116 protein-coding genes and 1 tRNA gene (2 of these 117 running past the window's edge) are annotated in these 114,260 nt (G+C 49.5%); 46 read left to right on the forward strand and 71 right to left on the reverse strand.

What is annotated here, in order from left to right:
- From ACBZ72_09640 to ACBZ72_09655, 4 genes are all read right to left on the reverse strand, one after another.
- Positions 1-459, reverse strand: partial view of a DNA-directed RNA polymerase subunit D gene (locus ACBZ72_09640; protein ID XES76432.1) — the 5' portion only. 345 nt of this gene lie to the left of the window's left edge; only the first 459 of its 804 coding nucleotides appear in the window; the start codon lies at positions 457-459; its stop codon lies off the left edge, out of view.
- Between the two features lie 118 nt (positions 460-577).
- On the reverse strand, positions 578-982 hold the full coding sequence (locus ACBZ72_09645; GenBank protein XES76433.1) for a 30S ribosomal protein S11: 405 nt from the start codon (positions 980-982) through the stop codon (positions 578-580).
- A complete protein-coding gene (locus ACBZ72_09650) occupies positions 979-1,557 on the reverse strand; it encodes a 30S ribosomal protein S4 (GenBank protein XES76434.1) in 579 nt (192 codons plus the stop codon). The genes ACBZ72_09645 and ACBZ72_09650 overlap by 4 nt, the downstream gene beginning before the upstream one ends.
- Positions 1,558-1,559: 2 nt before the next feature.
- Positions 1,560-2,033 carry a 30S ribosomal protein S13 gene (locus tag ACBZ72_09655; GenBank protein XES76435.1) on the reverse strand — a complete coding sequence of 158 codons (474 nt, stop codon included), beginning with the start codon at positions 2,031-2,033 and terminating at the stop codon, positions 1,560-1,562.
- A gap of 267 nt (positions 2,034-2,300) precedes the next feature.
- On the opposite strand from ACBZ72_09655, the gene ACBZ72_09660 reads away from it, so the two are divergent.
- Positions 2,301-2,576 (forward strand): SemiSWEET transporter, encoded by a 276-nt coding sequence (locus ACBZ72_09660; GenBank protein ID XES76436.1) that lies wholly within the window; start codon positions 2,301-2,303, stop codon positions 2,574-2,576.
- An 85-nt stretch (positions 2,577-2,661) separates the two neighbouring features.
- On the opposite strand, the gene ACBZ72_09665 is transcribed toward ACBZ72_09660, so the two are convergent.
- Positions 2,662-3,252: a hypothetical protein gene (locus ACBZ72_09665; protein XES76437.1), complete on the reverse strand. Its 591-nt coding sequence runs from the start codon at positions 3,250-3,252 to the stop codon at positions 2,662-2,664.
- 159 nt (positions 3,253-3,411) lie between these two features.
- On the opposite strand from ACBZ72_09665, the gene ACBZ72_09670 reads away from it, so the two are divergent.
- Positions 3,412-4,434 (forward strand): prenyltransferase/squalene oxidase repeat-containing protein, encoded by a 1,023-nt coding sequence (locus ACBZ72_09670; protein ID XES76438.1) that lies wholly within the window; start codon positions 3,412-3,414, stop codon positions 4,432-4,434.
- Positions 4,435-4,551: 117 nt separating this feature from the next.
- On the opposite strand, the gene ACBZ72_09675 is transcribed toward ACBZ72_09670, so the two are convergent.
- The 5 genes from ACBZ72_09675 to ACBZ72_09695 are packed head-to-tail and all read right to left on the reverse strand — an operon-like array spanning position 4,552 to position 9,727.
- Positions 4,552-5,355 (reverse strand): hypothetical protein, encoded by an 804-nt coding sequence (locus tag ACBZ72_09675; GenBank protein XES76439.1) that lies wholly within the window; start codon positions 5,353-5,355, stop codon positions 4,552-4,554.
- Between the two features lies 1 nt (position 5,356).
- Positions 5,357-6,868 carry a glutamate synthase-related protein gene (locus tag ACBZ72_09680; protein XES76440.1) on the reverse strand — a complete coding sequence of 504 codons (1,512 nt, stop codon included), beginning with the start codon at positions 6,866-6,868 and terminating at the stop codon, positions 5,357-5,359.
- A complete protein-coding gene (locus tag ACBZ72_09685) occupies positions 6,868-8,007 on the reverse strand; it encodes a glutamine amidotransferase family protein (GenBank protein XES76441.1) in 1,140 nt (379 codons plus the stop codon). Before ACBZ72_09685 ends, ACBZ72_09680 begins: the two co-directional genes overlap by 1 nt.
- 5 nt (positions 8,008-8,012) lie before the next feature.
- Positions 8,013-9,284, reverse strand: coding sequence for an NAD(P)/FAD-dependent oxidoreductase (locus ACBZ72_09690; GenBank protein ID XES76442.1), 1,272 nt, complete (start codon positions 9,282-9,284; stop codon positions 8,013-8,015).
- Positions 9,284-9,727, reverse strand: coding sequence for a 4Fe-4S dicluster domain-containing protein (locus tag ACBZ72_09695; GenBank protein ID XES76443.1), 444 nt, complete (start codon positions 9,725-9,727; stop codon positions 9,284-9,286). Before ACBZ72_09695 ends, ACBZ72_09690 begins: the two co-directional genes overlap by 1 nt.
- Before the next feature lie 288 nt (positions 9,728-10,015).
- On the opposite strand from ACBZ72_09695, the gene ACBZ72_09700 reads away from it, so the two are divergent.
- The 3 genes from ACBZ72_09700 (at position 10,016) to ACBZ72_09710 (ending at position 12,551) form a co-directional block, all read left to right on the forward strand.
- Positions 10,016-11,119, forward strand: a complete 1,104-nt coding sequence (locus ACBZ72_09700; GenBank protein ID XES76444.1) for an AbrB/MazE/SpoVT family DNA-binding domain-containing protein — start codon at positions 10,016-10,018, stop codon at positions 11,117-11,119.
- Between the two features lie 88 nt (positions 11,120-11,207).
- A complete protein-coding gene (locus ACBZ72_09705; protein XES76445.1) occupies positions 11,208-11,669 on the forward strand; it encodes a flavodoxin family protein in 462 nt (153 codons plus the stop codon).
- Between the two features lie 114 nt (positions 11,670-11,783).
- A complete protein-coding gene (locus ACBZ72_09710) occupies positions 11,784-12,551 on the forward strand; it encodes a sugar phosphate isomerase/epimerase family protein (GenBank protein XES76446.1) in 768 nt (255 codons plus the stop codon).
- Between the two features lie 93 nt (positions 12,552-12,644).
- Here ACBZ72_09710 and ACBZ72_09715 read toward each other — a convergent pair whose 3' ends face one another.
- The 5 genes from ACBZ72_09715 to ACBZ72_09735 form a co-directional block, all read right to left on the reverse strand.
- On the reverse strand, positions 12,645-13,061 hold the full coding sequence (locus tag ACBZ72_09715) for an ABC transporter substrate-binding protein (protein XES76447.1): 417 nt from the start codon (positions 13,059-13,061) through the stop codon (positions 12,645-12,647).
- Positions 13,062-13,310: 249 nt separating this feature from the next.
- The gene (amrB, locus tag ACBZ72_09720; protein XES76448.1) at positions 13,311-14,165 is read right to left on the reverse strand and encodes an AmmeMemoRadiSam system protein B; all 855 of its coding nucleotides are present in this window, start codon (positions 14,163-14,165) and stop codon (positions 13,311-13,313) included.
- A 3-nt stretch (positions 14,166-14,168) separates the two neighbouring features.
- Positions 14,169-14,972, reverse strand: coding sequence for a 30S ribosomal protein S2 (gene rpsB, locus ACBZ72_09725; protein ID XES76449.1), 804 nt, complete (start codon positions 14,970-14,972; stop codon positions 14,169-14,171).
- A 19-nt stretch (positions 14,973-14,991) separates the two neighbouring features.
- The gene (locus ACBZ72_09730) at positions 14,992-16,245 is read right to left on the reverse strand and encodes an enolase C-terminal domain-like protein (GenBank protein ID XES76450.1); all 1,254 of its coding nucleotides are present in this window, start codon (positions 16,243-16,245) and stop codon (positions 14,992-14,994) included.
- A gap of 782 nt (positions 16,246-17,027) precedes the next feature.
- Complete coding sequence (locus ACBZ72_09735) at positions 17,028-17,264, reverse strand: Lrp/AsnC ligand binding domain-containing protein (protein ID XES76451.1); 237 nt, start codon at positions 17,262-17,264, stop codon at positions 17,028-17,030.
- A 142-nt stretch (positions 17,265-17,406) separates the two neighbouring features.
- On the opposite strand from ACBZ72_09735, the gene mvk reads away from it, so the two are divergent.
- Both mvk and ACBZ72_09745 read left to right on the forward strand, forming a co-directional pair.
- A complete protein-coding gene (mvk, locus tag ACBZ72_09740) occupies positions 17,407-18,348 on the forward strand; it encodes a mevalonate kinase (GenBank protein XES76452.1) in 942 nt (313 codons plus the stop codon).
- Between the two features lie 85 nt (positions 18,349-18,433).
- On the forward strand, positions 18,434-18,826 hold the full coding sequence (locus ACBZ72_09745) for a flavodoxin family protein (protein ID XES76453.1): 393 nt from the start codon (positions 18,434-18,436) through the stop codon (positions 18,824-18,826).
- Positions 18,827-18,872: 46 nt separating this feature from the next.
- Here the strand turns inward: ACBZ72_09745 and ACBZ72_09750 are convergent, their stop codons facing one another.
- Positions 18,873-20,138, reverse strand: a complete 1,266-nt coding sequence (locus ACBZ72_09750) for an MBL fold metallo-hydrolase (protein ID XES76454.1) — start codon at positions 20,136-20,138, stop codon at positions 18,873-18,875.
- 375 nt (positions 20,139-20,513) lie between these two features.
- On the opposite strand from ACBZ72_09750, the gene ACBZ72_09755 reads away from it, so the two are divergent.
- From ACBZ72_09755 to ACBZ72_09765, 3 genes are read left to right on the forward strand one after another with little or no spacing between them, the layout of a single operon-like run.
- The gene (locus ACBZ72_09755) at positions 20,514-21,827 is read left to right on the forward strand and encodes a UbiD family decarboxylase (GenBank protein XES76455.1); all 1,314 of its coding nucleotides are present in this window, start codon (positions 20,514-20,516) and stop codon (positions 21,825-21,827) included.
- Between the two features lie 5 nt (positions 21,828-21,832).
- Entirely contained in the window at positions 21,833-23,032 is a 1,200-nt protein-coding gene (locus tag ACBZ72_09760; protein ID XES76456.1) for an aconitase X, read from the forward strand.
- Positions 23,020-23,406: a DUF126 domain-containing protein gene (locus ACBZ72_09765; protein ID XES76457.1), complete on the forward strand. Its 387-nt coding sequence runs from the start codon at positions 23,020-23,022 to the stop codon at positions 23,404-23,406. Before ACBZ72_09760 ends, ACBZ72_09765 begins: the two co-directional genes overlap by 13 nt.
- 66 nt (positions 23,407-23,472) lie before the next feature.
- Here ACBZ72_09765 and ACBZ72_09770 read toward each other — a convergent pair whose 3' ends face one another.
- Together ACBZ72_09770 and ACBZ72_09775 are read right to left on the reverse strand one after the other, a co-directional pair.
- Positions 23,473-23,874 carry a type II toxin-antitoxin system VapC family toxin gene (locus tag ACBZ72_09770; protein XES76458.1) on the reverse strand — a complete coding sequence of 134 codons (402 nt, stop codon included), beginning with the start codon at positions 23,872-23,874 and terminating at the stop codon, positions 23,473-23,475.
- Positions 23,874-24,107, reverse strand: a complete 234-nt coding sequence (locus ACBZ72_09775) for an AbrB/MazE/SpoVT family DNA-binding domain-containing protein (GenBank protein ID XES76459.1) — start codon at positions 24,105-24,107, stop codon at positions 23,874-23,876. The genes ACBZ72_09770 and ACBZ72_09775 overlap by 1 nt, the downstream gene beginning before the upstream one ends.
- Positions 24,108-24,336: 229 nt before the next feature.
- Between ACBZ72_09775 and ACBZ72_09780 the strand changes: the two genes are divergently transcribed.
- From ACBZ72_09780 to ACBZ72_09800, 5 genes are read left to right on the forward strand one after another with little or no spacing between them, the layout of a single operon-like run.
- Positions 24,337-25,137 (forward strand): isopentenyl phosphate kinase, encoded by an 801-nt coding sequence (locus ACBZ72_09780; protein ID XES76460.1) that lies wholly within the window; start codon positions 24,337-24,339, stop codon positions 25,135-25,137.
- A 10-nt stretch (positions 25,138-25,147) separates the two neighbouring features.
- Complete coding sequence (gene fni / locus ACBZ72_09785; GenBank protein XES76461.1) at positions 25,148-26,248, forward strand: type 2 isopentenyl-diphosphate Delta-isomerase; 1,101 nt, start codon at positions 25,148-25,150, stop codon at positions 26,246-26,248.
- A 4-nt stretch (positions 26,249-26,252) separates the two neighbouring features.
- Entirely contained in the window at positions 26,253-27,323 is a 1,071-nt protein-coding gene (locus tag ACBZ72_09790) for a polyprenyl synthetase family protein (protein XES76462.1), read from the forward strand.
- A gap of 20 nt (positions 27,324-27,343) precedes the next feature.
- A complete protein-coding gene (locus tag ACBZ72_09795) occupies positions 27,344-29,095 on the forward strand; it encodes a glutamate--tRNA ligase (GenBank protein XES76463.1) in 1,752 nt (583 codons plus the stop codon).
- A 13-nt stretch (positions 29,096-29,108) separates the two neighbouring features.
- Positions 29,109-29,414 carry a signal recognition particle subunit SRP19/SEC65 family protein gene (locus ACBZ72_09800; protein ID XES76464.1) on the forward strand — a complete coding sequence of 102 codons (306 nt, stop codon included), beginning with the start codon at positions 29,109-29,111 and terminating at the stop codon, positions 29,412-29,414.
- A gap of 164 nt (positions 29,415-29,578) precedes the next feature.
- Here ACBZ72_09800 and ACBZ72_09805 read toward each other — a convergent pair whose 3' ends face one another.
- The 5 genes from ACBZ72_09805 to ACBZ72_09825 form a co-directional block, all read right to left on the reverse strand.
- Complete coding sequence (locus ACBZ72_09805) at positions 29,579-29,980, reverse strand: 30S ribosomal protein S8e (GenBank protein ID XES76465.1); 402 nt, start codon at positions 29,978-29,980, stop codon at positions 29,579-29,581.
- Positions 29,981-30,056: 76 nt separating this feature from the next.
- Positions 30,057-30,713: an SMC-Scp complex subunit ScpB gene (gene scpB / locus ACBZ72_09810; protein XES76466.1), complete on the reverse strand. Its 657-nt coding sequence runs from the start codon at positions 30,711-30,713 to the stop codon at positions 30,057-30,059.
- On the reverse strand, positions 30,679-31,386 hold the full coding sequence (locus tag ACBZ72_09815; protein XES76467.1) for a hypothetical protein: 708 nt from the start codon (positions 31,384-31,386) through the stop codon (positions 30,679-30,681). The genes scpB and ACBZ72_09815 overlap by 35 nt, the downstream gene beginning before the upstream one ends.
- The gene (locus tag ACBZ72_09820) at positions 31,383-34,931 is read right to left on the reverse strand and encodes an AAA family ATPase (GenBank protein XES76468.1); all 3,549 of its coding nucleotides are present in this window, start codon (positions 34,929-34,931) and stop codon (positions 31,383-31,385) included. Before ACBZ72_09820 ends, ACBZ72_09815 begins: the two co-directional genes overlap by 4 nt.
- Before the next feature lie 209 nt (positions 34,932-35,140).
- Positions 35,141-37,750, reverse strand: a complete 2,610-nt coding sequence (locus ACBZ72_09825) for a hypothetical protein (GenBank protein ID XES76469.1) — start codon at positions 37,748-37,750, stop codon at positions 35,141-35,143.
- A gap of 210 nt (positions 37,751-37,960) precedes the next feature.
- Between ACBZ72_09825 and ACBZ72_09830 the strand changes: the two genes are divergently transcribed.
- Positions 37,961-38,176, forward strand: coding sequence for a hypothetical protein (locus tag ACBZ72_09830; GenBank protein XES76470.1), 216 nt, complete (start codon positions 37,961-37,963; stop codon positions 38,174-38,176).
- A gap of 70 nt (positions 38,177-38,246) precedes the next feature.
- Here ACBZ72_09830 and ACBZ72_09835 read toward each other — a convergent pair whose 3' ends face one another.
- The 4 genes from ACBZ72_09835 to ACBZ72_09850 form a co-directional block, all read right to left on the reverse strand.
- On the reverse strand, positions 38,247-38,588 hold the full coding sequence (locus tag ACBZ72_09835) for a hypothetical protein (protein XES76471.1): 342 nt from the start codon (positions 38,586-38,588) through the stop codon (positions 38,247-38,249).
- A 360-nt stretch (positions 38,589-38,948) separates the two neighbouring features.
- Positions 38,949-39,167, reverse strand: coding sequence for a hypothetical protein (locus ACBZ72_09840; GenBank protein XES76472.1), 219 nt, complete (start codon positions 39,165-39,167; stop codon positions 38,949-38,951).
- A 159-nt stretch (positions 39,168-39,326) separates the two neighbouring features.
- Positions 39,327-40,556, reverse strand: a complete 1,230-nt coding sequence (locus ACBZ72_09845) for a 4Fe-4S binding protein (protein ID XES76473.1) — start codon at positions 40,554-40,556, stop codon at positions 39,327-39,329.
- Positions 40,557-40,604: 48 nt separating this feature from the next.
- The gene (locus ACBZ72_09850) at positions 40,605-41,309 is read right to left on the reverse strand and encodes a hypothetical protein (GenBank protein XES76474.1); all 705 of its coding nucleotides are present in this window, start codon (positions 41,307-41,309) and stop codon (positions 40,605-40,607) included.
- A gap of 81 nt (positions 41,310-41,390) precedes the next feature.
- Between ACBZ72_09850 and ACBZ72_09855 the strand changes: the two genes are divergently transcribed.
- Positions 41,391-42,038 (forward strand): hypothetical protein, encoded by a 648-nt coding sequence (locus ACBZ72_09855; protein ID XES76475.1) that lies wholly within the window; start codon positions 41,391-41,393, stop codon positions 42,036-42,038.
- 313 nt (positions 42,039-42,351) lie between these two features.
- On the opposite strand, the gene ACBZ72_09860 is transcribed toward ACBZ72_09855, so the two are convergent.
- Both ACBZ72_09860 and ACBZ72_09865 read right to left on the reverse strand, forming a co-directional pair.
- Positions 42,352-42,633 carry a hypothetical protein gene (locus ACBZ72_09860; protein XES76476.1) on the reverse strand — a complete coding sequence of 94 codons (282 nt, stop codon included), beginning with the start codon at positions 42,631-42,633 and terminating at the stop codon, positions 42,352-42,354.
- Between the two features lie 67 nt (positions 42,634-42,700).
- Positions 42,701-44,047 (reverse strand): RsmB/NOP family class I SAM-dependent RNA methyltransferase, encoded by a 1,347-nt coding sequence (locus ACBZ72_09865; protein XES76477.1) that lies wholly within the window; start codon positions 44,045-44,047, stop codon positions 42,701-42,703.
- 160 nt (positions 44,048-44,207) lie between these two features.
- On the opposite strand from ACBZ72_09865, the gene ACBZ72_09870 reads away from it, so the two are divergent.
- Entirely contained in the window at positions 44,208-45,020 is an 813-nt protein-coding gene (locus ACBZ72_09870; GenBank protein ID XES76478.1) for an SDR family NAD(P)-dependent oxidoreductase, read from the forward strand.
- Positions 45,021-45,080: 60 nt separating this feature from the next.
- Here the strand turns inward: ACBZ72_09870 and ACBZ72_09875 are convergent, their stop codons facing one another.
- Positions 45,081-46,781 carry an alkaline phosphatase gene (locus tag ACBZ72_09875; GenBank protein XES76479.1) on the reverse strand — a complete coding sequence of 567 codons (1,701 nt, stop codon included), beginning with the start codon at positions 46,779-46,781 and terminating at the stop codon, positions 45,081-45,083.
- A 259-nt stretch (positions 46,782-47,040) separates the two neighbouring features.
- Here ACBZ72_09875 and ACBZ72_09880 point away from each other — a divergent pair, with 259 nt between their 5' ends.
- A complete protein-coding gene (locus ACBZ72_09880; GenBank protein ID XES76480.1) occupies positions 47,041-47,328 on the forward strand; it encodes a PRC-barrel domain-containing protein in 288 nt (95 codons plus the stop codon).
- A 125-nt stretch (positions 47,329-47,453) separates the two neighbouring features.
- Entirely contained in the window at positions 47,454-50,129 is a 2,676-nt protein-coding gene (locus tag ACBZ72_09885) for a DNA-directed DNA polymerase I (protein XES76481.1), read from the forward strand.
- A gap of 13 nt (positions 50,130-50,142) precedes the next feature.
- Here the strand turns inward: ACBZ72_09885 and ACBZ72_09890 are convergent, their stop codons facing one another.
- From ACBZ72_09890 to ACBZ72_09920, 7 genes are all read right to left on the reverse strand, one after another.
- On the reverse strand, positions 50,143-52,494 hold the full coding sequence (locus tag ACBZ72_09890) for a hypothetical protein (protein ID XES76482.1): 2,352 nt from the start codon (positions 52,492-52,494) through the stop codon (positions 50,143-50,145).
- A 308-nt stretch (positions 52,495-52,802) separates the two neighbouring features.
- Entirely contained in the window at positions 52,803-53,297 is a 495-nt protein-coding gene (locus ACBZ72_09895; protein ID XES76483.1) for a QueT transporter family protein, read from the reverse strand.
- Between the two features lie 5 nt (positions 53,298-53,302).
- Positions 53,303-54,064 (reverse strand): 7-cyano-7-deazaguanine synthase, encoded by a 762-nt coding sequence (locus ACBZ72_09900; protein XES76484.1) that lies wholly within the window; start codon positions 54,062-54,064, stop codon positions 53,303-53,305.
- 276 nt (positions 54,065-54,340) lie between these two features.
- Positions 54,341-55,234 carry a hypothetical protein gene (locus ACBZ72_09905; protein ID XES76485.1) on the reverse strand — a complete coding sequence of 298 codons (894 nt, stop codon included), beginning with the start codon at positions 55,232-55,234 and terminating at the stop codon, positions 54,341-54,343.
- Between the two features lie 15 nt (positions 55,235-55,249).
- Positions 55,250-57,580, reverse strand: coding sequence for an STT3 domain-containing protein (locus ACBZ72_09910; protein ID XES76486.1), 2,331 nt, complete (start codon positions 57,578-57,580; stop codon positions 55,250-55,252).
- A gap of 118 nt (positions 57,581-57,698) precedes the next feature.
- The gene (locus ACBZ72_09915) at positions 57,699-58,316 is read right to left on the reverse strand and encodes a class I SAM-dependent methyltransferase (protein XES76487.1); all 618 of its coding nucleotides are present in this window, start codon (positions 58,314-58,316) and stop codon (positions 57,699-57,701) included.
- 258 nt (positions 58,317-58,574) lie between these two features.
- A complete protein-coding gene (locus ACBZ72_09920) occupies positions 58,575-58,739 on the reverse strand; it encodes a hypothetical protein (protein XES76488.1) in 165 nt (54 codons plus the stop codon).
- 232 nt (positions 58,740-58,971) lie between these two features.
- Between ACBZ72_09920 and topA the strand changes: the two genes are divergently transcribed.
- The 4 genes from topA to ACBZ72_09940 all read left to right on the forward strand — a co-directional run bounded on the left by topA (position 58,972) and on the right by ACBZ72_09940 (position 62,376).
- On the forward strand, positions 58,972-61,068 hold the full coding sequence (gene topA, locus ACBZ72_09925; protein XES76489.1) for a DNA topoisomerase I: 2,097 nt from the start codon (positions 58,972-58,974) through the stop codon (positions 61,066-61,068).
- Between the two features lie 75 nt (positions 61,069-61,143).
- The gene (locus tag ACBZ72_09930; GenBank protein XES76490.1) at positions 61,144-61,326 is read left to right on the forward strand and encodes an antitoxin; all 183 of its coding nucleotides are present in this window, start codon (positions 61,144-61,146) and stop codon (positions 61,324-61,326) included.
- 39 nt (positions 61,327-61,365) lie between these two features.
- On the forward strand, positions 61,366-61,518 hold the full coding sequence (locus ACBZ72_09935) for a hypothetical protein (GenBank protein ID XES76491.1): 153 nt from the start codon (positions 61,366-61,368) through the stop codon (positions 61,516-61,518).
- Between the two features lie 435 nt (positions 61,519-61,953).
- Positions 61,954-62,376: a hypothetical protein gene (locus tag ACBZ72_09940; GenBank protein XES76492.1), complete on the forward strand. Its 423-nt coding sequence runs from the start codon at positions 61,954-61,956 to the stop codon at positions 62,374-62,376.
- Between the two features lie 37 nt (positions 62,377-62,413).
- On the opposite strand, the gene ACBZ72_09945 is transcribed toward ACBZ72_09940, so the two are convergent.
- Together ACBZ72_09945 and ACBZ72_09950 are read right to left on the reverse strand one after the other, a co-directional pair.
- Entirely contained in the window at positions 62,414-62,908 is a 495-nt protein-coding gene (locus ACBZ72_09945; protein XES76493.1) for a CDP-2,3-bis-(O-geranylgeranyl)-sn-glycerol synthase, read from the reverse strand.
- 10 nt (positions 62,909-62,918) lie between these two features.
- Positions 62,919-63,620, reverse strand: coding sequence for an AAA family ATPase (locus tag ACBZ72_09950; GenBank protein ID XES78675.1), 702 nt, complete (start codon positions 63,618-63,620; stop codon positions 62,919-62,921).
- A 170-nt stretch (positions 63,621-63,790) separates the two neighbouring features.
- Between ACBZ72_09950 and ACBZ72_09955 the strand changes: the two genes are divergently transcribed.
- On the forward strand, positions 63,791-64,441 hold the full coding sequence (locus ACBZ72_09955; GenBank protein XES76494.1) for a hypothetical protein: 651 nt from the start codon (positions 63,791-63,793) through the stop codon (positions 64,439-64,441).
- A complete protein-coding gene (locus tag ACBZ72_09960; protein XES76495.1) occupies positions 64,425-65,555 on the forward strand; it encodes a Clp1/GlmU family protein in 1,131 nt (376 codons plus the stop codon). The genes ACBZ72_09955 and ACBZ72_09960 overlap by 17 nt, the downstream gene beginning before the upstream one ends.
- On the opposite strand, the gene ACBZ72_09965 is transcribed toward ACBZ72_09960, so the two are convergent.
- From ACBZ72_09965 to ACBZ72_09985, 5 genes are all read right to left on the reverse strand, one after another.
- Entirely contained in the window at positions 65,545-67,476 is a 1,932-nt protein-coding gene (locus ACBZ72_09965) for a helicase C-terminal domain-containing protein (GenBank protein ID XES76496.1), read from the reverse strand. The two genes, ACBZ72_09960 and ACBZ72_09965, sit on opposite strands and share 11 nt — an antisense overlap.
- A complete protein-coding gene (gene nth, locus ACBZ72_09970; GenBank protein ID XES76497.1) occupies positions 67,473-68,141 on the reverse strand; it encodes an endonuclease III in 669 nt (222 codons plus the stop codon). Before nth ends, ACBZ72_09965 begins: the two co-directional genes overlap by 4 nt.
- Before the next feature lie 119 nt (positions 68,142-68,260).
- Positions 68,261-68,461, reverse strand: coding sequence for a hypothetical protein (locus tag ACBZ72_09975; protein XES76498.1), 201 nt, complete (start codon positions 68,459-68,461; stop codon positions 68,261-68,263).
- A gap of 299 nt (positions 68,462-68,760) precedes the next feature.
- Positions 68,761-70,011, reverse strand: coding sequence for a Glu/Leu/Phe/Val dehydrogenase (locus tag ACBZ72_09980; protein XES76499.1), 1,251 nt, complete (start codon positions 70,009-70,011; stop codon positions 68,761-68,763).
- 148 nt (positions 70,012-70,159) lie between these two features.
- Positions 70,160-70,936, reverse strand: coding sequence for an ECF transporter S component (locus ACBZ72_09985; protein XES76500.1), 777 nt, complete (start codon positions 70,934-70,936; stop codon positions 70,160-70,162).
- 157 nt (positions 70,937-71,093) lie between these two features.
- Here ACBZ72_09985 and ACBZ72_09990 point away from each other — a divergent pair, with 157 nt between their 5' ends.
- Genes ACBZ72_09990 through ACBZ72_10000 form a run of 3 tightly spaced genes read left to right on the forward strand, consistent with a single transcriptional unit; the run spans position 71,094 to position 74,283 of the window.
- The gene (locus tag ACBZ72_09990) at positions 71,094-71,744 is read left to right on the forward strand and encodes a DUF447 domain-containing protein (GenBank protein ID XES76501.1); all 651 of its coding nucleotides are present in this window, start codon (positions 71,094-71,096) and stop codon (positions 71,742-71,744) included.
- A complete protein-coding gene (locus ACBZ72_09995) occupies positions 71,741-72,706 on the forward strand; it encodes a beta-ribofuranosylaminobenzene 5'-phosphate synthase family protein (GenBank protein XES76502.1) in 966 nt (321 codons plus the stop codon). Before ACBZ72_09990 ends, ACBZ72_09995 begins: the two co-directional genes overlap by 4 nt.
- 11 nt (positions 72,707-72,717) lie before the next feature.
- On the forward strand, positions 72,718-74,283 hold the full coding sequence (locus ACBZ72_10000; GenBank protein ID XES76503.1) for a dihydropteroate synthase-like protein: 1,566 nt from the start codon (positions 72,718-72,720) through the stop codon (positions 74,281-74,283).
- 44 nt (positions 74,284-74,327) lie between these two features.
- Here ACBZ72_10000 and ACBZ72_10005 read toward each other — a convergent pair whose 3' ends face one another.
- Complete coding sequence (locus tag ACBZ72_10005) at positions 74,328-75,089, reverse strand: ECF transporter S component (protein ID XES76504.1); 762 nt, start codon at positions 75,087-75,089, stop codon at positions 74,328-74,330.
- A 507-nt stretch (positions 75,090-75,596) separates the two neighbouring features.
- On the opposite strand from ACBZ72_10005, the gene ACBZ72_10010 reads away from it, so the two are divergent.
- The gene (locus ACBZ72_10010) at positions 75,597-76,577 is read left to right on the forward strand and encodes a bacterioferritin (GenBank protein ID XES76505.1); all 981 of its coding nucleotides are present in this window, start codon (positions 75,597-75,599) and stop codon (positions 76,575-76,577) included.
- Positions 76,578-76,680: 103 nt separating this feature from the next.
- On the opposite strand, the gene ACBZ72_10015 is transcribed toward ACBZ72_10010, so the two are convergent.
- The 3 genes from ACBZ72_10015 to ACBZ72_10025 form a co-directional block, all read right to left on the reverse strand.
- On the reverse strand, positions 76,681-77,397 hold the full coding sequence (locus ACBZ72_10015) for a winged helix-turn-helix transcriptional regulator (protein ID XES76506.1): 717 nt from the start codon (positions 77,395-77,397) through the stop codon (positions 76,681-76,683).
- A 432-nt stretch (positions 77,398-77,829) separates the two neighbouring features.
- Complete coding sequence (locus tag ACBZ72_10020; protein ID XES76507.1) at positions 77,830-78,303, reverse strand: hypothetical protein; 474 nt, start codon at positions 78,301-78,303, stop codon at positions 77,830-77,832.
- Between the two features lie 12 nt (positions 78,304-78,315).
- A complete protein-coding gene (locus ACBZ72_10025; GenBank protein ID XES76508.1) occupies positions 78,316-78,837 on the reverse strand; it encodes a phage tail protein in 522 nt (173 codons plus the stop codon).
- A gap of 124 nt (positions 78,838-78,961) precedes the next feature.
- On the opposite strand from ACBZ72_10025, the gene ACBZ72_10030 reads away from it, so the two are divergent.
- From ACBZ72_10030 to ACBZ72_10040, 3 genes are read left to right on the forward strand one after another with little or no spacing between them, the layout of a single operon-like run.
- Positions 78,962-79,105 (forward strand): hypothetical protein, encoded by a 144-nt coding sequence (locus tag ACBZ72_10030; protein ID XES76509.1) that lies wholly within the window; start codon positions 78,962-78,964, stop codon positions 79,103-79,105.
- A 46-nt stretch (positions 79,106-79,151) separates the two neighbouring features.
- On the forward strand, positions 79,152-81,077 hold the full coding sequence (locus ACBZ72_10035) for a 2-oxoacid:ferredoxin oxidoreductase subunit alpha (protein XES76510.1): 1,926 nt from the start codon (positions 79,152-79,154) through the stop codon (positions 81,075-81,077).
- Positions 81,067-82,032 carry a 2-oxoacid:ferredoxin oxidoreductase subunit beta gene (locus tag ACBZ72_10040; protein XES76511.1) on the forward strand — a complete coding sequence of 322 codons (966 nt, stop codon included), beginning with the start codon at positions 81,067-81,069 and terminating at the stop codon, positions 82,030-82,032. Before ACBZ72_10035 ends, ACBZ72_10040 begins: the two co-directional genes overlap by 11 nt.
- Positions 82,033-82,102: 70 nt before the next feature.
- Here the strand turns inward: ACBZ72_10040 and ACBZ72_10045 are convergent, their stop codons facing one another.
- From ACBZ72_10045 to ACBZ72_10070, 6 genes are all read right to left on the reverse strand, one after another.
- A complete protein-coding gene (locus ACBZ72_10045) occupies positions 82,103-82,351 on the reverse strand; it encodes a TRAM domain-containing protein (protein XES76512.1) in 249 nt (82 codons plus the stop codon).
- A gap of 58 nt (positions 82,352-82,409) precedes the next feature.
- Positions 82,410-82,700, reverse strand: coding sequence for an OB-fold nucleic acid binding domain-containing protein (locus ACBZ72_10050; GenBank protein XES76513.1), 291 nt, complete (start codon positions 82,698-82,700; stop codon positions 82,410-82,412).
- A gap of 191 nt (positions 82,701-82,891) precedes the next feature.
- Positions 82,892-84,067, reverse strand: coding sequence for a hypothetical protein (locus ACBZ72_10055; protein XES76514.1), 1,176 nt, complete (start codon positions 84,065-84,067; stop codon positions 82,892-82,894).
- A 50-nt stretch (positions 84,068-84,117) separates the two neighbouring features.
- Positions 84,118-85,626, reverse strand: coding sequence for a hydroxymethylglutaryl-CoA synthase (locus ACBZ72_10060; GenBank protein ID XES76515.1), 1,509 nt, complete (start codon positions 85,624-85,626; stop codon positions 84,118-84,120).
- Between the two features lies 1 nt (position 85,627).
- The gene (locus ACBZ72_10065) at positions 85,628-86,821 is read right to left on the reverse strand and encodes a hypothetical protein (GenBank protein XES76516.1); all 1,194 of its coding nucleotides are present in this window, start codon (positions 86,819-86,821) and stop codon (positions 85,628-85,630) included.
- Between the two features lie 133 nt (positions 86,822-86,954).
- Positions 86,955-88,367 (reverse strand): nicotinate phosphoribosyltransferase, encoded by a 1,413-nt coding sequence (locus ACBZ72_10070; protein ID XES76517.1) that lies wholly within the window; start codon positions 88,365-88,367, stop codon positions 86,955-86,957.
- Positions 88,368-88,567: 200 nt separating this feature from the next.
- Between ACBZ72_10070 and ACBZ72_10075 the strand changes: the two genes are divergently transcribed.
- Both ACBZ72_10075 and ACBZ72_10080 read left to right on the forward strand, forming a co-directional pair.
- The gene (locus tag ACBZ72_10075) at positions 88,568-88,876 is read left to right on the forward strand and encodes a translation initiation factor (GenBank protein XES76518.1); all 309 of its coding nucleotides are present in this window, start codon (positions 88,568-88,570) and stop codon (positions 88,874-88,876) included.
- 32 nt (positions 88,877-88,908) lie between these two features.
- The gene (locus tag ACBZ72_10080) at positions 88,909-89,127 is read left to right on the forward strand and encodes a hypothetical protein (GenBank protein XES76519.1); all 219 of its coding nucleotides are present in this window, start codon (positions 88,909-88,911) and stop codon (positions 89,125-89,127) included.
- Here the strand turns inward: ACBZ72_10080 and ACBZ72_10085 are convergent.
- The gene (locus ACBZ72_10085) at positions 89,124-90,065 is read right to left on the reverse strand and encodes a transcription initiation factor IIB family protein (GenBank protein ID XES76520.1); all 942 of its coding nucleotides are present in this window, start codon (positions 90,063-90,065) and stop codon (positions 89,124-89,126) included. The two genes, ACBZ72_10080 and ACBZ72_10085, sit on opposite strands and share 4 nt — an antisense overlap.
- Positions 90,066-90,368: 303 nt before the next feature.
- On the opposite strand from ACBZ72_10085, the gene ACBZ72_10090 reads away from it, so the two are divergent.
- Positions 90,369-90,441 (forward strand) — tRNA-Gln (locus ACBZ72_10090).
- A gap of 4 nt (positions 90,442-90,445) precedes the next feature.
- Here the strand turns inward: ACBZ72_10090 and ACBZ72_10095 are convergent.
- Positions 90,446-91,666 (reverse strand): aldo/keto reductase, encoded by a 1,221-nt coding sequence (locus ACBZ72_10095; protein ID XES76521.1) that lies wholly within the window; start codon positions 91,664-91,666, stop codon positions 90,446-90,448.
- A gap of 127 nt (positions 91,667-91,793) precedes the next feature.
- The gene (locus ACBZ72_10100; protein ID XES76522.1) at positions 91,794-92,207 is read right to left on the reverse strand and encodes a hypothetical protein; all 414 of its coding nucleotides are present in this window, start codon (positions 92,205-92,207) and stop codon (positions 91,794-91,796) included.
- Positions 92,208-92,314: 107 nt separating this feature from the next.
- Between ACBZ72_10100 and ACBZ72_10105 the strand changes: the two genes are divergently transcribed.
- On the forward strand, positions 92,315-93,079 hold the full coding sequence (locus ACBZ72_10105) for a hypothetical protein (protein ID XES76523.1): 765 nt from the start codon (positions 92,315-92,317) through the stop codon (positions 93,077-93,079).
- A gap of 9 nt (positions 93,080-93,088) precedes the next feature.
- Here the strand turns inward: ACBZ72_10105 and ACBZ72_10110 are convergent, their stop codons facing one another.
- Complete coding sequence (locus ACBZ72_10110; GenBank protein ID XES76524.1) at positions 93,089-93,454, reverse strand: DUF1801 domain-containing protein; 366 nt, start codon at positions 93,452-93,454, stop codon at positions 93,089-93,091.
- A 314-nt stretch (positions 93,455-93,768) separates the two neighbouring features.
- On the opposite strand from ACBZ72_10110, the gene ACBZ72_10115 reads away from it, so the two are divergent.
- Entirely contained in the window at positions 93,769-94,680 is a 912-nt protein-coding gene (locus ACBZ72_10115; protein ID XES76525.1) for a hypothetical protein, read from the forward strand.
- Here the strand turns inward: ACBZ72_10115 and ACBZ72_10120 are convergent.
- Positions 94,670-94,849, reverse strand: coding sequence for a hypothetical protein (locus ACBZ72_10120; GenBank protein ID XES76526.1), 180 nt, complete (start codon positions 94,847-94,849; stop codon positions 94,670-94,672). The genes ACBZ72_10115 and ACBZ72_10120 overlap by 11 nt on opposite strands.
- 37 nt (positions 94,850-94,886) lie before the next feature.
- On the opposite strand from ACBZ72_10120, the gene ACBZ72_10125 reads away from it, so the two are divergent.
- Positions 94,887-95,843 carry an EF-Tu/IF-2/RF-3 family GTPase gene (locus tag ACBZ72_10125; GenBank protein XES76527.1) on the forward strand — a complete coding sequence of 319 codons (957 nt, stop codon included), beginning with the start codon at positions 94,887-94,889 and terminating at the stop codon, positions 95,841-95,843.
- A 95-nt stretch (positions 95,844-95,938) separates the two neighbouring features.
- On the forward strand, positions 95,939-96,727 hold the full coding sequence (locus ACBZ72_10130; protein XES76528.1) for a hypothetical protein: 789 nt from the start codon (positions 95,939-95,941) through the stop codon (positions 96,725-96,727).
- Here the strand turns inward: ACBZ72_10130 and ACBZ72_10135 are convergent.
- Complete coding sequence (locus tag ACBZ72_10135) at positions 96,722-97,666, reverse strand: hypothetical protein (GenBank protein ID XES76529.1); 945 nt, start codon at positions 97,664-97,666, stop codon at positions 96,722-96,724. The genes ACBZ72_10130 and ACBZ72_10135 overlap by 6 nt on opposite strands.
- 150 nt (positions 97,667-97,816) lie before the next feature.
- On the opposite strand from ACBZ72_10135, the gene ACBZ72_10140 reads away from it, so the two are divergent.
- Complete coding sequence (locus ACBZ72_10140) at positions 97,817-98,038, forward strand: hypothetical protein (GenBank protein ID XES76530.1); 222 nt, start codon at positions 97,817-97,819, stop codon at positions 98,036-98,038.
- A 107-nt stretch (positions 98,039-98,145) separates the two neighbouring features.
- Positions 98,146-99,828, forward strand: a complete 1,683-nt coding sequence (locus tag ACBZ72_10145; GenBank protein ID XES76531.1) for an ArnT family glycosyltransferase — start codon at positions 98,146-98,148, stop codon at positions 99,826-99,828.
- Here ACBZ72_10145 and ACBZ72_10150 read toward each other — a convergent pair.
- The 5 genes from ACBZ72_10150 to ACBZ72_10170 all read right to left on the reverse strand — a co-directional run bounded on the left by ACBZ72_10150 (position 99,811) and on the right by ACBZ72_10170 (position 103,352).
- Entirely contained in the window at positions 99,811-100,275 is a 465-nt protein-coding gene (locus ACBZ72_10150; GenBank protein ID XES76532.1) for a PPC domain-containing DNA-binding protein, read from the reverse strand. The genes ACBZ72_10145 and ACBZ72_10150 overlap by 18 nt on opposite strands.
- A gap of 122 nt (positions 100,276-100,397) precedes the next feature.
- The gene (locus ACBZ72_10155; protein XES76533.1) at positions 100,398-100,556 is read right to left on the reverse strand and encodes a hypothetical protein; all 159 of its coding nucleotides are present in this window, start codon (positions 100,554-100,556) and stop codon (positions 100,398-100,400) included.
- Positions 100,557-100,671: 115 nt separating this feature from the next.
- Entirely contained in the window at positions 100,672-101,265 is a 594-nt protein-coding gene (locus ACBZ72_10160; GenBank protein ID XES76534.1) for a molybdopterin-dependent oxidoreductase, read from the reverse strand.
- Positions 101,266-101,377: 112 nt separating this feature from the next.
- Positions 101,378-102,484: a DNA polymerase IV gene (gene dinB, locus ACBZ72_10165; protein ID XES76535.1), complete on the reverse strand. Its 1,107-nt coding sequence runs from the start codon at positions 102,482-102,484 to the stop codon at positions 101,378-101,380.
- 4 nt (positions 102,485-102,488) lie between these two features.
- A complete protein-coding gene (locus ACBZ72_10170) occupies positions 102,489-103,352 on the reverse strand; it encodes a radical SAM protein (protein ID XES76536.1) in 864 nt (287 codons plus the stop codon).
- A 937-nt stretch (positions 103,353-104,289) separates the two neighbouring features.
- Between ACBZ72_10170 and ACBZ72_10175 the strand changes: the two genes are divergently transcribed.
- Entirely contained in the window at positions 104,290-104,850 is a 561-nt protein-coding gene (locus ACBZ72_10175) for a CoA pyrophosphatase (GenBank protein ID XES76537.1), read from the forward strand.
- Here ACBZ72_10175 and ACBZ72_10180 read toward each other — a convergent pair.
- Entirely contained in the window at positions 104,837-106,234 is a 1,398-nt protein-coding gene (locus ACBZ72_10180; protein ID XES76538.1) for a rhodanese-like domain-containing protein, read from the reverse strand. The two genes, ACBZ72_10175 and ACBZ72_10180, sit on opposite strands and share 14 nt — an antisense overlap.
- Before the next feature lie 134 nt (positions 106,235-106,368).
- On the opposite strand from ACBZ72_10180, the gene ACBZ72_10185 reads away from it, so the two are divergent.
- Positions 106,369-106,899 carry a DUF2096 family protein gene (locus ACBZ72_10185; GenBank protein ID XES76539.1) on the forward strand — a complete coding sequence of 177 codons (531 nt, stop codon included), beginning with the start codon at positions 106,369-106,371 and terminating at the stop codon, positions 106,897-106,899.
- A 91-nt stretch (positions 106,900-106,990) separates the two neighbouring features.
- On the opposite strand, the gene ACBZ72_10190 is transcribed toward ACBZ72_10185, so the two are convergent.
- The 3 genes from ACBZ72_10190 to msrA form a co-directional block, all read right to left on the reverse strand.
- Complete coding sequence (locus ACBZ72_10190) at positions 106,991-108,157, reverse strand: tetratricopeptide repeat protein (GenBank protein ID XES76540.1); 1,167 nt, start codon at positions 108,155-108,157, stop codon at positions 106,991-106,993.
- 4 nt (positions 108,158-108,161) lie between these two features.
- Positions 108,162-108,956, reverse strand: coding sequence for a hypothetical protein (locus ACBZ72_10195; protein XES76541.1), 795 nt, complete (start codon positions 108,954-108,956; stop codon positions 108,162-108,164).
- A gap of 138 nt (positions 108,957-109,094) precedes the next feature.
- Positions 109,095-109,655, reverse strand: coding sequence for a peptide-methionine (S)-S-oxide reductase MsrA (gene msrA / locus ACBZ72_10200; protein ID XES76542.1), 561 nt, complete (start codon positions 109,653-109,655; stop codon positions 109,095-109,097).
- A gap of 111 nt (positions 109,656-109,766) precedes the next feature.
- Here msrA and ACBZ72_10205 point away from each other — a divergent pair, with 111 nt between their 5' ends.
- Positions 109,767-111,908, forward strand: coding sequence for a nitrous oxide reductase family maturation protein NosD (locus ACBZ72_10205; GenBank protein XES76543.1), 2,142 nt, complete (start codon positions 109,767-109,769; stop codon positions 111,906-111,908).
- Positions 111,909-112,048: 140 nt separating this feature from the next.
- Positions 112,049-112,678 (forward strand): TatD family nuclease-associated radical SAM protein, encoded by a 630-nt coding sequence (locus ACBZ72_10210; GenBank protein XES76544.1) that lies wholly within the window; start codon positions 112,049-112,051, stop codon positions 112,676-112,678.
- Positions 112,679-112,899: 221 nt separating this feature from the next.
- Here ACBZ72_10210 and ACBZ72_10215 read toward each other — a convergent pair whose 3' ends face one another.
- Positions 112,900-113,709, reverse strand: coding sequence for a thymidylate synthase (locus tag ACBZ72_10215; protein XES76545.1), 810 nt, complete (start codon positions 113,707-113,709; stop codon positions 112,900-112,902).
- A 52-nt stretch (positions 113,710-113,761) separates the two neighbouring features.
- Positions 113,762-114,260: the end of a thermosome subunit beta gene (thsB, locus tag ACBZ72_10220; GenBank protein ID XES76546.1), read on the reverse strand. 1,175 nt of this gene lie beyond the right edge of the window; only the last 499 of its 1,674 coding nucleotides appear in the window; its start codon lies beyond the right edge, outside the window; it ends in the stop codon at positions 113,762-113,764.

Genomic DNA, 114,260 nt, shown 5'->3' on the forward strand with positions numbered 1-114,260 from the left:
GGGCTGCCATTTCGCGTGAACTTTACCTTTACCCAGCCTAGCATAGGCTTCAAGCTTCAGTTTCTGACCCTTGCCCAATTTAACTATCGGAATCTTGTCTGACACAGGCACGATTTCAGGGTTCTCAGAAACCAACTCTCCTGAGTAAACAGGTCGCGTGCCCTCCGTGGACTCAGCGTTCAAAGTGAGAGTTACGCGACACTGAGAACAGCCAAATTCGCTTTGGCATTCGCAGTCTTCAGGTAAATTGTAATTGTCTAAGTCTGTTTTTAACGGAACCAGCCCTAACCTGTGAGCAATCATCTCATCCTGTAGTATTGAAGAGTTTTCAATCATGACGACCTCTTCAATGGCCATGGCGGGAACCTCGGCTAGAGCTATTCGACGCAGAGCATTCATTAACGGAACGTTTGCGTCTCTAATGATTACCCGAAGGTTTACCTCGTCTTTTTCAAGCATTTCTATCTTCACTTACTTACACTCCACAAGTCAACGGACAAAGCTGAGTCAATTGACAAAGCTGCGGTGCCGTTATTTCAATATTTCTCTCAATAAAGGGGAAAGAAAAGCGACGCAACTAAACACGTCTGCCTCTTCTGCCGCCTGGCCTGCGAGTGCCATCATGCGGTACAGGTGTAACTTCTTCGATGCGTTCAATGCGGAAACCAAACCGTGCAAAAGCTCGGATTGCTGCTTGGGCTCCGGGTCCAGGGGTTCTGGGTCCACTGCCGCCGGGAGCGCGAACTTTGATGTGTACGGCAGTTATTCCTTTGTCTCGTGCCATTTCGGCTGCGCCTGTAGCTGCACGCATGGCAGCGTAGGGGGAGGATTCCATGCGGTCTGCTTTGACGTACATGCCGCCGCTGGTTCGGGCGATGGTTTCTGCGCCTGATATGTCGGTGATGTGAATTACGGTGTTGTTGTAGGAGCTGAAGATGTGGACTACGCCCCATTTTTCTGTTCGTTTAGTGCTGGTGCTCAAAATCTGCCGCCTCTTCGTCTGTCTCTGGATTGGTTAATCACACGTGGTTTAGAAACAACCAGCATTGCCTGTCGAGTTGGGTGGTCAGGGTTTGTTAGTTGACTCTCGGCGGTGTAGTTAAGGGTTTTTTCTTCCTCACGAGACACCAGGTAACCTGGAATAGTAACTCGGCGGTTATCCAAAGCTATGTGCCCATGGGTTACGAGTTGCCGAGCTTGATGAACAGTTTTTGTCAGGTTCTTCCGGAAAACCAACGTTTGCAATCTACGCTCAAGAATATCTTCCAAGGTTAAGTCCAAAACGTCGTCCAAGACGGCGGTGTCTTGAAGAACCCCAAGTTTCTTGAGTTTAGTGAGAAGCTCATTCTCCATTTTCATGCGTTCCTCAGCGGGTTTTCCGATGAGTGTACGAGCGATACCTCGGAACTTGCTTAGTTGAGTTTCATGACGCCAAAGTTCATGCTTGTTTCTCAAGCCAAAAGTGCCTAGAAGTTTAAGTTCTTCCTGCAGGATGTCTTTGCGCCAAGGGAAACGGGGAGTGTTAAATTTCTTTCTTTGCCTTTTTGGGTCACCCATGCTTATTTGCCTCCTGTCTTACCTGCGGGAGCCTTCTTCTTGACACCCAAGGATTTGCCTGCGCGCCCAGTGGTTTTGGTTCGTTGCCCACGGACTTTCAAGCTGTAAGCGTGCCGGTACCCACGCCAACACCGGATGGCTTTGGCGTCGTCGATGTCGGTTTTTGTTCTCCAGAGCAGGTTGGCGCTTATAAGGTGCAGGTCTTTTCCTGTTTCAGAGTCTTTTCGGCGGTTAAAGAGCCAACCGGGTAAATTGTAGGCTGCGGGGTCTTTGACTATATCCTCAATTTTTGCAATATCTGCGTCTGTGAGGAAACCAGCTCGCAGGTTTGGGTTTATGCCCGCCTTTTTGAGGATGGCGGTGGCAAGGCTGAGGCTTACGCCTTTGATGCTGGAAACAGAGTAAGGAACCTTTAGGGTGCCTGCTGAATCAGCGCCCAAAATGCGAACGATGTGACGAAATTCCTGAGATGACATCTATTTTTCATCCGTTTAGCTTGAAGCATATACGAAATGAGTCAGTCTTTATTTAAACCTTCCTTTCACAAAAACATTATCAACAGCTTTAAGCGCACCATGCCTTACGCGCATTTTTAGCCTCAAAGTGGAGAAGTTTTTTAGAGGAAGTTAACCCGATGCAGGGTTGCGTTGCTGTCTGCTGCCAACATGGCTTCTTGCGTGTTTAAGAAGCTAAAGCCTAAAATAAACCATCCCGCTCAGATACAAATCCACAAAGGTTCATGTATGGACACACTCACACTGGTCGGATTGGCGGCGGCAACATTCACGACAGTTTCCCTTTTTCCGCAGGTGCTCAAGTCATGGCGAACCCGCTGGAAACCCACCAAAGACGGCACAGTGGCGATGTTTTCTCTGCTGTTCTGCGTGGGGGTTTTCATGTGGCTGGTTTACGGAGTTTCGCTGGGGGACTTACCTATGATGGCTGCAAATTCGCTAAGTCTGCTGCAGGCAATCATAATTTTGGCCATGCAAGTTCGTAGGCTTAAGCTGAAAAAATGAGCGCTGACCTACCCCTCTATAGGTTCTGCATAGAATTGTTATTTGGATGCTAATAGACGGCAAATAGGTCTGCGAGAGGGGTTTGTTAGAGTTGCCAGCCTTTGGGGAAGGAGACGATTGTTAGGCAGCTGGGGCAGACGATGGCTTCGTCTTTTTGCAGCACATTATGTAGGTTGAATTGCGCGCCGCATTGCTTGTTGGGGCAGAAGAAGCGGCGGGGTTTGCTGTAGCCGAAGTCAAATTTGGCGCCTTCCGCGTAGCTGCGCAGCACTTTGGCTTCGTACCCGTTGGGTTTGGTTTCAATCCCGAGCGAATAGTTGTTCAGGTAAGGCACTGAGAAGTTTATGCCCACGCCGTTGTCGCAAATCACCCAGACATCCAAATTCAACGCTACTGCCAGCCCCAACTCGTAGCCCAGCCACTTCTCAATCAACGCCCACTCGTCGCGGCCTTTGGTTTTGGCTTCCACCAGTTTGGGTCCAACCAGCAGAATGAGGGCTTTGGAGGCTGCCAGCCCATTCCAGACGGTCTGCCACGCGGGCGCCGCTTTGGGAGCTTCAAACTCTTGCTTAAAGAGGGCCACGGGTTCTTTGGCGACTGCTGTTTCAAAGCGTTTGAGGGCTTCTTTGTCTTTTTTGGAGTAGGCAAGAAAGATTTGGGTTTGCTTAAGCGACATGGGTGCACGTTCCTCCATTGTAAGTGTGTGGGGAGGCTATTAGTTTTTGTTGTGATAAGAGAGAGGCGAAAAAAGGGCGGCAGGTTGCACCGTTGGGGCACTTGCAGATTAGCGTTAAGTTAATAACTCGTCTGAGCCGTAATAGCAACGGGGAAGCTTATGCCGCAGAAATGGCTATCGCAACTCAAGTTTGACCCAACCTCAGCTTTGCAGTCGTCAAGCAATGAAGCTGTAGCCTATTTTACCCGACGCGACCTGCTGGAAGAAAACGTAGAACCAATAGAGCGTATCTGGCAGTTACCTGAGGTTCAGAGGGCATTTCGTAACCAGCAGCCTGATGGCGGGTGGAAGCACAGCGGAAAAGAAACCGTCACTTACCCCAAGTACCATTATCCGCTAGTGCAAACATGGAAAAACTATCATGTGTTGGTTGAGCAGTTCGAAGTCACCAAGGAGCATGAAGGCACGCGTAGAGCGTCTGAATTTTTGTTTTCCTGTCAAACTGCTCAAGGCGACCTCAGGGGCATGCTGGCAAACCAGTACGTCACCTACTACACGGGGGCAATCTTGGCGGCTCTTATGAAAGCGGGGTACGCCGATGACCCGCGGGTTGAAAAGGGGCTTGAGTGGCTACTTTCGATGCGGCAAAACGACGGCGCTTGGACCATACCAGCCTTAACCCACAAGTTAGACAAAGAAACATGGCTTAACTTAACAAGCCACTACGCTAAACCGCTTGAACCCGACAGGACAAAGCCGTTCTCGCACAACTGGACAGACATGGTTCTCCGAGCGTTTGCGGCGCACCCAAAACACCGACACACAAAGGAAGCCTTGAAAGCCGCCGACTTGCTCAAGACAAGGTTCTTCCAGCCAGACGTTTACACTTGGTACGAGAGCCCGAAATATTGGGTGACCTTCTACTTTTGGTGGCCAAATCTTGTGACGGCGCTGGATTCGCTTTCGTTGATGGGTTACTCAAAAGAAGACCCCGACATCCGCAAAGCCTTAGACTGGGTTGTGGAAAATCAAGCTGCCGACGGCTTGTGGAAACTGTCTTACGCAGACAAAAAAGACGCGGCTGAAACAAAAAAAGTAACCATAGACCGACGCCTTTGGTTAACGTTAAAGATTGCGCGGATACTCAAAAGGTTTTATCAGCAGCCAAAAGAAGCCGCGTAAACCCACAAAGGGTGGAGCAAGCGAAAGCTGCAGTACTAAACATAAGACCAAAAAGTGGAAAAACCATCAGGGCTTGCTTGCTATCGTGCTATAAACAAAAGAAAAGGAAAGGTTGGTTTAGTAGGCGTAGATTCTGCCGTAGGGTCGGTGGCTGTAGGGTACGATTTTGACGAATTTGCCCGCCATGATTTTGTCGTAGTCCACGTTGAAGTAGCTGCAGTACTCTTTCACCAAGTCGCCTATGACCGCCAAATCCTTCTCGTCCACATCCATAACCTTGACTTCTTTGCCCAGATGCGTAATCTCGCCTCGCACGTAGAGGATGCCTGCGTGCATGCCGGTGCCCACAAACCGCGCCTTATGCTGCTCGCCAGCCTGAAGCGTCAAGCCCAAGACAAGCAGAACGCCGCCTGCCATGTACTCGGCAAGAAAGTCCTCTGCCGTGCCGCCGACCACCATGCAGGGCTTAAAGCTCATGTACTCTTTCATGTGGATGCCCACACGATAACCAGCATCGTCGCGGATGAACAGTTTACCGCCCCGCATACCATAGCCGGTGATGTCGCCTACCCTGCCGTGGATGACGATTTTGCCATCGTTCATGGTGTTGCAGATGCAGTCCTGCGCGTTCCCATGCACCTCAATGCTTTGCCCATCCATAAAGGCGGCTAAGTCGTTTCCAGGGGTGCCGTAGATGTCGATTTTCATTTTGTTCTTCAGGTCAGTTCCGATGTAGCGTTGCCCATAAACGTGGTACAGCTCCACATGCTCAGCGCCTTTTGCATCCAATTCACGCATCAAGGCGTTAAGTTCCTTGTAGTAGAGGTCTTGAGCGTCAACTTTGTACACGTTGCCTTCAACAGTTACGCGGGAAAGGAATTTTTCACTGATGCCCAGAGTTGTTTTCTGTTCTTGTGCCATATTATTCACCAGCCATTTTAACTCCTAAGATTTTCAGTTCCGTATCCGTCAGGTTCACGCCGCGCAGATGCAGACGGTTGCCGCGTAAGCTTTCAATAGCGTTTACGCCCATGCCGCCCATCATGTCCTTGATTTCCATGCTCCAGCCACGCAGCAGATTCACCAGACGCTCCGACGCAATGTCGGGGTTTACGCGTTTGCCAATCCAGGGGTCAGGCGTAGCGATGCCCCACGGACACTTACCCGTGTAGCATTTCTGGCAAACCGTACAGCCAATGGCGATGAGCGCGGCAGTTCCGATATACACGGCGTCAGCGCCTAAAGCGATGGCTTTTAGGATATCCCCGCTGTTGCGGAATCCACCCGCAGCAACCACAGAGGCATGGTTACGGATGCCCTCGTCGCGCAGACGCTGGTCTACACTGGCGATGGCAAGTTCGATGGGTATGCCCACGTTATCGCGGATAACCGTTGGAGCTGCTCCTGTGGAACCCCGCACGCCGTCAATTGCCACGATGTCGGCTCCAGCGCGGACAATGCCGCTGGCGATGGCTGCCACGTTGTGCACAGCCGCAATTTTTACGGAAACGGGCTTCTCATAGTTAGTTGCTTCTTTGAGTGCGTAGATGAGTTGGCGCAGATCTTCGATGCTGTAGATGTCGTGCTGGGGTGCAGGGGAGAGCGCGTCGGTGCCTGTGGGAATCATGCGGGTTCGCGCCACCAGTTCGGTGACTTTTTCGCCGGGCAGGTGCCCACCGATGCCGGGTTTTGCGCCTTGCCCGATTTTAATTTCTACGGCAGCGCCTGCGTTGAGGTATTTGCTGTGGACGCCGAATCTGCCTGACGCCACCTGCACGATGGTGTGTGCGCCATACTTGTAGAGGGAGGGGTCTAAGCCGCCTTCGCCGGTGTTGAAGTAGGTGCCTGCTCGGGTGGCTGCACGCGCCAAAGACTGGTGAGTGTTAAGGCTTATGGCGCCATAGCTCATGGCAGAAAACATAATTGGAGTCTCCAGCGTCAACTGGGGCGCCAACTTGGTCTTCAAGTCTATGTCGCCGTCTTTGTACTCCATCTCCAACGCGTCAGGCTTTGAGCCCAAGTAGGTGCGGATTTCCATGGGTTCCCGCAACGGGTCAATGGAAGGATTCGTAACTTGGCTAGCATTCACCAGCAGCTTGTCCCAGTACGTGAAATTTGGTTTAGGGTTACCCATACCCGTCAGCAAAACCCCACCTGTTTCCGCCTGCTTCTTGATGTCTTTGATGACATCGCCAGTCATGTTGGCGTTTTCACGGTAAACACTCGGATTCTTCTTAATGGTAATGGCATGTGTTGGACAGAAAGTGACACACCGCTGGCAGTTCACACAGTTCTCGTCTTTACTGCGGATAACGTCGTCTTCTTCGTCGTAGCTGTGCGTCTCGTAAGTGCATTGGTTCACGCAAACTTTACATCGGATACATTTTTCTTCGTCACGTTCCACGATGAATTCTGGGGGGAGATAGCTTTTCATTAGTGGGCAACCTCCAGTTTAGATTGCTTTTCGATAAGTTGCTTGTCGCCGACTCTGCCAATCAGGGGTTCCCCACCGCGTGCAGTCCACAACCGGTCAAGTGTTGGCGAGACCAGCCGGATGGAGGCTTCTTCGCTGGACAGGTAAAGCATGTCGCCGTTGGTTGCGGCAACCATGGGTCGTAGTTTGATGCGGTCGGTTAACCCAATCATTTCTCCATGGTGCGCTATGATAACGCTGAAAGGTCCATTCATCAGCAGACTGCCGTACGTTGCGCGCAGGGTTTGGAGAACTTGTTTCTTTTTGGGCTCCATGTGGTCGATTTCTGACCAGAACGGTGCAGCCAAAATCTGTGAAACAATCTCGATGGGCAAGTGTTGTTTGCGCATGAGCAGATCCACGGCGTAGGCGACCACTTCAGTGTCGGTTTGCAGGGTGCATTTGTAGCCGTACATTTCTAGGAAGCGACGGTTGATGCCGTAGCTGGAGATTTCCCCGTTGTGGACGACGGTCCAGTCAAGGATGTTGAAGGGGTGTGCGCCGCCCCACCAGCCTGGAGTGTTGGTTGGGAATCTTCCGTGGACGCTCCAGAGGTAACCTTGGTAGTCATCTAAGCAGAAGTACTCAGCGATGTCTTCAGGGAAACCCACGCCCTTAAAGACGCCCATATCTTTGCCGCTGCTAAACACAAACGCTTGACCAGTTTCGGTGTTTATGCGCATAACTGCTTGCAGAACGCATTCGTCCTCGCTGAGGTTGCCGGGGCGGTTTCTTTTGGGCTCCACAAAGTAGCGCCACATAAGCGGAGGGTTGATAACGTTTGCTGGTCGAGTCTGCATTTCCTCATCGTAAATTATGTTAAAGCAAGAGGCAAGGATGCGGTCGGTTTTCTCTTTGGCGTCGCGGCTTAGGTACATAATGTGGAAAGCGTAGTGTTCTTTGAAGTCGGGATAGATGCCGTAGACTGCAAAGCCGCCGCCTAAGCCGTTGCCGCGATCATGCATATTGCTGATGGCGCGGACGGGGTCTTTGCTTCCGAAGCGGGTGCCTTCCAGGTTCATCATACCAAAAATGCTGCAGCCTGAAAAGTCTTTGTCGTCGCCGAAGGGGTTTATGAGTTTTAGGTCTTGTTGATTCATGCTTATTACTCCAAGTTCATTTGTGTGCGCACACTTTCTGGAAGGGCAGCTAAGCCAAAGTCATCCTTAAGCAGTGCGTCTTTGAAGGCTTGTACGTTAATTTTGTTTTTCATGAGGTAAAACAGGATACCTGCACGTTCGATGGCACCCAGAAACGTCATGCCTACAAGCACGTTGTCTTTGAGAACCAGCTTCTTGTAGACAGTGTTCTCTGCATCCTGATTCACCAAGATTTCCAGCGCGGCGTCGGGTTTAGGATTAGCCAAGCCGATGGAGACGATGGGAATACCAAAATATTTGAGGCTGCTCATGTTGGTGCCGCCTGCGTAGTCGGCTTTTTTGCCTGCCATGTTGTAGCCTGCAACCCTGCCCTCAAGCACGGCAAGAGGCCAAAGCGGCAACTGGCGATTCTGGTTCAGGATGAAGTCGTAGGCTTCGGCAACGTCCCCGCTGGCGTAAACGTTGGGCACACTGGTTTGCATGGACCCATCCACGACTATCCCGCGATTGGTCTTCACTTCGGTGCCTGCCACGAGTTCGGTGCGAGGGATAACGCCGATAGCTACGATAACCATGTCGCAGGGCACTTGGCCGCCTTTGGTAAGGACTACACTGCCGACTTGGTTTTCGTTATCGGGTTTGCCCAAGATTTTCTGGACAGACTGCCCCGTGATTATGTTGACACCAGCTTTGCGGACCGCTGCCTCCACGATTTCTGAGGCGGTGGCGTCCAGCAGGAGGCTAAGGATTTTATCCTGTAGTTCAACCATGGTGACTTTGACGCCGCGTTTGGTAAGGGCATCTGTGACGCTTATGCCGATGAGCCCAGCCCCAATAACCACAGCGCGGTTAGCGCCAGCGTTGATTTTTTGGGCAAGCTGTTCAGCGTCCGATATGTTGGTGAAGGTGTAAACGCCCTCTTTTTCTTGACCTTCCATTTTGGGCACAAACGGTTTACCTCCAGTTGCTAGCAGCAGCTTCTCGTAGGAAACGTTGGTGCCATCTTCAAGGGTTACGGCGTGTTCAGAGAGGTTTAGTCCGACGGCTTTTTTGCAGACAAGGGTTACGTTGTTTTTTTGCCAGAATTGGTCGTCGCGGGTTTTCATTTTTTCAAGGTTGGCTTTGCCGGAAACGAAGTCGCTTATCATGGGGCGGCTGTAGTGGCTGCATTGCTCTTCGGAGACAACGGTGATTTCGCCGTCTGCGTCGATTTCGCGTATTGCTTCAACTGCTCCGATGCCTGCAGCGCAGGCACCAACAATCACGTACTTAGACATTAAGATTCAACCTCGACGCATTCAAGGGCGCCGTTGGGGCAGTTTGCCACACATGCAGGCGTATCCAAATCAGCGCATTGGTCACATTTAGTGACAACGTGACCTTCTTTGTCAATTTTTATGGCGCCATAGGGGCAAACCATGACGCAGGTCCAGCAGCCCATGCATTTTTCAGGGTTGTGTGTAACTAAACCAGTTTTTTCGTCTTTGTGCATGGCGCCGGTTAGGCAGGCGGAGGCGCAGGGGGCGTCGTTGCAGTGTCGGCATTGGATGGCGAAGCTGACTGGTTTGTTGAGTTCTAGACGGACACGGCTGATGGGGCGGGGTCTTTCGCGGTTGTAGGCTTTGATGATGTCTTTGGATTTGCTGTGTTGGGTGATGCAGTGGACCTCGCATATGCCACAGCCTATACAGTGTTCTTGTTTGGCAACAATTTTTCTCATGTAAATTCTTCCCTTTTGGGTGGTTAGCGTGCGCAGGTGAGCATAAGAATGTAAAGTTCGATGTCTTTTGTGCATAAAACCGCTCTGGTTGTGACTGTTTGGTTAGCTTTGTTTATGCGGACTTTACATATGTTTAAAGACATTTTTGTTCACCTGTTTTATGGAAGTGGCAGTATACATTGAATATTTTCTATATAATCGTAGCGAAAAACATTTATGCGTAAGAGAATGACTCATATAATATATACGAATCACATATCAAGGATCCGTGTAACAGGTGAAAACACCATGGCAGAAAAAGACTTAGGATACCGCCGCGTCCAATGCACCGGCAGAGGCAGCTACATCATCTCCCTACCCAAAGAATGGGTCCAAGACATCGGCCTCAAACGCGGCAGCGAAATCGCCTTCAACCTCGAACCCGACCTAACCCTCACACTGGTCCCCCGAAAAATCCGAGAAAAAACCAGCGAAGAAGTCGGCAAACTCAAAGAATACTACATAAACGTAGACCCCCAAGAAAACATCGAATCCACCCTACGCATGATCGAAGCCTTATACGTCATTAGCGCCGACGTTATCCGAATCCACTTCAAAAAAACCAAAGGCAACACATACAAATGCAAAACCGAAGTCAAAAACTTCTCCAAAGAAACCTTCTTAGGCTCAGAAATCATTGAAGAAACCGAAAACGAAGTAACCCTACAGATTCTGGTCAAACACTCAGAGTTCCCCATAGAAAAAGCCGTTCGCCGCATGGTCATCGTGGCACTTGCCGCCCACCGAGACGTCATCTTAGCACTAAAAGGCGGAAACAAAGAACTTTTCGAAAACATCGTCAATGCCCAACATGACAGCAACCGACTGGGGCTCTACATTGTGCGGCAATTAAAATTCGGCATAGAGCACAACATGTACCGTGAACTTGGCTTTAAAACCCCCAAGGAGTTTTTGCTCTACCGCATCATCGTAAACGACATCAAGGACATTGGCGAAAACGCCATGAACATCATGAACAACATCCTCACCGTGCAAAAACTTGTTGACGACCAACTCTTATTCATCAAGGAGCCGATGGATGAGGAAGTTTACTCCCAGATAATTAATCTCAACAACCTCGCCTACCAACTGTTTGAGGACGCCACCAAAGCCATGTTTAAACGCGACTACAACGACGCCGAAGCCCTCATACCCAAACGGCAAAGCTACGTAAAACTCGAAAACGACCTCATCCGCCTCATGAGTAGCAAAAAAATGGACCCCAACATCTCAGCAATCCTCAGACTGGTGCTGGACAGCTCAAAACGCATACTTGACTACGGGCAAGACATCGCAGAGTTAACGCTAAACCGCACGGTAGAAGAACTTTGCGCCTCCTTTGCGGTCAAATAAACAGAACACCCGGCTTCGTTAACGCCGCATACACTTAGTCCAAAAAGTCTATAAAAGAAGCATACCCACTCTCCAATTGGCACCACATATGAAAAACCTAATTATTCTTTTTTCGTATCATCACAAAAACACCGAAAAAATCGCCAACACCATAGCAGCCGCTTTGGACGCGGAAGTGAAAACGCCTGACCAAGTGACCCCCGACTCCATCGCGGATTACGACCTTGTCGGGTTTGGTTCAGGAATCTACTTGGGCAAACACCACCAATCCCTGCTGGAACTTGCCGACAAACTCCCCCAAGCAACCAACAAAAAAGCATTCATATTCTCCACAAGCGGCGACACCACAAACCCCGCCAAAATGCATCAAAAGCTACGAGAGAAACTGCAGGCAAAAGGCTTCACCGTGGTCGACGAATTTAACTGCGCAGGATTTGACACGGTTGGACCACTTAAGCTTGTAGGTGGCATCAAGAAAGGCAGACCCAACGAGGAAGACCTTAAAAAGGCAGAAGCGTTTGCTCAAAACCTGAAACAAAAAACAACATAGCAAACAAGCAGTTCGTTGAGAAATGCAACAAAGGGTCAGCCCTTAACTTTGAGTCTTAAATGACCGACTCCTTTATTTGTGAAAACTGTTTAGGTAAAAAAACAGGCACCGACCATGAAGCTAAGTTTATCTAACGGAATCTTTAGCAAACTCAAAATCCAAGAAAACTTCGCCACCGTCAAACAACTCGGATTCGCAGACATAGAGTTCAACATGAAATCCATCAAAAAGGAGCATGACACGGACGTTTACCGCGAACAAAAAGCCCTCGCCGCTTCAGGCTTAAACTGCTTAACGCTGCACTCCGCGGTCCTACATGTGAAAGACCCCATTGAAGTTCACCAAGCCGTCTATTATGGCAAAATCTCGTTGGAATGCGCCCGCGCCCTCCATGCACCGCTCATGACGGTTCATTCGAATGTTTCTAAGAAGCTGCCCAAGCTTGTCAGGGAGCAGTGCCTTAGGGAGGTTTTTGGGGAAATTAAGCCCTTCGCTAAAAAGTTGGGCGTCAAACTGTCCTTGGAGAACCTGTCGTATACTTCCACGGGGTTTGGCAAAAACGTGCCCCAACTGGAGGAAGTCCTTGACGTGATAGACCCCGAACGTCAAATGGGAATAACTTTTGACTTATGTCATGCCTTGGAAACTAAGGAAGTGGATAATCTGCTGGAGGCGTATGGTAAACGGGTCTGTAATGTGCACATGGCAAACAAGTCACATCAACCCTTTTTGGAGGAAACGCCCGAGTTAACACACTTTCTTTCGAAGCTGCAGGACTGTGGCTATGATGGCCCGATAACGTTGGAGCTAGACCACAAAATATCGTTGGAAGAAGTAGCTAAGACCAAAGCACTCTTTGATAAGCTACTCAGAGAGAACTAACGTCAAAAGAAGCAACAACCAAAAAGAAGGCGAGAGTCACTCCCACCAAAGCAACTCTCACCCCTACAGCACTATAATTAGACAATGGTGCCCTTAGCCGTTGTACACCCAGGTTCCAGCCAAGTTGATTCCGAAGTATTCTTGAACCATTTGAGCATGAATGGCTCCTGGGTCTATGTCGGCGAATAGGTCAGGATTGAGCCATTTTGCGAAATAGAGCTCGCCCACAAAGTAGAGTTCTCCAGTGGTGAGATACCAGTAGCAGACGTAAACGCGTCCTGATTTCACGGCGTTTACATCTTGCAATGCGGGGCGACTGATTATTTCGTTGTACACGGTTTGGTAGTCGGTTAAGTTTGTGGTTCCGGACAGCAGTTTGATGATTACGTCGGGATTTGCTTCTACAACAAACTCAGCGCCGACTGTAGGTGAAGTCACAGAAGAATTGGCGATAACGTTGACGCCGCCGCAGGTAACCAGAAGACCATCCTGTACGCTTCCATTAGCCATACCACGCAAGCATTAGTTAACTCAACATAGAAGGCAGTTTTCGTGTCCAGTGTCATATTTGCGTGAGCAACTCGTTGCTCAATAAGGTCAGCGTAGGAGGTTACATCCAAAAGTGCTGGCGGGTAAACTGCAGAATCGAGGCGCGCAATGATTTTGTCCTGACCGCCTAGAGCAGATTGACTAAGGTTGAAAAGTCACTCCTCAAAACAAGAAACATTCGAAAACATGGCTGCCCAAAAATTGCCGCCGCTATGGCTTTTTGAGGGTAACTGCGGCGTAGCCGACTACGCTGGATTTGTCGCCTGTGATGTCGCCGCTGGTTTTGTGGCAAAGCACTTCAGCCTTGGTTGCTCCCAGCGCCTTTGCATAAGTCATCAACGCCGCAATCGGTGCATAGCCGCATGCCGTAACGTTCTGCTCCGCCAACACCCCATAAAACCGTTTCTCATCCAACGCCTCCACAGCCGCCAACGCATCTAAATCCTTCTGTTCCACTCGGGCTTGGGGCTCGTAATGCGTAAAATCCGAAGAAGCAATAACCACGGCGTTGCGGTTTGCCAAGGCTTCTGCCAGTGCCTTGCCGATTTCGGTTGCGGTCTGTAAATCCTGCATCATAAAACAGATGGGCACAAACTTAAAGTTCTTGCCGTAGAGGAACTGCAAGAAAGGCAGTTGAACTTCGATGCTGTGCTCCTGTCGGTGGGCGATTTCGTCAAAATCCAAAATTCCCGTCTCTGCCGCCACTGCGTCAGCCACTTCAGTGTCAACTGTTACATCGCCAAGGGGGGTTCGCCATGCACCCTCACGCATCATCGACAATGGATTGCCGAATCCTGTGTGGTTGGGACCCAGAATTACGGCGACATCGGGTTTTCCGTCTTGAGCTAAAGAAAAGTAGGCGTTCGCCGCCACAGCACCACTGTAAACGTAGCCTGCATGCGGACAAACCAACCCCAACACGTTTCGTGAACCAGCGGGGTTTACAGTTGGGAGTTTTTGGGGACCAAACTTGTGAAGGAAGCAGCCTTTGATTTGGCTGCGGAGAGCTTCGGCAGTTCCCTCGTAGAACATTCCCGCTACGACAGGCTGCCGAAGTTTGGTCATAGTTTAGTCCTTCTCGTCGTCCCGAGAGATTTTCGCTTCAAAGTCTTCAATGGCGAACTTGGGGTTCTGATCCAGGGCTAAGTCGCCGCGTTCCCGCATAACCTGCCTTGCCAGCAACCAGAAAATAACTGCCAACGCACGTCTGCCCTTGTTGTTGGTTGGGATAACCAAGTCGACGCCAGTGAATTCGTTGTCGGTGCTGCAAAGCGCCACGATGGGTATGCCTACAGCGGAAGCTTCTTTGACGGCTTGGGCGTCAGCTCGGGGGTCTGAAACCACAATGACTTCAGGGTCCACACGGTTTGGGTACAGCGGGTTGCTGAGCATGCCAGGGATAAATCTGCCGATGAGGGGCATAGAACCAGTCAACGCGCAGAACTTCTTCACGGGCTCATGCGCATACAGCCTTGTGGCGGCTATGGCAACCTTTGATGGCTCATACCGTGCAAGAAACTTGCCTGCAGTTCGAATGCGGTCATCAGTTTTTTTAACGTCCAACACGAACAACCCGTCAGGTCTAACACGGTAAATGAAGGGTTCCATGTCACGTGTTTTCATGCGGGTTCCGATATGTATGCCTGCTGAGAGCATGGTGTCCCGCGGCAACAACAGGTCTTCTTCAGAGGGTACTGGCGGAGACTCGATTCGTTCGGGTTTAGAGACAGAAGGTTCGGGTTCCATCTCAAGTTCAGGTTCAATTTCTATTTCGTTTTCGGTTTCTGTTTCCTCAAACTTACTTTCCTGAACCTCTTCTTCGGTTTCGGGTTCAGTTTCAGGTTGGGAATTTGTTTTAAATTCTTCTTCCAAAGATATTCCTCGTTACTTTTTAGATGTTGAGTTCCGCCATTTTTGCGCGGTTCCCAAGGAACTGCTCAATGCGTACCAACTCATTAAGCTTTGCTATCCGTGCACCTTCAACCACGCCTGTTTTGATGATGGGACAACTGAAAGCCACAGCCAAGTGTGCAATGTGCCAGTCGGTTGTGTCGCCGCTTCGGTGAGACATAACGCAGCTGTAGCCGTTGCGTTGAGCGGTCATGATGGTTTCTAAAGCGTCAGTTAAGGTGCCAATTTGGTTAACTTTAATGATGATAGCGTTTCCTGCGCCGGCTTTGACGCCTTGGGTTAGGCGTTCGTTGTTGGTGGTGAACAGGTCGTCGCCGCAGATGAGGCAGTTTTTGGTTTTTTTGGTGAGCTCAGCGGTACTCTTAAAGTCATCTTCCTGGAAGGGGTCTTCCACATAGGCAAGATGATATTTTTCAATTAGGTCTATTACGTATTCGAGTTGTTCGCCGCTGTCGCGTTTCTTGCCTTCATTGGCGTAATCATAAACCTGCTCTTTCTCCTTCCAAATCGAAGAGGAAGCCATGTCCACTCCAAAGCCGCATTCAAAATCAAGCTCGTTACCGACTTCCTCACAGGCTTTGGCGATGGTTTCAAAAGCACCTTCACCGTCGATGGTAGCTATCCATGCACCTTCATCGCTTTTGCCAGCGGTGAAAAGTTTGTCTCTCTTTTTGAGGGCTTCCCCAATTTTCTTGTGAATCTGCGCGTTCGCCATTGCCGCTTCCAAAAACGTTTCAGCACCATAGGGTATAGCAAGGAATTCTTGGATGTCGGGGCTTTTGCCGCGTAGTGCATGCTGTCCACCGCTGATGCAGTTGCCTAACGGGTAAGGCAAAGAGGTTGCGGTGCTTCCGCCCAAAAACTGGAAAAGCAACATGCTGTGGCTGTTGGCGGCGGCTTCGGCGTTGGCTAGGGAAACGGCGAAGGCGGTGTTTCCGCCGATGACTTTGAAGTTGGTTGTGCCGTCAATCTCGTGGAGGGTGTTGTCGATTTCTTCTTGGTAGTCGGCGTTTAGCCCGGCAAGTTCAGGCGCGATGAGTTCGTCAGCCTTTTTTACGGCTGCGTCAACACCGCCGGTGGGGTAGTAAACAACTTCGGCTTTTCCACGGCTTTTGCCTGCGGGTGAGGCGGCTCGTCCAAAACCAGCCGTGGTTACTACGTCAATTTCTATTGTTTCTTCTCCTCGGTTGTTGAAGATTTTTCGGGCTATCAAGTCTTCAATGATTGATGACACGGATTTTTCCTCGGGTGGCTATGGTTTTTCGGGTTATTTTAGGTTTCGGAAGGCAAAAATCGCGTTTTAAGCGGCTGGGGAGTAAAATTGTGGTGTTTAATGGGGTTGAGGTTTGTTTGAGTCTCTGCTAGTTGAAGATAAAGGTTTTAGCTTTCAGCTAGCTTTGGACATGATTTGTTTGATTATCGGCCAAAAAAGGTTTGCTTCTTAAACGGTTCTTGTTTTAGCCTCATCTGTGTGTGGTGTAACCAAACATACCTGAGTTATTTGACCACGCAATTGCGGCTTTGACTAGATTGTTTGAAAGCACGTCAGGCAGACAATTATTTCGTCAAAAAGCAACTTCATGGATAATTTGTCCAGTTTTTCATAAGTTTTATGAATAAATCTCAACCAGATTTATATCTGCGTGGACAATAGTGAGGGTATGGAAAAAATGGAGTAAAAAACATGACAACAGAAATATATGAAATACCCGAACTCGAAAAAACAGAAACCAGCTGGATGTCGCCAGCAACCGAAACGGAGGAGCTGTGACGACATGATTGACACCACAACAGAGATGTTGGCTACGGTTGGGACCATCGCGATAAGCGTGGCGTTTCTGCATTACAGGTTAACGAGGTATAAACCTCTTAATAATAAAAATTAACAACAAATCCCCAAAGGGGAAACAACCCTCAAAAAGTTTTTGAAAACCAGTTACCTCTGCGCCTCCTTGTGGAAGGGAAAAAGGGGAAGTTGAGTCTCTCCGCGTCGCGCACTGCCCCAAAGGTTCTTCGCTATTCAGCCTCTGCAACCACCATCGTCAGGGTTTTTTGCACGTTGTTCACGGTCGCAAGTTGCGTATCCACGACCTGTTTGATCTTATTCACGCTGTCGCCTTTTATTCTGGCAATAATGTCATAGACACCGTAAACCATGTAGGCTTCTTCGACGTCGTTGCAAGCCCGCAGCTTTTTCAGCACCTCTTCCGTCGAGTTGAGGTCGGTTGTTAGGCAAACGAGGGCCTTAGGCACATAAATCGCCCTCTTGTAATATATGGCGTTACTAGTATTTGTCATTGTTGCTAATCCACAAAAAAGAAGCGAAGCAACAAAACTGAACAAAAAGAACCCTTTTATGTAAAATTAACAATACTACCAGCCAAGGTGCACAGACATGGGTAAAGGTTCAGGTTACGGAAAAGTCATCCTGTTCGGCGAACACTTCGTCGTCCACGGCGTCCCCGGAGTCGTCTCCGCCACAGACGCCAAAACCGACGCCGAAGTCAAAAAAACCACACAAGGCATTACAGTTAATGATGAGCGAACGGGCTCCAAAGGCTACGCCGAGGAGAAACGGCTCCAGCAAATCGAATCCATTCAACGCATGCTTAAAGCCATGAACCTGCCAGCAGAAACAGCCATGAGCATTTGGATTGGCGGGGACCTCCCAGGCTTTAGCGGATTGGGCGCATCGGCGGCAAGCAGCGTAGCGATTGCGCGGGCGATTTCAGAGGAGTTTGGCTTAAATTTGCCCGACGAAAAAATCAACGCCGTTGCTTACGAGGCAGAAAAGGCATATGCGGGCAACCCGTCGGGCATAGACAACACGGCAGCCACCTACGGCGGTTTAATGTGGTTCCAAAAAAACATTCAAGGCGGACCAGACTCCGTTGAAAAACTCGCCATGAAAGAGCCTGTGGAGATAATCATTGGCAGCACAGGCAAAGTTGCTAACACCAAAGCCATGGTAGAAGGCGTCGCCGAACGCAAAAAACAAAACCCCCAGAAATACGACCCCCTGTTTAAGCGAGCAGAAGAAATTGCGGTTGAGGGGAAAACAGCCTTGGAAGCAGGCGACTTTGGAAGGGTTGGTGAACTTATGAACGAAAACCACACAATTTTGCAGGGTATTGAGGTGTCCAGCGTGGAGCTTGACCTGCTGGTAGACATAGCCCGAAAAGAAGGCGCCCTTGGAGCAAAACTTACAGGCGGGGGTGGCGGCGGCTGCATGACGGCGTTGACTCCAGGCAAGGAGTTGCAAGAGAAAGTCGCTGAGGCTATCGAGAAAGCGGGTTTTCAGGTTTTGCGCACTAAAATCGGGACAAAACGCCAGTAACCCTCCCCCACCATTTTTATGTGGATGCTTTGCATTTATTTGTGAATCGAAGATTTTATAAACAAAACACGCTGAGATAGCAGCCATGCGAATTTGCGTGTTATACTTCTCTAGGACAGGGAAAACCAAGTACATGGCTGAAGGCATAGCCAATGCGTTGCAAGTGCCCGCCTATGACATCGCATCTTCGGAGCCGTCCGTTGAAGATTACGACATGATAATTCTGGGCACCCCAGTGGAAGGAGCACGCCCAGCCAAAGAAACCGCCGCATTCATCGAACGCTTACCCACCACCGACGGTAAAAAAGCAATCTTGTTCTGCACCTGCCGACTCTTCAAAGGCGGAACCTTCAAAGCCATGTCCACAGCCCTGGAAAGCAAAGGCTACCACAGCAGCTTAGACGTTTACAAGAAGAACGTGAAAATCGGCGAAACCCCCTTCACCGACGTTATTGAAAAAATCAAAGGCGCACTCTAACAGCCCAAAAAGCTTTGTGTACCGCGTTTAAGAGAGGCGGATTTTTCTACACGACAAAGCTTTCGTTTTTCTCAGGGATACAAACCTGCGTCAAATCCGAAAGCTGCTTTGAAAGTGCTTCTGCCTGCGGTAAATCTCCATGAACCAGAAGCGTTTGTTTGGGCTTCAACTGGCGTACGAGTTCAACAAGCTCCAACTGGTCCGCGTGCCCTGAAAGCTCGATTTGCTCAATGCGTGCAGCCACTGGAATCATGTCGCCTTGAACTGCCCGAAACGCCCGTTTTTCTTTGGCAAATTTTAGGGGGCTATCCATGGGCAGAAAGCCTGAAGTTAAGATGATGGTGTTTTCTTCGCCCTCTGCCCACTGCTCCAGCAAGGTAAGGCTGGCGCCAGCATGGCCAAAGCCTGAAGTGCAAACCACGATGGCAGGCTCTTTAATTTCGGAGATTCGTTCGATGGGTTGGACGTGTTTGTATTCGAAGGGTTGCTCTTGCTGCTGGATTTCTTGGGTGAAAAGGTGCTTGTTGGCGTTAAAATGCGCTGTTATTTTTCGTCCAAGCTTGGAGATCACGTAGGCATTGTATTTAGGCAGGGAGCCGTCGTCCATGGCTTGGTCGATTCGTTTAGCCATTTCTTGGCTGCGGTGAAACGCAAACGTTGGAACCAAAATGTTGCCCCATCGCCGCATCGTTTCGGACACTCGCTCAAGAAACTGCTCGGTTAACTCGTGTCGAGGCGGGCGGACTTTTCCCCCGTAAGTGGACTCGCAAACCAGCACGTCAGGTTCCTTTGGGAGGGCGGCGAGGTTGCAGCCGTTTAGGATTTCGGTGTTGTGGATACAAAAGTCCCCCGTGTAAAGAAGGGTTTTGTCTTCTGAGTGGACGCCGACCATTTTTGCGCCCAGAACATGCCCCGCGTTATGCAAGGTTATGTTCATGTTGGGCATCTTGAGGCGTTCGGTGGGCAGCCAAGAGTTTCTCACTTTTTCCAACGCTTGCCCATCAAAAGGGAAGCTGTCGGTTTTGAGGCTTTGAATTTTAATCATGTCCTGAAGCAGGTCAAGGGTTATGTCGCGGGTTACTTTTGACCCAACGATGGTTTGGGGATTCCGCGATTTTGTCAGCCGCAGAAGACTGCCCGAATGGTCCAGATGCGCGTGGCTGATGATTACCGCGTTAAAGTTTTTGGGGTACTCGTCGGTTACGCCTTCAAGTTTTATGCCGTAATCCAAGGCAACCTTGCAGCCGTCCGCTTCAACCGCGACGCATGAACCGCCGACTTCGCGGGCGCCGCCTAAAACCTTAATCTTCACTTACGCCTACTCCTAACTGCATAAACGGCGGTTCGTTGAAAAAGTGAATTGGAAACTTTCAACTTTGCGACTCCTGAAGCGTTGCTTAGCAACTTGCTGAGAAACTCAAAGCAGCATTGGAAATATTAATTTGTTGCTTAACATACAGGATTTGCACCATAGCAATCAAACATAGTGCATCTATGGCACCAATGGGTGTATAGCACCTTCGTAGAAAAAAGAAAAAGGGACAAAAAGCTCCTTTCTGCATTTTCGCCGCAAGACCCTGTTGGCAAAAAGCTGCCCATGCAGCCCCTAGACACGCGGATTGTGTTACGGCTGGGTTGCGATTGTTTTTTAAGAAGCATACAGCCTATTTGAGTTTAGGCGAACAAATTGGGCTTCAGAAACTTTATCGAAGCACTCCAAAAAAGTGGCGAATTAACACAAATCACCAAGCCAGTCTCAACCGAATACGAAATCGCCAGCATTATTGAAGCGTTAGGCGAAAAACCCATCTATTTCGAAAACGTGAAGGAATCCCGTTTTCCTGTCGTGGGAGGACTGGTTTCATCCAAAGACCTCATCGCCCGAGCAATCGGCGCAACCAAAGAGCAACTGCTTCCTAAACTGTCAGCGGCAATAGAGAAACCTCAGGAGCCAAAACTTGTCGAGGGCGGCGAATGCCAAGAAGTGGTCGAGCAAGCCGTTGACCTCACTCAGTTGCCCATCATGCGTTACACGGAAAAAGACGGCGGCAAATACATCCCCTCAGCCGTATCCATCATAAAAGACCCCCAAACAGGCATCCGCAACATGTGCTTCCATCGGCTTATGCTGCTGGACAAAAACCACTTCGGGGTCCGAATTGTAGAGCAACGCGGAACCGACACCGCCCTGAAAAAGGCTGGTGGAGAACTAGACATCGCCATCTGCATCGGCAATTCAACTGCAGTGCTTTTGGCGGCTGCAACCTCAATGCCTAAGGACGTTGACGAGTTGGGTATGGCAAACGCGCTGGAAACCACTGAGCTGGTCAAATGCGAAACCGTGGACCTTGAGGTGCCGCGGGAAGCAGAGTTTGTTTTGGAAGGCAGAATCACCAAAGAACAAACTGCGGAGGGACCCTTTCTGGACTTGACGGGAACCATCGACAAAGTCCGCCAGCAGCCCATCATCGAAATCAAATGCATAACCCACAGGCAAAACCCAATTTATCAGACTATTTTGGCGGGCAGAAACGAACACAAATTCCTCATGGGCATGCCCAAAGAACCAACGATTTTCAATGAGGTTAGCAAGGTTTGCCAATGTAAAGATGTTTACATCACCCCCGGCGGATGCAGTTGGCTCCATGCGGTTGTGCAAATCTGCAAGCAGAACCCTGACGACGGCAAAAAAGCCATAGCTGCCGCGTTTGAAGGACACAAATCACTCAAACACTGCGTTGTCGTGGACGAAGACATCAACATCTACGACCCCCACGATGTCGAGTGGGCAATTGCTACAAGGTTTCAAGCGGATAAAAACACCGTCATTCTCTCCAACCAGCCGGGCTCCTCGCTTGACCCCTCAGGTGACCTTTCCGAGGGCAAGAAGGCAACCACCGCCAAAGCAGGCTTAGACGCCACCATACCCGCATCGGCAACGGGCAAAGGCTTCACCAAAGAGCAGTACCGAAAGGTTGATTTGAAAAAATTCCTACAGTGACGCCTATGCAGCTAACTAAACAGGAACAACGCATGCTAAACGGCGAAGAAGGCTATGCCGTCCGAAAGAGCATGGAGATTCTGGTCGCGTTGGGCGACATCTTTGGCGCAGAAAAACTCATCAAAGTGGGTTCGGTACAGGTGGCGGGAGTCAGCTACCACAACCTTGGAGACGCGGGCTTAGAGTTTCTCAACGAACTGGCTAAGGATGGCAAAGTCAAAGTCCTAACCACCCTCAACCCTGCAGGAATGGACCTAGAAAACTGGCGCGCACTGGGCATCAGTGAGGAATTCGCCGACAAGCAGAATCAGGTAATTGAAGCATTTGAGCGGATGGGCATTTTAATCAGCTGCACCTGTACACCTTACCTCATCGGAAACCTGCCGCGATACGGAGAACACGTCGCGTGGTCCGAGTCGTCAGCAGTGACGTTTGCCAACAGCGTGTTAGGCGCAAAAACCAACCGCGAAGGCGGTCCGTCGGCGTTGGCCGCGGCGTTTGTGGGCAAAACCCCCTGCTACGGGCTACATCTGGACGAGAACCGTGTCCCCGACGTGCAAGTGCAGGTAAATGCAGAGTTATCGAAGCTTTCTGATTGGGGCGCATTGGGCTACGCCGTGGGCAAGAAGGCGGAAAACAAAATCCCCTACATCACAGGCATAAAAGAAGCCGAAGTCGACGAGCTCAAAAGCTTCTGCGCCTCCGTGGTAACCTACGGTGCCAAGCCGCTTTTCTACATGAAAGGCATCACACCCGCCTCAGAAACCGTCCAGCCACCCAAAGACACAGTAACCATAGAGCCAGCCGACATAAAGGACGCCTACGACAACATCAACGACCAAGTCAGCGACATCGACTTTGTTTGTGTCGGCTGTCCCCACTGCAGCATCAAAGAAATCGCCCAAATCGCCGAACTCGTGGAAGGCAAAAAGGTGGCGGCGGGCACGGAGCTTTGGGTTGCCACCTCGCGAACGGCAAAGCAGTTGGCGGACAAACGCGGCTACACGCAGGTCATTGAGGCGGTGGGCGGAAAATTTGCCTGCGACACCTGCATGGCGGTGGCACCGCTTAAGGGCAGATTCAAGGCGCTGGCAACCACATCAGCCAAGGGATGCTTCTATTCGCGTCATAACCTTATGAAAACCAAGATGGGCAGCCTCCAAGAATGCATCGAGGCAGCGGTGAGTGGAAAATGGAACAACTAAAAGGCAGAATAATCTACAAAGGCAAAGCCCAAGCCGAAGCACTAGTCACTTCCCAGCCAATCAGCTTCTACGGCGGCGTGGACCCCAACACGGGCGTCGTTTTGGAGAAGGGACACGAACTTCAGGGGCAAAGCGTGAAGGGCAAGATTTTAGTGTTTCCGCAGGGCAAAGGCAGCACGGTTGGCAGCTACACACTTTACAGGCTCAAAAAGAACGGCGTTGCACCCGCAGGCATGGTAAACAAAGAAACCGAAACCATCGTAGCAGTCGGCGCCATCATCAGTGAAATCCCCTTCGTAGACAAAGTAGACATAGGCAAAATCAAGACAGGCATCCAAGTCAGTATAGAAAACGAAACCATCACTATTTTTTAAACCAGTTTTTCTTTATCTCGTAACCTATGAAGTCGGCCGCCTATTGCCCTAGAACGGCTTTACGGATTAGAGCCATTTTGTTTTTGTTTCTTTAATCTGCCGTATGTGCTTATCGTCGGTAAGGACGTAATCGCAATCTGTTATAGTTGCGGTTGCTGCTATGATTGCATCAGCTGTAGGCAACTCTGCGTATTTGCATCGAAACTTTGCTGCTTCAACGCCGATGATTGAGTCAAGATTGACCGTTTTAAGATCAGAGCTTAGAAGTGATTGAGTTCTCAGGTCCGCGACTGTTTTGCCTCTGTTTTGGAAAACGAACTTGTAGAATTCATGCACCACTATTGATGGAACAAAACCGCGGTTGTCTGCTTTCTGGAGGAGTTGTAGGGTGTTTCGGGTCCAGTTGTTTAAGTCAGCTTGGCCAAAAAAATGTGCGATGAGAAATCTGGTGTCTATTACTGCTTTCATTAGTATCGGTCTTCAGAGCGCATTTTGTCCAATATTTCAAAGGCTTTTTCAATGGGCATTGTTCCAGAATCCGCACCTGCTAAGTCTTCAAGTCGGGTTACGGCTTTGAGGATTATGCCTGAAGGGGAGTCTTCAACTATAAGTTTCATTCCTTCTTTTATGCCATGTTTGCGGCGTAAGGCGACGGGTATTGTAACTTGCCCTTTGCGCGTTACTAACACTTCATTGTTCAACTTCCACACCAAGTACTACAATTGACTACAGTACAACTTAACTATTCTGGTCAGAAACAAACGCCTAAACCACACAATCCAACCAAAACAAAACATACCAGTATCAATTTGTTTTCCCAAACCCTCCTTTCCCCAAGTTGCTTACTACTACGCCTTGGTGTGGGTCTTTGTGGTCAGGGAAGGCTTTTCAATGAGTGCCCCAAATATTCAGGTACAGGAGTAAACAAAGTTGAGCGAGGCAAAACCCATCATCCTCAAAATCGGCGGATCCGTCATAACCGACAAAGACGGCGACTTAGCCGCTAAAACCGAAGTCATAAACCGCATAGCTGAAGAAATCAAACGCGCAGACATAGACAACCTCGTCATTGTGCATGGCGGCGGAAGTTTTGGTCACCCAACCGCGCAGAAATACGGCATCCAAGACGGATTAAAAGAGCCCTCGCAAAAAGTCGGCTTCTCCGAAACCCACCACGTAATGACCGTTCTTAACGGGTTAATCATGGACGCCCTTGTGTGGCATGAGCTTCCTTCCCTAAGCATCACCCCCTCCACATGCACCATGACCGAGAACGGCAGAATCAAGTACTTTGATGACACCGTTCTGTGCACCTGCATGAAAATGGGGTTTGTACCTGTCCTTTACGGCGATGCTGTGTTGGATGAGAAGATGGGATTCACGGTGCTTTCCGGCGACCAGCTGGTTGCTTATTTGGCGGTTAAGCTGAAGGCAGAAAAAATCGTCATAGGCGTGGACACCGACGGCTTATATGAAGCCGACCCCAAAGTGGACAAAAACGCCAAGCCCTACTTGAAGCTGAACTTGGACCAGCTTAAGCGGGTGCAGGCAAAAATTGGCCAAGCTCAAACCACCGATGTGACAGGCGGCATGGCAGGAAAAATCGCCGAGTTAATCCCCGCCGTCGAAGCAGGCGTCTCCGTCCAGATAATTAATGCGACCCGCAACCTCCGCGTCCTGAGGGGTCTGACGGGGGAACGCATTGAAGGCACCATCATAACAAAGGCATAGAGGTTTAGTGTTGGCTGAGGAAACACGAAAACGCAAAGCAGAACACATAAAAATCTGCCTTGACGACCGAGCTCAAACCAGAGATGCCACCTCGGGTTTTGAAGACATCCACTTCGTACATAAAGCACTGCCAGAAATCAGCAAGGAACAAATCGACACCTCAGTCAACGTGTTTGGGCATAAATTCAACGCACCCCTAATTGTCAGCGCCATGACGGGAGGAACCCCCGAAGCAGAAAAAATCAATGCAAACATTGCTCAAGCCGTCGAACAATTAGGGCTGGGCATGGGGGTTGGAAGCCAACGAGCCGCCATCGAAAACGCCGAACTGGCAGAAACCTTCAAAGTTGCCCGAAAAAAGGCGCCAACCGCATTTTTGATAGCCAACATCGGCGGCGTGCAGTTGGTTCATGGCTACGGCGTAAAAGAAATCAAAAAAGCCGTGGAGATGATTGAGGCTGACGCAGTGGCAATTCACTTAAATGCATTGCAGGAAGCGGTTCAGCCTGAAGGACAAACCAACTTCGAGGGCATCCTAGCAAAAATCGCCCAAGTTGCCGCGGAGTTGGATGTGCCCGTCATCGTAAAGGAAACAGGCTGCGGAATCGCCTCCGAAGAAGCACATAAACTTGAGGTGGCAGGCGTCGGGGGAATCGACGTTGGCGGGTTGGGCGGAACCAGTTTTGCCGCAGTTGAATACTTCCGAACGGAACAGAAGCAAAACAGTTTAGAGCGGTTTTTAGGGGAAGCCTTTTGGGATTGGGGCATCCCAACTGCGGTGAGTTTAGCAGAAATCGCGCAAACCGTTGAAATTCCCGTTTTGGCTTCAGGCGGATTACGTTACGGCTTAGACATAGCTAAAGCGTTGGCGCTTGGGGCAAGCTTAACGGGGGTTGCTCAACCAGTACTGCAGACCGCAGTGAAAGGCGCCGCGGAAACAGAGAATTTGTTGGGGATTCTGGTTGAGGAATTGAAGAATGTGATGTTTCTGGTGGGCGCCCAACGGGTTGTGCAGTTAACGCATAGACCTCTTGTGGTTACGGGCAAAACAGCCAGCTGGCTTCAGGCAAGGGGTTTTGCGGTTGAAAGTTACGCACAAAGAGGCGCATAGGCACATGAATATTGAAGAGTTCCTCGCCGAGAAGGCACCACTAATAGACAAAACCATCGAGAAATATATCCCCCGAGAATTTAGTCAAAACGCAATCTTATTTCAAGTTGACCCTCCAAAATACGGATGCAACGAACAAACCCTAAACGAAGCCATCGCGAACCCCATTTGGGATATGCTGGACCGAGGCGGCAAACGGTGGCGTCCCGCGCTTTTTCTGCTTATCTGCGAGGCGTTAGGCAAGAAGTTGGATTCGTGTTTGGATTTTGCCATCATCCCCGAAGTGGTCCACAACGGCACGCTTGTCATCGACGACATCGAAGACTCGTCTGAAGCGCGCCGAGGAAAACCATGCACCTACAAGATGTTTGGGGTAGACATAGCGGTGAACGCGGGAAATGCCATGTACTATTTGCCGTTGGTGCCGTTGATGGAGCAGAAAAGCAGCCTGCCCGCCAAGCAGCTTGCGGACGTTTACGAGATTTATGTGCAAGAAATGATTAACCTCAGCATTGGGCAAGCCATGGACATCGCGTGGCACCGAGGCTTAGCCAACGCCGACAACATAGCCGAAGAAGATTACCTGCAGATGTGCGCTTACAAAACAGGCACGCTGGCACGCATGTCCGCCAAAATCGCCGCCGTCCTCTCAGGTGCAGACGAGAAGCTAGTCAAGAAGTTGGGCACCTTCGCCGAAAGCATTGGCGTGGCGTTTCAGATGCAAGATGACATTTTGGATTTAACGGGCGAAGAGTTCGCCAAAAAGAAGGGCGGCTTGGGTCAGGACATCACCGAAGGCAAACGGACGCTGATGGTGATTCGCACCCTCAAAACCGCCGCCCCAGCGGACAGGCAGCGGCTAATCGAAATTCTTAAGATGCATACGTCGGAGCAGGCGTTGCGAGATGAAGCCATTGGCATCATTGCTAAAAACGGCGCTGTGGAGTACGTGAAGAAGAAAGCGGATGCCATGGTGGAGGAAAGCTGGAAAGAAGTGGATGCGCTTTTGGAAGCCTCTGAGGGCAAGGAAAAATTAAAAGCCTTCGCAGAATTCCTCATTAAGAGAAGCATCTAACTTCACGAGCGAAAACCGTTATGCTAAAAGACAACATCGAATTAAGGGAACTTATCCGCAAAACTGCCCTGCTCAACGCCGTACAGCATGGAGGCAAAGCCCAAGCGGGTCCGATTGTGGGGAAACTTTTGGGCGAAAAAGCTGAACTACGCAGCCAAGCCAAAGAGCTCACCGCCGTAATCAACGAGGTCTTAGCCGAGGTTAACAGCCTGCCGGTGGAGGAGCAGAAGCGCATTGTAGCAGAGAAGTGGCCTCAGACCAAGGAGAAAAAGAAGGCTGAGGAAGAGAAGCATCTGCCGCCGCTACCTAACGCAGATAAGTATGAGCATGTGGTAACGCGGTTTTCGCCCAACCCCGACTGCGTGCTGCATTTGGGTTCTGCAAGAGCCATCGTTTTAAGCCACGAGTACGCCCGCATCTACAAAGGCAAATTCGTTCTGCGCTTTGAAGATACGGACCCGAAGGTGAAAAAGTCCAGCTTGGAGTTTTATGGCAAAATCCGCGAAGACCTTGCATGGCTAGGATGCGTCGGCGATGAAGAGTACATTCAAAGTGACCGCGTACCCATCTACTATGAGTATGCAGAGAAGCTTCTGGCAGGAGGCAACGCGTACGTTTGCACTTGTGTTCCTGACGAATTCAGGGAGAAAACCATCCAGCAACAACCCTGTCCCTGCCGTAGCCTACCGCCTGAGGAGCAGTTGAAGCGTTGGAACTGCATGTTGGACGGGACCTACGCGGAGGGAGAAGCTGTGATGCGGGTGAAAACTGACCTGAACCACCCCAACCCCGCTGTAAGAGACTGGCCTGCCCTTAGGGTCATTGATACGCAGACGCATCCACATCCCCGAGTGGGCAGCAAATACCGCGTCTGGCCCCTCTACAACATGGCAGCAGGGTTAGACGACCATCTGCTGGGCATAACACACATTATCCGAGGCAAGGAGCACCTGACCAATGGGGTCCGGCAGAAGTTCATGTACAAATATCTGGGCTGGGAGTACCCCCAAGAAACCCATTATGGTAGACTCAAAATCACAGGGGCGTTCCTAAGCAAATCAAAGATTATTCAGGGCATAAAGGACAAAGAATTCACAGGCTTTGATGACCCGCGGCTTGCAACCTTTGCTGCCCTAAGAAAACGGGGCATTACGCCTGAAGCGGTCAAGAGGATGATTATTGATGTTGGACCCAAAACTGCCGACGTTACGTTAAGCTGGGAGAACCTGTACGCGTATAACCGCAAAATCCTTGACCCCCAATGCGACCGTTACTTCTTCGTGGCTGAACCCGTCAAGCTCAAAGTGAAAAATCTGCCGAAGGCGTTTGATGTGAAGCTTTTGTTGCATCCGGAGCACCCCGAAAAAGGCGTCCGCCAACACACCATAACCCCAACCGGCAAAGACAGCGCCGCAGAGTTGTGGATAACCAAAAAAGACGCCGCAAACATGACGCAGGGCAAAGTGGTCAGGCTTATGGAGTTGTTCAACGTTCAAATCGAAAACGCAACGCCCGATTGTGTGGAAGCGGTTTTCTTAAGTGAATCCTACGAACAAGTCCGCAAAGCCAAAGCTCAACTTATCCATTGGATAGCGGTCGGTCAAGAGTTCCCCTGCATTGTAGTGATGCCTGACGCGTCAAAGGTTGAAGGCGTTACGGAGGATTATTGCGAAAAGTTAAAGCCAGACACTACAGTACAGTTTGAGCGATTCGGATTCGTGCGTGTGGACGCCGTAGCGGGCACGTTGACAGCGTATTATGCGCACAAGTAACTGAGGGAAGCCGATGCGTAAACAGAAAAAAGTCATAATCTGGCCGGTATATTTTGATGCGGGAAAAACCCGAATGAAGGGACGCCGCGTCGCCAAAGACTTAGCGGTGCCTTCGCCAAAAGTTGCCGAAATTGAAGAAGCTGCTCTACAACTTCGCTTGGACCCTGAGCTGGTTCCCAACAAAGGCTACCCCAAGACCCCTTGGAACAGGGCAGGCATGGTACTGGTGGAAAAAGACGGCTCCAAAGAACAAGTCATCAACCGCCTTGCCCAGCAGGTACTGAAAACCCGAAACGAAACCCCCAAACAAAAGCGCTAGCTTCTTCTTTTCTTCTATCTTGTTTTGTCTCGTTTCTGCTAACCTATTTGGATGCTATTAGAAAATCGATGCAGAACCTATAGAGGGGTAGAGGTCTGTCAGGACATAGCTGACCTACCAAAAGGCGAAAAAGACCAACGGATTTAAAATGGAAAAGAGGCGGTTTAGGCTTTTGCTTCTTTGCCGCCGATGAGAATGGCGTTTATTATGCCATCGTTGCCTGGGCGGCTGGTCACTTTTGCCATGCCTAAACTGGTTTCGATTTCGGCGCCTTTGGTGATGACGCCTCTGCGGTTGTAATCTACGTTAGCGGGGTTACGCACAACACGCAGTATCTGCGTTTTTTCTGTTTTGCCGCTTTTCACGTCGGTGACGGAAGCGTATTTTTCAGCCAAGACTTTCAGTTTCTTGTTTCCGCCATAACCGCGGCTGATTTTGCGTTTTGGTTCGCCAAGGATGGTTTCCGCTGCAAATTTGCCGTGTTCAAACTTGCGTTTTATGCGACAAATCCGTTTTCTGCCGCCAGTGAGCTTCTTCTTGTGTAAATTTCCATGCCAAACGGACATTTCAGTTTCCCTTTTTGACTGTTAAGTTCGAGTATTCCTCTAAGAACAGCGGTTTTAAATATAAACGTATCCGTTGCTAAGTTTGCCGTTCATCCTTTAAAGCGTCCCCAAATATGCGTTTAAGCTCCCGCTTCATAGAAGCAGTGTCTTGAGTTAACCCAAAATAGTCCGAAAAGTAATCCGTAGTCTTAAGCACAATGCTGCGTCCGTTGCGTTCAGGCGCCACCAACCCCATGTCCTTAAGCATTTTGATGTGCCCATACGCGTGTTGACCCCGCACTTCAATGACACGTTTAGAAGTAATCGGCTGACGATAAGCAATGTAGCTAAGCGTCTTTAGCGGACCCGAAGACAGCAACGGACGATTCACCAACTTCTTCACCAGCGGCGTAAACTCAGCCTTCACCTGCATCACATACCGCTCATCCTTAAGCCGCAAAATCTCCATTGACGTATTGCGAGAAGCATACTCAACCCGAAGGTCCTCCATAAGCGTCTCCGTTTTCTTCTTTGACCGCGTCGTAATAACCGAGCAAAGCTCGTTAAGGTCTAAAGGTCGCCCCGCAACATACAAGGCAGCTTCAAGCATAACCAAATTATGCTTCCGACGCTCCTCTGGATCCACGGTTTGCTGCGGTTCCTTAGGTTTAGCCTCCGAAGCCTCAGCTTCAGCCTGCTGCACTTTCACTTCAATGTCATCAGAGGTCTGGTTTGCCGCTTGGTTGTTTTGCAACTTTCAAATTCCCCACTGCTATGTATATTTCCTCTGTTTCTTCATCCTGCCACAAACGCACCAGCCCGTCCTGCGCAAGAAACAGCAAAAGAATGAACGTGCGGACAGCTTCAATTCGAGGCACCCCCCTGATTAAGTTAGAAAACTGGATAATACCCGCGCCTTTGACGAGCTCCAACAAGTGCGCGTACAGCTTATCCATCTGCGTTTCAAGCTCAGCCATGAATTTGTCAAACTGCGGCATCAAATCCGAAGCCTGTGGAAGAACAGGTTGAGCCACCACTCGGTCAATGTTGGGCAGTTTTTCTCCTTTGAGCACTTCATCAAGCACGTCAAGCAAATGCTGAATTGTTGTGGAGGTTAATTCGTGGCGCAACGGCAAAAACAAGGGCGGCGGAACAAAATCTTTGGAGACCTTGGGTGGCGCGGGAGGCTCCTGCAAAGTCAACAGAAGCTTAGATTTCATCAAGTAAATAAGTGCGGAAGAGTCTAACGCGACCCCTGAGGCGCGAAAATCAATTTTTCCCATATGCTCCATTTCGGAAAGAAACTGCCGCAGCAAGAAAGCGATGTTTATGCTCCAAGGGGTAAGCTTATCCAGCCGGCTAATGTCGAAGAGTATGTTGATTGGGGGACGCAGGTAGAAGGGTTTTCTTGGGGTTTTCTCGGTCAACGGGCTGCCTCCATAAACTTTGCGGACAAAACGGCTGAAACACCGTTACGTTCATAGACACCGTAAACTTTCTGGGCTTTGTTCACCATTTCAGGCTTAAGGGTAACCACAATGAACTGGGTCTTGTCGGACTCCTCCAAGAAGAGTTCCCCAAGCTTGGTGGTGTGAAAAGCATCCAAGTGAGCATCCACCTCGTCAAACACGTAGAAGGAGGCAGGGGAAAACTCTTTGATTGCAAAAATGAATGCAACCGCCGAAACTGAACGTTCCCCACCGCTGGCACCACTTACGACGATGCTGGGTTTGTTGGGGAACTGCACAATCATGTCTATACCACCGACAAACGGGTCATCGGGTTTTTCCAGCTTGAGCGAAGCGTTTCCGCCGCCTGTGAGCTTATCAAAAAACTTTGTGAGGTTGGTGTTGATTTTGGCAAATGCATCCAAGAACACTTTGCGTTTCTTGGCTTCAATCTGGTCCATAAACTGCACGATTGCCTGTTTTTCCCGCTCCAACTCGTTTAGCCGCATCGACAACTCGCGGTATCTGGAGATTTGTTCGTCATAGTGAGCCAGAGCCAACTGGTTTACAGCACCGATTCGGTCTAACTCAAACCGCATCATCTGAATGGTTGTCTGGGCTTCCTCGACTTGTTTCTGGGTTGACTCCAACGGCGCATCATAGTTAAGCTGCCGAAGCTGGTTTTGGTACTGGGTAAGCTGCAACCGCGAAGTCTGGACACTAAGCTGCAGTTGATTAAAAAGCTGTTCCGCCTGCTCATACTCTGTATCCAAAGAACGCAGCTCAGCGTCGATAGAGTCAATCTGGGAGGTAAACTTCTTTGAGTCCTCCTTGGCGGAAAGAACAGCCTGCGAAAGCTCCACACGGTTCTTGTCAAGCTCATCCAACTCCTGCTTTAACGTTTCCCGCTCTTGGCTTGCTTCAGCAACTTCTTTTTCCACCCGCCGCTGCTGCTGTTCCAGCTTTGAAATTTGGATTTTGCTGTTCTGATAGCCCACCCGCAGCACATTGTCAAACTGGGACTGACAGGTGGACAGTTCGGTTTGGATGGAGCCAAGTTTTTGCCGCAGGGTGTTCATTTCTTCGCCGATGGTTTCTCGCTTCACCTCCAGCTCCTGAATGTGCCCCACATCGGTTTTGCGACGAAACTCAACTAATTCAACTTGGAGCTTTCCGATGCCTCTTTTGATGGCGTCGCGCTCCACTTTGAACAGGTTCATGCGACCTTTTTCCACTTCAATTTCTTTCTCAATGCGTCCGCGGAATTTCTCGACGCGACGCAGGCTGATTTGGTTGCGTTTGACGCTGCGTTTAACGCGGATTATTTCCCTGTCCAAGGTGGCTATGACTTCGGAGAGGCGGGTGATTTCGATGCGGGAACGGGTGATTTCCTCTTCAAACGAGGCGATGTCGTTTCCCCGCTGGGTCAAGTGTGTTTGAAGGGCTTTGACGGCTTCATCTAGGCTTTTGATGGCGTTTTCGCTGGGGATAATCTTGGAGAAATCAAGAGGCGCACGATAATAGCCGCCTTCAAAAGCTCCAGGCTCATAAAGGTCCCCATTCACCGTGACGGCACGGTACCCTTGCGTGGATAGCGCGAACCCGGTTTTGTCGTCTGCAACCACCACCGTGTCGCCAAACACAAAGTTAGCGGCTGCCAAGTGCTCTTTATCGCACTTCACAAACCCCGAAGCAACCCCGATTACGCCTGAACGGGTAGGCGCTTGAAGCTCCTTCGGGTTAGAGGCACTTTGCAGGGGGATTATTTTGATTCTGCCCAGCTTCATTCGGCGCAGCGTTTCAGTGCAGGTGAAAGCGGAGTCTATGTCTTTGACCACTAAAGCATCCATCCACCCCGTGGACGCGGCGTCCAACGCCTTCTTGAAGCTCTTGTCAATTTTAATTAAGTTTCGAAGGCGACCATAAACGCCCACAATAACGCCCAAGTCACCCAACTCTTCAATGCTGCGAAGGGCTTTTTCTTCCGCCGCCACCGTTTCAGCAAGCTCCCGCTGAGTCGCAAACTCGATAACCGCTTCCTTGGCAGAGTTAGCAATTTTGCCCGCTTCGGTGATTTCCCGCTCCGCCGCCTCCTTTTGTCCCAGCCGTTTCTCGATGGTTTTCTCCAGATTTTTAAGCTGAAGCTTCTGCTCCTTCTGGACACTGTCCAGTTCAGAGAGAGATTTCTCCACTTCAGCCAAAGTGGCGGTGAAGCGTTCTTTGCGCGCGCTTAACTCACGAAGCCGACCGGAACTGGCTTTGATGAAGGTTTTTCCTTTGGTAAACTCCGAACGCAAAAACGCCAACCGTTTGTTGTGGTTTTCAATTTGTTGTTCGATGTCGCGGGTTTTCTGGCTGTTTTCTCCCAAGTTAGCCCACAACTGAGATGTTTCCTGCGCCAAAGCTTCATGCTCAGCGGATTTCTCGTTAATTTGCGTTTGCAGACCTTCAAAGTCAACGCGGTATTTTCGGATGCTAAGACGGTTCTGCTGGATTTCGCTGCGTATGTTCTGGTACTGCTGCAGGTTGTTTTCTTTTACTTTCGTAAGGCTTTCTATGCTGGCTTGCCCAGAACTTACCTTACTGTTGAGTTCGGTTAATTGAGATTTCAACTCGCCGATGCGAATCTGCACCTTCATCACCTGCGAGCCGCCGTCTTCAACGATTTCGCTGCTGAGCCGCCGCCATTCGCCTTCCACTTCGCGGCGTTTGGTTCGAGAAGCTTCACGGAGTTCTTTGAGTTTGTCGGCTTTGGTTTTGGCTTTTTCTGCTTGAACGGTGGCTTCTTCGACTTTTTTGGTTAGTTGGATGATTTCGTGGCTGATTTTGATGGCTTCAAACTTTTTAATTTCTTGGTGAATGAAGTTGGAGCGCTGCAGCTGGTTACGTTCGCGTTCGAGGTCGTCTAGCCGTTTCTGCACTTCGTCGATTCTGCCCATGGCGGTTCGGATGGCGATGTCGGCGGTTCGCAGTTTCTCTTCTGCGCCTGCTTTCTCCGCATCGTACTGCCCGATGCCGACAAGGTCTTCGATGATTTTGCGTCGCTCCAGCGAGGTTAAGTCGGTTAAGCGTGTGATGGTGCCTTGGGGGATGATGTTTTGGCTGGCGCTGCTGACGCCTGCAACCGACAAAATCTCCAAGATATGTTGGCGGCTTATGCGTCTGCCGTTGAGTCTGTAGACGCTTTGTCCGTTGCGGTAGACTTCCCTGCCGATGGTTACTGTTGTTGTGTCTACGGGCATGATGCCGTCGGAGTTGTCAAATTGGATGAGAACTTTTGCCATGCGAGATTTTTCTAAATGGGCTTTTTCGCTGCCGTGAAAGATGAGTTTGGAAGCGTTCTCGGCGCGGAGCCTGCGGGTGCTGAGTTCGCCGAGGCTGAAAAGCAAGGAGTCCATGATGTTGGTTTTGCCGCTTCCGTTGGGTCCAGTGATTGCTGTGAAGCCCTTATCTAGGTTTACTTTAACGGTTTGCGGTCCGAATGACTTGAAGCCTTTCAACTCAATTCGTTTAATGTAGGGCATTCACATTGCGCTCTCTATGTCTGTGGAAGCGTTGCAACTTGTTAGTTAAACAATTCCATTGAATTCTTATAAAAGCTTATTCAATATGCTAGTTTATGAGTGTTTAAGGAGAATCTGCTTCCTGCTTTTGCTTGCAAGTAAAGTTCATTAGACAAATTCTCGGCAAAACCACAAAGCCAAAAAAAGAGAAAAGGGAGGCTTGAGTTGATTTATTTGCGTTTTCTGATAGCAAGCGCCGTTGCCACTGTAACAATCACAATAACTACTACACCGATTGCGATGTATGTGGCGGTAGGCGCTGCGCTTGTGGGTGGCTGTTCGGCTTGGGTTGGTAGAGGCGACTGCGTTGCCATCGGTGAAGGGGTAACTTGAGGCGACGTAGTTGACGCATCTGACGGAGGCGTAGAGGCAACAACTGCAACTGAAGCTAAACAAACGCCTAAAGCACATTCGGCTGACGATGCCCAGTAAGATTCGGACCCCTCAAAGCTTGCCTTAATCGTATATGCCCCTTCCACGGGCGGAGTCCAAAGGGTCTTGAACAAACCAGCTGCATCGCTTGTGACTATGCCGATATCGTGTGAGTTGCTGTTAGAGTCTATGGCTGTTAAATGCACTTCGACACCTGTAGCGTTGTCTGGTTTTTGTTTCTGCATGTTGAGGTACTCCATCCAGCTTGACATGCTTTCGTCAGATATTGCGGGTGTGTCTGGCTGAGCTGGGGACAGGTCCGTCACGGTTCCTGATATCAGAACAGGCTGACCTTTAGGAACCAAAGTCTGCGGCGCCGTCACTGTAACAGCAGTCTTCCCTTTGCCAAAACAATAAAGCTGATTATCGTATCCATTAACAGCCAGAAGGTATCCGTCTGCTCCAACCGCCGAACCCGCCTGCCACCAGCCGTAGATGCTCCAAAGCAGGTCGCCTGTTTCCCCGTCAATTGCATACATTTCTGACCCTCGGAAGAGAGGTTGCAGGTGAGTGTGTCCGCCGGTAGCGTAGATTTTCAGCCCACCCGTTCCAGACGCGCCGCCTAAGAAGCCTGCGCTGAGCAGTGGCCATTGCCCATAGTTGGTTTCGGTTCCGCTACTGCCCGTGTTGAAATCCCAAAGAAACGCCCCATTGGTCAGGTTTAAGCAGTGCACTGCGCCGTCCATGCCTACCTGATAGATTCTTCCATAAGCAGCAAACAAGGTTCGGAATGCTCCGTACATTGCAAAAGCGTTGGCTGTTGAGTTGATTGGACCCCAAAGTTGTTCTCCAGTGTAAATTGAGTAGCCTATCCAACTCATCGTTTCACCTATGTAGTCGGTGTATATGCCGTCAGCCATTGGTGCAGTTGAGAAGGGTAAACTGGGTTGCGCGGTTCGGTTTAGTGGACCCCAAAGCACGTTGCCTGCAGTTGATGGGTCTACGCTTACGCCCATGTCTTGGGCTATGTATAAGCCGTTTTCAGATATCTTTGCTCTTAGAATTGCAACTTCACCGTTAACTCGGTAAATACTGGGGTTCCCAGCCATCTCGGGCACAGTTACATTCCATTGTATTCCTTTGGTCCAGTCTAATGTTTGTCCTTGGGGTGGACGCCAGAGCCAATAGTTGTTGCCCGACCAGAGGTTAGGCATGTTTGCCCAGATTGCCAAACTCGAGTTCCACATCGCAAACCAGTGTCCTTGGTTGCTGAAGAAGTACGCGAGCATGCTGCCGTCCTGTGCAAATTCAATGGTGCCACGTGTTGACGCGTTGGCTAGGTCCAGAATCCAGTTGCCCGTGTAAGCATCGTAAAGGGTGTAGGTGGTTCCCGACGTTGACCACAAGTAAGGGATGCCTCCAAACTGGTTAGGGGATATGTAGTTGTAAACTTGACCATAGTTTATGGTGATGTTCTGGTACCAGATTTCTTCTCCTGTACGGATGTCAACGCAGTAGGTTCCGTAGTTAGGTTTAGCTCCGGGGGGTGTCGTGTAGTAAAGTCTGCCCTGAATTATCACAGGTGGCGCGAAGGCTTGCTCATATGACATTCCGTTATAGTAGCTGCCTACTCCGCCGTCAATCGATTGGTCGCCGCCGATTATTCCTCCAAACATTTCAAGGGGCTGCTTCCAGACTATGTGGGCGCTGCCAGGTCCGGTTGTGTAGGGATTGAAACCGCCTCCTTTGTAGTAGTAGCCTTGGCTTTGGTTGTATCCGTTGGGTGAATACCAGTTCCCCGAGATTGTCCACCACTCTCTGTTTTGTCCTTCTATTGGGCGCTCCCAGTAACCTGTTGGAAGAGGGGTACTGGGTATGTCGGCTACTGGTTCTTGCTGAACTCGAAGTGCCACGATGCTGCTTGTGCTTGGCTTGTAGACATCGCCTATTGATGCTAAACCGGTGGTTCCGCCGGGCTGGGGGTTCTCGTTGGTGATTGTATAGCCCGGAAAGCTTGCTTGGAAGTAGTAGGTGCCAACTGCGTCGGGCGTGAAAGAAGTGTACCCGTTTCCAACAGGGTCAGAGATTACTGGCCCTATTGCCTGTGTGGTACCGTCGGGCTTGGTGACTTCCACTGTGAAAGGCCATCGGTCGCCGTATGCACCAACTGCAGTGGGGGGCACGTAGTTAAGCCAAAAGACCACCCAAGTAGTTTGACCGACTCCAACGACGTCAGGTGAAACAACTGCATACGTCCATGTGTCAAAGGTCCATTCAGGCGTGTGTGCTACAGTTGCTGAAGGAATTGCCGCTAAAGGCGAGAGAATCAACAGAAAAAGCAACAACGTCGCCAGCCTCGAATGATTGGACTTAATCGAATCCTTTGCAGATTTGTCTAACATTTTCATCCTCATCTCTCCATAATTTGCAAATTTTAAGTTTTATCACAGTCACTATTTAACACTTTCCAAAAAACAGCTATCAAACATTAACAAAAAACCAACAGAAAATTAACCAAGTGAACAAACGGTAACCAAGCCTTGATAGAGAACACTGAGACAACAGGAAAATAATTAATACTCCGCTGTGAAAGTTGTTTTTAAAAAGGTGGCGACCAAATGAGCTTTTTCAAGTTAGGCATGGACAGCATCCAAGAGTTTTTGGTACTTGCCCTAATGTTAGTCTTCATCTTCGCCGTTATGTACTCAGGCATGGACTGGACATACAAAATAGGCATCGGAGCATTAGTGCTCACGCTAGTTTTCGTGTCAAGCTTAGCCAACCAAGCCATAAAGCAGCAACGGGAAGAAGAAAAGAAAAGACTACACCAATAAACACCAAAGCATCAAATTGCTTACAGAGCAAAACACACTGATTGCGCACGGAGGAGTAAGCAAACAGAACCTAAAAATGCAGGTCCTGTTGAACCGACCGCAAATCCTGAAGGGTTCGGTCAAGGTTCTTCTTGAGGCCACCCAAGTAAAGGTACTGTTTTCGAACCCCCTTCTGAACAAGCCCTGCAGCCAGAAAACCAGCCCCCACAATTTCTCCTACAGGCGACGGGTCAGGAAACATTATGCAGGCTACCCCAATTTTTATCAACCGAGATTTGTTGCCTTCCAGCCACAGCTTTTTGGCATCCGCCACGACCTGTTTAGTGCCCCTTACCGCAAAGAAGAGGTCTTTTCCGCTTTCGCTTAACTCGTTTGCAGCTTGTACGGTAGTTTTGGCTTGTTCCATGCTCATAAAATAACCATCCATGTTTAGAAGGGGGTTTGGGTGAAAAATACTTTCTCAGAATAAAGAGCACCAGCTCGGGGTTATTGCCAAAAAAGAAACGACAAAATTAGGTCAGAACTCGAAACTTCGTCGCACTGGATAGAGCCAGCTTGAAACGTATTTGTCAATTACTCAGCCCCTAAACAGGAACAAAAAACGCGGAACAGAATTCTTGTCAAAAAAATATTCATCAAAAAACCCTTAAAGGATACAAAGCTCAACCTTCACGGGGTACGAAATGCAAAAAAAGGGTGCATAGGCGCTCCTTGCGGCTCTGGCTTTTTCGTTGCTGGTGCGTGTTTTGCCCAGTGACAATTAACATGCAGATTACGTCAACTTAGGGACAACAAACTTTGCTCCCTTCTTAGGTGAGCCAAACGTCCAAGCCGAACCTGACAACACAAAGCCAACAATCAATGCATCATCAACTCCGTCGCCCACGCAATCACCATCCGACTCTTCCCCTACACCAAACGCACCTGCGGAGTCATCAGCACCGCCAACCTTGACTCCACCGACCTCAACCACAGAACAACAACAATCCACCGTCCCTACCCAAACACCAGAATTTATCCCCGCCGTAACTGCCACCCCAAACCCAACGCGGGATTTGTACCTGAAGAAATCTTCGCCGTAATCGCAGGTTTCGCCGTGTTAATCGCCACTTTATCCGCTGTTGTGGTTGTACTGCTGCGAAAAAAATAGTTATCTTTCGGGGTTTGCAGGCTCCAGCCAGTTCCGCGACTTGAAAACATCTTTGCCCCCCACCTGAAGCGTCAAAGCATCTTTTTGCGGGCACATCTCTACACAACGCAGGCAAAGCATGCAGCGGGATTCCGTTACGTCGCCACCCTTCTTTTCATACATTTGGGTGGCTTGGGTGGGACAGACACGTTTGCATATGCCGCATTTGGTGCATTTTTCTTCGTTTTTGTGCAGTTTGGTTAGGGCAATTTGCTTAAACGGCGTAAACGTACTAAAAAGCGCTGTCAAGGCGCCTAAGGGGCAGATGCGGCACCAGAACCGCCGGTACGCCAAGGACAAGATGGTTACGATTATGAGGACGGCTAGGTTTATGGAGGTTATGTAAAAGCCGCTTATCCAGAAGGGACCATAGGTTATTTGGGAAACGTAGTCAAAGTTCATGCTGCCCACGGCGCATTCCGCCAGCACACATAGGGGACGCATGGGGCAAACCAAGCAGAAGGGCTCGTTGATTCTGCCCACGATGCCTGCTTCGGTGCCTAAAGGTCCGCCCGGCGTGGTTCCGGGGATGAGCTGGGTGCCGAAGATGGCTTGGGAGCCGAAAATGACGCTTAAAATCAGAAAAACAGCGATGATGATGTATCGGAGTTGCCCAAGTTGCGTGTTGTTTTTCTCCGAGAGGGTCAGGTGTCGGCGGCGGAAGAGTTTTCGAACATGAGTAAGCAGGTCCATGTATAAACCGAAGGGACACAGCCACCCACAGAAGAACCGCCCCAACACAAGCGACATGACTATGAGCAAGCCGAAAACGATGGCTAATTTCTCCAAACCCGACGTAGAGTAAAACACCGCATAGCCACGTTGGAAATCCCAGAACGGGAAAATATAGGCTTGAATTTGCCAGAGAGGGCAGGTTACGGTTCGCCCGTTAGAGTAGTAGCATGCAAGGATGGGAACGGAGAGCCCGTCGGGAAACTGGTTGCCAAAGAATTCTGTGCCGATTAAGCGGTCGCGCGGTGAAGGACCCAGAGGCGCCCAAAGGGGCATATTGAAGGGACCTAAAAGCAACCCCATGAAAACTGCAATGACTGCAGCGGTTTGGATGAAGAGGCGAAGGTTGCTGACGTTTTTGGTTTTGTTTTTTGTCAGCCGTAAAATACCAACAACGCCAATGACCACTACTGCCACAAAGGCAAGCACGATGATGATGTCAGAGGTTGCAGGGGGCATGTTGGTTTTTCCTTAGCGGTATGAATTGGAGAATGTTGGTTTATTAGCTTATCCAATAGCCACCTCAGCGGGCTGCTTTTTCCAAGGACGGTATACCGCGACACCTAAAACCACCACCACCGCAACCAGAACTGCCGTTGTTATGGCTACAGAATGTTGCTGGTAAAACGGTTGGTCTGAAGCGTCGGCGTTGCCAAATGAGGATGGTAAACGGAAACAGATTACGCTGACAGCACAGTTGCTGGGTGCGTCGGTTACGGTTACAGTTTGGTCAGGCGAAAGTGTCCAGCCTTCGTTTTCGCCAAAAAAGTCTTCGTTGAAGGTGACGCCCCATTCGCCGCCCGTGAGGTCCAAACCGAAGTTAAAAGTTTGAGTGCCCTGCCCAGTAACCGTATAGGTTAAAGATGCACCTCTAAGGGTGGAGTCTGAGGATGCCGTGTCGAAAGTTTCGCATGTTAAAATTGTGACCTCAGAATTAACAGCAGAGACTTTTAGTTGTTCGACAATTCGGGAACTGTTTAAGCTCAGGTTTGTAAAAAGCCAAACGCCGTTTTCCAAGGTTGCTTGCGTGTAGGTGCCGTTTGTACCAAAGCGGATGGCTCCGTTTTGCTGGGGTATGCCGAAATTGTCTGCGGTTGTGAGGTTTTTTGGTGTTTGTGCAGAAGCAGGGGTACATGTGCATGCCAAGAGAACCGTGAGGATTAGTAAGAGGGGGGTGATGCTGGATGAGAGGTAAGGGTTGTTGGGTGCCATCAAATTTAGCCAACGTCTCGCTAGAACCTATAAGCAGTCAAGCTTTAACCTTTTTGTAATTCCAATTTTCAAGGACGCCAAATGCCTTCAGGGTTGATTGACAAGGCTTTTAAGGGATTGCGGCAGTTGAAGAAACATCCTGAGGAACTAACTGTGAAGATGCGCATACTGAAGTTAACTCCTGAATTTCTCATGGAAAGGCTGCAAGGAAAAAACATAGCCTTAACTGCTAACATTCCAAGCGATACAGAACTGTTAGACATAAAATATGACCTCTTCACAAAACAAGTCACAGCAGTAATCAGAAGCGACAGCTTTGAAGACACCCCAGAAGCCTACCCGATTCCTGAATTTAACTTGACGTATTCAGCAAGCCCTCAACAATCACCGTCGTCTCCGCCTGCACCTTCACCTCAACCAGCACTGACTCCAAAACCCTTAGTGCCCGAGACAAAAACAGCACCGGCAGTAAAACCGGAACCTGAGCCTGAACCAGCCCCTCAAAAACGCGCCGCGCCCCCCGCGCTGGATACCAGCATGACCGAAGAGGAATTTACCGATGAGCAGCGAAAGTTGTTGAACTTTTCAGTTGATGGAGACTTTGTGGTTGTAAAGCCAGTCAGGTTCTTGAAGGGAGAATGGGAAGACATTAACGATGTGGTGCGCAGTTTGGGCGGCAGATGGGTGAAAGGCGACATCATCAGCTACTGGGAAATCCCCAAACTCTAACATCGACGCCTATTTTTTGAGCATTTTAAAGAATGAAAAGCTGTAGGGTGTCAAGGCTCCTTGGGGGAAGTGTTGCATTCGGGGCAGAGGTTTAACCGTGACACCCTAAGCTGAACTTACATGGGGTTCCTGCTTACATAATGATTGTTGCGAAGGGCGATTCGCATATTTGCAAAATCCAGTTAAACACCCAAAACAGAAGATAGGACAACAAGGGTTTGGATTTCACACTAAATCTGGCAAAACATGAATCGCGATGCTTCACAGGTTATCTCAAAACAAAAGTTTCAAACGTTTCCAATAAAACAGTCCCTCAGTTTTCTTCGTTTAGAATAAGCTCAGCCTCGGGCTGAGAGTTCGTGCAACTGGTTTGGGCGATTTCAGCTTGTTCCTCATCAGCGTAGTATTTTTTGAGCCACCGATAGACGCTGTCCAGAATCAGCAACGCAACATTTGCCACTGCCACACCAATCAACGCGAAAACTGCCAAGAAAACAAAATAGTTGTTCAGGGGGTTAGTTAATGACCCATAGTATACACCTGCAGCGGCACCTACTAAGGAAAACATGAACATCCACGTTTTAGGGTTCTCCAAACCAATCGCCTCTACCGCATAGATAGCACGCAGCTACTTTTCTGTTTCTCATAAATCGACTCGGCACTTATTTCTTCTGCATCTTTGCAATAAAGAACCCATTGCTGTGGTGAATATGGGGGTAAAGCCGCTGGCACCTGTCAAAACCTCGCAAGCCAGGCAACCCCATCTTTGGCGTTATCTCCACTAACTCAAAGTTGGGGTATCGTTGCAGAAAACGCTCTACGATTTCCTCGTTTTCTTCCACAGTTACGCTGCAGGTGGAGTACATCAAAAATCCACCTTGCCTGACTTTGGAGGCGCAGTTGTTAATCATCATCCACTGGATATCCGCCATTTTTTGGATGCTTTTTGGAGAAAGCCGCCATTTAGCTGCGGGAAGCTTGGCAAAAACGCCTGTGCTGGAGCAAGGCGGGTCTAAAACCACAACGTCGGCTTCAACCTCCAAAGGCAACGGGGAACGCGCATCCGCCATTATGGGCTGAGCAATGTTTACCCACATCCGCCCCACTTCTTGCCGCCAAGTCTTAATCCGCCGCTTTGAATAATCAACCGAGTAGATGGTGCCTTGGTTTTGCATGATTTGAGCCAGATAGGTAGTCTTTGCTCCAGGAGCAGCGCAGACATCCAGCACGGTGTCGTTGGGTTTGGGGTTAGCGGCTTCGGTGGCAAAGCAACTGGCTTTGTCTTGGATGTAAAAGAACCCCAACCGGTAACTGTCCAACCGGTTAAGCGGACGCTTAGAACTTTGCACCCTGTAGGTGTGGGTTAAAGGTTCCACTTTCTTTAGCTTGACACCTTCTGCTTCGAGTTTCTGCACGATTTCCTCTTGAGTGGCACGTAGAGTGCTGAGGCGTATGCAAGTTTCAGGAGGCGAAAGGTTCCCGTCTAAAAACGCCTTGGCTTCGGTTTTGCCAAAGAGGTCAAAGCAGTACTTGACAAACCAAGTCGGATGAAAAGTTTGCAAGGCAACTTTCTCTTCGTCTTCCGCTGCTTCGAAGAGAGGCTCTATTTTCTGGGTCAAGAGAAAACCAAGGTAGAGTTCAACTTCACGCAGGGTTTCCCACCCCAAAATGGCGCGTCCCAGCTTGGCGATGTGTTCGGCTTCTTTGAGGTCAAAGCCGCCCCAGTTTCGGGCGACGCGGGTCTGGTAAACGTACAGCCTGAGAAATGCGTGGATGCCAACGGTGAATTCGTCAAGGGTTTTTGGTTTTAGGGTGTTGTTGAGGAATTTGTCGATGAGGTTTCGGCGACGTTCGGTTTCCACCACCAAGCCGTAGCCTAAACGGACTGCGTCGGGGTCGCGGATGCCCAGTTGTTTCACAGTTGTGGCTAGAGCCATGTGTTCGCTGAGTTTTTTGAGTTCTATCCAGCTGAGGGTTTCGATGGCGATGGACCAAGCGTCTTTTAGCAAGTTAATACACGCAGGTTAGAGACGCGGTGCCCCTAATAAGAATATGACGCTGCAAACTGTTTCGTTTAGAGGACCGATTATGCTCGGCAGAAAACTATTCCAGCAGGATTCACCATAATTAATACATTAAACTCAAAAGCCGATTTGGCGGTTTTAATCGATGCAAAGAAGCAAAAACAAAGAACGGATGCCTTTGGCAAAGCTGGTTTCACTGTCGGGAAAAACAGCGCTGATTACGGGAGCAGCTTCAGGCATAGGGAAAGCAATAGCCTACAGGTTTGCGGAGGCAGGCGCAGACTTGCAGCTTGTCGACGTTAACGAAGAGAAACTGCAGGCTTGCTGTGGGGAGCTTTCGAAATTTAACGTGAAAATAAACGCACACAATGTTGACCTCTGCAAAAAATCAGATATAGAACGGTTATGGAGGCACCTTGCGGGAAAGGAACCAGACATTCTGGTTAACAATGCGGGAATTTATCCAATGAAGGATTTTTTGGAGCTTGACGAAGCCTTTGTGAAGAAGGTGATGGACATTAACTTGAACTCGGTTTTGTGGATGTGCCAATGCATGATTAAGACGCGGATGAAACGCGGGGGAGTAATAGTCAACGTAGCCTCGGTTGAGGCAGTTATGCCGTTCAAAGAAGACCTGGTGCCATACGGCTTAAGCAAAGTCGGCGTCATAACCCTCACCAGAGCGCTGGCTGCAGAGTATGGCAGAAAAGGGTTCAGGATAAACGTTTTAGTGCCAGGCGGAATTCTGACGCCGGGAACAAAAAATGTTGCCAAGGAAATTCTCAAATTTAATGTTGGCATAATCCAGTCAGGGTTAGAGTACCGACAAAGATTGCCTATGGGAAGACTTGGCGACCCGGATGAGATAGCGCGTGTGGCTCTGGTTTTGGCATGTGACTTGTCAAGTTATATGCAGGGAGCGCTTGTTGCGGTTGACGGTGGATTCCTCTCTGCGTAGGTACTCGTACAGAAAAGTTCAGTCGAAATGGATAAAGAAAATTGAGGGAAGGTTGCCTGCTTAGGCAAGCAGGTCAATTACTTCTTGTGGGATGAAGAACTCATCTATCTGTGAAGAGTAGACGACGAGTCCGTCAAGGTTGTAGGTTTGCACTTGGTTTCCGTGTGAAACCGTCATGATGTCTTTGCTTGCAGGCAGAGTTGCGGTGACGCCGCCGTTTGTTCGGATTTCAAGAACGGGGTTTGCTGGGTCGTTCATATTGAAGGTCAGTTGAGATGCGGAGTAGACGTCAGAGGCTTTAACGTATAGAGTTTCCTGTGCCGCGGTGAAGTCCAGACCAAGAGCGTCAGAGGCAAGGTATGCTAGTTCGGTGTTGTCGAAGTGCCCAACTGGGGTGTTGCCGTCTGTTGAGTAAGCCCAGAGAGGAACGTCAGAGCCGTCGTGTCCGTGGGTGGTCCAGCCGAAGGCTGTGTAGGCTTCGCAGATGTATTCTGAAATTGAGTAGTAGTCAGTCAGGTCCATGGCTGCGATGTCGTCGTCGGTTATTTCAAGACCCCACCATTCTTGGAAGATTGCCTTGATTTCTGCGTTGTCAGTTACGCCGTCGAGTTTGGTTACTAAGCCTTGAGAGGTAATTTGCATGCCTTTGAGGGGGTTTACGACGTCTTCAACGGTTAGTTTGGTGTAGCTGTGGCCGATTGCGTTGGTGTCTTGGTAGTAGCTGCCTATGGTCATGCCGCCAGTGTTGTGGTCGGGGAATGCCAGGACAAGTGTGTTTCCATCTTGCAGGGCAAAGTTAAGGGCAACGCCGACTGCATCGTCAAAGGCGAGGAAGTCAGTTGCAGCATAAATTGGGTCGTTTGCGTGGTTTGCCCAGTCAACTTGGCTGCCTTCAACCATCAGGAAGAAACCGTTTCTGTTTGCGGACAACAGTTGGATTGCTTGCGAGGTCATTTCGGCTAGTGAAGGTTCTGTTGGAGCGAATTCTGCGCGGTCAATGTCCGGCTGCATGGCATCTGAAGCGAACATGCCCCAGGCTCTTCCGCTGATTAGAGATGTCATGGTTTCTTTGCTGTCCACGAACATGTAACCGCGGTCCATGAGTGTCTGGTAAAGGTTGTCGCCGTCAGTGCGTGAGCCAGTCCAGGTGTCTCCAAAGCTTGTGGTGTAAGTTGTACCTGATGGGAATAGTTTGCTAGCGCCTCCACCGAAGACCACGTCGACTTCGTTGTAGACCATCTGTTCGATGATGTCGTTTTCGTCGCCTCGGTTATAGTTGTGAGATGCGTAAGCGGCGGGGGTTGCGTGGCTTATTGTGCTTGTGGCAATTAAGCCAGTGGATTTACCAGCCAGTTTTGCTGCCTCTAGGATTGTGGCTAAAGGCGCATAGGGGTCCGCGTCAGGGGTGTATCCTGTGAGAAGGTCATTTGTTTTTGGTCCTACGCCAATGAATTTGTCACTTGACTTGTGACCTGACGAAAAGGCTGTGGCTGCTGGCGCGGAGTCAGTAATTACGGAGTCAGTCATGAATGTGGAAACGGAGCCAGTGGCTATTCCATCAACATTCAACGCTGAACCTTTGTACCAGCGTGCAACGGTCTGAGTGCCCAAAGAGCAACCGTCAGGAACCAAAACGATTACGTTCTTGATGGATTGGTCAGGTGTAGTTTGGGTTGTTGAAAAAGCTGGAAGTGCAAGTGATGAAACGGTCATAACTGCAACCAGCATAGCAACAATCACGATTTTGTGTTTATTTTCCATTAAATTTTTCCCCACTTCTGTTGACTTAGAATCTCAAGACCCAAGTCAAATCAAAAGTCGGCTGAAAAGCGAATTATAAGTTCTCGACATAGACTATAGGGGGACAAAATAGTTACGAAACAGTATATTGTTTATATAGAAAAAGCAAAAAACGAGCCGCCATAACCCACGAAACAGCCGGGACACGCATTGTTGTTTCCATTCAGAAACAAGGAACATATTTATGTAAGCCCAAAGTTAACTAAATAACAGTGTTTAAATGATAAATTTTGAAAGCCTAATGGGACTAAAAGTCATCACTTCACAAGCTTTTACGTTGGGCGTTGTTAAAGGAGCGCAAGTTGACAAGGAAACTTGGAAAATAACTCACCTCAAAGTGAAACTGGAGGAGGAAGCGGCAAACAAGTTGGGAGTGAAGAAAAGATTCCGAAGCTCCATCGTCTGCCTAGCGGTTGAGAGTGTTAAAGCAGTAGGGGATTTTATATCCATAGGCAAGTCTCTTGACGAATTGAAGGCATCAAACGAAATCATCGAGTGTGAAGAGTAACAAGACTCCGTAGGAAGCCCCCTTTTAGCCTAAATGGCGAGCGCAGTATATCTTTACGGAAGCTTATTAATGAGCCATTAAGGATTATAGGTTAATTGTCTCTTACAAAATTCAAGGTTAATTAGATGCCCCAGAAAAACCTCTTTGACTTCAGTCCACCACCAAAAAAGCCTGTTGCTCAACCCCAGAAAGCGGAAGCCCCGCCGCCTCAACCAAAAGAACATGAGAAAAAACAACACACGCCCCATGTTTATCCTCCTGTAGCCCCCCAAGACCTGCCAGCGTCCTATTTTGTTTCGGCAACCTATGATGGGCGACAAAAAAAGGCGGTCATCAAGCTTTACGAGCCAGAGTCAGGTAAAATCTACTTTTGGTATGACAACACGGGGCATAAGCCGTACTGCCTCACTAACCTGTCGCAAGCTGAACTGCAGAAAATGCCGCGGGTTGTAAAACATGAAGGCTTTGACCACAGCGAATCCATTGAGCTTTTTGACCCGTTGGCTGATAAGAAAACGGTTGTCACTAAAATAGTCACCAACGACCCTTTAGCTGTCGGAGGCAAACCTCAAGGCAGCATACGCGACATCATACCCGAAGACTACCCCAAAAACGCACCCATAGAACCCAAAGTCTGGGAAGCAAAAATAAAGTACTACCAAAGCTACATCTACGACACCCGATATTTACCAGGCATGATTTTTGAAGTCAAAAACGGCAACTTGGTTCCGTGTGTTTTAGATGAAGCGGAGAAAACCATCAGCAACCTCAAGGCGCTCTTCAAAAACGCAACGGATGAGGAATTGGAGTTTGTCGAGGAGTGGGCAAGGCTTATCGAGTATCCTGCCCCCAAGTTTAGGCGGGCAGCCATCGACATCGAAGTGTACGCGCCCTTAAGCACCAGAGTACCTGACTCGCGGGAAGCTGTTTATCCTGTGGTTTGCTGCAGCATCTACAGCTCCGACGGCCAAGAAAAGGTGTTGGTTCTCAGACGCCAAGGGGTAGAAGAAGGCAGCTACCCGATGCCAGAGGGGTCAATTGAGTATTTTGATACTGAAAAAGACTTGCTTACTGCGGTTTTTGACATCTTGTGGGATTACCCGTTTGTGCTAACGTTTAACGGGGACGACTTTGACCTCCGTTATCTGTCGCATCGAGCCGCTAACCTTGGCTTCAGAAAACAAGATGTTCCGATAGAAATCGGCAGACGCGTATGCCTACTCAGAACCGGCATTCACATAGACCTCTACAAGTTCTTCTTCAACCGAGCCATCCAAATTTACGCTTTTGGCAACCGTTACCGCGACGTAACCCTCAACGACGTCGGCAAAGGCGTCTTGGGTCTGGAAAAAATCAAAAACGAGAAAACCATCGGCGAGCTCAGCTACACGGAGTTAGCGGGGTATTGTCTGCGGGACAGCGAAATCACCTACAAACTAACCAGTTTCGAAGACGAACTTGCCATGAAGCTTATCCTGGTGCTCACCCGCATCAGCAGCATGCCCATGGAAGACGTCAGCCGCCAGGGGGTTTCGCGTTGGATTCGCAACTTCATGCACCGCGAACATCGCCACCGAAAAATGCTCATCCCCAACTCGGAAGACATCCTCGCCAAGAAAGGCAAAACCTCCACCACCGCAGTAATTAAAGGCAAGAAATACCAAGGCGCCATAGTTGTTGAGCCCGTGCCTGGAGTGCACTTTAACGTTGCGGTTATGGACTTTCCCAGCCTGTACCCTTCCATCATGAAGGTCTGGAATCTGGGGTACCAGTCAATTCTGTGTCCGCATCCTGAATGCAAAACCAACATGGTGCCCAACACGCCGCATTGGGTCTGCACCAAAGAACGCGCACTTGAAAGCCTGCTTATAGGTAGCCTGCGAGACCTAAGGGTCAGCTGGTACAAGTCCCGAGCTAAAGACAAAACGCTTCCTCCAGAGCAGCGGAACTGGTATGGTGTCGCTCAAGGCGCCCTCAAAGTCATTCTAAACGCCAGCTATGGCGTTTTCGGAGCGGAAAGCTTTGACCTTTACTGCCCACCCGTCGCGGAAGCCACCGCAGCAATCGGCAGACACAGCATCAACCAAATCCTTGACCACGCAAAACAAGTAGGCATCCAAGTGCTCTACGGAGACACCGACAGCGTTTTCCTCAAAAACCCCACAAAAGAGCAGATTGAAGACGTGGTGCACTTCACCGAGCATGAGCTGAAAATGGGTATAGACGTAGACAAAACCTACCGCTACGCAGTTTTCAGCAGCCGTAAGAAAAACTATTTGGGCGTGTTGGAAGATGGCACCGTGGATGTAAAGGGCTTAACGGGCAAAAAGAAACACATCCCAATTTTCATTAAAGACGCGTTTAACCAGATGAAGGCACGCCTCGCACAAGTCAAAAACCCCGCCGACTTCGAGCGCGCCAAAAAAGACATCACCGACATCGTTCGCAACCGATACATGACCCTAAAACGGCGCGAATGGAAAGACATGAACGACCTCGCGTTCAACGTGGTTCTGGGCGAAGAGCTACATCACTATACCAAAACGACGCCTCAACATGTGAAGGCGGCAAAGGTCCTGCAGGCAAGCGGAGTGGAACTTCGAGCGGGAGACCTCATAAGCTTCGTGAAAACCGTCCGCGGCGATCACGTCAAACCCATACAGTTGGCAACCCGAAACGAAGTGGACGTTGAAAAGTACGTTGCGTATTTACACAACACGTTTGACCAAGTTTTGGATGCATTGGGTTTAAACTTCGACGAAATCATTGGACTGACAAAGTTGGAGAGGTTCCTTGCATAACGCTCCGGATGTTTCACGGCAACCAGTTCCCGTTGTTTGGTCCTCCATATGCACCAATATCACCTCTTATGTTCCCCTTGCCAGGTGGAAGCTGGGCATCGTTTAATTGTGGTGAGGGGTCGCCTCCGTCGATCGCTTGTGAGCCAGTTTGCAAGTGAAAGTCCTCTGATGCTGAGTTTGTAAACTGCGGGTCCGAGTTGCTACAATTTTGCATAGAAAGATTGGCGTTACCATTGCCTATTACTCCAACAATCGAATACGCAATTGTGGCGTTTAGTGGGTTATGTGATGATGTTGAGAACAACGTGACGTCTGCCAGTTGTCCGGCGGCCATGTTTCCGTATGCAATATCATTTCTCAGGGTTATTGACGTGCTGGAAAAGTCAGTTGCGGGATTCGGATACCTTTCGTCTCCCCCACCAGCAGTAACAAAAACTGCGCCAGCATTGAAACTCGCATTGTTGTATGCAACCACGTTGTTTCTCAAGTTAATTATAGTTGTTCCGTTAGTGCTTGCTTGGAAGCCCATTGCGGGGAACAGGGTTGCATTGTTGTTGGAAACGATGTTGTTTGTCAGGGTGGCGTTCATTAGACTTTGGTTGCCCCATGCGTAGAGATAAATTGCGCCGCCTCCTAAGCCACTGTTGTGCTGCAATCTGTTACCCTCCAAAAAGATTGTAGTTTGGGAGCCTACGTCTGAGGAGTAGGCTGATAGACCGCCTGCGTCATTAGACAAAGCGGTGTTGTATGAGATGTTGCTTCGGGTCATGTACAGGTATGTTTGGGCGAAATTAGTGTTCAGCCAAATCCCGCCGCCTTCTTCTAGTGAAGTGTTGTTTGTGATTGAACTATTTATGATAGACACCGTTAGATTTGAGCCTGAACTGGACCTGACAGAAATTCCGCCGCCCTTACGTCTGCAGTAATTGTCTGATACGACACAGTTTTCCAGCGTCAAGTGTAGATTTGAAGAATCACCACTTGCGTTGACAGTTACTCCTGCCCCATCAAGTGAACTTCCGTTGGTTAGTGTTAGACATTGAAGCCACACGTTTGCCACACCGAAGGATAGTTGGTTCGAAAACACGCTACTTTGCCGACCACCGTTAATAACGGTGAGGGAACTGTTGTTCTGTTGCGCTGTGAAGTTTTCGTTCCATCCCCCTTGAATCGTTATTGACAAGGCGGTTGTGATAGCAATGTTTTCATTATAGGTACCATTAGCTACACGTATAGTATCCCCATTTTGAGCGGATTGTATGGCTTCTTGGATTGATACATATCCACCGATTCCGCCTACGTTTAAAAATGGTGGTCGGGGAGTGGGAACGGGGCAAGGCTGTAGAGTGAGACTTGGCGAAGGCGTTTGGGTAGGATGTGATGTTGGTTGGCTATTGGAGGGCAGTGAAGATGTAGGTATAGTTATAATTGGTTCGGGTGTCGGTGTAAAAATGTGGGTTGGCTGTGCTGTGGGCGAAGAGACTGTTATTGCTGTCGAAGGCTCAGACTGACTAGGAGAAACTGTTGTATTAGATGGGTCTGAGAAAGAAACGTGAGGTGATGGAGTTGTGCTAGACAAGGCGTTTACATTTGGATATGAAGACTGCTCGCCGTTGTTTAATCCAGTGAAGCCTTGCCAACTTAACACGGCTACAACCGAAGCACAAACAAATACCAAAGTTATAATTACACCAAGGAAGTTGCGATTTCTGGACCCATTTTTAGGGCGTAATCTTAATGCAGCAATTATTCCAGCAACCGCAATACAGCTAATGACACCCAGTGCCAAAGTGAGATGCACGTTATCTAATGATCGTTTGATTGTTTGCGGGGCAGTTGGGGGCGACCAAGGTGGGTACGTCTCGACAGGGGTTTGGCTGATTGTAGGCGAAGGAGTGTTTGTCGGGGTCGGAGTTTGGATTGGTTCAGGTGAAAGCATTGATGTTGTAGATGAAGGTGCCAAGGGACTTTGAATTGGCGTAGAGAAAGTTGTCGTTGGAGTTGTTGATGCTTGAGCGGATGTTGGTGATGTAGATATTGAAGCTGTTTGTGGGGGCACTGGTGTAGGCGCAATCACCGTGGTAGGAGTAACTTTAGGCGTTGCTGATGTTATAGTACTTGGTGGAGCCAGCGTAGGAGTTATGCTTGTATGGGGAGTGGGACCCCCAGTTGGTCGTGGGGTTTCGGCTGCCGTTATCGAAAAGATTACGAAGCAATTAGCTACAATGCCAGTTGAGAGAACCGAAATTGTGGCGTTCCAGTTTCCGGCACTAAAGTCAGAGCTAGCTAAAAACTGGAAAGTAAATTGCCCAGATGAATTTGTGAACATGCCAGATGTTCGAACCAAATCAAAAGGGTCGTACACGAGGATAGTTAACCAAGTGTAATTTTGTGGTTGACCCCCATAGGTAACAACCCCTGTGAGTGTTATTGTGTCTCCGAATTGATAGCTTGCGTTGTCAGATGACGCTGTAACGCCCCATTCAACATCTGCAAAAACGGGAGATACAGCGACAAGAAGAATAAACGAAATAGTGAACACGGTAACAGTATTTCGCTTTAAGTTTGTTAGCAAGCTGTAACGGAACATAAGATATAATTTAGCAATCGTGTTATTAGTTTTATGTACATCAAAGCTGGAAAGGCTCGTGGCATAAAAGAAAAGGAAGAGAGTTAGGGTTGTGTGCCTAACCAACGTTGGATGACGCCCAGTTTCTTAACTGCCCTATACAGAGGGTAACCGATGCCAGTTGCCGCGATAGCGATACCGACAAACACGTACAGGATAGTTGCTAGTTTGGGCAGCTCATACAGGTAGCTTAACATGGCGCCCACAGTGACACCCAAGACTGCTGAGTAAAGCAACGTGCCAGCGATGACGCTACGGTTTCTCAGCTTCCAGATAACCACCGTCATGGCAAAACTGGGAATCGTATTGAGCAAGTCCAGCGGTCCAGCCGTGCTGAAGATGTTTGCTATGAAAACCCCCACCGTGTGCCCAAGAATGCCTGCCCACCCAAAAAGCGGAATCAAGGCAACCATTGCATCGGCAACGCGCACCTGCACCGCACCATAACTTACGGGTGCCAGCGCCACAACCAAGGCAACGTAAACAGCGGCGTAAATTATGGCTAAAGCTAAACTCTTCGTGCTAAATCTGGTGTTCAACGTGCTCACCTGGCGTATTTGCTTGGGTCAGCTACACCTGCGAGTTCGAAGGCTTCTTTACGGCGGCGGCAGTTGCTGCAGAATCCACAGTGGATGGGCTCGCCTTTTTCGGTCCAGTCCCACCCTTGATAGCAGCTGTAGGTGTAGAGGAAGTTGACGCCTAACCCGATGCCTAAAGCCACAACACCATCCTTGTCTACGTCTATCAGGGGAGCAGAGATTTTGTAGCCGCCAAAATGCGTCGCATGCTCAACAAGGCGGTTCATTTCTGCAACAAATTCAGGCGTGTTATCCTTCATCATGACAGGGCCCTCACGGCGGATGCCTATGTACACGTCGTAGATGTCGCGTTGCTGGGTTTTGATGTAGCTGTCTAAGTCAAAGTGTTCTGCATGAGCCAAGCCGATAGTAAGCAGCATCGTATTACGAACCACATCCCACCAGCGGAGAATACGCATCTTCGCTTTCTCAGCATCCCATATGTCCTCTTTGGGGGTCTCAGGCACAGGCGTGTCGTCTTTTACGAGCAGGCTGGTGGAGAGGCTTTTCATCCACGAAATATCAATTTCTTTGTAGGCTACGTTGAAGCCTTTTGACACTAAATCTTCAACGGCTTTCTTGACGCACCAACGTTCCTCTTTGACCATGCGTTGCCCGTAGTCAGCGTTTATGACTAAAATGGGGCTGGCACGGATGACTTTAGCCACGTAATAAAGGGTGGTGACGGAGTCGACCCCGCCGCTGCACATGACTACGGCTTTCCTCATGCGTTCACCCCACCAAAAACGCTGATGAAACAAAGATTCGTTGGATTGAAAACAGTTAGGATAGAAAGCAGAGCCGAAATGCCCTGCTGGATAGGTTGGTTGGTTTGTTTTCGCATTTTTTCTCCTCCGACACCGGGGTTTATTCGCAGCGGAACGGGTGGAGGCCCACTTACCCGCTGACACGTAAGCACGCGCAGGCACGTATTAAAACCTATTGCGGGTAACTCACCAGAAAAAGAGAGTAACAGCCGTTTTAGGGCAAATGTCACGGTTGAGTTAGTAGAAGTATTGGTAGAGAACGCCTATAAAGGTGAAAACAGCAACAATCGCTGAGATTATTGCAACCACTTGCCGCTCTGTCATGGGTCGCTTGTAGGTTATCAACGTGACTAGGCTACGTCGATGGTCTGCCACAAGTCTTTTACCATCGAAGGTCACGTTGGCTTTCTTTCGAACAAAGAACACAGTCAGCAAAATGAAAACCGAGTTGAACACGTAGGGCAAGATAGAAATCAGGAGGCTGGATTTTAGGTCGGTTATGACGGCAAAGGAAGCCACGGTTAAGCCTATAGCGAAAGAGCCTGTGTTGCCGACAAAAATTTTCCCTTGAACATTAAAATATGCAAGGATTAACCAGAAAATTAGTGGACCAACCATAAGTATCTGTGCGGATAGGGGAGAAAGCGTGGTTAAACCAATCAGGATTATGGCGGGGCAGACGGTTTCTAAGCCGTTTAATCCGCCGAGCATGTTTATGGTGTTGGTTATTATCATGACGATTAAGGGAATGATAAGAAAGTAGTAGAAACCGTCAAAGTTGATCAAGCCGATAATGGGAAGCGAGATTGAGGTTCGCACGACTGAGGAATTGGCGATGGCGTAGTACATGAGGGGCAAAGCGGCAATGAGGGGCATGAAGGCTTTGTAGCGCCATTTCAGGTCAATCCAGTCATCCAGCAGCCCCATGAAGCCACCGAACAAGACACAGATAGCTAAAGTTAGGGCAGCTGAGACGCCGTTTGCTGTGGCGCCGACATTGATGCTGTAGACCTCGCTTAGGAAGTATATGGCGAAAAGGTAGACTGTGGTGAATAAAACGTAGGTGACGCCTAAGCCCCAAGGAACAAGCGGTTTGCCAGGCTTGTGTTGGTCGGGGACTTTGGGCCACAAGGTTACTGCGTCACCTTAAGGTGGGGCGGTTGAGTTGGTTGCTGCGTAGTAAGCGTCCCAGTCAATCTGGTAGAGTGCCACCAACGGAACCAAACCGCCGTATTGGTATGCTACGGTTTGGGGGTCTGCCTCCAAACCCGAGATGTATGCGGGCGTAAAGAAGCTTGGCAACTCACCCGTTTGGTCAGACACTGTAACACCGTATTTGTTTGCCCACTGCTGCTCAGCGTTACTCATCAGCTTAAATATTGTTGAGTTTTGCCCCATTAAATTAGGGAATGTTTCACCTTGGTCGGCTTGCCCATTTCCGTTAAGATCAGCCCAATCGGTTCCCAGAGTGTAGTTACCGAAAGTAGTTTCATTTGTCCAGCGGTAATCATTGGTCATCCATTGTGTTCCGAACGTTTCATTACTTAAGAATCGGCTTTCTGCTTCACCTGAAATTCTTGCCATCCAGTACCATTTGCCTTCGTCGCCGTAGCCTCCGAATTGGACGCCAGAGAGGGTTCCAGTGTCGGAAATAAGCATCTGCAGCGTGACAAACACCAAGACGTAGTCGGCGTCGTAGTGTTCAAGCATCTTTAGAGATTGTGTTTCGTTAGCCATCATGCTGTAGGCGACGTTTTCTATCTGCGTGGTATTTGTGGTGGTGTTATCGCAGAGGGTGGTTACGTTGCCAAACATGCCAAGCCAGTCACCATAGTCCCACCAGCTGCTGACGACAGTAGTTGATTCAAGGTTGTTTCGGGTGTAGCTGAGCATATTGCGCCATTCAGGGATAGGCTCGTAGGGCGTAACGGGCAAGCTTGCTGAACTAATTGTTATGGGGTTGTAAACGGCGCCGTAAACACGCGGATACAACGCTGGAAGATTAGTAGCCTGTGTTGTTTGAGGGGTAAACGCATACGTTGACACAAGCAAAGTAAAGATTATCAAGATTGCAATCAAACTGTATTCTTTACCTACCCGCTTAAGCCCACGTTTGGACTTCACAACAGTTTTCGTTCGCGATTCTCTAAGCAGAGCAAAGAAGGGTTTGAGCAAAGTCATAATGCCGATTGCTGCTAAGAGGGCAAAAGCAGGCGCTAACAGAACCAGCAGACGCACCATTGACCCAGCAAAGTATAGGGTAGTTAAGCCGAACACAGCCAAAAACACGTTTCGGTTGGTTGGGTTCTTCACTGCAAAGTATAGCCCTGTTAAGAAGAACAAGACTGATATACCTAACTCGTAGTAGATGGAGCCCCACGCGGTTATGCGGTGCTCAGCAACTGACTCGATGATTGGCAGGGCAGCGCGTTCGAAGGGGTCAAGAACCGAACCGAACTTTGCGGCGATGTTAGATAAGTCGCCAAAGCCAACTAAAGCAACAAAGCCGCCTACAAGAACTACCAGGAAAGCCGCGGTGATGAGGGTTTTTGTTCGAGTGGGCAATTGGGCATTGAAGACCTCAGCGATACACAACAGAACAAAAACGCCAGCAACGGGCAGCACGACTCCTGTTGTGAGATAGCTTGGGGAAAGGAAAGGCACCATAGTGGCTAGGAAAAGCCCCAAACCAAAGGTTATGCTGTAGGATATCAGAAGTCGTTGGCTGTAACGTTTCATTAAAACCAACGCGACCACAAACAAGGCTGCGAGCCCAATCAAGTAGTAGGCAGCACCCCAACCGCCGCTAAAGTAAGCTAATGCTCCTGCGGCTCCTAAGGAGTACAGGACCATTGAGCTGAAGGAACGATTCTTGTCGATGGCACGCAAGAACAAGAAGATAAACAGTAAAAGCGAAATGACACCCACTGTTTCGGTGTCAAAGAAGCCAAGAGAGGAACGTTGGATAACTGCGGGGCTTAAAGCCATAATTAATGCGGCTATTAAACCGACGGATTTGCCGCCCATGTCTTTTCCAACAAAGTAAAGTATGAAAACAGCCACTACACCCAAGATTGGCGCCATAAGGGAGCAGAAGGACATGAGGTCTATGTTTACGCCTAGAAAAGAGACTACGTTATACAAAGCTGCTGCCGTCAGCGGCAACGAAGGCAAAGACATTCCCATATCTATGCCTGCAGGGTAGAACTGTTGAGTGTCTATCCAGTGAGTAGGATAGTAGGGAGACAGCAAGCCATTTTGGACCATATGGTTTGTGATGGTGTACTGGTAGTAGGGGTCAAACTCGTTGAGACCCAACGTGCCTAAGGGAATTTCCCATCGAATAGGTAAAACGCGCACGGTAAACGCGATAACAAGAATCAGAATCAACGCCGTGTAAGTTAGAATTGCTCCGTGACTAACTTGAAATCTGCCGAACCCTTTGAAACCTTTTGACAGTCTCTGTTTAAACCCCATTTGAGCCATCTCTTCACTCAGATTATTTGCGCTGTTTATTATTTTTGTGGTTAGCTTGTGTATATCACCGCGTCATTCATATATGCCTTTCCAAGAACTACCCGCTTAAGCAGCTGCTTCAACTAAGAGGACTTCTTGCACACAAAATGACCCAAGGGCTCCAACGGGGAACTTTACGAAGGCCCAGTAACTTTTCGACAGAGGCAAAAAAGGGCACCAAACGGTTTTCTGAAACCCTTCCAAAAGGCACCCAACTGTACCCTGTTGCTGCAGTTATTGTAAACTCTGCTTGCAACAGACAACTCCTGATGGCAGAGTAGGAATGCTGATAAGTTTTTCCGCGAAGGCTTTTGAGTTTAGCTTTGAGGCTGGATTGATTTCCGAAAGACAGGATAAAGGGAGAGCAGGGTTTTAGGATTCGGGAGCATTCACGGACGGCTTCAAGAGATTCAGGGATGTAGTCTAGAACTTCAACCATGAATACAGCGTCAACTGTGTGGGCATTGAGCGGAATTTTTCGTGCATCCGCCAAAATAACGTCGATGTTTTTGTGTTTGTGGTTTAAACGACGTAAGCTTTGCGGGTCAATGTCTATGCTGACAACAGTTATGTCTTTGTTTGCGGCTGGTAAAGAGAAACGCCCGGTTTCAGCTCCGACATCAACAATAAGACCTGAAGAGGCATCAACAAAACTGGATATGAAATCGGTTTCTACATGGGTTAAATATTGCCCCATACGGGTTTTTGCTGCTTTTTCCCAATGCGTCTCGTCGAATAATAAATCAGCTGAGTCAGAGGGAGAAAAACCCAAAAAGTCAACTCCGCTTGCTTAAACATCAGCAGAGCCGCAAAGAACAACTGCTTAGCCAGGTGCCAGCAGAGAACCAAACGTCGAAAATCAGTTCAGAAGAAGCCTATGCCAACGCACAGTAACCAGTTGCAAAAGCGCGCTACTGTTCAATATAATTTTCTGGAAAGAAATATTTGAATCTGCCTATCTTACAGGTTTTACCTCAACATCCAAAGGCAGCAACGACAGCTTTTTGCCGCAATTAGGGCATTTCCCTTCGTGCATGTGGATGATTTCATCAGGAGGTTTAAGCTCGGCACCTTCATACAAAATATGTTTACAACCATGACAAATAACACGTTGCGGCATTACAGTCCCCTCTTAAGGTACAAGGAATACATCGGGCATATTTATCGATTGCTACCTTTTTAACTGCAGGCTTTGCATCCTCACACATCAGCTTTGTCAGCTTGCTACGGCTTGATTAAAGAGAACAAGCTGGAAAACGGCAGGTTCGGGTGCCCCTAGATGCGTAGAGGTGAAAACAATAAAGTGGGTTAACTGGCAACATTTATTTTCTTGAAGACTAATCAGAGCGTGAGTGCCCTACTTGGATAAGTACACGCTTATTGTGACTGAGAAACCTGATGCTGCCTTCCGAATAGCTACCGCTCTTGATGCAAACGGAAACGCCAAAAGAGCATTGAAAAACGGCGTTCCATACTACCAAGCGTACAGAAACGGGGAGATTCTGGTTGTTCCAGCATTGGGGCACTTGTACACGGTTGCGGCCGCCAAAAAAAAGGGAAAAAGGGGCTACCCAATTTTTGATTATGAATGGGTTCCGCGATATGAAGCGGAGAAAGGCGCAAATCGGATTCGGGTTTGGCTGAAAACCATTACGCAGTTGGCGGAGGGCGCTGAGGTTTTGGTTGACGGTTGTGACTACGACTTGGAAGGCAGCTTGATCGGCTACTGCATCATCAAATACGCTTGCGGGGGCAGGGAACGGGAGGCTAAACGCATGAAGTACTCCACGTTAACCAAAGAGGAACTGGAAGAAGCTTACAGGTCGCTTATGCCACAGTTGGATTTTACTTTAATAGATGCAGGGTTAGCGCGGCACGAAGTGGATTGGTTGTATGGCATAAACCTTTCTCGCGCATTAACCCAAGCCGCAAAAAAAAGCAGCAACCAATACACCATCTTAAGCACGGGACGTGTTCAAGGACCCACATTAAAGTTTCTTGCAGCACGAGAAAAAAGCATAGCAAAGTTTGTTTCCACACCCTACTGGATGGTTAGAGCAAAAATCAGAATCGACGAGGCAGTTTTTGAGGCGGAACATGAAACAAAAACAATTGAACAAAAAGACGCTGCCAAAACAATAATGCAAAACTGCAAAGACGCAAAAAAAGGCTCAATAGAAAATGCCCAAACTGAAACGTTTACACAATTGCCGCCGCCACCCTTTGACTTAGGAGCGCTTCAATGGGGAGCTTACCGATTGTTTGGCTACACACCCATGTGCACATTAAAAGCGGCACAACGGCTGTATTTGGATGCGTTGATTTCGTATCCGCGAACCAGCAGCCAGAAACTTCCCCGCAGCATAGGCTACCAAAAAATCTTGGGAAATCTTGCTCGAAACCCCGAATTCACCAAACTGGCGGGCGAACTGCTTGCCAAAAGCCAACTGGTGCCGTTTGAGGGAAAAAAGGTTGACCCTGCACACCCCGCCATTTACCCAACAGGAAAACAACCAAAAAAGATGCCTGCCGCGGAAAAAAACATCTATGGCTTGGTTGTGCGAAGGTTTCTGGCGGTTTTTGGGGAGCCTGCTTTGCGGCAAACGGTTACCGCAACGGTCAATATAAATGGGGAAAAGTTCCTTGTTGAGGGTAAGCAGACGCTAAAAGAGGGATGGCTGCACTTTTTTGAAGGCTACAGGCGAATGCGGGACGCTCCTTTGCCAACTTTAACCAAGGGGCAAGAAGTGTTGGTGAAGAAAGTTGTCTTAGAGGAGAAGGCGACGCTGCCGCCTTCAAGATACAATCCAGGCAGCCTTTTGAGAAAGATGGAGCAGTGCAACATTGGAACCAAAGCGACCCGCGCAGGCATCACCCAAACGTTGTATGACCGCAAGTATGTTCAGGAGGAGAAAATGGTGGTTACGGATTTGGGGCTGCAGGTTACAGAGGTTTTGAGCAAATATTGCCCTAGTGTAGTGTCAGTGGATTTTACGCGTAAGCTGGAAGAAGAAATGGAGCTTGTTCGAAGCGGAGCAGAAAGCAAGCAGAAGGTAGTTTCGGAGGCTGTTGAAGTTCTCAAACAGGTGATGGCAAATTTGTGGGAGAATGAACAGGCCGTGGGAGAACAGTTAAGCAAGGCGGTTTTTCAGGCGAAACAGGAGGAGAGAATCATAGGTACCTGCCCTACGTGTAAGGTGGGGAAGCTGATTGTTCAGTATTCGAAGAAGTCGGGTAAACGGTTTGTAGGCTGCACCAACTTTTTTGAGGGGGCGTGTAAAACTACGTTTCCGCTGCCTCAGAGTGGAACAGTGAAGCCTTCGGGCAAAACCTGCAGAAAGTGCGGTTGGCCTACGGTGTATGTTTGGCTGAAGAGGAAGCAGCCGTGGAATTTATGCCTTAATCCGCAATGTCCGACCAAGAGCAAGCAGAAAAAGGCTACAAAGTGAATGAGGGCTCCTCGTAGGGACTGTTTACTCTTTGTTAACAATAACGCATATTTCTGTTTAACATACTGTTAACATATGAGTGAAGTCATTGGGGTAAGGGTCCCAAAAAAACTCAAAGAAGAACTTCAAGAACTAAACCGTGATTACGCGGACGAGGTCAAAGCCTGCCTTGAGAAAATGGTGAAGAAAAAGAAATTAAACAAGCTTTGGAAGAGGCAGACAGGTTTAGAGAAAAACTACAAAAGAAGACAGGACTGACGCCATACTCAGCAGAATTCATAAAAGAGGACCGCACCCATGGTCACACGTAACGAAACAGTTGTCGACCCGTCGGTAATAGTTGCTCTTTATGCTCCTGAAAGACAATCGGGGTGGGCAAAGCAGAAAATGGCTGAACTAAACTATTTTCATGCCCTATACTTGAACCACTCGAGGCTGCAAATGTACTAAAGCACAAGTCGACGGAGATTTTGTCATCAAAAAATGCGGGGTACGCTTTCTCAGAGGCGGCGAAGTTGATGAAATTGTTTGCGCTTCACAACTTCTCGGAGGTAATTGATGACGCATTTAAATAGGCACAGATTTTGACATAACCGTTTATGATGCTGCTTTTATTGCCCTTGCCTATAGATTGAACATTTGGTTTTTGACCGTGGATCAAAGGCTCACTAAAAAATCAAAGATACAAAATATTTCAAGCTCGTAGAGTGCCCCGAAGAAGAGGCACTATAACGCAGACAAGCAAGCTTGTGGGCAGGTGTAAGCCTGTTGGGTGGATGTTTTTGGAGTTCTTGGAAAGACTATTTAAGTCAGGTTGTAGAGAATTCATCAGCAGAAAACTGGATTAAAGAGGCAATCAGCATCTGTTTAAACGGTGAAAAATGAATGTCAGATAAAGCAAAGAAACAGGCGTCGGAGCTTTCGTTTTCAATCAGCAAGTGGTTCAGCAAAATCTCCACCATGAAACCTTCCTCGGTGCTGATGACGGTACTTGTGATGGGCGTTGCTTTGTTTCTTTTGGGCGGAGGAGTCTATGACATTATTAATCAGCCGTATCCGGCAATTTACTACAATTCAAGATTCTATTTCTTGTACCCCTCACTCGGCGAGCAGTTCTTGTTTGACACCGTGATATCTGTAATTCTTTACTTACTTGGAGCCGTCGGGTTGTTAGTAATCTACCAAAGCTCCAAGCAAGCACACAATCCACGCCAAGCATACATGACTATGCTAATCGGAATCGCTCTGGTCACTTTGGCGTACATATTCATAGAGTACTTCATCCACTTAAAACTCACAGGTGGATAAACCACAAAATTTTTTAAAAAATTTTTTGGTTCTGTTTTTACCACGGGTTCTTTTTTAGTTTCAGCTTGTACGCGACAAAGTTTGTGCCCAAGTGAATTGGCGGCGTGATAAGCAGAACGGTCAAAGCTAACTGCCAGCTTATCGGCATAACGGGCAACGCGAAGACCAGTGCACCCACAACAAAGTCAATTTGGTCCACCACAGGAAGCAGAGCGCCAGGAGCAAGGTTTAGCCGTCTTTTGCAGAATGCTCCCGCTAAGTCGCCCAGAAGGGCACCTAAAGGCGTTAAGAAGGCAAACAGCCAAGGAAAACCGAAAACAAGGCATTCCACCACGCCAACAACGGTGCCTAAGGCTAAGCCGACAAAGAAGCCACGGAAAGTTTTGTGAGCGCCAAAGAGGCGTTTGCCGTCGAAAAAGTTTCTCCCAAAGTCCATGGTTTTTCCGCCGCCGCCAAGAACGGGTGCGGCGTTTGCACAGTAGGCTGGGAAGATGAATTTTAGGGCTTCAATTATTAAGAGGGCTATGTCCATGGCGTACACATCAGGCTATTTGATGGTCATGTATTCCTGTTTGTGTTATTCGTAAAGTACATGTTACTTCTTGAGGGTTGCGGTTTTTGAGGGTTGCCGTGATGATTTGTGGGGTTTCGGTGGGTTTGAGAGCGATTGTGGTGTCTGCCCAGAACTGCACGACGCGCGTGGCTACTGGCGCAACGGCGACGTAGGGGTCGTCGAATTTGGCTCGAACTTGACTGGTTACGATTATGGGTATGTGCTGGGTCTTAGCGGTCTGTGCCAGCAACGCCATTTGGCGGTTGAGTTCACGGTTGACGGAGAAGGATGCTTTAGGTTTGGAGGCAGTTTCGGCCATCCTTGCGCGGTACAGCGAGTTGAAGGTGTCGATGACGACTAAGCCGAAGCTTTGGTTGACGCAGTCGGCGAGGTTGTCAACTGCGGCGGTTTGCTCGGCGAAGTCATTGGGACGCATAAGCAGGATTTGTTCGGCAGCTTGGCTGAAGTGATGCTGGGTGATTTGGCTGAGGCGTTCGGGGGCGAAGGTGTGGTCGCAGTCGATGTAGAGGGTTTTGAGGTGAAGCTGAAGGGCGCAGTGTGCAGCGCATTGGAGGGCGAGGGTAGATTTGCCTGTTTCAGGTTCCCCGTAAATCAGCGTTAAGGTTTCGGGGGCTACGCCGCCTTGAAGGAAACTGTCTATGCAGCTGCAGCCTGTGGGTACCTTGTTCATCACGTCACATGCACGCAGAAAAGTACGCGAACGAAACTAATAACCTGTTTTGCTCTGGTTGAGATTGGTCTGGATTTTCTGCTGAGCTTAGGAGGAAAGGAGTCGCGATGATTTTTCTGTTTTTGTTCGCTGAAGCTTTAAGCATAAGCAACCGCTTTCTTATCATTTAGATGAGAGCAAAAGTTGCCGTCGCCACAGTTCAAGGAAAAGCCTACTTCCTTATAGTGAACCAGCTCAAACAGCGCAGCATCTCCTTTGTAAGCCTCCTCCCCGGCGAATCCGTCCCCGCCCAAATCCGCGTCGTCGTAACCACCCCCCAAGAGCAGCCTCTCATAAACCACCCCCGCACCGTGAGTTACAGCCCCGAAACTGACCCCGACATAATGGGCAGCGAAGTTGTAAAGAGGCTGCAGGGCAAAGAAACCTACGACGTGGTCATCATAGGCGTGGACCCAGGCGAAGTTGTTGGAGTAGCGGCAGTGGCGGACGGCGCCATCATTGAAACCGAAAACTGCATTGGCACCCAACAAACCTTAAACAGCATAAAAAACATCCTCAAAACCCTAAACACCCAAAAAAGTGCTGTAACCATAAAAATCGGAAACGGCGTGCCCGTTTACAGGGAGCTTTTGGGTGCATTGGATAGGTCTCTTCCGCGTCAGGTTACGTTGGAGGTCGTGGAGGAAGCAGGAACCAACAAACGCAGTCACGGCTTCAAGAACGGGCGGACGCTGCGGCATGTGGTTTCAGCCCTGCGCATCGCGGAGAGAAAAGGATACATTTACTCGCGGAGAAAACCCACTCTTGAACTTGACAGTTAAAAAAGGCAACACGCTACTGCTGGATGGCCCAGCCTCGGTGGCGCTTACCGCTGGGAAAGCTGAGGTTTTTGGGGTGCAAATCAGAACCGCCCAACGGCTGATAATCCGCGAAGGCAAACGCCTACCACTTAACGTCCAAGAAACCGCAAGCTTTGACGTTTCACTGGGAGCAGAAGCAAAAGCCCAAGAAGCCGAAGGCAACACGATTCCGCCGTCGTGGGAAGACGCATATCAAACGCTTCGGCAACTCCAAAAGAAACCCGCCGTCACGATGGTGATGGGCAGGGCAGACTCGGGCAAATCAAGCTTTTGCACCTACCTCATAAACAGGCTACTCACCAAAAAATGCACCGTGGCACTTCTGGATGAGGATTTGGGGCAATCCGACGTGGGTCCCCCATGCACCATCGCCTACACAAAAATAACCCAACCCGTAACCGACCACTTCGAGCTTGAAGCGGAAAAAGTCTTCTTTGTTGGTACCAACTCGCCCCGATTCGAAGCGGAAAAAACGCTCAGGGGCGTCACCGTCTTGATGGAGGAAATGTTGGCGGACCAAAACATTGATTTCGTTATCGTCAACACGGATGGCTGGGCGACAGGGGAAGATGCTGTACAGTTCAAGACACGTTTAGCAGACGCGGTTAAGCCTGACATTGTTTTCTGCCTGCAAAGCGAAGAAGAAATACCTTCGTTCTGTGCATCCGTGGGTGATGCCTTAGCGAAGTATAGGCAGGAACGCGCCCAATCCCCCGCCGTAGTGCGGGAGCGGAGTCGAGAAAAACGTCGCAGCCTACGCGAGTTAGGATACGCAAAATACTTAGAAAACGGCAAAGTCAAAGTTTATCCCCTAAACCACATTACCGTCAGCAGGGAGGAAAACGCCTTGATTTGGGAACACCGCGCCGAAAAACTGCTGCTCGCCCTCTATGATGCACATGGGCAATTCAGGGGGATAGGCGTACTGCGCAACGTTGACTATGTCAGAAAAGCTCTCAAAATTTTCACTGCAATAGCCGAAAAACCTGCCAGTCTCGGGTTTGGGCGAATTCGGTTGGACGAGAACCTGCACGAAATCCCCGAAAACACACTGTCAAACTGGGTTAGCGGTTGAAGAAAGCCTGAATTTCTTTAGCAAGCGCACCGTCACGGGCGGGCAGAACCTTCATGTCCCGCAGCACCCATGAAGGCAAAAACGTTTTGCAGTAGCCACTGGCGAAGCGGTTGTCCAAAAACACGATTGCACCTTTGTCCTCTAAGGTTCGGACGGGGCGTCCTGCGCATTGGGAAGATTTCTTTAGGGCGGGCAGAACATAGCCGTATTCACGTCCATGCGTGGGGAACTGTTTTTCGAAGTAGTCAATTTGCGCCTTTACCCGCGGCGTGGGCTCCGCATATGGCACCCCTATAACGACGACACTGTTCATCTGGTTGCCCGGAAAATCCACCCCCTCCGAAGTTCTGCCACCCTGCACCCCCAAAAACACCGCGCCCCCAGTTAAGGCGCAGTCTTTAAAGTCGGAGACGAGTTTTTCGTTGGCTTTGCTGGTCATGCCTTGGCGCTCATAAAACAGCGGCTTCTCCAACGCATCCTGCAAACCTTCCGCCAGAAGGCTTCGGGTGACTTGGTAGGAGGCGGTGAAGATGCCAGTGTTGACGGGCGTGTTGCGGACGACTTCTTGGATGCGGCGGATGAAGGTTTGGTACATGGCGCTGGTTCGGCTCTCCATGGCGGTGGTGACGCCGCAGCTGACCACGGAGAGGATGTGTTCGCGGGGGAAGGGGCTGCAGGCGATGTGCTCCACGGTGTTTTCGGGCATTTTGGCGATTTTGGCGTAGGCATCCAGAGGTTGCAGCGTGCCTGACATGACCACGTTGGCGTAGGTTGAGGAAAACACGGGCACCGTTATCTTCGAAGGGTCCAAGGCAACGATTTCCAGCCTTGCCGTCTGCGAGTTGTCCCGCGTAAAATACTTGCTGATTACGTTGATGTAGGCTTCATCGTTTGCCGTTTCAGACCAACGCAGCAAAAACTCGCTGAGGCTGTGGATGTAGCTACGCGGATGCTTGCCCTCGGACAGCAGGTTTTTTTTGACGCTGCTGCCGATTTCGTTAAGATGCTGGTAGAAACTTCGCGGCGCAATAATCCCGGCTTTCTCGCGGACTTGGTCCAGAAACTGCGCCGAAATCTGCTCCTCCTTGCGCACGTTGGCGGCGCGTTTCTCGGTTTCCAGGTAGAGGAGTTTAGCGAAGGCTTCAGCGTCTTCGTAGCCGTACTTTTTGGCTTCCAACTCCGCCTGATGCATCATAAACAGGGAGAGGTTGCTGCTGGAAATGTCCACCGCTGTGTCAGGCAGGTTATGCGCTTCATCCACGATGAGTATGATTTTGTTCATTTGCACGCCCAAGTTTTTCAGAAAAGCATTGCGTATATCGGGGTCAAACACATACAGGTAACTCAGAGCCACAACGGTAACGTCGGAGAGGGCAGCTTTTACCAGCTCGTAGGGGCACAGGTTGCGTTTTTTGCAGAGGCGCATGATTTCGGATGCTTTGTAGCTGCGCGCACCTATTTGCTGTTGCAGTGAGAGGTAGTCGTAGCTTTGTTTTTCGGCGCTTTTGTAGTAGGGGCAGGTGCCTTTGGCTTTCATGAGGTCGCAGACTTCCATCAGCGACTTGGCATCGTAATGCTGGTTGGAGTCGAAGCGGTAGAGGCACATCTCGTTGCGTCCACGCAGCGAAACCCCCGCCACCGGATGCGTTTTGCTAACGGCTTTGAGCTCTTCAATGACCCGTTCATGCTGCCGATGCGTCCTTGCCACGTACAGAATTTTGAGTTTCTTCTCGACCGCAATGGGCAAAACGGCTGAAAGCGACGAGATGGTTTTTCCCAGCCCGTTGCTGCCTTCGATGAGGACGCTGCGGCGCTCTTTTACGGCGGAGTATATGGTGTTGATGTATTGGTCTTGGTAGGGGCGAACCACTGCGTAGGGGAAATACTCGGCGACGTCTGAGGGCAATGCGGCTACGGTCATGGTTTGCTCCACTTTCCATTTGAGGGACAATAAACGTTAACTGGGCACTCTGAGCAGAGGGAACGTTGTGCTTTGCAGGTCTTTCTGCCGTGAGCAATTAGCAGCAGGTGAACCGCCAAATAATCTTTGGGGTCAAAAAGCTCCTGCAGGGCTGCCCGAACCGCCTCATAGCCTGCGTTTTCTGGTGCAAAGCCCAGCCGTTTTGACACGCGGTTTACATGCGTATCCACAGGCACCGTTGGCTGCTGGGCGCTGAAAAGCAGAACCACATCTGCCGTTTTTGGCCCCACCCCCGGAAACTGCATAAGGGCACTTCGGGCTTCTTCCAGCGGTAACTGTAGGATGGGCTGCATTGACCCATTGTACGTTTCAAGGATGCCTTGGGCGGCTTGTTTGATGGTTTTTGCTTTGGCTTTGTAGAGCCCCGCGGGGTTGATGGCAGCTTCGATTTCGCGAACCTCTGCTTCCGCGAGGGCTTTTGGGGTGATTTGGAAGCGTTTTGAGAGGGCTTTGAAGGCGCGTGCGGTGTTGGTGTCAGCGGTGTTTTGGGAAATTATGGTGGTGATGAGGGTTTGGAAAGGGTCTTGGCGTGCTTTGGTCCAGTTGGGCATTGCTAGGGTTTGTTTAAGTATCTGCAAGACCGTTGCTGCGTGTTGGTTTGTCATGGTCGTCCCTGCGCCTTGATTAATGCACAGTGTTGTCTATGAGGTTATAAATACCATGGGGCAAAACGTCGAAAACGTAGGACAGAAAAATCGAAAGCAAGATTAAAATGAAGGGCTCATCACCACGCAGCCAGCCCAGAAGTGATTCCCTGCTTAAGCGTGCCGGCGATGTCGTTCTTAAGGTCTTCAAAGCATAAGCTTAGGCGTTGGGCGTCTTTTTTGACATGCCTTGTTGTATGAGTTCCGCTTCGAAGGCGTTGCGTGTCTTGCGTACGCGCTTCTTTGAGGCGGGCAGCGATTTTGAGAGGTTCCTCATACATGCTTATGCCGACACGGGTCAACCTTAAGGCGGTTGAGATACCTTCGTATCTGGCTTTTTGAGAATCGACTCCTCCAAAAGGTCGAAGCGACGCAGAATCTGGTTAGCTTTTTTCCCAGAGCCTCCATGTTGTCGGCTGTATCTTTGCCGCTCATCTAAGCTTCCTACGCGCTGGGCTGAAATGGGAGGTTTGAGTATTTAAGCTGTCAAGATGTTGAAGCTACAAAATTTAGATAGAGCTCTGAAGGCTTCTTGGTTGCTATCGGCGATTTGATGCCTACCCAGAAGAAGAAAAGGTGGCTATGGCCACAGTCCCAGCGTTTTTATGGCGTCCGCGACCCTTCCCACCCCCAACATCAAGGCGCCCGTACGCATGTCGCTTTCTTCCTTCTGACTAAGTGCATACACGTCGTTGAAGGCTTGGGTCATTTTCGTTTCAAGCTTGCGGTTCACCTGCTCCAACGACCAGCGTTCCCGCGTTAGATTCTGCACCCACTCAAAGTAGCTGACCGTGACGCCGCCGCTGTTAGCCAAAATATCAGGAATCAAACAAACACCCCTTTCGTAGAGGGCTTTGTCAGCTTCAGGCGTGGTGGGTCCGTTGGCTGCTTCCGCAACCATACGCGCCTTGATTTTGTCGGCATTTCTGCAGGTTATTTGGTTCTCCAACGCGGCGGGAATAAGCACATCACAAGGCACCTCGATGAGTTCCTCGTTGGTCAGACTCTTGGAGCCCTCAAACCCCTGCACAGAACCCGCTGTCTCCTTGTAGGCGAGGACTGCAGCGGGGTTTAATCCGTCGGCGTTATAGATTGCGCCCGTAGAATCGCTGACTGCGACGACTTTACAGCCGATTTCGGCGGCTGCTTGCGCGGCGTGGTAGCCAACGTTGCCAAACCCTTGGACAGCTACCGAGGCGCCGTTAAGTTTAAGACCGATGTTTTGTGACGCCTGCTTGACACAGTGTATTACGCCTCTACCAGTTGCTTCAGTTCGACCTTCGGAGCCTCCGATTGCAACGGGTTTGCCGGTAACGCATTCAGGAACCATGTAACCTTTGAGTTGGCTGTAGGTGTCCATTATCCAAGCCATAGTCTGCTCGTCCGTGTACATGTCAGGCGCGGGTATGTCCCTGTGCGGACCCAGATAGTCAACGATGAGGCTGACGTAGCGGCGGGTTAAACGTTCCAATTCGCGCTTGCTGAGTTTCTTGGAGTCGACACATACGCCGCCTTTGGCGCCCCCATAAGGAATATCGGCTATGGCGCATTTCCAAGTCATCAACATCGACAAAGCCGCCACCTCATCCAAGGTTATATTGGGGTAATACCGAATACCGCCTTTGAATGGCCCCAGAACATCCCAGTGTTGCACCCGCACACCCTTGTAGACGCCGATGGCTCCGTTGTCAAGGTGGATGTCGATGCTAACTAGAATGCTGCGTTTGGGTTGGCTGAGCATCTTGTAGATTCCCGAGTTTAACTGAAGCTTTTGGGCTGCCAGCTTTAGCTGCGCCAAAGCAACCGTTAGGGGTGTGTGTTCTTGCGCCATTGGTATCCATCCAAAAACTTGTTTTATTAGGCGTGGCATGGGCATTTAAGAATTGCCCCATCCAAGACAAAACAGCCAAAACGTCCCCTGAAAACAGCAAAGGTAAAAAATGCGTGAATCTTGGTAAAGGTTAAGAGAACAAGGGGGTTTAGGGAGATTTTTGCTCATCCGCCTCGTCGGAGAGGATGTTGTCTTTTCGCCAAAGCCAATTTGTGTCCTTTAACGCCTTCAAAAGCGGAACCGCAATGACCATCACCAAAAGGGCCTCCACCAGCCTCACCGCGGGGTAAAGGAATGGACTTGCAAGAAACGCTATGCGCACCAAGTCCGCGTTCATGCCGTATATGCCGTTGTAAACGGTGGGGATAGCGAAAACAAAGGAGCCCCACATGTTGTCGGCTTGGTTGCCTATGAAACCCAACAGAAAGAAGAAGAGGGCGCCGTGGGCAACGGAGATTTTCTTGCCAAACAGAGCCACAGGAATAATCAGGGCCATTGTGATGAGTTTATCAAACAGAACCGCAAGCGCGACAAACCAGTTCTCGCTTAAGGGCTGCAAAGGCGGCGTGAACAGGAAAGCAACTGCTAAAACGCCAAATACAAGCATGCTCCATTTCCATTTTTTGTAGAATATCATGCCAGTGACAAAGGCGTTAAGCACGGGCGCAAGCAGGAAGGGTAAGCCGTAGGGGGTCATACCGGTGAGTGCCCAACTGACTGAGGCGCCTAAGAGGGCAGCTGCGGAGCCCAGGTAGGGTCCTAAAATGATGCCAAACATGGTTGCTATGAGGGCGGCGAAGCTGATTTCCAGTGTTCCTATGGTTGGGGCGGGGATGCGGATGGGGGCGATGAGGGAGAGGACGTAGTAGAGGGCTGCGAAGATTGCCATGAGGGCGATTTGGCGGGTTGTTACCTTAAACTCCATGGACGCACGCATCTTGTGTATTCGCTTGCAATGCTGTGTAGAATCTTACACACGACATAAAAATATTTCCCAAGCCAAGAAAAACTTTATTATCCATGTCAAAACCTACATTCGACTGGAATCCGCTCGTTTCCAGCTCCCTTGGTTGAGGTAACGCATGGTAAACCTGACAGACTTAGGCTTCTCCAAAAACACAATTGCCGAAACCATCCTCTCCACCTACAACAAAAACAGCGAACCAAACGCCGCCCCCATGGGTGCCACCCAAGAAAAAGAAAAACAGCTTATGCTCAAAGTTTTCAACTCTTCCAGCACTCTCCAAAACCTGAAGCAGAACAAGGCAGCCGTGGTTAACCTAACCTCCGACGTAACCCTGTTCTACAGAACCACCTTCAAAGAAACCAACCCTCAGGGAACCCTGCCGCCTGAATGGTTCCAAAAAGCCCAAACCGTAAATGCACCCCGACTGCTCAGGGCAGACGCCACCATAGAAATCACAATCAAAGATATATCACCTATTGACGCCCAACGAACCAAGGTCCTCTGTAATGCGGAGCATATAGACGCCAAAACGGCGTTTCCCAAGGCATACTGCAGGGCTTTTGGCGCCACATTGGACGCCATAATCCACGCCACGCGGGTGAAAGCCTTCGCAAAAGACCCCAACGAACAGCTAAAGGTTGCCAAACTTTTAGAGCGCATCGCGGATTGTGACGATGTTGTGGGTCGGACAGCACCAAACTCCCAGTACGCGGAAATCATGCGGGACCTAAACCAGAAAATCCAGACATGGAGAGCCCACCCATGAAAGTTTACGTAAAAACCCCCGCCAGACTCCACTTGGGTTTAATTGACATGAACGGCGATTTAGGGCGAATGTTTGGCGGGTTAGGTGTAGGCATAAATTGCCCAAATGTGATTTTGGAGGCTGAGCCCGCTGCAGAATTCTTTGTCTCGGGGCAGGATTCCGAGTTAACGGCTGCGATGGCAAAACGGTTCTTTGACGCTTACCAAACAAGAACCAACGTCCACTTACATGTTAAACAAGCAATTCCCTCCCACATCGGGCTGGGCTCAGGAACCCAACTGTCCCTTGCCGTAGCCATTGCCCTTGCAAAAGTGTTAGGTCTCAAAAAGTCAACCCAAGAACTCGCTTTAGCTATGGGGCGATGCCGCAGAACAGGCGTAGGTACAGCGATTTTTGACCAAGGCGGCTTAGTAGTTGACAGCGGAAAACGCACCCAAAACGGTGCCTGCATCGCGGAGAATTTTCCGCCTCTGCTTTTCCGTCAGCCGTTTCCTTTCGAGTGGCGTTTTGTGGTGGCGATTCCAGAGGTGAAGAAGGGTTTAGCTAGCGAGAAAGAAACCGCAGCTTTTAGCAAGGTGCCGCCGATGCCGACGGCGGAGGTTGGCAGAATGTGCCGTTTAATTATGCTCAGGCTCCTGCCTGCCTTGGCAGAGAAGGATATAGAAAACTTTGGGGACGCCTTAACTCAGATTCAAGTCATCAGCGGAAATGCGTTTGCAGAGGCTCAAGGAGGCACCTATGGCAGCGACGCCTCAGCCCGATGCATAAGGTTCATGCAGGAGCTTGGCGTTTACGGTGTAGGTCAGAGCTCTTGGGGACCAACACTTTACGGCGTGGTCAAAGCGCAAGAAGCCAAACCGATTTGCAGCAAAGTCCACGCTTACCTGAAACGAACCGTGGGCGGACAAGTCTTCACTGCAAAAGCCAACAACAGGGGCGCAACAATCAAAGTCACGAAGTAGGATGGAAAAATTTGAAGGTACTACTAATCACAGGAATCCTCGCTGAGGAAATCATCAAACAATTCGCCAAACAAAGCAGTGTCGAAACTGAGGTGCTTGCCCTCAAAGTGCCTGTGGCAGCATTTTTAACTCCCCAAACTATCAATCAAGCTCTCAAACAAACCAGCCTTGAAGGGGTTGATATGGTTTTGGTTCCCGGGTTGATGCGGGGTGACGCTGCAGAAATCACCAAGGAGGTTGGGGTGGCAGCGTTTAAGGGTCCAAAGTACGCTGCGGATTTGCCGACGGTGTTGGATTTGTTGGAGGAAGTTACCCTTTCAACCGTGACGCCTGCATGCAAACTGTTAAGGGAGCGGATTAAGCAAAAGGCATTGGAGGAGTTGGCAAAGGTTGAAGAAAACAGAGACCAACTGCTCAAGAACCCCGCCAACATGGTCATCAATGATTTGGCGGTGGGCAAAGATTTTCCCATGCGGGTTCTGGCAGAAGTTGTAGATGCTGCTCTTATGTCTGATGAAGAAATTCAGAGTCTTGCTAAGAAGTATGTGCAGAATGGAGCGGACCTTATTGATGTGGGGATGGTTGCGGGAGAAAGCCGCCCTGCCGACGCTGCACGCGTGGTTAAAGCCGTGAAAGAAGCCGTAAAGGTACCCGTGAGTATCGACACATTGGACCCCGCAGAGATAGAAGTTGCAGTTTCTGCAGGCGCGGACTTAGTTTTGAGTGTGGATGCGGGAAACCTTGAAGCAGTCGCGCCGTTCGCCAAAAAAGCCGCGGTGGTTGCTATTCCAACTAACCAGCGGGAAGGGTTCTTCCCGAAAAGCGCTCAAGAGCGGGTCGCGTTGCTTGAAGAAATCGTTACCAAAGCCAAGAAACTGGGAGTCACCAGAATTATGGGGGATTTGATTTTGGAGCCTTCAAACATTTTGGAGTCATTCATGGCGTACCGCGAGTTTGCCCGCCGAAACCCAGAGGTACCCATTTTTGTTGGGGTTTCCAACGTGACGGAGTTGATGGATGCGGATTCAGTGGGCGTAAATGCGCTGCTTGCCCGTTTATCCTCCGAAGTGGACGGCTGCATGCTTTTAGCAACCGAGAAAAGCAACAAAGCCAAAGGAACCGTAGTCGAAGAGGCTGCCGCCTGCAAGATGATGTTTCTTGCCAAAAAACGAGGCTCGGTGCCTAAAGACCTTGGAGTAACCCTGTTAATGCTTAAGGATAAGCATAGACGCGAAGAACCCTACAACCGAGAAACAGAAAACCAAGCATCAGTGATTGAAGCAACGGAAAATGGGGGACAGTTTTTGGTGGATACTAAAGGGGCGTTTCGGGTTTCCGTGGACCGACAGGAAGAAGCCATTGTTGCGGTGCATTATTCGTCGCTGGACATGGAGAAACCCGACGCGGTAATCAAGGGCAAGAGCGCTGAGGCTGTTTATAGGCAGATTGTGGAGAGGGAACTAGTTGGCAAGGTTGACCACGCGGCTTATGTGGGCGCGGAGTTGGCTAAAGCTGAAATTGCTCTGAAAACGGGGAAGGGCTACATTCAGGATGCTGCTCTGTTTGAGCAGCAATAGTTATCTAAGTTAACGGTTGTGATTAAGAAAATAAAAGGGGACGGTTATGTGTCCCTAAAGAGGGATTTTTTGAGCACTCTTATCAAGGGTGCCCCAATCACTACCGCCAACAGAATTAGCGCAAGCCGCTCGAAGGGATACACCAAGAATATACCTGTCCAAATTCCATTAAAAGCAGCAGGTTCAATGTAACCAAGCGGCTGAGCAAGTACGGTTTCGAAGAGTATGTTCCCCATCAGGTGCTGCATCATTGTTCCTATGAACACCAAAATTGTCAGTCCAGCGGTGAGTCTTCCAGGTTTCAGTGAGTTAACCCATGGACCTGCTTTGCGGCCCAAGGGGGAAATAAGCACACCCAAAGCCACTATGTGTAGCCAGACAAACGGGAACAGGAAGCTTGTTTCGCCGATGTTGATGCTGATTAAAATGCTTGTTAGAGGATACGCCAAAAACGCCACTAATAGGGCAACGTTGAGAAGTACAACGGGCGCCCATTTGCGTCGAATAAGAAGCCCCACGGCAACTGCGTTTACTAGTGCGGGAAGAAAGTCTAAACCTAAGAAAATCACGGGTTTTCCCATCGCCATAGCCAGAAACGTGCCTATTACTACGCTTGCGCCACCTCCGAAGGGACCGAGAATTATGCCGTACAGGGGAGCTAGTACGTCTGATAAGGAGAAGCTGGCGCCTTGCGCTCCTATCATGGGGATTGTTTGCATGATTCTGAGGACAGCGTAGAGGGCGGAAAATACCGCGATGGATGCAATCATTTTTGTTCGGTTGTTAATTTTTTTTGTGTTGCTCAACTACGGGCGCTCCAAGGAATTTTTTTCACTGCTGTGTAGTTTTTTACACTACTCTATAAAAAAGTTCCGCATCCACGCAGTCAGCGACAGCCTAAACACGCAACCCAAACAAGCCTTGCGGCTGCTTCCCGAGGCTTTGAAAGGGAAATTTAAGGTTCAAACACGAATTAGGATTTAAAATTTGGCTTATTAATGTACAGAGCCAGTTTTCACAGGGTTTCACGCTGTATAGCCGATAAGACGGGGTTTTAGCAAATTTTAAATATGAAATGCGTGCAAATTAAAAAATGAGGTTGAAATCGTGGCCAAAAAAGCAGCAAAGAAAACTACCAAAAAAACCACCAAGAAAAAATGAATTGCTAACAACAACTTCTATCCCTAATTTTTCTTTTTCTGTGTCAGGTTGAATTTGGAAATCGTGAAAAATGTTGCAGTTTTAGGGTGACGTAAAACAACAAATCTTTTATACCTTTTCAGTACAACCTCCTAGTAGAGTTGTGATTTGTTATGGCAGTTAAACCTAGCCCCGAATATTTCACTCTTTTAAATCAAGCAGTTGCACGCGAAATACAAGTTTCTATCCAATATCTGCTTCAGCACACAAAAATGGAAAAACTCACCCGTAAAGTCATCCCTGAAAACATTTTGCTGGACAAAACCACCTACGAAGCCGTCGGCAAGTTCCTCAAAGACTTCGCCATCGTCGAAATGAAGCATGCCGCAGACATCATGGAGCGCATCTACTACCTTGGCGGGTCCGCCACCACCAAATCAGACCAAGTCTACGTTGGCAACAGCCTAAGTGAATTCGCCAAAAACGGCGTAAAAGCCGAAGAAGAAGCATTAACGCTCTACCGCCAAATCATCAAAGAAGCATGCGCAATTGGAGACCGAGAAACTCTTCGGATGTTTGAAAGAATCTACAAAGAGGAAGAGGAGCACCTGTTCAAATTCCAAGAATACGCAAACTTCCAAGGTGAACCCCAAGAAACAGAGCAAGCCCCCGTGTCTGAGTGGCGAAAAATCTTCACCCCCGACTACTTTGACCTTCTAAACAAAGCGGTTGCCTCCGAAATCTCCGCCATCATTCAATACACAAACCAGCATGAAAAAGCCAGCGCCCTGCCCCTGAGGACGAAAAACACCGCATTAGAAGCCATCCAAGACAGCAACAAAGCCAAAGTCATCAGTGACCTGCTCAAAACCGTTTTCATGGCAGAAATGGACCACCTTGAAAAAATCACTGAGCGCATTTACCTGCTGGAAGGCGAAGCCACATATACCCCTGACCCTCTGCCTCAAGTAGGCGAAACCGTAGGAGACTTCCTCAAATTGGATCAGGAAGCTGAAAACTATGCATTGGTGCTGTACCGCCAAATCATAGAGGAAGCCAGAAAACGCGGCGACAACAAAACAAGGATGATGTTTGAAGAAATCATCAGCCAGGAAGAAGACCACTACTGGATGTTTGACGACTACGTGAAATAACTTTTCACTTTTTCTTCGTTTTTCTTTAGCTGCGTTGTGGTTTACTGTTTTTGTGGTAGGTCAGCTACTTCTCTGAGCCCCTTCCCATCTAACGTTTCGAGGGCTAATTGGCTTCCGTCAGCATCAGGGTTTCAGTCACCAAGGGCAAACTTGCTTGCGAGAGGGTGTAGGTTACGTTCAAGCCGTCGCGGCTTTCGTTGATGAAACCTGTTTCGCGCAGACGCTTCATCTGCCAAGTCAGCCCTTGGGAAGAAATCCGCACCCGCACCGCTAACTCATGATGCGACAGCCGTTTCCCCAACAACAACGCCTTCAGTATGCTTCGGACAGTGCCCAGCCGCGCGGAAGCAATCGCCTCCATTTCCTCACATGAGAACCTGCGCGCCGACGCAAAAAACCGTTTGTATCTGCCCTTTCGAAAACTCGTAATCAAACCACTTCTCTGCAACTGCGCAAGATGAAACTGCACCACCCCAATGGACAAGCCCAAGCCGCCGCAGATTGCACGAAACTGGACGCCAGGGTTGCCTTGGATGAAATTGAAAATTTCTGTACGGTTGATGTTTTGGGGCAGTGTTGCCTTCTCCGCAAAAAATGGTTGAGGCAAAACGCTTGGTGCCAAGCAGGCGAAGGCGTCGCAGTTGGGGACGGGGCTATTTCGCAGCAGACTCAGGACGCGGGCAGTTAGTTTTTGGTTGAGAGCTGTTTGGGTGGTTTGGACCCACGCATCAACTTCTTGTTGCCGCTGCATCAATGCGATCAAGGAAAAAGCCATGATGAGAACTAAACAGGCTGTTACCAAGCTTTTGTTCAGTTTCACCGTGCGTCTCCCACATCTACCATTATTGGGGAAGCATTTTTAGTTTTTTCTGTAAACAAACGTACTATTGTCAGTTGCCTTGGAAAAAACTAAGGAAAAAAGGGTTATTTTTTTGGTTTTGTATTTAAAGTTTTCACGGTTTTTGCGGTACTGACTTTTTTGCTGCCGAAAGCGTTGAAACACGTGCCGCTGAACTTACCACTCTGGAACGTGCACCTACGCCTGCCGCCGATGAAGAAGATGAAGGCGTAGAGGATGAGGTTGTGGAGGCAGCTTGGTTTGTTGCGGCGATTTGGCTTGCTACGTGCCCAAGAACGGTTGAGCCTATGGCATCCTTGTAGAGATAAGCGAGTTTGGTGTCAAGTTAAAGCTGATTGTGGCAGACGGTGTAGCCTAAGGAGCCGCTTTTGAGCTCGCCCAGACCCAAAACTCTCAGGCACATGTCGATGCTTGCACGGATGGGGTTAAGTTCCAAATCGAAAGCCAGCTCAACAACTTAAGGCTAACTAAACGTGTCGGCAGCAACCGATTAGGTCCCCACCAGAACAGAACCACTTTCGCCGTGGATTCAGCCGAAGAGGTAATCATGGATTGCAAAGTTGCCAAAGCAGGGGTCAAACCGTTTTGTGCTACGCTTGAGTTTTGTTCGGGGTGTTCCAGTTGGTCGGCGGCGTCAAGTTCCAACATCAAATTAAAGAATTCAACAGGTGAACCCTGAGCGGGGGACGCTTTCGCTTCGGGCATTGGAGTGCCGTCAGCGTTAAAGTAAGACAAACTTCGCTTAAGCTGCTCAGGATTATATTGGAAAGCAAAAACGGTAGCTGCATTTGTCAGGGTTTTTGCCGAGGGTTCAACAGCGATTAAAGCCGCCTTGATTGCGTTAGACCTTACGAGGGAACTTGACATGTGTTGCACCTATTACTTGGCTGGATTGGAGGGCTCAGCGGGTTCAGTTACGGCTGTGTCGCGTTCCCAGCCTTCGTTCTCCAGCTTAATCATCTGAATGGCAACGGCACTTCCGTTGGCGTCAAGCTCAGGCAAGGCTTGGTACTCTGAAACCCAACATCGATACACGCGGTAGGCTAAGGCGAGTTGTCCTGCTTCATTGTAGAATTCGAGGGTTATGTCTTTGCGGAAGTCCTTCAGCGACGCTTCGCTGCCGTATCCTGAACCAAAGTTCCAAACTTTGTTTGCCCACTGCTCAAACGCGGGGTCGTGGGTTACGCCGCGCTCCAGAATCAAGGGTTCATAGTGTGTTCTGCCGGGGGATTTGCGCACAGTGTTGGGGTCGCCGCCTTCCCTGTGCGTCACAACCTCGGTGACTCGTCTGATGGGCCCGATTTTTGAGACGCCAGCAACGTATCTGCCGTCCCATTTGATTCGGAATTTGAAATTCTTGTAGGGGTCAAAACGGTGGGGGTTTACTGTGAATTGAGGCATGAAATCACCTGCTTTCCTATCATGGTTCGGCTTTTTTTCAGAGTCAAAAGTCTGTTGAGGGGAAGGAGGTATATTCCGAAACCTTAATTTCGATAGAGCAACCCTCTACAATAGAGGCGATTGAGTGAAAGAAGACAGCCAAGAAATGCCTCGTTGCGAAAAATGCAAAGAGCCCATAGACCAATGCAAATGCGCTTGTCCCTATTGCGGCGAAACTTCTGGATGCGACTGCTGCACCGGCTACGGCAGAGCAACAGGCGGCGGATAAACAGGACAGTTCTCGTTCGCTTCTTCTTATCAAAGGTGAAAAACAAATGGCAATTAAAAGTGTAAACTGGATGGCAGGCGGACCACAGGGAAGCGGCGTGGACACGGCAGCAAACATTTTTGGGCGCGCATGCGGCTACGGTGGGCTCTACGTGTTTGGCAGACGAGAGTACCACAGCAACATCAAAGGATTGCACAGCTACTTCCATCTGCGCATGTCCAAAGACGAAATTTTGGCAAACATTAACGATGTGGATTTGCTTGCAGCGTTTGATGCGGAAACGGTTGTTAGGCACCTAACTGAGGTGGTTCCTCAGGGCGGAATCATCGTTGACTCCAAAGAAATGACAAACAAAGTGCTGGATATAGCAACGTTACCACCCGAATTTAAGGCAAAAATGCGCGAGTTCATGCAGGAAAACGGCGTAGGCGAAACCCTCAAGGATTGGCTGGACTACGCCCAGAAAAAGCAAGTCCAAGTTTTCCCCGTGCCCTACTTGGAATTGCTCAACCAGATTGGGACAAAGCTGGGCATAGCGCAAATTAGCAAAATCACACGCATGATAAACGTCCTAACCATCGGCATCTCGTTGGCGCTGTTCAAGTTTGACCCTGAACTGGCCGAGAAGACGGTACGGGCAACCTTTGCCGGGAAGGGCAAAGTTGCAGACATGAACGTAACCGCCCTTAACCTCGCCTACGAATACGCCGAGCAGCACTTCAAAGACAACTTTAAACACAGGCTGGAAAAGGTTCCGATAACGGAGGAGAGGGTTTTCCTTACAGGAAACCAAGCTGTCGCCATGGGGAAAGTGTTGGGCGGATGCAGAGTCCAAACATACTACCCAATCACCCCAGCGGCAGACGAAAGCGAATACTTGGAAGCCCACGAGATTTTGAAAACCAGCGAAGAAGACGAGTCGGTTCTTGTTATTCAAACGGAAGATGAAATCGCCGCCATAAACTCCGCTTCGGGAGCCGCCTTAGCAGGGGCGCGGGCTGCAACTTCAACCTCAGGACCTGGATTCTCGCTTATGGCGGAGGGGCTCAGCTGGGCAGGCAACAACGAAGTCCCCGTCGTCGTCACCTACTATCAGCGGGGTGCACCCGCCACGGGGTTGCCTACAAGAAATGGGCAAGGAGATTTGCGGTTTGCGATGCATGCAGGACACGGCGAGTTCCCACGCATAATCCTCGCGTCAGGAGACATCAAAGAATGCTTCTACGACGCAGCCAAAGTGTTCAACCTCGCCGAAAAATACCAAACCCCCACCATTCACCTGATGGATAAAGCCATGGCAAACTGCAGCCAAACCTTCCCCGTTTTCGACTACAGCAAATTCAAAATTGACCGCGGACAACTCCTCACCGAAAAAGACGTGAAAGGCAAAGACTACCGCCGCTTCCAATTCACGGAAAGCGGGGTTTCGCCTCGAGTGCCGTTGGGAACTAAAGGCGCTTTGGCGTGGTATACGGGTGATGAACATAACGAGACAGGGCATATCAGCGAGGAGCCGTTTAACCGAATTTTAATGATGGAGAAGCGTATGAAGAAACTGGATTTAGTGGAAAAAGAGACTCCCCTTGAGGATAAACTGGCTTTCTTTGGAGACCAAACCAGCGAAAACATCATAGTCAGCTGGGGTTCGCCAAAAGGCGCCATAATCGAGGCGCTGGACATGCTCAAGGAGGAGGGGTTGATGGCAGGTTTTGTGCAGGTGCGCATGGTTGTGCCGTTTCCTACTGAACTCATGAAAAAAGCCTTGACGGGCAAAAAACGCATAATCGACATCGAGGACAACTATCTGGGGCAACTGGGTGAAGTGGTGAAAGAGAAAACAGGCATCGCACCCAACTACCATGTGCTCAAGTACACGGGCAGACCCATGACCACCACCGAAATCCACGGCGCCCTCAAGCATATCTTAATAGGACAAGCAGCCGAAAGGCAGGTGTTAGACTTTGGTTCTTAAACCTTCAGACTTTAAAGTGCCAGACGTTTACGCGGACTGGTGCCCTGGATGCGGCGACTTCGGCATCATGAACGGCGTCCAAATGGCACTCGCAGAGCTTGGCTTGGAGCCTCACCAGATTGTGCTGGTTTCAGGCATCGGCTGCTCAGGCAAAGAAGCCCACAACGTCAAATGCTACGGCGTCCACACCCTCCACGGACGGACGTTGCCGTTTGCCATGGGCATCAAAGCCGCCAACCCAAACCTTGAAGTGGTTGCGATAGGTGGCGACGGCGACGGGTTAGGCATCGGCGCAGGACACTTCGTGAACGCAGGCAGACGCGACATAGACATGACCTACATCATCCACAACAACGGCGTTTACGGCTTAACCAAAGGACAAGCCTCTCCAACCCTGCACCGAGGCGAACAAACCAAATCCCTGCCACGCCCCAACATAAACGAACCCGTAAACCCCATCGGGTTGGCGTTGATTTCGGGCTTCACGTTCGCAGCGCGCTCTTACGCTTATGATGTGAGACATCTGCGGGACATGATTAAGCTTGGGGTTCAGCATAAAGGCATGGCGTTCATCGAGTGCCTTCAACCCTGCACCACCTACAACAACATCAACACCAAAGCGTGGTACTCAGGGGAAGACCGCAAAGACGCCCAAGGCAAACCGCAGAGCAGACTCTATAAGCTGGACGAGGAAGGCTTTGACCCTGTGGTGAAGGCCTGGAATGAGGACTTCCAGAAAAAGATGGCAGCGTTAGAGAAGACGCAGCAGTGGGACGACCACATCCCGCTGGGCGTGTTCTACAAGAACGAGTTGGAGCCGACATTTCAGGAACGCTACAGCAAACGAGTCCCCTTCTACATGAATAACCCGCCTGCGAAGCAAAAGCTGGCAGACAAAGACGGACACAGCCACGTAGACCTCACCGAATTCTTAAACGAACTCAAAACAAGCTAAGCATCAAGCAACGAACAGAAGCTGCATAGAAATACGATTCCTTTCTTCAGGGCCGGTTTCTTTCGGCATTTTATTTTTCTATTGTTTCGGCTTCGGCGAATTTGCGGCTTATCCGCGTAATCCGTATCCGCAGGTGGTCGCCGACTCTTGCGGTTGGAACAAAAACAACCAACCCTTCAATTCGGGCTATCCCATCGCCACGTTGACTTTTTTCTTTAATGTCAACTTCGTATTCTTCGCCGACTTTCACAGGTTTGGGAGGAATTCTGCCTGCTGCTCGATAGCCGCCTTGGTTGTTTCGGCTAAAAGTTTTTTCCATGATGTTATCACCTCGCATGCAAGAATAAAATGAAACCGCGTAAAGCGGTTGAAGCGGTTTAAAGGATTGAGAGTTTGCCGTATTTTCCAACGTTCAGTTGGATTTCGCTCTTAAAACTGGTTACGTAGCCGTTTTCGATTTTGATGTTGTCGCCCACGTTAACCATGTCGATTTGTTCATTCCATAACGTCAGCTTTATGGTTCCAGTTTCATCTTGAACCATGGCGTCGGCGACGTTGTACATTTCATCTTTATATCTGGATTGGACTTGGCGGGTGTCGCCTTTGTCAACAACGCTGGCTTCAACTTCAACCCGTTTCATCCCGTTTTGTAGTTCTTTAATTTTCAAGTCAAATTCTCCTTCAGTGCGTCTGTCCTTTGAGAACCCGATGATGTTCTGCGGGAGACTTTACTTGCAGAAAAGCTTGCCAACCATATAAATCTTGCTAACCCGAATTTGGAAGAAAAAAACGTAAAGAAAAGAGACGGAAGCCCAGGTTTGGGCTGGTTTGGAGGGGGTGTGTTTGCCCTTTTTTCTTATCAGATGCCTAGCAGTATGGCGGTGATGAGGATTGTAACGACTAGGGCGGCGACGCAGGTTAGAATGCTCTTGATGGCGGTGAATTCGGGCACTAGTATCCGAGTTATGACGGCAGTTAAGGCGACCGTCCAAGCGTAGGTGGCTATCTGCATGATGCTTGTTATGAGTGAGAAGGTTTCGGTTTGTGCCGCGATAGCGGTTGTGACCACTGTGGCTTCGACGAGGAGACCGGCATACCATTCAACAGGGTAGTACAGAACAGGCAAAGTTGAGGTTACAGCAATGTTAACAAGGGCTTGGACAACCATAACCACCAAAGCAAAGCCGACGCTCACAAACAATGGTTTCCAGACGACGTTGCCTTTCATTCCCTTTATGAGGATGTAAAGGACGCCTGTTAAGACCAGCCATTGGGAGGCAAACTGCAACAGGGACAACTGCAAGGCGTTAATTACAAACCCTGTCAGGGTCATTTCGGTGTATGTTTGGTAGGTTCCGCGGAAGAAGAGCCCTTCAACACGCAAAGTTATGTTGGATTCAGAAGAAGGATAGCTGAAGTCAACGCGCAAACCAGTGATGTTTTCCCACTGGGGGTTGCCGTTGCTGCTCCAGTTCGGCGCATCGTCCCCAACGGGGATTGTGATGTTGTTCCACACATTGATAAGGGAGGCGTTGGAGAATTCGGAGGTTAAGTCGTATTCGAAGGTGTTTGAGGAACTAAGCGAATACAACGTTAAAGTCACAGTTTCGGGAACCACTTGAGGGTCAATTTGTTTGACGCGTATGGAAAAGTTTTCAGACCCCGACGGCCCGCAATCGACATTCTCGAAACTCGCCATCTCTAGGTACAGGCTACTGCTGTCCGCAACCGAGAATTGCAGACTGCTATTTCCGTATAGGCTGCTGTTCAGGTAGTCTTGGTAGTTGCTGGTTATGTCTGCCCCTGAAGTTGTTGTCCAAAGCCCAGGGTCTTCGGTCCAGGCTCCTAGGTTTTCAAAGTTTGGCGAGGTTTGCTCGTAGTAAGTTTTCAAGTTTGTGCTGTAATAGAATGCAGACTGGGATGCAATAAAAAGAATTATTACAAGCAGGGGACCCCAATATTTTGGGTCTTGCGTTATCTTTTTGAACACCTTGTGAGGGGCATACAATACTTTGAGGACATCAGTAGCGAACAATGGTTTAGGCTCCGCTTACCACTTTTGCAGAGGGCTCTAATAAGTATTTATCACATGCCCATTTTAAGCCGCCGATAAGTGGTATAATCCACGTACTCCACAAACGGATTATCAGTTAAATATTTAGTGGTGATTTTCTGTCGGCACCTCTTGTCCAGCAACTGACTGGTTGTTCGGAAAAGGTAAGCATCACTACCCGCACCCGAACCATAACTCACCAACAATACACGCTCATCAGGCTTAGCTAAATCTAAAACCGCAGCCAAACCCACTGGAGAGCAACCGCTGTAGGTGTTGCCAAAATTGTTAACCTGCAAAGAACACTCATACTGCTCCTCTTTAAAGCCCAAATCACGCGCGACCTTAACAGGAAATGCAGGGTTAGGCTGATGAGGAACAAAATAATCCACATCTTGAGGCTTCAAACCAAACCTATCCATCAGCTTATTGGCGGCTTTTTTAACGTGCTTGAAATATGCAGGGTCACCTGTGAATCTGCCTCCATGCATAGGGTAAGGTTCACCGTCGCGCCTCCAGAAGTCAGGCGTATCTGAAGTGACCGAGCACCAGCCTTCAATTTCGGCCACCACGTCATGCTTGCCGAAAATAAAGGCAGCTCCACCATAACCCACGAACAGGTCCAACTCGCCGCCGGGGCAGCCTCGAGGGGCAGCTTGGCTGTTGTCAGCGCCGATAACCATGGTGTTTTTCATGCCTGAGTTAGGGTAATTTACAAGAGCCGCAGCGTCTTTGAACATGCTAGTGGCGGCTTTGCAGGCAAATTCAGTATCCACGGCATCCACGGCTTGCACATCGTCGTCTTCTTGGCCCAGCTTTAGAACCTGAGCCACTTTGGACGCGATAGGTTTGACCGCGTAAGGGTTGGATTCAGAACCCACATAGACTTTTCCTACAGATGCACTGTCTATGCCTGAATGAATAAGCGCAATTTTACCTGCTTCTACAGCTGCCGTGATGGAGTCTTCATCCATAAAGGGCACAGCGCGTTCGATGCCACGTTCTTTTATTCTGAAACGTGACGTGTAAACGCCATAGCCAACTATGCCGGGCAAGGAATACTCTTTGTTTTGCCCTGAAACCACGTACTCCTGATGGGGGTAGTATTCATCTGCTAAAGTGAACGACAACGAAATTGTTGGAACGACATCACTTCGGTTTACGCTGTAGCGTCGCCTAAATCGGGGAACAACTTCCCTACCCTCTAACGCGGGGAGGTCAACGGTTTCACCCGGCTTAATGACCTGGTCCGTTAATCTGCCGGGGACACGGATTTTTCCGTTGTGAAAAGATATGATGCCGTAAACATAGCTTTCCAGTTTGGTAAATTTGTTTGTGGGTTCTGTGACCAGCGTGCAAAGTTCCAGTTTGCCTTTGTCGTAGAAGAGGTCAACAGAATCCATTTTCATGTAGCTTTTGCGACCACAGTTGCTGCAGTAATCGCGCACTTCAAAGTATTCCTTACCGCAGATTTGGCATCGGCTGGCTTTCAACCTGTCGCCAAGGTAGGAGACTCTGCGTTCAATTGGTTCACTGCTCATTTTAGTTCCTCCCTAAGATGCAAACAAAGCTTTTGGTGCCAAACCCTTCACACTCGTTTGTTAAACCAAACCGAGGTGAGGCATCAGCGACTTGTCGGGGTCCAGCTTCACCACGTAGCTGCCTGAAAATCTCGTACAGTTGAGCCCCGCCAGTAGCTCCGAGGGGGTTGCCGTCTGCTTTTAAGCCGCCATTGAGGTTTATGAAAAGTTTTTTACCGTTAACATCCAAGTAACCCTGATAGTCTTTGTAGCTATCATAGATGTATTTCCAAGCGGTTCCATAGTCGCAGAAACCCAAATCTTCTAGCGAAACCATCTCCATCATTGTGGATTGGTCATTAAGCTCCAAAACCCCAATATCCTTTTGATTTACACCAGCCATCTTTATGGCGTTTGCCATTGCAAGTTTAGTTGCAACAAAATGATCCAAATCATCCCTAGCTGAAAAGTTCAGGTAGTCAGTTGCGGATGCGGCACCTAAAACACAAACAGGGTTATCCGTTAGCGTTTTGGCTTTGTCGGCGCTGGTTAAAATCAACGCAGAAGCCCCATCAGATATGGGTGCAAAATCGTAGAGCCCCATTGATTTGCGTGCCGCTTTCCGCGCGTTCAAGACTTGCTCCACAGTTATTTTTCTTCGATACTGAGCGTACTCGTTTTTAGTAGCGTTCGCATGGTTTTTCACGGATATCTGCGCGAGGGCGATGTTGAGTTTTTCAAGGTTTTCGCCCGTGATGCCGTGTTTCTTGATGTACGCTCGAAGCATTAACTCATGATTGGATTCAGGGGTGCATCCTGCGAAGTAGCTCCAAGGGTCTTCAAGAAGCATAAGGTCGTCGCGGATTTTATCCCAGCGGTCGGTCATTTTTTCGATGCCTCCCACCAGTACGGTGTCATAGATGCCTGCACGGATGGAGTTGCATGCAGTTAGGAGGGCGGCGCTGACAGAGCGGGTAATTTCCATGGGCACGTGAAGTTCAGTGAGTTCAGAGAGGAAGCCTTCTTCCAAACCGAGCTTGTTTGTTATGGGCAAAAAGCAGTCAGACATGTAGCAGGCTTGAAGGTCTTTGCGTTCTATGCCGCATTCATGCGACGCTGTAAGCCATGCTTCTTCGATTAGTTTTTCGGGTTCTTTCCCATAATGTTCGCCGAACTTGGTTCGACCTACAGCCACTATAGCTGGACAATTTTGCATAAGATATATTTCCCCGATGCAATTACCCCATTTCCGAAAACCCTTTTAAGTGTTTGCCAACTCAACAACAGTTCCGCATTTAAGCTTTGGAAACAAACAAACCATCACGAACGTGACTTCGCAGGGGTATAACTTAAAGGCGGGGAACCACGCCGTTGAGGATTTCTTGTTCCTTGATTTTTTCTTTCAACTGCTCCATCAAAACCTTCAACGCAGGCGTCAACTCAACAGGATACGTAGTGGCATCGGTTAGCTTGTGGTATTTTTGGGGGAACTTGGAGAGGTTTTCTTGGGCTTCCACGCGGATTTCATTAAGTGAAGGCAAGACACAGCAAAGTTTGCCGCTCTCCATAACTTTCCTGAGCAACGGTTCCCCACCAACCTCGGGAAATTCGTCAGCTAAGGCAATGACGTCTTTACGGCACATGCCCTCTTCATCGGTGAACCGGTAAACCTGCTTTCGCCCAGGCAGGGTAAGTTTGTTTTCGCTCAACTTCATTATTGGAGAAAACACACCCTTGTCGTCGCTGGTTTCACACAGCTTGTAAATCACGTCCAGATACGGATAATCCGCGGAGGTGCCCATTTTTGTGCCTACGCCGAAAGCGTCAATTTTTGCGTCTTTTTCAAGCAACTCAGTTATTTTGTATTCGTCCAAGTCGCCGCTGGCAAAAATGCTCACCTGCTCCAAGCCGTTCTGGTCCAACAGCGCCCGCACCTTCTTGCTTATCGCCGCCAAGTCGCCGCTGTCTAAGCGTACTCCACCCAGCTTAAACCCATGCCGCGTCAGCTCTTTAGCAACCACGATGGCTTTTTCTGCGCCCGCCAAGTCGTCGTAGGTGTCGATGAGCAGGGTGGATTTGGTGGGGAAAGTTTTGGCGAAAGCGCGAAAAGCTTCAATTTCCCGCTCGTAAGACATGATAAAGGAGTGCGCCATGGTTCCAAAAACGGGGATACCGTATTCTAAGCCAGCCAGCACGTTGGAGGTTCCTTGGCAGCCCGCGAGGTAGCTGCTTCGGGCAACCTTCATACCCGCGTCGACGCCGTGTTCTCGGCGCAGCCCAAACTCGATGACTGCTTTGCCCTTTGCTGCTTGCACGACGCGGCTGGCTTTGGTTGCCATCATGGTCTGCAGGTTAATGGTGTTAAGCAGGAAAGTTTCCACCAGCTGCGCTTCAATTATGGGGGCAGTTACGCGAATAAGCGGCTCATTAGGAAAGCAAACAGTACCTTCGGGAACAGCCCAAACATCGCCAGTAAACTTAAAGTCCCGTAAATAAGCCAGAAAATCGTCATCAAAACCCTGCTTCCGTAAGTAGGTGATGTGCTCATCGGTGAAGTGCACGTTTTCCAAGTAGAGCAGCACCTGTTCGAGCCCTGCAAACAGAAAATAGGAACGATTCGGAGGCAACCTGCGTATGAATAAATCGAAAGTGGCGGGTTCAAATTTGTTGTTGTCGAAATAGCTTGCGCACATGGTTAATTCATAAAAATCTGTAAACAAGCTCAGGTTCTCTGGGCTGGGGAAATCAAAGGGAAGCTTCATGGCTAAACCTTATCGTTAAACAAATTTAATCATTTGTGTCAATGAAGGGAGGCAGTAACTTTTTGTTCGCAACAGAAGGGAACTAAAACATAATTTAACAAACGGCAGGCAGGTTAATGGATCTTCTATCATGTACTTAACCGTGGGTGAGGCTTGAAACTCTTATATACTGCCCTAAACAATCCTATCAGGAGAAAGTCATGGCTGAAGTTTGTACAACCTGTGGACTACCTAAAGACCTCTGTGTTTGTGGAGAAATAGAAAAAGAGCAACAGCGAATTCGCATTCGCCTTGAAACCCGAAAATTCGGCAGACCCACCACCGTCATTGACGGAATGGACGAAAAAACGACTGACCTGCAAGACATGGCGCATAAACTCAAAGCTTTTTGTGCATGCGGCGGAACAAGCAAAGCAGGGCTAATTATGTTGCAAGGTGACCATCGTGACAGGGTCCGCGAATACCTCATAAAAATCGGCTACCCCGCAGAAAACATCGAACGTCAATAACTTGCGTAACCTCCAGAAAATGAGTTCGTAACATGAAAAAGTTAAGCAACATACGGGATGTATTTAGGGCTATAAAGCATAAAAAGCCTACTCAAATTTTCTGTCCTCGATGCGGCAGCCCCAAACTCCGCTTATCCAGCAGTTTTGACTACTGGCTGCTACCTCAAAGATACGTGTGTAGTGAATGCGGCTACGTTGGCACGGTTTTTATGGAATTGGAAAAAGAGGAAACAGCAGAAAAAAGCTGTTAATCGGGCAGCTCTAGATTGAGTTGCTTTTTGAGGGTCTTGTAGCGATTTCGCACTGTGACTTCGGTTACGCCAGCAGCTTCAGCGATGTCTTTTTGGGTCTTCTTCTCGTTATTCTGCAGACAAGCAATGTAGAGTGCGGCAGCAGCTAAACCCATGGGGTCTTTTCCGGCAGCAGCACGTCTTCGTCGAGCGTCCCGTAGGATGGAGATGGCTGCGCCCTGAGTTTTTCCGGAGATGCCGGTTTTCTCTGCAATTTTGGAAACATAGGTTAGGGGGTCAGCAATGGGCATGTGTACGTCGAGTTCGCGCAGCAAGAGTCTGTAGCAGCGGGCGACATCTTTTTTGTCTACTAAGCTGGCTTCTGCAATTTCCCGAAGGGTTCGGGGAGTTCCGCTTCCGCGGCATGCAGCATACAAGGCGGCAGCGGCGATGGCAGCGATGGATCTGCCTCGGACTAAGCCTTTGTCAAGAGCTTTACGGTAGATAACCGCGGCTTTTTCTTTAATTGGTGGGGGAATGTAGACTTTGTCCGAGAGCCTATCCAGCTCAGCCATGGCTTGAGCCAAGTTACGGTCAATGGAGGAGTGAACACGACTGCGGATTTGCCATTTTCTCAGACGCCACATCTGGAGTCGAGTGGACAGGGGGAGTTTTCGGCCGAAGGCGTCGCGGTCAACTTGGCTGATAGCAGTGGATAAACCTTTGTCGTGCACTGAGTAGGAGGTGGGGACACCGACGCGGCTTCGGGAAGCTTTTTCTTCTTGGGTGAAAGCGCGCCATTCAGGTCCTTTATCAAGCATCTGTTCGTATAATACTAGACCACAGTCTCCGCATACTGTTTCGCCTGTATCGTAATCGTGAACAAGATTCTGGCTGCCACATTCGGGGCATTTATCAACTAAACGCTGATGTGTGGTGGTTGCTTCTTTTTTGCTCATGGTTTTCGACTCCATTCACACTAACGGCGAGCCGTCACAGCGTCGTCGGTTGCCCATTTTTGGGCTGATAAAAGTGCACATTCGGCCCGCGCATTCTTAGCAAAGGAAGAGACCTTGTATATAAGATTTGTGGTTGTTAGAAGAAGATTCGGTGTCACAACTCCCGAACAAACATACATAACACGCACAAACTTAAAAACCTTCTCGAATACGTTAATATCTAAGTTTTGTTTGAGCGGTGAAAGGCTTATTAGGAAAAAAAGGCATGGTTAGAACCTCGAACGCCACATCAGGCACCCATGCAGCCCGTTGGTGTAGTGGTCAAGCATAGTGGCCTTTGGAGCCATTGACGAGAGTTCGAATCTCTCACGGGCTACTTCTCAGTCTTCCAGTTGCGGGTCTTGTTTGGGTTTAAGCGGATTAAGCCGTTTAATTATAGGCATCATCAGTTTTGTTCTCAACCCACCCAAGTCACTTTTCACCGCTGCAAGCTCTTTGGGAATATCGATGTGTTGAGGACACTTTTGTGCGCAGACGCCACAGTTTCTGCAAAGCGACGCGTCCGAGGCTTCCCCCGTTAAGCCCATCAGCAAAACGGCGTATGAGCCTCTAATGTAGAATTTATTGCTAAACATACTATACTGATTGTAAGTGTTAAAGTTGCTTGGGATGTTAACGCCGTTGGGGCAGGGCATGCAGTAGCCGCATCCAGTGCAGGGCACCTTCATTAAACGCTTATACGACCGCGCAACTTTGTCAACGACTGTTAGCTCCTCTTGGGTGAGCGTGTTTGGCAGGGCAGTTTCGCATGCGGCAATGTTTTCTTCAATATGCTTCTCGTCATTCATGCCTGACAGAACAACGGTTACTTCAGGGTGATTCCAAACCCACCGCAGTCCCCACTCAGCCGCAGACCATTGTGTTCCCGCCTGAGCGTAGGCTTGTTTAACTTCCCGTGGGAGTTTGCCTGCTAACATTCCTCCTCGTAGCGGCTCCATAACCATAACCGCGAGGTTTTGTGAAGCAGCATACCGTAACCCTTCGGTTCCCGCCTGCAAGGTTTCATCCAAAAAATTGTACTGAATCTGGCACATTGCCCAGTCGTTGGATTGAATAATTTCTTTAAACGCCCGTGGTGAACCATGAAAAGAGAAGCCCGCGTTAACTATTTTCCCGTCTGCCTTGGCTTTTTCAAGGAATTTTAAAACGTTAAAGCTCTGCATTTTTTTCCATAATTTAGCTTCCAACGCATGAAGCAGGTAGTAATCGATGTGGTCCGTTTGAAGTTTTTTCAACTGGACGTTGAGGATTTTGTTCATTTCTTCTTCTTTGGTTAACAGGAAGGTGGGAAGTTTGGTGGCGATTTTCACTTTGTCTCGGTAGCCGTCTTGCAGGGCTTTTCCCAGAAGGGTTTCGCTTTCGCCACTGTGGTAGGGGAAGGCGGTGTCCAAATAGTTGACGCCGTGGTCAACTGCGTAGCGGATTTGTTTGATGGCGCGTGCTTCGTCTATACTGCCGCGTCCTTTTTGAGGCAGCCGCATCGTTCCAAAGCCCAACGCAGATAATTTATCCCCGTTTTTCGGAACCACTCTATACTGCAAAACAATCACGCTCTAAGCTGCACAACACTGCATACTATATTAAGAGATGTTGCAACTAAAAGGTTAACTCCTTTTAAGAACAGCACATGAAAAAGATGTTCTGCGTTACGTTAATGTGCAGATTCAGTTATGTTGAAGTGGGCTTCACCTGCAACACAGCCAAGTTCGACGTTACGGAGGAGACCTTGATTTCTAAGCCCAAATCGTGGTAAACTGCGCCTGCAGTCGCGGGGTATGAGCGTGTTTGATGTGAATCCATAACTACATAAAACAGCCCCGTGGTGTCTGCCGACGACAATTCATAGCTGAAAACGTATGTGCTGTTGCCCTGCGCGTACTGGACATACTGCCCTGCAGCCAAATTTAACTGGGTATACTCACCCGAGCCTCCTGAGGCACCAAAAAATGAGCCAATGGCGGGTGCCTGCCACGCAACCAAAACCCCCACCAACACAACCGCCAGTACGCCTACTGCGATTTTGTAGAAGGACAGTTTGTCTTTGCCTGAAGCAATCCGAATTGGAGCGTGTGGGTTACGCATTGTTGCATCAAGATTACTTTGAGGTTAACGGCTAAAAACATTTTCGCACAAGCAGCCGAATCCAAAGCTGGTTATGTCACAAACTATTTATTTCCACAGGGAACAATTTGGGTTCAATGAATCCAGCATCTTTAACACAAAAAACTCGCCTGTTTAGGGGCGTTTCAGGGGAGCATCTGCTTGTCTGTGCAATCGCAACTGTCGTGTGCACTGTTCTGGCGATTTGGGCAGTGATTTCAGCGCCCGTTTCGGTCCCCGGAGTTTCGGGGCTTTACATTGCGGCAGCGGTTTATGTGCCGTTGGCGTTGTGGTTTGGCATGTGGGGATGCATTGCTGGCTACTTGAGCTGCATCTTCATGGGGCTCTATTTGGGTTACTCGTTGGATTTTGTGTTGGTTTGGGCGTTGGCGGACTTTTTTGAAGGCTTCGTCGTGCTGGTAGCGTACCGCCAGCTCAAGCTGAAACGCTCAAACCTGAAAAAACCAACCCTAACTTACGCGTTGACAGGAACACTTGTAGCAGACATTGTAATTGCCGCGTTTGCCGCTGTAAACGCGTTCACCGAGATTTTCGTGCTGACCTTCATCGTCGCCATAGCCATCCTTAGCTTGCAAGCACTTGTGGAAAACCGCAAAACCTGGGGAACCTGGCTGGTTGTGGGGGTTTTTGCCGCCAGCCTCGTTTCAGGAGCCTTCGGGGTGGGTGCGCTTTGGGCGTTTGGTTTTGTTCCTACGGATGCGTTTTCGACGGCTTTCTTTGGCTGGGTTTTCGGCGACATTATGGTTTTGGCAACCATCGGCACCGTGATGGCAATCACTATTACGCCGTATGTTATGAAGACGCGGGTGTATGTCCGCAACTACTTCACCTAACAGTACGGGCTATTCTGTGGTGGTTAGCTTAAGGGCTTCTTCCAAAAGGTGACGCAGGGCGGGGTTTTGGGTTTGGGCTTCAGATTTGATTTTAAGGTGCCGTGCTTGCTTGCCTGTGCCCGCCAGCAGTCCATCTGGGTCTGGGAGGTCGGCGCCTTTGCTGAAGAGCAAGTTTACGTGTTTCATGTGGGGCACAAGGGCAAAAACAAACTCCTCAGACGCTTTTGGCAGGCTGAAGGTCATTATTCCCGTTTTCGCGTCAATCTGCTCAACCGCGGAAGGAAACACCTCCAGCAAAAGATTTCGCAAGCACAACACGTTTTCCCGTGTTTCCCGACTGTAAAAAGCAAGAAAGGCATCCAGTTGGCGGCTCAAACACTCACCTCGGTCATGCGAGTTGGCTCATTGCGGATGGATTATTTATGCAGAGCAGTTTTAACATGTTTCGGAATGGAATTCCGTTAATGCTACCGCCTCTATGTTTCTACGCTGAAAACACTCTGCACCTACCCCCCTCTATAGGTTCTGCAATGAATTGCTATTAGCATCCTAATAGACGGCAAATAGCGGGTCGAGGAGCGGTTCAGCAATAAGCAGCTTTAGGGTATGACACAGTTTTTCTCTACACAAGAAATCTTTACAAACAGGCTTTTAGGGCAAGTTGAACCTATAATTAACTGATGGTGGCTATGGGTAACAAAGCAATCATAGCTGTACTATTGGTGTCTGTGAGTACGGTCTCTTTTTTGTCTGGAATGCAAGCTGTTGAAGTAGTTAAGGCTAATCCTAGTTGGGGAACTCCTGCAACTCCAATACCTCCAATAACTGACCCCCCTCAAATAATCATAACCTCCCCCAGCTCAGAAGAATACAGTAATCCAGTTCCCTTAAACATAACAATAATTCAACCTGACTCGTGGGTATCAAAATACAACATGACTTTACCAAAACCATGGGTAGACACTTCAGATGATGTAGTTGTTGGTCAAAATACGTTAAGGTCAATAACTTGCATTATTGATGGTCAATCAGTTACCCTCTGGAATGGCACATATTTTGGTTTTGGAGTTACCTATTATTTGCCTAGAGTAACACAGTTTTCTGCATTAATGTCGGTGAGCAAGGGGCAACACAACTTGCAGGTTAATGTTTCTGCAATATCAGAGTATGCTGTAGACGGCATCATCCCTTTTGCAGAAAGGACGTACAATATTACAGCAAGCCAAACAACCCAATTCAATACCAATAACGACTCGGGTCTTCTTTCGCCTCCAACACTGTATGATATAAAAAGCTCTTATGAAATTCGGCAACCCTACTCAGACTCAACAACTTCAACTCCAACTTCAGATAGTTCAATGCAGGCGCCAAGTCCAACTCCAAGCTTAACACCATCAACTCCAAGTCCGCCACCTACACCCCCTCCAACTCTAACCATAAGTCCAACACCCACCCCTAAACCAACAGAATCTCCAACGACATCAACTAATCCTCCAACATCCTCACCTTCAGCCCCAGAGTTTCCAGCTTGGATACTTCTGCCCTTAATTCTGGCTACCACACTCATAATAGCATACAAGAGAAAGGGAACTAAACGATGAAAAGGAAAACCATCTTGGCGGCAATTATTCTATCTGTGCTGATGGTTTCATTGGCAACTGTCAACGTAGGGTTGTACATGAAGAAAAAACAAATCAAGCAGCCGTAACATTTTTTCTGGAAGCTGTTTGGGGCGGTTTGAGTTACCTGCGCCATAAGCCTTATCTTCAAACGCGCACATCATCCCCCGTTCACAGGAGACCATGTTATGGGTAACTTGATGGTTGCAGTCGTTGGCGCGCAGGGTTTCAGCAGCGCCATAGCCAAGAAAGGCACCTCCACAGACATCACACTATACAACTTGAAGAAAGGCGAAGACACCCTCACGCTTGTTGAGCCTAACCGTTACCCCGAACGGCTGGCACCCCTGTTCTTCGCGGCTTCAGAAGTGCAAAAAGCCGTCGTCGTGGTGAACGAGTTAACCGCAACTCTGGGCGAGAGTCTTGTGATGTTGCAGTGCTGCGGCATAAACAGCGGCTACTTCATACTCCGAAACTATATCCCCAAAGAAAAAATCCAGCCTCTCATCAAAGGCACAAGCTTAGAAAACTTTGAGTTCCTCCCCGACGACGCCAACGTTTTGCGGGAAAAACTGTTCAATAACGCTGCCCAACAGAAACCCGCCGAAGCACCCACAGGAAGCGTACCCGTAGACCACGCATTCAACGTGAAAGGCGTAGGCGTGGTGGTTTTGGGCGTAGTCATAAACGGGGGCGTCGCCAAACATGCAGCGTTGAAGGCGTTGCCGGGAACGAAAACGGCGCAGGTGCGGTCAATTCAGAAACACGACGACGACTTTGACGCAGCCGTTGAGGGCGACCGCGTGGGGTTGGCGGTCAAAAACGTGGACGTTTCAGATGTGGATAGGGGCGTGGTTTTGACAAATGACCCCGCAATCAAAACCTCAAAAACTCTCAAAACCAAGGCGTCGCTGGTGAAGTATTGGCAGACGCCGCTGAAGGCGGGTATGGTGATGCATGTGGGGCACTGGATGCAGTTCCTCAACGGCAAGGTGGAGGAGGTCAGCGAGGAGGGCGACTGGCATAAACCCGACGTCACCATCAGCTTGGAGAAGGACCTGGTTTACCGTTCAGGCGACCGTGCGGTTTTGATGTATTTGGAGGGCGGCAAGCTCCGCGTCGCAGGAACCATCGAGCTGCCTTAACTGGTGGCTGACTAATTTTTGACAAGCCTATTAGTCAAATACGCTTAAATGACGCCTAACCAACCCATAGTACTGGCAGGACAGGATGTGGGTTAATGGGCACAGATTTCGAATCATTCCATGACATATTCAAGCATCCCATCCGCCGCAAAATCATTCAAACATTAAACGAAAAACAAGCGCTTTCGTATATGGAGTTAATGACTGCGGTTGACGCGGCAAACACGGGCAAGTTCAACTACCACCTTAAAGTCCTCGCTGACCTCATCCAGAAAGACCCCAACGGCAAATACGAGCTGACACCCAAAGGACAGCTAGCAGTGCAGTTTCTGCAGACGTTTAACGAAAAAAAGGCGAAGCCATCGCGACTGCGCATTATGGATGCGTTTCTGATTGGTGTGGCGGGGTTTGTTTTGACGCTTGTGAACCCCGGTTTTTGGGGGTTTATGTTGGCTGCAGCTTGGAATGTTCAGTCAGTTGCAGTTTATTCAGCGCTAAGCGCCCTAACGACTGCCTTCATGATTGCTGTGCCTAGTCCAGTTATGTGGCTGTTGTCGACTAGGCGGTCGCATTCTCACAGCGCCTACAACCTTTACATGGCGCCCGTTCTAACCGTCGTTATGCTGGTTTTGTTGCTGGTCGTTATGTTTGTGTCCAACATTAACATAGGAACAGAAGTCGCCATTCAAGTCGGTGAAACCGTGAGCTCAGGAAACATACAGGTGCCCGGCGGCCCAACTGTTTCCTCTTCACACACAACCTACTCAATGATGGTTACCTCGTTGTCCTCTGTTATGGCGTTTGGCATGGTTTGTGCGTTTGTGGGGGTAGCTTTGGCAGAGCTTGTCAGCCTACTAAAAAAGAAACTTGCAGGCAGGCTATAGCGGCTTTTGCGTTTTCTGTTTTTTGAACATCAGAGGCAAACCCACCAGCGGAAGCGCCAACACCCACAAGTCCATGTTATGCCCAAGGAACCACGCGTACCAGTCACTCCAAAGCTGGTCGCCGCCAAAGTAAATCCACGTCAGGTAATTCCAAAGGAAATACAGTCCCACCAGCGTAATTATGGCTCCGACGGTTTTCAGGTTCAACTCCTCCACGGTTTCTGCGCCGATGGATTTCTTGGTGAAGTACGCCGTGTAGATGCCTAATGCGAGCATGCCAACGGTGGTTAACAAGAAGCTGAACAGGTTTTCAGGGTATGCTGTCAGGTACGTGGTGCCTTTGGCGATGACTGTGTATATCCAGTTGCCTGTGTTTTCCAGCCAAAACACAAACACGTAAACCGTGCCCGTGATTGATCCCCACTTCACCGCGTCTTTTGGGGGCTTGTTGGGGCGCAACGTGGAAGCCAGTTTAAAGAGGGCGAGGGGTAGGGCTATGGAGGAGAATAGGCATGGGATGCCTGTTTCAAGAAGAAAAGGCACATTAAAGCCCACTCCGCTGCCGCCAAAGCCCGCCACGTTTGCGGGAAGAACGCCCCAGATTCCTGAGAGCAAAAGCGACAGCCAGTAAACTGCCTCGATGACCAAAATCCACTGGATAATCTTGCGGGTTCTTTGGGAAGAAAACCCTCTGTGGACGAGGTACATGATGATGGCGACGACAGCAATGAGCCCCGCGAGGGTTCTTGCGACTAAGCCGACGGCGCCTGAAGCGTCGGTTATTAGAATCCAAGTGGAGGTTGGACCGGTGAAGAAGGCGAATTCGCCGATGTTCACCATGCCCTTGAACAGTTCATGGAAGCTGAACAGGAACCACGCCGACGCGGCAACCAGAAGCCCGAACTGCAGAGGCGAAAGCGACTTAGAGGGGGCAGACATAAGAGAATACCACAAAACCATTTGTTGGTTGACTATATTATTTTTGCGTGTTTCCCTCCAAAGCAGAAGGCGAGGTTCAATTTTAAACCGTGGAGTTGAGCTAATTTTAAATGTCTGCCGCCTCAGAATATATCCAAGTGAGGAAGCATCATGAACCTCAACCAAAGACAGGTGACTCGGTTTCTTTTTGCCGCTGAAGGCGTAGGCGCCGCGTTTGTCGGAGTCTTCTTGGCGGCTTACTTGAGTGGGTTACCTTCCACTGCGGTTTTACATTCTGAACCAGCCTTCAGAGTCCCCTTGGCGATTCTGGGGGGATTGTTTTTGCTGTTTGTTGCCGTTGCAGGGGTTTTGGCTGCCCGTTCCCCCAAGTAGCCCGCGCCTCAGCTTCTGTGTTCCTGCTTTTGCCGAGCGTCAGTTTAGATTGTTTTATATTGGGTATTCTGCTTTATAGACTGCAAAACAGGCTGCAATAGCGGCAAATGGAGGGAAAAGCTGAGGTGAACGTGGATTCCATGGCGGCGTGGCTGAAGGGAGGCATCAAAAACAAGTGGCGACTAGCTTTCTTGGTGTTTGCCGTTGCGTACGGCACGTTTTTGCTTTTTAACCTCTCGTACATGTCGATTCAGTGGGATGAAGTCACGCACCTTAACGGCGGCATGCTTCTGCTACGAGGCGACTATTCGACGTACTTTAGCTTCATTTTTTATCCGCCCATGTATGACCTCTTCACGGCTGGGTTCTACGCAGTCGGGGGCATAAGCGTATTCACAGGCAGGTTGGTCACGGTTGCGTTTTCGCTGTTGTCGCTGTGGGCGGTGTTTGAGTTTGCTTCCCGCATGTATGACGCCAAAACTGCCCTGCTGGGCGTAGTTCTGTTGGCTTTGATGCCCGGCTACGTGTGGTTGAGCCGCATGGCTATGATTGAAACCATGCTGGTTTTCTTCTTCACTGTTTCGACGCTGTCCTTTTTTGGGTGGCTGCGGCTACACCAGAACAAGTTCCTGATCATCAGCGGCGTTATGCTTGGACTGGGCATCTTGGTGAAGTACCAGACGGTCATTGTAGGCGCCATCATGCTTACAGCGCTAGTGGTGTTGGGCAGAGGCTACTTGAAACAGAAACTCACCCGCTTCCCCCTGCTCATACTCACCGTTGTGGCGGTGGTTATCCCTTGGATTCTGGTTTCATACCAAATTTACGCTTCAGGCCTGCTGGACACATGGCTGTACGCAATCAGCATGGGCAACCCCGAGAAATCGCTCTATAGCACGGGGCTTAATCGGTTTCCAGCGCCATTCACCGCACTGCCCAGTTGGTTGCAGACGCCCGTGTTTTACCTGTTTGAAATGACGGTGCCTTACTCGGATGTGCATCCAGTTTCGTTTTTCCTGTACCTTTTGGGTTTAGCTGGGTTGGGGTGGTTTGCGCTTCGCCGAAAAGCCTCCGACAAGTATCTGCTCATCTGGTTTGTTGTGGTTTACATTTTCTTCACCGTAATTCCCAACAAGCAGTGGCGCTACGTAGTGCCAGCGTTTCCTGTGCTTGCGTTAGCAGCAGCTAGCCTGATCACGTCGGCGTGGAGCAAAGCCCAAACCCGTTGGCAAAACAAGCAACTGCCCATAAACAAGCGGCGGTTAGCGCAGGTCGCCGCAGGGGGTCTGATAGCTTTCACGTTGGTTGGTGCGGCTTTTAGCGTTTCTGATGCTTACAGTTGGGTTGCCAAAGACCAAATTCACATTCCCATTGAAGAAGCCGCCAATTATGTCGCGCCACGTTTAGGACCTGACGAGTCAATCATGGTGTTGTGCGCACAGAACCTTTACAGCCAAGACATGGTGCGCTTCTACCTAAACGCGCAGGGTAAAACTAACGCGGTTTTGCAGTACCCCGCGTTGCCTGTGGATACGTACCGCCCTGACTTCAACGTAACCGAGCTAATCAGCCAGTGTCAACATAACAATGTGAAGTATGTGTTTATGTACGAGTTTGGCGGCGACGTGCCCTACTTTGACACGGATTTGCGTCTTATGGATGTTTACATGATGCTTGCAGAGTCAGGCAAATTCGGCAACATCCCCACCCTAGAAGAAGACGGCACCGTAACGGGAACGTATTTTGGGACCAGCCCCCGCCAAATCTACATCTTAACTTTCTTGGGTTGACTGGGAAAGCTCCAGCAACTCAAAACCCGTCTGCTTATCCATCACGCGTTTTGCCTCAGCGTCGGCAAGCTCCAACACGATGACTTCGCCGATTGTCCACACATCAATGCCCCTGCGGACGCATCCTGTGATGACTTTTTCGCCTCTGCCAAAGCTGGCGTGCATGTGCAGTTTAGGTTCGCCTGCCTCGTTGCGGAACAGGGTGCCTACGCCTACGACTTCACTGACCCCTGAAAGAAGCGTCACAACAGGCTCTATGGGTAGGGCGTAGCCGTCTTTGGGTCCCACCACAACGCGTCCCTGCTCTTTGATGCCGCCGACCAAGAAGCACAGGGCGCTGGTTAGGTTCTGCTGTTTGGCGAATTGTTCCAGCACATCTGGGATGTGGTCGTTGTCGTGTAATCGGAGTATGAATATTCTGCCCATTTTGGCTTGTGTAAACTGCACGTATTTAGCCTCAACCCTAAGTGCGGGGTGGGAAATAAAAAAGGTTTTCAGAAAGAAAAGAAACAGACATAAAACTACCTAAAACTCAAGAAGGTTCACGGGGAGCCTGCTGTTACTGCTGTTTAGAGCCTGTAAAGGTATAAGGGTTCTTCTGCTTGTTGCTTCTTTTTCTCCGCAGATTTTCTGCGGGACGCGCTGTCTTTTTCGTCAGCATCGCCGGGAATCAGTTGAGCACATCTTGAAGTGCAAACGTCAACTTCTGATTCTGATTCTTGCGCCAATTATTCATCCTCCAATTTTTCTAAGGAACAAATCGGTTAATAAATTCAGCTAATAAAGGTTTCGCACGTCTTGTTCAACTATGCACAACACATAACACAAGAAACAGGACAGCCGTTAGCGGAAACGGTCGTTCTTCCAAACATCCGCCGAGTCACTGTAGCCACGGCGCTCCCAAAACCCCAACTCTTTGCCCCGCGTAAACCGCACACGAACCACCCACAAGGCGCTCTTGTACGCGTACTTGCCGGGCACTATGAGACGCACAGGAAAACCCAGCCCCTCCTCAAGCAGTTCGCCGTCAAGCTTGTAAGCCAAAACCACATCCGCGGCAGCAAGTTCTCCACGATAAAGCGAAGTGGTGTAGGCGTCGGCGCACTCAAAAGTTACCGCTTTAGCCGCCTCTTTTGGTTTAACCAGCTGCTCAATTTCACTAAATCGCACGCCCTCCCAGTGGCAGTCCCGCACGCTCCAGCCTTCCACGCAGTGAAAATCACTCACCGAAGCCACCGACGGCAACGCAGCAAACTCTGCCCAAGTCAGCTTTGCAGGTTTCTCCACTTCCCCGTCAATGACTAACGTGTATGTTTCTTGTTTCAGGTGAGGGTTATCTGAAGTTATCCCCGGATGGTCAATCCCCCACCGCAAAATCCGCTTGGTCTCCGACTGGCCCGGAGGAAGAATTTTCTGGCTTGCTTTTTGAGAAAACAAAAGAAACCCTACTAAAACAGGGTGCTAAGGGAAAATAAAGGTTGCTGGCTAACTCATTTTTCTATTCGCGCCAAAGTTGAGCAGACATTGATTCTGGACAGTTGTACGTTTTTTATGGCTGAAAGAAGCTTGTTAACTGCTGCTGCCGCCGCTCCTCCTTGCTTAAATGCGCAACCCGCACGCCAACCCGCCTAATTTCTAACTCGGTCTCGTTAAGGAGCCTTTCGAAGAGTTCCCGCGCGGCTATTTGGAGGGTTTCTTTGTCTTTAGCGGGTTTCTCCAGCGTTTTAGAGCGGCTCTTTGCGCTTAAATCCGTCATGATGGCGACAACGCCGACCAAGCGGTAGCTCAGCTTCTTCTGGGTGAACTCCGCGTAAACCTCCTCGATTTGCGTGCCTATCTTCTGCATGAGAAACTCCAAGTCGCGGCTATCCTCCTTGAGGGTGCCCATCCTGCCGATGGATTCCGCTTCCCCTGCCTCTTGCACAGGGTCATTGTCCACGCCGTTGGCTGCGTTGTGGAAGTACACGCCCAAAGTTTTGCCGAAAACCTCCACCAACCGTTGCACATCAAACCCTGCAAGGTCGCCGACGGTTTTGATGCCCAAATCCGACATTTTGGCAACGGTTTTCTTGCCCACACCCAACAACGCGTCTACAGGCATCGGCGAAAGAAATCCTTCCACCTTTTCAGGCTCGACAACGGTGACGCCGTCGGGTTTATGACTGTCGGAAGCAATTTTTGCGACGAGCTTGTTGGGGGCAATTCCGACAGAGAAAGTAACGCCCACCTCCTGTTTAACGGCGGCTTTCATCTGCTGAACCAGCCCCTCTGCCGTCGTATAGCTGCCTTTTGCTTTCTCGGTGACATCGAGGTAGGCTTCGTCGATGCCTGCCTGCTCTAAAACGTCGGAGTATTCCCGAAGAATCGCCATTATTTTGTCGGAAATCTGCTGGTAATAATCGTAGTCCACGGGCAGAAAAACCGCGTCAACACCTTCAAGGCGTTTTTTCGCCAAAAACAAGGGTATGCCTGACTTTACGTCGTATTTACGTGCCAAGTAGTTACTAGTGCTGACGGCGCCGCTGGTTTCGGTTCGCCCACTGTACATGCCCACCACCACAGGTTTGCCTTTGAGGGCGGGGTTGCGTAGCTCTTCACATTGGGCAAAAAAGTAGTCCAAATCCACCAGCATCACAATTCGGCTCTGACTGGGCACGTGTTCACCTCGCAGCGGCGGGAATCAGCCCTGAACCATCACATGCCGCCGTGTTCAGCTTGGGCAAGCTTTCGCGACAGACCCCAAACGTCATGCCCTGCGCCAACGCCATCTCCCGCACGTTTGACAGCAGTTTAAGTCGAAGGTCTTTGGGCAAAAGCGTGTTCCCGCCTACACGTTCTCCCTGTTGGAAGTATAGCGGCTTAAGCTTTTCGGCAACCGCAGGTAGGGCTTGGCTGAGGCGACGCCAATTGTCGGGTTTGGGCTTGTAGGTGGAACTGGTTATGTGCCGCACGCCAAGAGCAGCCAACTTGGAGATGAGCCTGCTTGGGTCATCGTTTACCAACGGAATTATAGGGTCTATGCGCACCGAAACAGGTATTCCTGCACCCATGAGGTCCTTAACTGCGCGCAGACGCTCCGAAGAGGAAGGCGCGTGGGGCTCAAGAACAGCCGCCAGCGGGTCGTCGTCTGTTGTTATGGTTAGCGCCACGGCGGAGGGCACTTTGGTGAGGAGGTCGTCGTCTCGGGTTACAAGGTTAGATTTGGTTATGATTTGGATACGGCAGTTGCTTGCTGCCAGTAATTCGAGGCATTGGCGCGTCCAACCCAGATTCGCCTCCATGCGGGGGTAGGGGTCGGAGGAGTTGGAGATGGACACGATTTCGCCTTTGAGCTTTGCCGCTTCCCTTCGCAGGGTGGGCAGCAGGTCCTTTTTGGGGCGGCACTCGGTGAAGTTTTGGACGTAGCTGCTAGCATAGCAGTAGAGGCAGCCGTGGTCGCATCCGCTGTACGGGTTAAAGGTCAGCTTTGGGGGGCAGGTGCAGGTGCTGTTTTTCCAAGGGTCAAAACCCGAAATCAAAGGCACAACCAATCACTCAATACCCACTATAAGGAAAAGCAAAAAGAAAAAGCATTCCTTGCCGATTCGGTCATATAAACTCGTAAATCAAAGTTTATAATTGATGGAACTTTATGTAATTTACAAATTGGATGATAATAAATATTTATAGTGGGAACTTAGAAGTAGGGGCAGGTGTATTAATGTCCAAAAATGCAGAGGACGATAAGAAAAATCGAAGGTTTCAACCAGACGATGATGCAACGAGGTTCATTGCCGATCACGAAGACAAGAAGTAATCAGAATAGAGAAACAAATGTACACCGATGATGAGGAGCTGCAAAAAGCTAGATTCTATCACGACTCAGTTCTAAGACTCGGAGAAGCAACAACAAAGGCATACGAACGAAATATGACAAAGATTCAGATGATGTTAGGAATTCTTTCCGCAATTATCCCTATTTCAACAGGAGTTGGGTACTATATTCTATCAAATACATTCTCGCTACAATTCTTTTTTCTCTTCGTTAGTTGTTTAATTTTTTTCATTCTTGCTACGATTAGAGGCGTAGTTTTGTTAAACCCAAAATGGTTTACCTACAAGGACATAAAACTGTTAGTGAAAAGGTACGCGGACGAATCTCTTAGTTTTATGATTTTCAAAATAGCAACGAATCTTTTCGATTCAAATGAGAAAAACGTTAAAGTTGTGAACTCTTTGAGGTCAGGACTTAAACAGATGTCCATTTTGATAATTGTTGGTTTGATTTTGCTCATAAGTGCGTTTTTTTTGTTGGGAATACAAATTTATTATAATATTGGTACGTGACCAACTCAAAAATGCTTCTGGGTAACTGCAAAATCTTTTTCATCTTTCAATAAGCCCGAGGGCGTGTTCTCTTCGCGGGTTAAACCTATAAATAGAGGGGGTATAAACTCAAAATCGCAGCAGAGATACCCAACAATGGTCACAGTGGAAACCCTCAAGAACCTTTCATCTAAGCTTAAGTCTGTTAGCGTTGAGCAGGACGCAAACGCCGCCGTAACCGTCATTCTCACAACCACCGAGGCCGACTTTCAAGTGCTCTTGGTTAAACGTGCAGTCAATGTGAGGGATGCTTGGTCGGGGCAGATGGCGCTTCCAGGCGGAAAACGCGAACCCACCGACGTCACGCTTCAGGCCACGGCAATCCGCGAGACCCAAGAGGAAACAGGCGTCCGACTCCGCGCGGGCCAGTTTCTGGGGGTTTTGGAGGCCGTTGAGCCAAGGACCAGAAGAGGTTTTCGGGTTGTGCCCTTCGTTGCCGCCTTGGATACCGAGCCGGAGGTGCATCTTAACAGTGGTGAGCTGCACAGTTACATGTGGGTTTCTCTTGAAAAAATTCGGGCAAGCCGCGGAAAAACCGCAGTGCCACACGTTGGCGAGGTTCCAGCGTTTCTGCTGCAGAACGAGGTTGTGTGGGGAATGACCTACAAAATCCTGCAAACTATCACCGAGAAAATGGATGAAATTAGGGTTCGGTAGGCTGCGGGGTGGGGGGCTTCACGGTTGGGTACCCCAGCTTTTTCCATGCATCCATGCCGCCCAACACGTTGCTAACTGCAGCAAATCCTTTGCGTTTAAGGAGGCTGGCTGCGATTCCTGAGCGGTTCCCCACCGAACAAATCACGGCGTAACGCTTGTTACGGTTCAGGTTGTCGGCTTGTTTGGGCAGGTCAGCAAAGAAAACCTGCTCTGCGCCTTCGATTATGCCTTCTTTGTGCCATTCGCTGGGTTCGCGCACATCCAAAACCACATACCGTGCAAGGTTGTCCTGTAAATCCTGCGCGGACAACACGTGCACTTGGCTTATGGGTTTGCCTTGTTCCTGCCATGCTGACACGCCCGTGCAGAGGTAGCCGTAGATGTTGTCAAAGCCTAGCCGCCAAAAATGTCGCAGCACCCGTTCCACATCGGCTTGACGCTCCACCACCAGCAGAATGCGCTGTTCGTAGCCCAAAATCCAGCCCGTGTAAACGGCTGTTCCGCCCTCCAACCACAGGTTCAGCGAGCCAGGTAGGTGGGAGCCTGCAAACGCGTAAGGCAAACGCGTATCCACCACGATGGAGTCTACTTCGTTTTTGGCGTCCTCAAATTCGTCTACGCCAAGCGGTTTAGGCAACGCAAGCCCACGCAGCAATGGGGCACCATGCAAGTTATACTGCTCCATCTTGCGGAAGTAAGCGGGCAGCAGCATCTCCTGCGCTACAGCACGCTGCACAAACTCCTCCTTGCCCAACTGCAGGTACGGGTTGGTTTTTTTCTCGTAGCCCAACGTGCTAAACTCCTGTTTGCCGATGCCGCTGCCGCACACGCTTCCAGCACCATGCCCTGGATAAACCAGCATGCCGTCGCCCAGCGGCAACAGCTTCTCATGCAGGCTCAAATAGAGTTTTTCTGCTTGGTTTGGCTGTTGTTTTTTGCCTTGCAGGTCAGTTCTGCCTACAGCGCCGACAAATAGGGTGTCGCCTGTGAAAACCATCAGCGGCTCAGGGCTTTTCTGGGTGTTGCTGACGGCATAGCAAAGAGATTCGTCGGTGTGTCCCGGCGTGTGCAAAGCTTTGATTTGAAGATTACCCACGTTCAACGTGTCACCATCATTAAGTCTGTGTTCACCATAAGTGAAGCCGAGTTGTTTGCTGTGGCAGATTTGGGCGTTAGTTAAGCTTTGAAGCTCCTTGGCGCCAACCACGAAGTCTTCGTTGCGGTGCGTCTCAAAAATCAGGCGGATTTTGGCGCAGTGCCGTTGGGCAAGGCGCGTGTAGATTTGGGCGTCGCGTCTTGGGTCAAAAACTGCCGCCTCGTTTTCGTCAATAAGCAGGTAGCTGTTGTGGGCTAATCCTTCGGATTTTATGGTGTACAATTTCATGGGGGAAAACCTCAAAAGTTTACGTTATAAACTCTGTGTCGGTTACAGAAATTTGTTACGTTGACGGCTTTTTTGCGGTTTGGCGGTACAGTTTATTAATGCTGTGTGGATAAAGTTTGCTTGGTGAAAGGCGCATGAGTCACGTTGCCAAATCTAAACTTCTTGAAGAGATAATCATAGAACTCCGAAAGAACAAAGTGGAAATTCCAGCAAACGTCATGACAGACTTAAAATCCGCGCGAACCCTCATCCAAATCGGAAATTCCGAATCCCGCGCAAGAGGCGAAACGGAACCGCAAATTGACCAGTATCTTTCTAGTGTGGAAGCTTATGTTATGGCAGAAGCCGACAAGCGGTTGCCGCCTGAAAAAGTGGAAGAATGGCTGGCGGCGTTGGATTTGGCAAGCTGTAACAGCTGCGTTACGGCTCCGTGCGAAAAAGAAGAGAAGATGCGCCTAATTCCAGGTGTTCCCCGAGACAAAAAGTGGATTCGCGTCGAGCCAATTGAAGGGTTGCCTGTGGAGAAGCTGGAGCAGATGGCTACGGAGGCAAACCTTGGTTTTCGCCGTGAAGCAGATGGGCACTTAGTGGTCTATGGGGAAGACCAAGCCGTGAAGGGCTTCATAAAAAAGGCAATTAAGCCCAGTGAAAAAACCACTGCCTAATTCCCAAACCCTCTTTTTTAAAAAAAAATCGTTTCCCAGTTTGTTTGAGTATTGTTGTTCTTTGATTTCAGTTGAAGGGGCGTTTTTGCGGTTAGTTCAGCCTCTCGTATGCCGTCCACTGGTTGCGGATGTTTTCAGCCACAGCTTTGTTGTTCCAGGCCAAAGCATATTGGGGGTCAATGTTTATGGCGTTGGTAAAGTAAGAAATGGCTTGGTTAAGCATGTCAATGTCGTGGCCGAGTTGGCTCATGTGTGTGAGTGCAAGTCCCTTGTTGTTTAAGGCAGGCACATGCATGGGGTTAACTTTGAGGGCTGCATCAATACATTTTAGGGCTTCCTTGAGCAAACTGGGGTTCTGGCTGGCAACGTACATGTTGATGTAGCTGAGACCCTTGTTGTTTAAGGCGTCAGCCATTTGAGGGTTAATCTTTAGGGCGGCGTCAAAATGTTTTATGGCTTCTTGGTAATTGCCGTAGCTGAAAAAGGTCAATCCTTGCTGGTTCTCAGCCACCGGATTCCCCACAACAGTAGGCGATCCCCCGTCGTCATCATCTTCTTGTGGTAGTTCACTTCTCTTCACGCGCCGAAAGGTCTGTTTTCTTTTCGGCGTAGGGGCGGGTGTGGCGTCTACTTTTTCAGGAGCAAGAGTTTCAGCAGCTCCCGTGGAGACGAAGAAGACGTTTTGTGGGTCAACCCCTGGTTTGGTTAGTAACTGGGGCACTTTCTCTTGGTTAAGGTTGGCGAGGTCAATTTGGTTACATCCCAAATCAAAGGCGTCATGGACACTTCTGCCGTAAGCTAAAGCTTGGTAGAAAGAGCTGGCGAAATTGATGGCGGCTCGGTCGCCGATGGCTTGGGTCATGCCGATGACGCAGTCAATGTTTTCGGAGATGGCTTTTGCCTGCTGTTCACTAAAACAGGCATTGAGGACCACACATTTGATTGTGTCTTTGAAAACGCGAAACAGCCTGCCTAAGGCTTTGCTTGGAACAACGCGGCTGTTACCATTGAGGTCTTCAAGGATGATTTCGCTTGCAGGGCTGCCGTGTCCGCTAAAGTGAACAATGTTGGGCTTGTACCTGAGCAGGTGCCCCTGTAGGTCGTTGAAGCGGACCGCCCACTGCTGCTCCAAGTTGAAGCGGTCCCGAAATTCAGCACCCCGTAGCGCGTTGTCGATTGAGCGGACCTCTTGGTCTAGGCTAAGGGGGCTGCTGTCTTTGGGGTTAGCAGCCAGAAAAAGGATTTGAACTTGCTTCATGCCTTCACTCACCTAAAGATACAAACGGCGCTGGAGATATCAACTTAGAACCCCCCACATTCGATGGCCCCCGCATGGGCAGGTCTTGTTGAGCAGGTTCAATACGGGTGTAACGACCGCGGTCATAAAATAACTGCACAGCTTGGAACCCAAAAACCAGAGGTGTTGCGCCCTCAAAGGTTATTGCTGAAGAGTTGCCGCCTTGACCTGTAACTTTGACCGTTGGGCTAACAACGTTCTGTATTACAGGAACCTGAATGCCAAGGTCGCCGCCTTTTGAGGATTGGGGGAAAATCGTGAATTTCTTACTTTTAATCGTTGCCGTAACCACGTAAACCTTGTCGCTGTCAAGCAGTTGCCCAACAAACCGCGAAAAAGGGCTTATGTCGGCATCACACAAAAACTGGTCCAACTCAGCAACGTCCACGCTGTCTTCTAACACCCCTTCATACTGAAACGCAATTGAATCAGCGTTAGAGAACTTGCTCTCTAACCCAGCAGTTGAGCCGCCTAAACCCGAAATTATATTCCCCAGAATGGAGAGCCCAAACCCTAAACTAAACTCGCCACTTTTCTTCCCAGAAATGTTTGCCACAGGGGAATTTTCCATAAGGGTGGGTTGGGGGATGTTGCCTTTTGACTTAAAAACCACGGAGAGCTCGCCTACCCGACTGAGTTCGTTATTTTTGCTTGCCATCAACTGCAGGGGTTTGATGGTGGCTTTGGGCAGCCGCACCACATTGTAGCCGTAGGATTTGAGCAGGGAAATTAGGGGGTCGCCTGAGAGAAAACGGAACATGCTACAAGTCTCCTTGGCAGTTGGGTGTACGCCAGAGGTTACGGTGAGAATCTGACATGGCTTTTTTTATTGGTCTACTTGCTTTTAGATTTTTGCATCTTACAAAGAACCCAAAGAAAAAAGCAGCAGCATATTTTGCTAGGGCAACTTGAGTTTTGAGATGAACGTTTTCTGCAGTTTGGAGATTTTTGGGGCTATGACGGCTTGGCAGTAGGGTTCTTTGGGGTGCTTTTTGAAGTAGTCTTTATGGTAGGTTTCGGCAGGATAAAACGTTTGTAGGGGCTCTACAGCGGTCACTATGGGTTTGTCAAAGACCTTCTCGGCGGTTAACTCTGCAATCAACTGCTCCGCGGCGGCTTTCTGGTCTGCGTTGCGGTAAAAGATGACACTGCGGTATTGAGTGCCTACGTCGGCGCCTTGCCTGTTTAGCTGCGTGGGGTCATGGGTTCCAAAGAAAATCTCCAAAAGCTCCCGAAAACTAACCTCTTCTGGGTCAAAGGTTATGGTGGCAACTTCCGCGTGGCCCGTTTGCCCCGTGGACACTTGTTCGTAGGTGGGGTTAGGCAAGCTGCCGCCTGCGTAGCCAGGTTCAACTTTTACTACGCCACGGATCTGCTGGAAGACGGCTTCGGTGCACCAGAAACAGCCTGCACCTAAAGTTACGGCTTCAAAACCTTCAGGTTTAGTAGCGTCGTTCATTGTTAATCTCTCAGAAAACTGCTTTAAGTCCACGTTTTATGTAGGGAGAGAGGGCTTTAAACTTGTTTGTAAAAGTATAAACCCTTGCGCACCGTAAAGTAACCGATTGCTTTGGATAGAAAACAGGAATTGGCACTCTTTGCGGTCTTGCTGCTTGGGTTCTCGGCAGCGGCAGGGCTAAACCAAGTGGATGTGGCGGATGCGGAGTATGTGCCGTGGGTTTGGCACAACTCGGGAATCACCATCTTAAGCAACGGAACCGTCACACCCTCCAACGCGCCAATACGCGTCCAAGGCAACATTTACACGTTAACCTCGGACGTTTTTTCAGGCATCGCCGTCCTAAGAAATGACACCATACTTGAGGGAAACGGGGTGCGCATGTTTGGCCCCATGTATGGAACAGGCATTCTGCTTCAAGATGTCATCAACGTCACGGTGCAGAACGTGAATGTGCAGTATTTTGCTCAAGGCATTTACCTTGATAACGCCAGCTCATGCGTCATTCAAGGCAACACGATGACGGGCTGCGACATTGAAGTTGCCCACAACAGCGCGGATAACAAAATCACCCACAACACCGTCACCCAAGAAATTCGGGTCAACTTTTGCCAAAACAACACCGTCACACACAACCTTGCCAGCAGCATCTGCACCTCGTGGGCAAGCAACATAACAATCGAGGGCAACACGGTGTCCGATGCCAAACGGTCAGACGCAATGCTAAACCAGGGCAACTACACGGAGGGCATCTATGTGGACAACAGCGAAAACTGCCTCGTCTTAGACAACAAGGTAGAACGCAAAAACGTCGGAGTTGACATATGGCAAAGTCGCAACATCACCCTCAAAGCAAACACCCTTCAGGACAACCAAGTCGGCTTCAAGCTTTGGGGGGCAGACTTGCCGCATAACCTGCACACCATAGACCTGACCAACACGGTGAACGGTAAACCTGTCTACTTTCTGGTTAACATAAGCGACTATCAGGTGCCCGCCGACGCAGGTTGGATAGCTGCCGTGAACTGCAACAACATCACCGTGCAGAACTGGAATTCAACTCCCAACTGGGACGGCGTGCTCTTCGTAGAAACAGGGCAGTCCCAGATTGCCAACTGCATGTTGGAGGACAACTTTAACGGTATCAGGCTACAAAACGCTTCCAGTTGTACACTGATCCAAAACCAAATAGTCAACAACCAGTACGCGGCTCTGCAGATTGAGCAAACCTGCAACTGCACCATCTTTGATAACCAAGTTTTTGGTAACTACTGCTTTTTTGACGTGTGGCACAATGCTACAGGCAACCAAATTTACGGGAACGATTTTGTGGGCAACTGGACAGGCCCAATAGGTGCTGAAACGCGTAACCAATGGGACAACGAGGGGCAAGGCAACTACTGGAGCACCTTCACAGGCATAGACCGCGACCAAAACGGCATAAGCGACAGCCCCTACATCCTCAACACCGAATCGTCCGAAGCTGACCAGTACCCGCTTATGAAGCCCCTAAGCCAACCCCCCCAAGCCCAAACATCAAGCGGCGGCTTGCTTTTGTCGATGCCTGAAGAGTACCTCAACTACACCATAGTTAACGTTGACGGCGCGCTTTGGGCGCAAATTGACGGCGTGTACCCTATTCACATGTCCGAAAAACCCACCGACCCCGTCCCCATGCTCTACCCCACCCCACCTGGAACAGTTAACATGCACATCAAGTTGGATGGAGCGGAGCAGTCATGGAGCAACTACAGCGAAGTGGACCCCTCAGCGTTGCACTACACCGACATTGGGAACTGGGAGATGGTTTACTGCACTATTCAGCCCTCTTTGACGGATTTTCTTTTAGAAATCCACTACGAGCACCCCGTGGAAGTCATCAATGGTTCCTCCACGTTTCTTTATGACCTAAACATTGCACCCTACCTTTCCGCGTCAAGCGCCATCTCCACAGCCCATTTCAGGGTGCAGCTGCCTGTAAACCAGTCTAACGTGGCGGTTTTCACGACTGGCTACAGTGGCAGTTGGAGCCCCCTTGACGTTAACTCTGAAAACTGCTCTGAAGGGGTGATTTTAACGTTTGATGTGGTTTCTGAGTATGGTAAACCACTTTGGGGGGACATCGCGTTTGTTATGTCAAACAATCAAATTCCTGAATTTACCTTTGGGATGGCTTTGGGTTTGATTGCTGGCGCATCCTTAGCGTTTATAGGTGTTTATTTAAAGGATAAGCCACTGAAACAACGAAAATAGCGCTGTTTAATAGAGCAATAATTAAATATGCCGCGTCGGTGAAATTGGCTTAATTGGGAGAAAGGAGAGAAGACTCACAATCACTTCACCCAAGCAAGTAAGTAGATAACCTTTTAACCCCACATTAAATGTGAGGTAAAATGACAAACAACCCCGCCCCCACTGCAGTCTACTGGCTAAACAACAGCCTTTACCTAAACCTAACCAACCAATGCAGCAACAACTGCTGGTTCTGCTTTCGCAATTTTAAACCCGGCGTAGGCGGCTTCAACCTTAAACTCACCAAAGAACCCACCCTACCCGAAATCACCACCCAGCTCCAGCAGACCCTGCCAAACCAGCGTTGGAAGGAGGTTGTGTTCTGCGGCTTTGGTGAACCTACCGCGCGGCTCGATATCCTGCTGGAAACAGCAAGGTGGATAAAAAAGCATCACCCGCAAATTCCGATTCGGCTGGACACTAACGGACACGGCTACGCCCTTAACCCGGGCAGAAACGTTGCTGAAGAACTTAAAGCCGCAGGGGTTAGCCGAGCCAGCGTTAGCCTAAACGGACATGACCAAGAGACCTACAGCGAGAACTGCCGCCCCAACATCCCCAACGCGTTCAAGGTAACGGTTGATTTTGTGCAGAAAGCTAAAGCGGGGGGGCTTGAGGTGGAGGTTTCCGCGGTGAGGATGCCCGAAGTGGACCTTGCAAAGGTTGGGGCAGTGGTGGAAGCTTTAGGGGTGCCCTTCCGAATCAGGGACTACATTCCATGCTTTTGGTAACTAAAATAGCAGTCTGGAAACAGCAAATTCTTACGGATACGAAGTATATCGGGTTTGGACGCAAAATCTAATAATGTTGTATCACCTTCAATTTTTGGCGGGCGATGAGGTTATCCAAACGCGGGAAAAGTCCCCAAACCCTCAACGAATTTTCCCTTCCGCGTGGCTAACGGCCTGACCCCGCCGATTCAACCCACTCACCACGCACAGCAGACTCATTTTTATTTAGGGTGGTTCTTGGAGGTGAAAGCGGCAGAAGAAGATTTGGTTTCGTTTTTGGGGTTTAACAGTTCCTCCACCAGCTTATACTGCCGTTGGTAGATGTGGCAGTTTTTGCTGTGAAAAATCAGTTTACCCGTTTCCAAGTCAAGGTTGCTGCGGCTGTTAATTTCTGACACGAATGCTTCGTTGAAGAGTTGGAGCCCCGCGATGTTGGCGGGTAACCCTGCGTAGGCGTCCCAACTGCGAAAGTAGCAGGTGAGGTGCATTTTGCCTTCAAGGATTTCGGTGTCGATTAGGCTGAGGCAGGGCGGTTCTGATTTTCGGTGGTGCTCATCGAATTTTTTGATGTCTTCGGGGAGCCGAATGACCATGGTGACTTGGCGGTCTCGTTGCTCTTCGACGTAACGGGCGACGGCTTCCTCGATTTGGTTAATCGGGCGCTTCTCGCCGTAGGGGTTGTTGAGTCTGCTTCCGTATGTGTAGGTTTCCTCCTGCTTTTCGCCACACCACAAATACTCCAACGCGTACCCCTGCACATACTTGAAGTCGCAAGGAGCCTTATCGCTGACTAACGGTCGGTTCTCGGGATGGGCAATCTCGATTGAGAGATTGAGTTTTTTGGTTTCGGTTTCTTCAGAGCCAAAACCAACGCGGAAGATGTCGCCTTGAACCCAAATTTGGTTTAATGCTTCAAACCATGCATTGGGACAGTCAAAGGCGGAGATTTTTACGTGCTTCAGGGTGATTCCTCTGCAAAACGGTAGTTGTAAAGCTACTTTGAGGCGTACATGAATATAAAACTGGTGCAAAACGCAACTAAACAATAAACGGAGAACAGAAATTAAAAAGGGAAAAAGGTGCTTAGTAGGGCATTCCGCCCATACCAGGCATGCCACCCATACCGCCCATGCCTCCCATTCCGCCTGGGGGCATTGGTGGAGCGCCGCCGCCTGTGCCTTTGATGCTGATTAAGTCGTCGATTTTCAGAATCATGTTGGTTGCTTCTGTAGCAGATTTGACGACTTGCTGCTTCACGCGTAGAGGTTCCAGAATCAGCAGACCGCACATGTCCACGATTTTGCCGGTGGTTACGTCGATGCCAAAGGTTTTGCTGTTGGCTTCTTCGTGTTTGGCTCTGAGTGCGACCATGATGTCTATGGGGTCTAAACCTGCGTTTTCTGCAAGCGTGAGGGGAATGGATTCAACGGCTTCAGCGAAGGCTTCAACTGCCAACTGCTCGCGACCGCCAACCTTCACTGCAAACGCGCGCAGGTTTTTGGCTAGTTCTGCTTCGGGTGAGCCGCCGCCTGCAACGATTTTGCCGTCTTCCACAACGTTGCGGATGACACATAGGGCATCG

The organism is Candidatus Bathyarchaeia archaeon (genome assembly GCA_041447175.1).
Lineage (GTDB): Archaea > Thermoproteota > Bathyarchaeia > Bathyarchaeales > Bathycorpusculaceae > JADGNF01.

Excerpts from the sequence above, each read along its gene's own strand:
- ACBZ72_09800 (XES76464.1), top strand. The coding sequence starts at position 29,109 with ATGCGTAAACAGAAAAAAGTCATAATCTGGCCGGTATATTTTGATGCG.
- ACBZ72_09955 (XES76494.1), top strand. The coding sequence starts at position 63,791 with ATGAGAGCAAAAGTTGCCGTCGCCACAGTTCAAGGAAAAGCCTACTTC.
- ACBZ72_09675 (XES76439.1), bottom strand. The coding sequence starts at position 5,355 with ATGGCACAAGAACAGAAAACAACTCTGGGCATCAGTGAAAAATTCCTT.
- ACBZ72_09870 (XES76478.1), top strand. The coding sequence starts at position 44,208 with ATGCAAAGAAGCAAAAACAAAGAACGGATGCCTTTGGCAAAGCTGGTT.
- ACBZ72_10135 (XES76529.1), bottom strand. The coding sequence starts at position 97,666 with ATGTCTGCCCCCTCTAAGTCGCTTTCGCCTCTGCAGTTCGGGCTTCTG.
- ACBZ72_09715 (XES76447.1), bottom strand. The coding sequence starts at position 13,061 with ATGGCTAATGGAAGCGTACAGGATGGTCTTCTGGTTACCTGCGGCGGC.
- ACBZ72_09920 (XES76488.1), bottom strand. The coding sequence starts at position 58,739 with ATGCCGCAACGTGTTATTTGTCATGGTTGTAAACATATTTTGTATGAA.
- ACBZ72_10185 (XES76539.1), top strand. The coding sequence starts at position 106,369 with ATGAGTCACGTTGCCAAATCTAAACTTCTTGAAGAGATAATCATAGAA.
- ACBZ72_09665 (XES76437.1), bottom strand. The coding sequence starts at position 3,252 with ATGTCGCTTAAGCAAACCCAAATCTTTCTTGCCTACTCCAAAAAAGAC.
- ACBZ72_10190 (XES76540.1), bottom strand. The coding sequence starts at position 108,157 with ATGAAGCAAGTTCAAATCCTTTTTCTGGCTGCTAACCCCAAAGACAGC.
- ACBZ72_10100 (XES76522.1), bottom strand. The coding sequence starts at position 92,207 with ATGCGTAACCCACACGCTCCAATTCGGATTGCTTCAGGCAAAGACAAA.
- ACBZ72_09875 (XES76479.1), bottom strand. The coding sequence starts at position 46,781 with ATGGAAAATAAACACAAAATCGTGATTGTTGCTATGCTGGTTGCAGTT.
- ACBZ72_10060 (XES76515.1), bottom strand. The coding sequence starts at position 85,626 with ATGAGCAGTGAACCAATTGAACGCAGAGTCTCCTACCTTGGCGACAGG.
- ACBZ72_10125 (XES76527.1), top strand. The coding sequence starts at position 94,887 with ATGGGTAACTTGATGGTTGCAGTCGTTGGCGCGCAGGGTTTCAGCAGC.
- msrA (XES76542.1), bottom strand. The coding sequence starts at position 109,655 with ATGAACGACGCTACTAAACCTGAAGGTTTTGAAGCCGTAACTTTAGGT.
- ACBZ72_09900 (XES76484.1), bottom strand. The coding sequence starts at position 54,064 with ATGAGGAAAGCCGTAGTCATGTGCAGCGGCGGGGTCGACTCCGTCACC.
- ACBZ72_09825 (XES76469.1), bottom strand. The coding sequence starts at position 37,750 with ATGAAAATGTTAGACAAATCTGCAAAGGATTCGATTAAGTCCAATCAT.
- ACBZ72_09835 (XES76471.1), bottom strand. The coding sequence starts at position 38,588 with ATGAGCATGGAACAAGCCAAAACTACCGTACAAGCTGCAAACGAGTTA.
- ACBZ72_09910 (XES76486.1), bottom strand. The coding sequence starts at position 57,580 with ATGGGGTTTAAACAGAGACTGTCAAAAGGTTTCAAAGGGTTCGGCAGA.
- ACBZ72_09850 (XES76474.1), bottom strand. The coding sequence starts at position 41,309 with ATGGCACCCAACAACCCTTACCTCTCATCCAGCATCACCCCCCTCTTA.
- ACBZ72_10085 (XES76520.1), bottom strand. The coding sequence starts at position 90,065 with ATGAGCAAAAAAGAAGCAACCACCACACATCAGCGTTTAGTTGATAAA.
- ACBZ72_09990 (XES76501.1), top strand. The coding sequence starts at position 71,094 with ATGGTAAACCTGACAGACTTAGGCTTCTCCAAAAACACAATTGCCGAA.
- ACBZ72_10180 (XES76538.1), bottom strand. The coding sequence starts at position 106,234 with ATGAAATTGTACACCATAAAATCCGAAGGATTAGCCCACAACAGCTAC.
- ACBZ72_09915 (XES76487.1), bottom strand. The coding sequence starts at position 58,316 with ATGGGGCAATATTTAACCCATGTAGAAACCGATTTCATATCCAGTTTT.
- ACBZ72_09685 (XES76441.1), bottom strand. The coding sequence starts at position 8,007 with ATGAATCAACAAGACCTAAAACTCATAAACCCCTTCGGCGACGACAAA.
- ACBZ72_09680 (XES76440.1), bottom strand. The coding sequence starts at position 6,868 with ATGAAAAGCTATCTCCCCCCAGAATTCATCGTGGAACGTGACGAAGAA.
- ACBZ72_09940 (XES76492.1), top strand. The coding sequence starts at position 61,954 with ATGTCAGATAAAGCAAAGAAACAGGCGTCGGAGCTTTCGTTTTCAATC.
- ACBZ72_09820 (XES76468.1), bottom strand. The coding sequence starts at position 34,931 with ATGCCCTACATTAAACGAATTGAGTTGAAAGGCTTCAAGTCATTCGGA.
- ACBZ72_10130 (XES76528.1), top strand. The coding sequence starts at position 95,939 with ATGGGCACAGATTTCGAATCATTCCATGACATATTCAAGCATCCCATC.
- ACBZ72_09885 (XES76481.1), top strand. The coding sequence starts at position 47,454 with ATGCCCCAGAAAAACCTCTTTGACTTCAGTCCACCACCAAAAAAGCCT.
- ACBZ72_09830 (XES76470.1), top strand. The coding sequence starts at position 37,961 with ATGAGCTTTTTCAAGTTAGGCATGGACAGCATCCAAGAGTTTTTGGTA.
- ACBZ72_09660 (XES76436.1), top strand. The coding sequence starts at position 2,301 with ATGGACACACTCACACTGGTCGGATTGGCGGCGGCAACATTCACGACA.
- ACBZ72_09795 (XES76463.1), top strand. The coding sequence starts at position 27,344 with ATGCTAAAAGACAACATCGAATTAAGGGAACTTATCCGCAAAACTGCC.
- ACBZ72_09705 (XES76445.1), top strand. The coding sequence starts at position 11,208 with ATGAAAAACCTAATTATTCTTTTTTCGTATCATCACAAAAACACCGAA.
- ACBZ72_09655 (XES76435.1), bottom strand. The coding sequence starts at position 2,033 with ATGTCATCTCAGGAATTTCGTCACATCGTTCGCATTTTGGGCGCTGAT.
- nth (XES76497.1), bottom strand. The coding sequence starts at position 68,141 with ATGACAAACCAACACGCAGCAACGGTCTTGCAGATACTTAAACAAACC.
- ACBZ72_10210 (XES76544.1), top strand. The coding sequence starts at position 112,049 with ATGACAAACAACCCCGCCCCCACTGCAGTCTACTGGCTAAACAACAGC.
- ACBZ72_10065 (XES76516.1), bottom strand. The coding sequence starts at position 86,821 with ATGCAAAATTGTCCAGCTATAGTGGCTGTAGGTCGAACCAAGTTCGGC.
- ACBZ72_09965 (XES76496.1), bottom strand. The coding sequence starts at position 67,476 with ATGACCGTAGCCGCATTGCCCTCAGACGTCGCCGAGTATTTCCCCTAC.
- ACBZ72_09945 (XES76493.1), bottom strand. The coding sequence starts at position 62,908 with ATGGACATAGCCCTCTTAATAATTGAAGCCCTAAAATTCATCTTCCCA.
- ACBZ72_10195 (XES76541.1), bottom strand. The coding sequence starts at position 108,956 with ATGTTCCGTTTTCTCTCAGGCGACCCCCTAATTTCCCTGCTCAAATCC.
- ACBZ72_09770 (XES76458.1), bottom strand. The coding sequence starts at position 23,874 with ATGAAAGCAGTAATAGACACCAGATTTCTCATCGCACATTTTTTTGGC.
- ACBZ72_09995 (XES76502.1), top strand. The coding sequence starts at position 71,741 with ATGAAAGTTTACGTAAAAACCCCCGCCAGACTCCACTTGGGTTTAATT.
- ACBZ72_10025 (XES76508.1), bottom strand. The coding sequence starts at position 78,837 with ATGCCTCAATTCACAGTAAACCCCCACCGTTTTGACCCCTACAAGAAT.
- ACBZ72_09745 (XES76453.1), top strand. The coding sequence starts at position 18,434 with ATGCGAATTTGCGTGTTATACTTCTCTAGGACAGGGAAAACCAAGTAC.
- ACBZ72_09930 (XES76490.1), top strand. The coding sequence starts at position 61,144 with ATGAGTGAAGTCATTGGGGTAAGGGTCCCAAAAAAACTCAAAGAAGAA.
- ACBZ72_09765 (XES76457.1), top strand. The coding sequence starts at position 23,020 with ATGGAACAACTAAAAGGCAGAATAATCTACAAAGGCAAAGCCCAAGCC.
- ACBZ72_09710 (XES76446.1), top strand. The coding sequence starts at position 11,784 with ATGAAGCTAAGTTTATCTAACGGAATCTTTAGCAAACTCAAAATCCAA.
- ACBZ72_10080 (XES76519.1), top strand. The coding sequence starts at position 88,909 with ATGAAAAAGTTAAGCAACATACGGGATGTATTTAGGGCTATAAAGCAT.
- mvk (XES76452.1), top strand. The coding sequence starts at position 17,407 with ATGGGTAAAGGTTCAGGTTACGGAAAAGTCATCCTGTTCGGCGAACAC.
- ACBZ72_09790 (XES76462.1), top strand. The coding sequence starts at position 26,253 with ATGAATATTGAAGAGTTCCTCGCCGAGAAGGCACCACTAATAGACAAA.
- ACBZ72_09700 (XES76444.1), top strand. The coding sequence starts at position 10,016 with ATGGCAGAAAAAGACTTAGGATACCGCCGCGTCCAATGCACCGGCAGA.
- ACBZ72_09935 (XES76491.1), top strand. The coding sequence starts at position 61,366 with ATGGTCACACGTAACGAAACAGTTGTCGACCCGTCGGTAATAGTTGCT.
- ACBZ72_10010 (XES76505.1), top strand. The coding sequence starts at position 75,597 with ATGGCAGTTAAACCTAGCCCCGAATATTTCACTCTTTTAAATCAAGCA.
- amrB (XES76448.1), bottom strand. The coding sequence starts at position 14,165 with ATGACCAAACTTCGGCAGCCTGTCGTAGCGGGAATGTTCTACGAGGGA.
- ACBZ72_09985 (XES76500.1), bottom strand. The coding sequence starts at position 70,936 with ATGGAGTTTAAGGTAACAACCCGCCAAATCGCCCTCATGGCAATCTTC.
- ACBZ72_09880 (XES76480.1), top strand. The coding sequence starts at position 47,041 with ATGATAAATTTTGAAAGCCTAATGGGACTAAAAGTCATCACTTCACAA.
- ACBZ72_10140 (XES76530.1), top strand. The coding sequence starts at position 97,817 with ATGAACCTCAACCAAAGACAGGTGACTCGGTTTCTTTTTGCCGCTGAA.
- ACBZ72_10075 (XES76518.1), top strand. The coding sequence starts at position 88,568 with ATGGCTGAAGTTTGTACAACCTGTGGACTACCTAAAGACCTCTGTGTT.
- ACBZ72_10070 (XES76517.1), bottom strand. The coding sequence starts at position 88,367 with ATGAAGCTTCCCTTTGATTTCCCCAGCCCAGAGAACCTGAGCTTGTTT.
- ACBZ72_09650 (XES76434.1), bottom strand. The coding sequence starts at position 1,557 with ATGGGTGACCCAAAAAGGCAAAGAAAGAAATTTAACACTCCCCGTTTC.
- ACBZ72_09690 (XES76442.1), bottom strand. The coding sequence starts at position 9,284 with ATGTCTAAGTACGTGATTGTTGGTGCCTGCGCTGCAGGCATCGGAGCA.
- ACBZ72_09695 (XES76443.1), bottom strand. The coding sequence starts at position 9,727 with ATGAGAAAAATTGTTGCCAAACAAGAACACTGTATAGGCTGTGGCATA.
- ACBZ72_09975 (XES76498.1), bottom strand. The coding sequence starts at position 68,461 with ATGTATGAGGAACCTCTCAAAATCGCTGCCCGCCTCAAAGAAGCGCGT.
- ACBZ72_09670 (XES76438.1), top strand. The coding sequence starts at position 3,412 with ATGCCGCAGAAATGGCTATCGCAACTCAAGTTTGACCCAACCTCAGCT.
- ACBZ72_09805 (XES76465.1), bottom strand. The coding sequence starts at position 29,980 with ATGTCCGTTTGGCATGGAAATTTACACAAGAAGAAGCTCACTGGCGGC.
- ACBZ72_10145 (XES76531.1), top strand. The coding sequence starts at position 98,146 with ATGGAGGGAAAAGCTGAGGTGAACGTGGATTCCATGGCGGCGTGGCTG.
- ACBZ72_09980 (XES76499.1), bottom strand. The coding sequence starts at position 70,011 with ATGGCGCAAGAACACACACCCCTAACGGTTGCTTTGGCGCAGCTAAAG.
- ACBZ72_09950 (XES78675.1), bottom strand. The coding sequence starts at position 63,620 with ATGAACAAGGTACCCACAGGCTGCAGCTGCATAGACAGTTTCCTTCAA.
- ACBZ72_10045 (XES76512.1), bottom strand. The coding sequence starts at position 82,351 with ATGGAAAAAACTTTTAGCCGAAACAACCAAGGCGGCTATCGAGCAGCA.
- ACBZ72_09760 (XES76456.1), top strand. The coding sequence starts at position 21,833 with ATGCAGCTAACTAAACAGGAACAACGCATGCTAAACGGCGAAGAAGGC.
- ACBZ72_10175 (XES76537.1), top strand. The coding sequence starts at position 104,290 with ATGGTCACAGTGGAAACCCTCAAGAACCTTTCATCTAAGCTTAAGTCT.
- ACBZ72_09845 (XES76473.1), bottom strand. The coding sequence starts at position 40,556 with ATGCCCCCTGCAACCTCTGACATCATCATCGTGCTTGCCTTTGTGGCA.
- ACBZ72_10020 (XES76507.1), bottom strand. The coding sequence starts at position 78,303 with ATGTCAAGTTCCCTCGTAAGGTCTAACGCAATCAAGGCGGCTTTAATC.
- ACBZ72_09855 (XES76475.1), top strand. The coding sequence starts at position 41,391 with ATGCCTTCAGGGTTGATTGACAAGGCTTTTAAGGGATTGCGGCAGTTG.
- ACBZ72_10035 (XES76510.1), top strand. The coding sequence starts at position 79,152 with ATGGCAATTAAAAGTGTAAACTGGATGGCAGGCGGACCACAGGGAAGC.
- ACBZ72_10115 (XES76525.1), top strand. The coding sequence starts at position 93,769 with ATGGGTAACAAAGCAATCATAGCTGTACTATTGGTGTCTGTGAGTACG.